The organism is Chitinophaga sp. RCC_12 (assembly GCF_041360695.1).
GTDB lineage: Bacteria > Bacteroidota > Bacteroidia > Chitinophagales > Chitinophagaceae > Chitinophaga.
Genome location: NZ_JBFUPS010000002.1, coordinates 576,716 through 692,058, shown reverse-complemented (window position 1 = coordinate 692,058; position 115,343 = coordinate 576,716). Strand labels below are relative to the sequence as shown.

Here is a 115,343-nt window from a genome sequence, read left to right as displayed (position 1 = left end):
ATATAGACGTACCTATTGTGCTTGCCATCTTCGTTACTTTTATACGCAGCTTTGTGGAAGTAATCAACGGTCAGCCGGGATATTTTGATTCCATGACAGGCATCGTATTTTTTATGCTGATAGGAAGAATATTGCAAGATAAAACTTACCTGGGGCTTTCGTTTGACCGGGATTATACCGCCTATTTTCCAATAGCCGTAAGCGTTATAAAGGAAGATAAAGAAATTCCTACCACACTTCCTGAGCTGAAAACCGGCGATACCATCCGTATTCACAACAATGAACTGGTACCCGCAGATGGCATTATTGTAAGAGGAAAAGCCCTGATAGATTACAGCTTTGTAACCGGAGAATCGGTACCGGTCAGCAAGTCGATCGGGGAAATTATTTATGCCGGCGGCAGACAGCTTAATGGTAACCTCGAAATACTTACCATTAAAGAGGTAGCGCAGAGTTACCTGACCAGTTTATGGAACCGTGATGAATTGAAAAATAAAGCAGAAAAACAGGTGTCATTTGTTCACCTGCTGAGCCGTTATTTTACCTGGGCAGTGTTGTTGATTGCAGCTGCTACCGCCGCTTACTGGTGGGTAAATGACCCCGCACGTATATGGCCTGCTGTTACCGCCATCCTGATCATTGCCTGCCCCTGTGCCTTGCTGCTGGCATCTTCATTTACCAACGGACATATTTTAAGAATCCTCAGCCGGCACCGGTTTTACCTGCGTAATGCACAAGCCATTGAAAACATGGCCAACGCCACACATATTGTATTCGACAAAACCGGTACACTCACCGGCAAAACAGGCAGCTCCGTTATCTATTACGGCAATGCGCTTACACCAATACAGGAAGTGATGATAGCTACCCTGGCAGCACAATCCACTCATCCTTTAAGCCGGGCCATTGTGCAGTATTGCGGAGATCCTGCATCGCGGCATATCCACGACTTCCAGCACTTTACCGGCAAAGGTGTATGCGGATGGGTAGACGGATTTTTTATCCGGCTGGGCAATGCAGGCTTCACGGGCGCACACCACAAAAGTGAGCAGGAAGGAAGTGTGGTGTATGTATCTATCAACGAAAAGCTGTACGGGTTATTTACTATCCGCAGCAGCTACCGGAATGGTTTACGGCAACTGATGCAGCAACTGCAAACCTCCTATCCACTATCTGTACTGTCAGGAGATAATAATCATACGCTCCCGCAATTAGGTCAGTTGATGGGCAACGATGCCACCCTTCTTTTTGAGCAACAACCGGCAGATAAACTCGCTTATATCATCTCCCTCCAAAAAAAGAACGAAAAGGTAATGATGATTGGTGATGGATTAAACGATGCCGGTGCGCTGAAACAAAGTGATATTGGTATTTCATTAACAGAAGACAGCAACAACTTTACGCCTGCCAGCGATGGCATACTGCATGCGGGTCAACTGCCTCTGCTGCTGTCTTTCATCCGCTTGTGCAAAGCCAACAAGCGTATTATCCTCTTTAGTTTTGTATTGTCACTCCTCTATAACATTACCGGTTTATACTTTGCGGTGCAGGGAATTTTATCGCCGCTGGTAGCCGCCGTACTGATGCCTGCCAGTTCTATCAGCATTATCCTGATCACTTTCGGTTGCAGCGAATGGCAGGGTAAAAAGCTTTACAGCAAAGCACTACAGCAAATGAATGATAAAAGTCATATTCCTGATTGAGTAAAGTCATAGTAGTAAAGGTATACTACTGTTACCTTTGCTATCACACGAAACATACACAGTAAATCTAAGCCCAACCTCAGATAAGCCCGGATGAAATGGGCGTGTAAACAGCCGCTGAAAAGGCTGTTTACACGCAACGGGTGAGGCATGCCGGAAAAGAAGTATGGTATTACATCACAATACACCATCCATGAAAGGAATGAACGTAATGCAGATAGCGGGAAATGAAAAAGTGAAGAGTTGTGCTATCCTGAAAACAAAACGCTTTGATGCCACCCTGCTCATTATGCAACAGGGGCAACAGATTCCGCCGCATACATCGCCGGCCCATGCCATGATCCTTATACTGGAAGGGAGGATCGCATTTATGCTCAACGAAGAAATAACCATCCTGGAATCCGGCGATGTTTTTTCCTTTGGCGCCAACGAAATACATGCCCTGCAGGCATTGGAAACAGCCAGGTTTGTTCTCATTAAATAAATAGCCATGAGCGTTATCATCATTTTACTCGGTGTTAGTTTACTGGTAGCCATAGGGTTCCTGGCAGCATTTATCTGGTCAGTAAAAAACGGGCAGTTTGAAGATGATTTTTCACCGGCGCACCGCATCCTCTTCGAGGATAAGCCTGAATAAACGCATTTATCAACACCTTTAAATACCACTATGTCACTCGAAAAATTTTATTACGACAACCGCACGGTGAAATGGTTTGCCTACGCTTGTATGTTCTGGGGGCTGATAGGCATGCTGGCCGGGTTGTGGGCAGCGCTGGAGCTGGTGATCCCCGGCCTTAACATGGGATTTGCCCCCATTACTTTTGGCAGGTTAAGACCCGTACATACTAACGCCGTCATCTTTGCATTTGTAGGCAATGGTATTTTCATGGGAGTATATTATTCCCTGCAACGGCTTTGTAAAGCCCGTATGTTCAGTGATCTGCTGAGTAAAGTACATTTCTGGGGCTGGCAGGCCATCATCGCCGGCGGCGCCCTTACCCTGTTCCTGGGCTACACTACCGGCAAAGAATATGCAGAGCTGGAATGGCCCTTTGATATTGCCATCACCCTTATCTGGGTAGTGTTTGGCGCCAACATGCTGGGTACTATCCTGCGCAGGCGCGAGTCACATTTATACGTAGCTATCTGGTTCTACATCGGCACCTGGGTAGCTATTGCCATGTTACATATTATCAACTCTTTTGAATTCCCTTTATCCCTGTTCAAAAGTTACAGCTGGTATGCGGGCGTACAGGATGCGCTGGTACAGTGGTGGTACGGACATAATGCGGTGGCGTTTTTTCTCACCACGCCTTACCTTGGGCTGATGTACTATTTTGTACCTAAGGCCACCAACAGGCCGGTGTACTCGTATCGCTGGTCCATCATCCACTTCTGGTCGCTGATATTTATTTATATCTGGGCCGGCCCGCATCACCTGCTGTACACTGCTTTACCCGAATGGGCCCAATCATTGGGAACAGCTTTCAGCATTATGCTGATCGCTCCATCCTGGGGTGGTATGCTCAACGGCCTGCTTACCCTGCGCGGCGCCTGGGACCGGGTGAGGGAGGATGCTATCCTTAAATTTTTTGTGGTAGCGCTTACCTGTTACGGTATGGCCACTTTTGAAGGACCGATGCTGTCGCTGAAAAATGTGAATGCCATTAGTCATTATACCGACTGGACCATTGCGCACGTTCACGTTGGCGCATTGGGCTGGAATGGGTTCCTCACATTTGGTATCCTTTATTGGATGATCCCCCGCATTTTTGGTACGCAGCTTTTCTCCCGCAAATGGGCCAATACGCACTTCTGGATCGGCACACTGGGCATTATCTTTTATGTAATCCCGCTTTACTGGGCAGCCTTTACACAGAGTATGATGTGGAAACAGTTTACCGAAGAAGGACAACTGAAGTACCAGTTCATGGAAACAGTTACCACCATTGTTCCGATGTATGCGCTGCGCGCGGTAGGTGGTATGTTATATATCAGCGGCCTGATACTGATGATTGTTAACCTTACCAAAACGATCCGCAAAGGTGCATTTATTGCCAACGAAGCAGCAGAAGCACCTGCATTACCAAAAGAAATTGTTACACATGGTAAAGCGCACTGGCACAACTGGATAGAGCGCCGCCCTATACAACTGGTGGTATTCAGTTTGGTAGTAGTAGCCATTGGCGGCCTGCTGGAAATGATGCCTACCTTCCTGATCCGCAGCAATATTCCTACTATCAGCAGTGTAAAACCATATACGCCGCTGGAACTACACGGTCGTGATATTTACCTGAGAGAAGGTTGCTACAACTGCCACTCACAGATGATCCGTCCTTTCCGGGATGAAGTGGCCCGCTATGGCGAATACTCCAAAGCCGGCGAATTTGTATATGACCATCCGTTCCAATGGGGATCCAAACGCACCGGTCCCGATCTGGCGCGTATTGGTGGCAAGTATCCGGACTCCTGGCACTTTAATCACATGCTCGATCCTACGTCGATGTCGCCGGGTTCTATTATGCCTGCTTATCCCTGGCTCTTTGAAGAAAGAGTGGATAAAAGTAAAACGCCTGCCATGATCAACGTGATGCGGAAACTGGGGGTACCTTATGCAGCTGGCTACGAACAACAGGCTATTGCCGACCTGGAGAAACAGGCCCAGGGCATTGCCGCATCCCTTCAAAAGGATAAACTACCCATTAAAGCAGACCGTGAAATTATTGCATTAATAGCCTACCTGCAAAGGATGGGGAAAGATATCAAGTCGGCCCCAAAGCCTGCGCCCGTAGCCAATAACGCTGAATTCTAAACCGCAACGTCATGAAGTTCATTAATTACCTGGGATCTATAGCTGGCATCAGTATTTACCCGATGGCATCGCTGCTGTTGTTTACCACTTTTTTTGTGGCGGCCTCACTATGGGCTTTTAAAGCCGATAAGAAAATGGTGGATCATATCAGCCGTATTCCTTTAGATAATGACGACACAAATGCCCAATAAAAGAAAAACAATGAATAAACAGTTTATACAGCTACTCACCGGTGCTTTATTATGCAGTATCCCCGCCTTTGCGGATAGCGGAGCGGGGACGCCATCAGAATTATCTGACCCGGTAGCCCTGGTATTACTGGTGGTAGCCGGAGGACTATTACTGGCTATCGGTATCCTGGCCAATGCGGTGCTGGGCGCTATGGATATTTTCAGGGAAAAGATGAAGAAAGATGCCGGTAAAGCTTTAATGACTGGTGGTGTTGTTATGCTGTCACTCCTGAGTAGCAGCGCTTTTGCGCAGGACGCAGCTACTGTTGCCAGTCCTTATTTTACGAGGCTGTCGCAAACTTCTTTCTACCTGCTGATATCTGTTATTATACTGGAACTGGCGGTGATCATCAGTCTTTTATTCCTGTTGCGCTACCTCGTGGGCATCAAAAGAAAACGTAACCCCCCGAAAGCAGTGGCCCCTGGTAAACCCAGGGTATCATGGCTCGAAAAAATCAATAAAACCCGGACCGTGGATGCAGTAGCAGAAGCAGAGGAAGACATGGGCCATGATTTTGATGGCATCCATGAACTCAATAACCCTACACCTCCCTGGTGGAAATGGGGATTTGTATTCACTGTTTGCTTTGGCATCGTATACTTCTGGCGTACAGAAGTTACTCACTCTGCACCCGGCCAGCTGGAAGAGCTGGCGGCAGAAGAAGAAAAAGCGGCTGTTGCCAAACAGGAATACCTGAAAAAAGCCGCCAATAACATCGATGAAAACAATGTAGTGATGCTCACCGATCCGGCTGATATCGCTGCCGGGCAAAAGATGTTCGTTTCCAACTGCGCGCCTTGTCATGGCCCGCAGGGACAGGGTGTGGTAGGACCCAATCTCACCGACGACTACTGGCTGCACGGCGGCAAACTCAATGAAGTGTTTAAAACAATAAAATACGGCGTGGCCGATAAAGGAATGAAATCCTGGCAGGAAGACTTTTCGCCGAAACAACTGGCGCAGGTAGCCTGCTACATCAAAACGTTACGCGGCACTAATCCGCCGAATGCCAAAGAACCACAGGGACAGAAAGAATAAAGCAGCAGTTATGGCTAACAGCACCTTCAGAGATACAATAGCTACCGTTGACGGGCAAGGCAAACGCAACTGGATATACGCAAAGCAGCCAAAAGGCCGCTGGTATAATATCCGCAGTTGGGTGAGTCTCCTGTATTTTAGTGTTTTCTTCAGCCTGCCGTTTATTTCTATAAATGGCAGGCCTTTATTTATGCTGAATGTGGTGGAGGGAAAGTTTATCCTTTTTGGCGCCATCTTCTGGCCGCAGGACTTCTTCATTTTCGGTTTGGCTATGCTGGCATTCATTCTTTTTATTGTAGTGTTTACGATGGCCTTTGGAAGGCTCTTCTGTGGGTGGATGTGTCCACAAACCATTTTTATGGAGCTGTTATTCCGCCGCCTGGAATACTGGATAGAGGGAGATGCCGCTGCGCAAAAAATGCTGCAGCAATCGCCCTGGAATACCAATAAAATCATGCGGAAAACAGGGAAGCACATTGCCTTCTATGCCCTGTCATTTCTCATTGCCAATATATTCCTCGCCTATATCATCGGGGCTAAAGCGCTGGGTAAGATTATCACCGAGCCGTTATCTGCACACACCGGCGGCTTTATCGCCATCATCGTGTTTTCAGGCGTGTTCTATGGCGTATTTGCCTTTATGAGGGAGCAGATCTGCACAATTGTATGTCCGTATGGCCGTTTGCAGGGGGTATTGCTGGACAAAAACTCCATTTTGGTGGCGTACGATTACGAAAGGGGAGAGCCCCGTGGAAAGTTCCGTAAAGACGATTCCAGGGCACACGGCGATTGCATCGACTGTATGCAGTGCGTGAAGGTTTGTCCTACGGGAATAGATATACGGAACGGTACCCAGCTGGAGTGTGTGAACTGCACCGCCTGTATTGACGCATGCGATTTCATGATGGAGCAAACCGGCCGGCCTAAAGGACTGATCCGGTATGCTTCCGAAAACGGCATCGCCAGCAAACAAAAGCTGCGGTTTACGCCGCGGCTCAAAGTATACTCCGGGGTATTGGTGGTATTACTCGCTACTATCAGCTTTATGCTGGGCAGCCGGAAACCGGTGAGCGGCACTATTATGCGTACAGCAGGTATGTTGTACCAGGAAAGAGGCGCTGATAGCTTATCAAACCTGTACCGTATTAAGCTCCTCAATAAAACCGGCCGGGATATCCCACTCGGGTTGAAACTGGAAAATGAAAACGGCGTGGTGTCCATGATAGGCAATGCCGTAATTCATGTAAAGGCCGAAGGGCAGGGGGAGGGTACTTTCTTTATTGTATTGCCCAAAGCTTCCGTGCATCAGCGTAAGTCAACTTTATATATCGGGCTGTATGAACACAACGAAAGGATTACTCGTTTACGCACCACGTTTTTAGGACCGGTACAATAACAAGACAGCGCGTTCACATCTTAAAAAATTATTGCCATGAACTGGGGACATAAGATCATTATAGTGTTTGTTGTATTTGCCGCCGGCATTCTCACGCTGGTTACCAAAAGCATGCGTACCAGGATTGATATGGTAACGCCTGATTACTACGGCGAAGAATTGAAATACCAGCAGGTAATTGATGGAAAAGAAAATGCCGGAAGATTATCTGCACCTGTTACTATATCCCAGGAAGATACAGGTGTAATGATCTCTCTTCCATCTGAGCTGCGGAACAAAGCGCTCAACGGTAAAGTAACCTTTTACCGGCCTTCTGATTCCGGCAAGGATGTATTGATGCCGCTTCAACCGGATCAATCGGGACGACAGTTAGTGAGCCGGCAATTATTCGTCAGGGGACCCTATAAAGTGAAGATAGCATGGACGATGAACAACCAGCCATACTACCAGGAACAATTGGTAAATATTAATTGATATAACGAAGCAGGATAGTTATTTAAAAAATTACAAAAGATATACGCACTATGATCGCTTCATTTATACTTGGTTTTGTGGGCAGCTTTCACTGCATAGGTATGTGTGGTCCTATTGCATTAACACTGCCGGTACAACATCTTAACGGCAGCCGCAAATTAGGGGGCATACTGTTATACAACGCGGGCCGCATCAGTGCTTATGCCATCCTCGGATTGCTTTTTGGCTGGCTGGGCAAACAGTTATACCTGGGTGGGTTACAGCAATGGTTGTCGATCATCACTGGCAGCTTATTGCTTGGGCTGGTAATATTGAAATACGCCGGCATAAGATTAACAAAAGGCAGGCATCTCCCGGATATTTTTACTTCAAAAATAAAATCCCGGCTGGGCAGCCTGTTAAGGCAACAGCGTTTCCATACTTTATATGCCATTGGCTTTCTGAACGGACTCCTTCCATGTGGACTCGTGTACCTCGGTATTGCCGGCGCCGTTGCCTCCGGTGATGTGCTGAAAGGAATGTTGTTCATGGCTGCCTTTGGTGCAGGTACTTTACCTGCAATGGTGGGTGTTACCTGGTTCAGTCACCTGATCAATATGCAGGTGCGCAACCGGATGCGCAGTATGATACCGGTGGCGATCAGCATCATGGGCGTGCTGCTGATCCTCCGGGGACTGAACCTGGGCATTCCTTACATCAGCCCGGTGCTGACGCCCAATAGTGAACATGTAGTTGAAAATTGTTGTCATAAACCATTACATCATGAGCCTCATCAGTAAATATAACGTGGCTGCACCGCGGTACACCAGTTACCCTACTGTTCCCTATTGGGAAGAGCAAACTTTTCATCCGGAGAAGTGGAAAACGCTGTTGAAGAAATCATTCCTCGGATCGAACGGTAAAGATGGGATCAGCTTATACATTCACCTGCCTTTCTGTGAGAGTATGTGTACGTATTGCGGTTGTAATAAACACATCACCGTTAACCACGGGGTGGAGGGGCCTTATATTGAAACCCTGCTGAAAGAGTGGCAGCTGTATGTGGATACTTTCGGTGGGCGTCCGCACATCCGGGAAATACATCTTGGCGGAGGCACGCCTACCTTTTTCAGTGCAGCGCATCTGGCGATGTTGCTGAATGGCATTTACCGCACTGCGGAGCTGCTGCCTGATGCCAGTTTAAGCTTCGAAGGTCATCCGGGCAATACCACACCGGAGCATCTTCAGTCGTTGTATAACCTCGGCTTCCGCAGGATCAGTTTAGGCATACAGGACTTTGATATGCGGGTACAGGAAATCATTAACCGTTTGCAACCTTTTGGAATGGTGGCATCCGTAGTAGAGAACGCCAGGAAGATTGGATTTACCTCCATCAACTTCGACCTGATCTATGGTTTACCGCTGCAAACGCTTACAAGTATGCAGCATACGATTGATAAGGTTGTCCGGTTACGCCCCGACAGGATCTCTTTTTACAGTTATGCACATGTGCCCTGGATAAAGGGAACCGGTCAGCGTCGTTATACAGAAGCAGATCTGCCAAAAGATGAAGAGAAGCGGCAGTTGTATGAACTGGGTAAGTTACTGTTCGACAGCAATGGTTATACAGAGATTGGTATGGATCATTTCGCGCTGCCGGAAGAGGCATTGCATAAAGCTTTCCTGCAAGGGCGGCTGCACCGGAACTTCATGGGCTATACTGATTCTCCCACATCGTTGCTGGTGGGTTTGGGTGCTTCCTCCATTGGCGACAGCTGGTATGCTTATGCACAAAATGAGAAGAAGGTGGATGTTTACCAGGACCTGGTGAACAAAGGGGCGTTTCCGGTTGTACGCGGTCATATCCTGAACGAAGAAGACGGGTTGCTACGGAAGCATATTCATGAGCTGATGTGTGGATTTGAAACTACCTGGAACAAGGCAGACACGCAGTGTGATGCGATCATCGATGGCCTGCAGCGATTGCAGGAGCTGGAGCGCGACGGGCTGGTGCAGGTACTGCCTCAGAAGGTGGTGGTAACGCCAGCAGGAAGGCCTTTTATCCGCAACATTTGTATGGCTTTTGATGCCCGGCTGTGGCGACAAGTACCACATTCACAATTGTTTAGCCGCGCTATATAATTTGTCTTTCCCGCTGATTATACTGATTACTTTGATTTTACTTTTTGGATTCTATAAAGGATTGAAAAGATTTAGAAAGATATAAGCGAATATACCCGCTTCCATCTCCCCGAATCTTTTATAAATCCCAAAAAGTAAAATCAAAGTAATCAGTATAATCAGCGTAATCAGCGAGAAAGACAAAATCCGCGTTTTTTTTTCGCTTTTAGGCCAGAAAAACCCAAAATTTGAAAAAACGGGGTCCTCTACCGGGTTATCCATTTACCGGTAAATGGGGATGAGAAAGAAGAAGATGTAGTGATGAATTTTAGTGCGATAAAAATGTGATCTGCTGTAACGCTTTATTCATGCGGGTTTCAGAGGCAATAAAAAAAGTCTGACCGTTGGAACAATCAGACTTTCTTGTTATGTGAATGGGTTAGTAAGTACAGGGAAACAAAATTCCCTACACAATATTAAAAAGAATTTCATCACAAAAGAAAAAATTTACAAAAAATTTTATTCACACTACTAAAATAATTGTGGATAACAGCAGATCGAAACTTTCCGATCATCGTTATCATGCCTTCATATTTTGATGGTTGCAATTGCCGATTTACTACCTTTGTTGCTCTTAAACATTATTCAATAATTCAGAGTATATGAAGTTCGAAGCACCTGTTGCAGTAACGGAAATAGCAGCATATATAGGCGCAGAGCTGGTTGGCAACAGCCACCTGATGGCCACTGGCATCAATGAAATACATAAGGTTACACCGGGAGATATTTCCTTTGTTGACTTTGAGAAATACTATAACGCCAGTCTACAGTCGGCAGCAACCATCATTATCATAAACAAAAAGGTAGATTGTCCGGAAGGCAAGGCGATTTTGGTACTGGACGACCCGTTCAGTGCGTATGTAAAACTGGTTAAAAGATTCAGACCTTTTGAGGCGGCAACCAAAGCCATCAGCGACAGTGCCGTGATAGGAGAAGGCACTGTTATTCAACCCAACGTATTCATTGGCAATCATGTGCGCATTGGCCGCAACTGTCTCATTCATCCCAACGTAACCATTTACGACTACTGTGAGATCGGTGACAACGTAATTATCCACGCAGGAACGGTACTCGGGGCAGATGCTTTTTACTTTAAGAAAAGGGCGGAGCGTGAAGTGATCTATGATAAGCTGGAAAGTTGCGGAAGAGTGATCATTGAAAGCGATGTGGAACTTGGCGCCGGCTGTACCATCGATAAAGGCGTAAGCGGCGATACCATCATTGGCCGTGGCACCAAACTGGATAACATGATCCATGTAGGTCATGGTACCGTTATCGGCAGAAATTGCCTCATTGCTGCGCAGGTAGGTATTGCCGGTAAAGCTAAAATCGAAGACAATGTGATCCTGTGGGGACAGGTAGGCGTTAATAAAGATCTTACCATCGGGAAAGGCGCTGTTGTACTTGCACAAAGCGGGGTGCCGGCTTCCGTGGAAGGAGGTAAAACATATTTTGGTTCCCCGGTAGAAGATGCCAGGGTAAAAATGAAAGAACTTGCCTGGATCAAACGCATCCCCGAAATGTGGGAGAAACTCAAAGAAACCAGGTAATCATCAACGCCGGGAAACTACATCACCAGTTCCCGGCGTTTCAGCATATTCAAAACCACCCGCTTCATGAAGTATTTGTTCGCCGCCTTACTCTCCCTGCTACTTTGGAGTTGCAGCACCACCAAACCCACCGCCGTTAAATCATCCCTATACACCAGCGACCAGGAATGGGCCGTAAAGGTGAAAGACGGCTGGCTTAGCGCTAAAACCATTTCTTTTGGCCTTTATTCCACTACTTCCCGTAAAAACGGCGTAGCGGAAGCCACCTTCGTCAAAGACCCAAAAAACGCCTTTAATTTTTATCTGAACGGCAATGAAGAACACCTGTTGATACAAACCATGAACACTACAGCCATTGTGTTCTCCAACCGCGACTTACCGGCTTATTTAAGTAGTTTGCCGGGAGCCACGGACCTTCGCTATACATTGATCAACGGCACCAGGAATGAGCCGTTAAAACGCTGGGAAATGATCATTAAAAGCCCGCATTACCTGGAGCTGAATGAGAACAAACCGGCAGGCGTGTTACGGTCTACGGATACAGATATACGCATTACCGCCCATAACCGCTTTGGTAAGGTGAATTCCTATGAAAGTGTGTGCTACGAGTTTCAATACCGCGGGCAACCCATCGCAGCAGTAATACCAGGCGAAAAACCCCGGGTATGGATGAGCAGGGACGCCCCTCCCGAACTCTCCAAAACACTGGCAGCAGCTATAGCGGCGTTCCTTTTTTGAGTGGAGTACGCGGATGTTGTCTTTCCCGCTGATTACACTGATTATACTGATTTGTTTGATTTTACTTGTTGGATTTTATAAGGATTTAAAAGGATTCGGGGAGATATAAGCGAATATATCCGCTTATATCTCCCCGAATCCTTTTAAATCCAAATGATCAATCCCCTAAATCAGTATAATCAGCGTAATCAGCGAGAAAGACAACATCCGCGTTAATCCCGCGAAAGACCAGCTCCGCGCTCCCGGAGGTAGGCGGCGGAAATATGCTGGATTGTTTCTTCCAGTGGCCGGAACCGGAACCCCGGTAAAGCATTTAAGATCTTGTTGTTTTCGTAGTATACTTTGAGCTGGGCAGTACGGGCCGTTTCTTTAGTGATAAGCGGGTGTTTGCCCGTAAGCATTCCCTTCACCTTTTCGAGGCGCCACACTGCTTCGGCCATCCAGGGCTTTGCCGCAATATGCGGCGGCTTTTTACCGAGCGCCTGCGCCATATGGGTGAATAGCTGCCGATAACTCCAGTTATCGGCCGACAAGATAAACCGCTCTTCGTTGATGTCGCTGTCCATTAACCGGATCATGGCAATTACCACATCCTCCACATCCACAAATCCATTTACGCCCTGTGTGTAATAAGGAAATTCTTTCCAGGCATTTTTTATCAGGGTGCCGGAACCTTCATCCCAGAAGCCTGCACCCAGGATAATGGAGGGGTTCACAATTACCGCATCCAGTCCTTCTGCAATACCTCTCCATACTTCCATTTCTCCCTGGAACTTACTGATGCTGTAGCGGGAATTATTCTTACTGTCTTCCCATTCACATTCCTCGTTTATGGCCGCACCTGGCTTTGCTCTTCCGATAGCGGCTACAGAGCTTACATACAGGAGCTTTTTAACACCTGCATCCAATGCCATATTCACTACGTTGGCAGTGCCTTCGGCGTTAATTTTCAGCAGGCGGTCTTTATCCGCTGCCTGAAAGGAAACAACTGCAGCACAGTGATATACCTGTGTTACATCCGTCATGGCATCTTCCAGCGAGCACACGTCCAGGATGTCGCCTGGTACCCATTCTATTTTATCTGAAATATCCTGCAACCGGGGTGAAGGTTGTTTACGGTACAAGGCTCTCACAGGTTTCCCTGCGGCAACCAATGCCCGGATTAAATGACTACCCAAAAAACCTGTACCGCCGGTGACTAAAATCATGAAGACTAAAATTCTTTTTTCCAAAAAGAGGTTCAAAAATAACTAAAACCTGTTATTGTTCGTACCTGTAAAAACCCAATCCTGTTTTACGTCCCAGCTTACCATCCTTCACCCTTTGTTCCTGCAGCGCATTAGGTTTGAAGCGGGGCGCCTGCTCAAAAGCATCATACAGGGATTGCGTTACCGCCAGGTTGATATCGTTACCTATCAGGTCCATTAATGCAAAAGGACCCATTTTAAACCCGGCTGCTTCCAGCAACTGGTCAATGGTGCTGAAATCTGCCTGACCCTGTTCCGCAATATGCATGGCTTCCAGGTAATAATGCCTGGCCACCCTGTTCACAATAAAACCGGGAGCATCTTTTACCCTTACCGGCACTTTACCCATCTTTTCCGCCAGTTCATAAACGGTGTCTGCTACTGCTGGTGCTGTTTCCTTTCCGCTTACCACTTCCACCAGTTTCATCAGGTGGGCGGGGTTAAAAAAGTGCATACCCACCACTCTTGATGGATGAACGCTTACAGCCGAGGCTATTTCAGAAACAGACAGGGAAGAGGTATTGGAAGCAAAAATGGTTTCTGCGGTATTGATGGCGGCCAGCTGGTTGAAGAGTGCTGTTTTGGCGGTGATTCTTTCTACAATAGCCTCTATGATCACATCGGCTACACAGTCTTCGATAGCTGCGGTGAAACGGATCCGTTGCAGGATGCTGTCTTTATCTGCAGGAGCCAGCTTTCCTTTTTCCACGGCTACCGTCAGGCTTTTCTCAATCTGTGCTTTTGCCCTGTCCAGGCCGTCCTGCCGGATATCAAACAACAAAGTAGTAAATCCGCTGTAGGCTGCTATCTGTGCTATTCCGGCGCCCATAGTACCTGCGCCGCATACGGCAATAGTTTGAATCACTTTTTTGAGGTTTTTCATCCGGCTATTGCATAAATGCAGCGGGAAGTTCCGCTGCATTTATGCAATAGCCAAATAGCCTGGTAATAATATTTATACTGCTCCTTCAAATTGTTCCAGGAAACGGGTATCGTTTTCAGAGAACAGGCGCAGATCTTTGATCTGGTATTTCAGCATGGTAATACGTTCTATTCCCATACCGAAGGCAAAGCCGGAATATTTTTCCGGGTCGATGCCACAGTTGGCCAGTACTTTCGGATGTACCATTCCGCAACCGAGTATTTCCACCCAGCCGGTTTGTTTACATACATTACAGCCGGTACCTCCGCAAATGAAGCATACAATGTCCATTTCCGCGCTGGGCTCTGTGAACGGGAAATAGGAGGGACGGAAACGGATGCCCGTGTTCTCTCCAAACATTTCCTGAACAAAGTGATACAGCGTTTGTTTGAGGTCTGCGAAAGAAACATTTTCGTCTATGTACAATCCTTCTACCTGGTGGAAGAAGCAGTGTGCACGGGCTGAAATGGTTTCATTACGGTATACTCTTCCCGGGCTGATGATGCGGATAGGCAGCTTGCCTTCTTCCATTACCCTTACCTGGGCAGAGGAAGTTTGGGTGCGCAGCAGCCAGTCGGGATTTTTGCTGATAAAGAAAGTATCCTGCATGTCGCGGGCCGGATGATTTTCCGGAAGGTTCAATGCCGTGAAGTTGTGCCAGTCGTCTTCAATTTCCGGTCCTTCGGCAATGGTAAAGCCCAGCCGCTCAAAAATGCGGATGATCTTATTCCTTACCAGGCTGATAGGGTGCCTGGTGCCCAGCCGGTGAGGTGCGGCCGGTAAAGTATAATCTATATCGCCGGCATCGGCGCCACCAGCATCTTTCAGGTCGCTGAACTGCTCGTAGCGGGATTCCGCGAGTTGTTTAAACTCGTTTAATATCTGCCCGAATTCTTTCTTACGGTCATTCGGTACCTGTTTCATCTCCCCGAAAAGAGCTTTCACGATACCTTTTGTACCCAGGAATTTTATGCGGTACTGTTCCAGATCCGCTGCGCCGGCAGGCGTAAAAGCCGCTATTTCTTCTTTGTAGGCTGCTATTTGCTGTACTAACTGTTCCATAAACAACAAAGATAAGCGTTTAGGTGTAAACTGAAGAGGTTTAGCCATTGCTCCTTTTTTCACGGAAATGACGTATATTTTCATGAGCAAATCGAGGGGGTTATGCCTGTCACTACATACACTGTTATGCTGATACTGGCTGCAGCCGGCATTGTCATCTTTTTTCTCCTTTGTCTGCATTACCGTTCCCGTTACCTTCTTCTCAAAGGCAGCAGCGAAGCTTTGATCCAAAGCAGCCACCAGCAGGATGCCGCAATGCTCCTTCTCCGCACACAAATCACAGAACTAAAACTGGTAAACCTGAAATCACAGGTGAACCCGCATTTCCAGTTTAATTGCCTCAACGGCATATACACCGCTCTCATGACCGGCGAAACGACGCTGGCACAGGAATATATTTCCCGTTTTGCCGGCCTGCTCCGGAAAGTGTTAATGCTGGCTGATAAAGATTTTATCCCCCTGCAGGAAGAAGCTGATATGCTGGAGCACTACCTTAAACTGGAACAATTACGCACCAATAACGGGTTTGAGTATACGCTCTATACCGATCCGCAAATTTCTGCGGCAGCCCTGTATGTACCCTGTATGCTGGTACAACCATTTGTGGAAAATGCAATCTGGCATGGGCTGATGCACAAGCGTACAAACAGGCAGCTACATGTTCAGTGGATGCAGCTGGGCCCGGACCTGTATGCCTGTGAGGTAACAGACAACGGTATCGGAAGGGTACAGGCACTGCAATATCATCACGACGGGCTAAAAAGTAACAACCACCATTCCAGGGGCATGGAAATATGTATGGAAAGGGCCACCCTTTACCGCGCCATGTACCATAAACAATTTAACATTGAAATCTCCGATCTGCCGGGAGCGGAGAACACCGTAGAAGGCACCCGTGTGTACATTACTTTTGAATCCGATCCGGCTATGATTCATTAAAAAATCAGTTTGTAACCCACTCCCCGGATATTTACGATCTGTACACGGGAATCATCTTTCAGGTACCGGCGGAGTTTTGTGATAAATACGTCCATACTGCGGGCATTGAAAAAGTTATCATCTCCCCAAAGATCCAGCAATACAGCTTTCCGCTCCATTACCTCATTTTTGTTATCGTATAACCGGCGTAAAATAGCCGCCTCGCGGTGCGACAGGAACTCGATGGAATTATTGCGGGCAAGGGTTTGCTTGGTGTAGTTAAAAACATATTGCCCGATGGTTACAGCGCCTTCTTCCATTTCCCTGGTGCCGGGGTTATCGCCGAAACGTTTCAGCAGCGCCGTAATACGAACAATCAGCTCGTCCATGCTGAAAGGCTTTTTCAGGTAGTCGTTTCCCCCCAGTTCAAAACCTTTCACCACATCAGCAGTCTGCGATTTGGCGGTTAGGAAAATGATAGGCGTGAATTTATCCTGCTTACGGATTTCTGCCGTAACCGTAAATCCATCCATGTTAGGCATCATGATGTCCAGCACCACCACATCGGGATGTTCCTGCTGGTATATACGCAGCCCTTCTTTGCCATCGGCTGCGTACAGCATTTCAAACCCCCGCATCTCAAGGCTGTCTTTCACAATTTGTCCGAGCTGCACTTCATCTTCTATCAATAATACTTTGGGCATAAATCTCTTTTATATGGTTAAGCAGAAGGGATGATAATGGTAAATTCGCTGCCTTTGTCCGGTTCACTTTGCACATGTATGGAGCCGCCATGCATTTCCACTATTTTCCGCACATAACTTAATCCCAGGCCAAAACCCTTTACGTTGTGCAGGTTGCCGGTAGGCACCCTGAAAAACTTATCAAAGATGCTGCCCTGGTATACCTTCGGGATACCAATACCGCTATCTTTTACCCGGATCTTTAAGATACCGTTTTCCATACTGGTTTGAAGGTATAATTGTACGTGTTCGCCGGAATATTTAATCGCATTATCCACGAGATTATTAATCGCGCTGGCCAGGTGCGTTTTATCAACAAATACGGCTTTGCCGGCCAGGTTATTATCATAGCGTAACTGTAGCTGCTTTCCTGCTTTAAGCTGATGGTTGGAAAGGATGTTGTCAATTACTTCATTCAGGTCTGTTTCCTCCCGGAACAATTCAATATCCTCTTTTTCTTCGGCAGCAATATGCAGTACTTTTTCCACGAGATCTGATAAGCGCTGCAATTCATTTTTTGATATATCCAGGTACGTTTGTGTTTTACGCTGGTCGTTCAGTGCATTGAAGTTCTGTAACGCTTCCACTGCCGCAGATACGGTAGCAATAGGCGTTTTCAGCTCATGCGTCATGTTGTTGATAAAATCATTTTTTACTTCCGACAGCTTTTTCTGCTTGAGAATTGTTCTGAGCATATAAATAAAACTGAGGGTGGTAAGCACCAGTAATACCAGTGAGCTGAGCAGGGTCCAGATCATCTTCTGTAAAATAAATTGCAGGGGGGAATCGAAGCTGGCCTGTACGAACAAGTTGCTGGCGGGGTTAAAAGGAATTTTAGCCGTTTGCCTGGGCTCTCTCCGGCGGATGCTGTCTCTGAACGTTTCCCTTTCAAAACCACTGTAGTTCAGATGAAAGGTATCCAGTTCATAGGGTGTGGCAATCTGGCGGTTAGCCAGCTCCACTTTGAATACGGAGTCCAGTTTTTTAAGATTGGTACTATCGTCGTGTAAGTTGCTGGTAATGAGGAACTCGGAGATCTGCCTGGCCAGTGTATCCACATATATCCTGCTGGAAGAATCGCCCTTGAAAGCGGCTGCCGGAGGTCGCTCGGGGTAGCGGTCGAAATGCTGCCCCTTGAAGCGCCTGCCCTTAGGCATGCCTATTTCTTCCAGCTGATCAGCCAGTCCGCGCATGGGCGACTTCAACGAATCTTTATCTTTACCGTAATAACGGATATAGCGGCGCACATCGGAAAACTGCTTATTAAACACAGCCATCCGCAGCGATTCATTGATCTCTTTATTGAACTGTTCCTCTCTTAATTTGTATGAATTGTATAGCCAGTACCCCTGGAACAGAAATATTCCGAGGATACAGACAGACATGAGGATGAGAATATTTCTGATTCTTTGTCGCATGAAAGATTTTAAGATCCTTACAAAACTATCCATTCCACGGGGAAAAGAAGGCAATCCCTTAACAGTAATTAACAGTAAATAAGGAAGATTAACGCTTACAGACAGCTCTTAACAGTAAATAACAGTAAATAAAGCTTTTTAACCCAAAAAATGAAGACGAAGATTCACATTTGTACTAAAATCAATCAGGTATGAACCGAACTATCCGTTTATTCATCGCAGCAGCCACGCTGCTATCTGCTACCAGCCAGGTATATGCGCAGCAATCAGGAGTGATAGAATATGAAGTAACCGCCAAAACAGATCCCGAACGCATGCGCGGATTCCAGCGCGGTGGCGACGATGCACCCGAAATTCCGGATGTTATCACCTTCAAACAGGTATTTACTTTCAGCAATAACCTCGGTAAGCTCACCACCGAGCGCCCGGAAGGCGGCGGCTTCGGCGGCAGAAGGCAGCGCCCCGACGGAGATACCAGCACCCGGCGCAGACAAGGTCCAGGTGGTATGGGTATGGGCATGGGACGGGGTGGCAACGCCCAGTATGTAGACCTGGCCAATAAGAAGTATGAACAGGTGTTTAGCACCTTTGGTGATGATAAGAAAACTTATTACACAGAAGAAGATTTCATCTTTACCGCTAATAACAAGTCGTCCGACAAAACAAAAAAAATTGCAGGCTATACCTGTAAAAAGGCCACCATACAGCTGAAAGACGATACGTACACCGTTTGGTACACCACCGAATTACCCTTCACCTTCTCCCCGGTGAACGGATTATTACCCGACAGCAATGCCGTTGTGCTTTCAGCAGAAGGCGGCAAACGCGCTTTCACCGCAAAAAACATTAGCCTGAAAGCTGTAACAGATGCGGATCTCAGCATCCCTGCCGGTGCAGAAAAAGTGAGCCCCGAACAAATGAGAGAAATCAGAAGACAGGAAATGGAGAAATTACGTAAGCGGCAACAACAATAAATAAATTTCATCCTAACTTCCCCCTTTCCTGTTAAATTCATATATGAAGAAACTTATACAACTCTTGCTGGTACTGGGTTTGGGCATTATACATGTCCAGGCCCAGGCCCAACAAGGAAAGATTAAAGGCCAACTGACTGACTCTACCTCCAGGGATGCCATGCCCGCTGCCACGGTAGTGCTACTGAATGCAAAAGACTCCAGCGTTGCTACCACCACTATGACCGACAACAAAGGCAATTTTGAACTGACCAACATCGCCGATGGCGCATACCGGCTGTACGTAAGCTTCCTGGGCTATAAACCTATCAATAAATCATTGCAGATTAACCAGGACCATAAGGAAATATCCCTCGGTAACATCCCCATGATATTAAAAGGAGTAAACCTGAATGCCGTAGAAATACTGGACGAAAAACCACCCATTGTAGTTAAGAAAGATACCCTTGAATTTAATGCCGATGCATTTAAAACCCGCGAAAATGCAATGGTAGAAGACCTTTTAAAGAAACTTCCGGGCGTTACAGTAGATAAAGACGGCGCTATCACCGCACAGGGAGAAACCGTTACCAGGGTACTGGTAGATGGCAAACCGTTTTTTGGCAACGACCCGAAACTGGCCACCAAAAACCTGCCAGCCAATATTATCGACAAAGTACAGCTGATAGACCGTAAATCAGACCAGGCTCAATTCACACAAATCGACGACGGGCAAACAGAAAAAACGATCAACATCACCATTAAAAAAGATAAAAAGAAAGGGCTGTTTGGCCGCGCCACTGCCGGCTATGGTACGGACGACCGCTATGGCGTATCCCTTAGCTTAAACCGCTTCAGGGAAAACCAGCAGATGTCGTTGCTCGGGGGCGGTAACAACGTAAACAATATGGGCTATACCCAACAGGATGCCATGAGCTTCAGTTCTGCCGGTGGCGGAAGAGGAGGTGGCCGCGGCGGTGGAAGAGGTATGCAACAGATCATGGGTGGCGGCAACAACAGCGGTATCACCCGCAACTGGAACACCGGTCTGAACTTCAACCAGGACTTCAGCAAAAACCTGATCGTGAACGGCAGCTACTTTTTTAATGATACCAAGAATAATACAGAACAAAAAACAGCCAAGCAAACATTCAGTACCGATAAACAAGGCAACGCCACCACCAACTACGACAATACCAATTCCACCTCCCAAACAGATAACAGTAACAACCGCTTTTCTGCCAGGGTGGAATATACCATCGACTCCTTTCATTCACTGATCTTTTCACCAACCTATTCCCTTACAAACGGCAACAACTACAGCGTTACAGAAAACCTGTCGCTGAACACCAACAAGGATACATTGAACAGGGGACTCACTTACAATGATGGCCAGGGCAACAATGAAAATTATGGCGGCTCACTGCTGTTCCGCAAACGGTTTAGAAAAGCAGGCCGCACACTGAGCCTTAACTTTAATTACAACAACAGCGATAATGACCAGGAGAACTATGTAAAGTCAAGTATCAATTACGTTTCAGCCGACAGCATCGTTAACTTCAACCAGCGCAATCAAATAAATACCAATAGCCGCAACGAAGGCGTGAATGTTACCTACACAGAACCGTTGGGAAGGGATCGCTTCCTCGAAGCGAATTATGGTATCACGAAATACAACAGCACCAGCACAAAATATACTTACGACTATGATGATGCGAAAGGACAGTACAATATTATGAACGACTCGCTGAGTAATTCTTTTACCAACAGTACCCTGAACCAGCAGACCGGCTTTGCTATACGCACCAACAAACTGAAATATGATTATTCCATAGGACTGAATGTGCTGTTTAACAGCCTTGATAATAATACTTATTCATTCCTGAAGGGGAAAGATAGCCTGATCACACAAAACACGGTTAACTTCTCCCCACAGGCATCTTTTAACTATACATTTTCCAAGAACAAACGGTTACGCATAAACTACAACGGCAATACACAACAACCGTCTGTACAACAGCTGGCGCCCGTTCCGGACAACAGTAACCCGTTGTATATACAGCTGGGTAACCCGGACCTGAAACCATCTTTTACCAATAACCTGAGCGTTAACTACAATTCGTTTAACAACATCACTTTCCGGGGCATGTTTGCCCGGTTGAACGGTGGTTATACGGTGAATAAAATTATCAACTCCACTACATTGGATCCCGAAACCGGCAGGCAAACCGTGAAACCGGTAAACGTAAATGGCAATTACAATATTTCGGGTATGGTACACAACTCCATTCCCTTATCCAAAACACCGGGACAAAACCTGAACACAGGAACTTCCGTGAGTTATAATAAAGATGTAATTGTGAGCAATGGCATTAACAGCAACACCAATTCGTTGCAGTTATCACAGTCGGCCAACGTAAGCTATATGTACAAGGAATTGTTTGATATTTCACTGGGCGGCAGCATTAATTTCAATGCCACCAACTACTCCCAGGCCAGCGCCGGTGCAAGTGATACCCGCTACCTGGATTACAATATCAACACGGATTTCAATGTCAATCTCCCGCTCGGTTTCCTGATCGGCAGCGATATCACCTGTACCATGAACCGTGGCCGGCAGCCGGGTTATAACCTAACCTCCACCATGTGGAACGCCAACGTATCAAAGTATGTATTTCCGAAGAAACAGGGGATGATCAAGATCCAGGGATTTGACCTGTTGAGACAATATATCAGTGTATCCCGCACCGTGGCAGACAACTACATCCAGGACGTACAGAGCAATGTATTACAGCAATACTTCATGGTGAGCTTCACCTATTTCCTGAATAAGTTTGGCGGTAATAGCGGCAAAGGTGAAAGAGGCAACCGTATGATGGGTTTTCCTCCGGGAGGTGGCCGCGGCGGCATGAGACCAAGAGGCTTCTAAGTTGACCATCTATATAAAAAAGGGCATTATTAATCCGTATGATTAATAATGCCCTTGTTATTTAGAGAATAATTTAAATAGACATCGTTCTTCTTGGAGCCGTTACCCGCTTCAGTATCCAGGAAAGGGTAAACGTGGGGATAAAATCCGTACCTGGAAATAATTCCTCCATGAAGTTAAAAACACTACCGAAAGTACCAATCGTGCCACCAAACATACGGTAGAAAATGATGGCAGAAATCGGGGCCCAGATAAAGTCACTGACGTCTCCTAATACCGGAACTGCGTAACTGGCGCATCCTAACACGTCCATCAGGATGCAAAGCCATAAACTGGGAGTATATTTTTTTTCCATATCAACCTCCGCTTTTCAATACATAAACAAATTACTTACCAAATTCTAAACTAACTGTAAGTTACTATATAAACGCGGGATGAGCGCGGTTGGTTCTACGGAAAAAATAAAATCCGTATTTCCACGCTCTTTTCCGTTAAAAAGGCGGCAGGAGCTTGTAAGTAAACATAATTTCGCCTACATTGATGGCAGTTTTAAAGCAAACCTTTTTTATGCATCAGGAAAACTCACGCCGCGATATGATTAAGAAAGTAGCCACAATGGCATTCGCATCCACCGCGCTATCATCCCTCTCCAGCAGGGTATCTGCACACGATCTGGCAGTAGATGAAAAACTAAAAGGCAAAATCAACCACTCGGTATGTGCCTGGTGTTATAACATTCCACTGGATGAACTGTGTAAAGCTGCTAAACAAATAGGCATTCATTCCATCGACCTCGTTGATCCGAAAGACTTCGACATCCTGAAGAAAAATGACATGATCACCGCTATGGTGGCCAGTAACGGCCCGGATTGGAATATCGGCAAAGGATTTAACACCGTAGCCCACCACGATAAACTGGAAGAATATTTTAAACATTATATAGATGAAACCGCGAAAGCCGGTTTCACCAACCTGATCTGCTTTTCCGGCAACCGTAACGGCATGAGTGATCAGCAGGGCCTTGAAAACTGCACCAAAGGCCTGCAACGCATTACCGGCTATGCAGAAAAGAAAAAGGTAACGCTGGTAATGGAACTGCTGAACAGCAAAGTAGATCACCACGACTACCAGTGCGATCATACCGCCTGGGGTGTAGAGCTGTGTAAATCAGTGGGTTCTCCCAATTTTAAGCTGTTATACGACATTTACCATATGCAGATCATGGAAGGGGATGTAATCCGTAATATCCGCGACCACCACGATTATATTGCGCATTATCACACCGGCGGTGTACCGGGCCGTCATGAAATTGATGAAACCCAGGAGCTGTATTATCCGGCTATCATGAAAGCGATCTACGAAACCGGCTTTAAAGGCCACGTGGCCCAGGAGTTTATTCCTGCCCATAAAGACCAGATCGCATCGCTCCGCCAGGCAGTAGGAATCTGCGATCTGGCTTAAATTCATAAATATATCCTACTTTCGCGGACCAGTCTACTAAAACAGTAGGGTATATAACATGAACCAAAATTACAAAAAGCCTTTATCATGGCTGCTCAACGAGTCGGCCAGTGAAAGTAAAGATACCCTCAAACGCACGCTGAATGGCTTTCAGCTGCTGATGCTGGGCCTGGGCGTTATTATCGGTGCAGGATTATTTTCCCTTACGGGACCTGCAGCCGGCAATAACGCCGGGCCGGCAGTTACACTCTCCTTTATAGTGGCTGGTGTTGGCTGCGCTTTTGCCGGTCTTTGCTATGCCGAATTTGCCTCCATGATCCCGGTGGCTGGCAGCGCATACACCTACGCCTACACGACAATGGGAGAGCGGCTTGCCTGGATAATAGGCTGGGACCTGGTGCTCGAATTTTCCGTGGGAGCCGCCACCGTGGCTATCAGCTGGTCCAATTACCTGGTCGCATTCCTTGCAGGATATAAAATTTACATTCCCGCACAGTTTTCACACTCCCCGTTTGAAACCATCACGCTGGCAAACGGCGTAACCACCCACGGCTATTTCAATCTCCCTGCAGCATTGGTCATTATCCTGATGTCGGCGATCCTCATGCGTGGCACCAAAGGCTCGGCCATATGGAACGCAGTAGTGGTGTCGCTTAAAGTAGGCGTAGTACTTGTTTTTATCGCCCTGGGCTGGAAGTATATACAGCCGGCTAATCTCACCCCATATATTCCTAAAAACACAGGCACCTTTGGAGAATATGGCATATCCGGTATTTTGCGCGGAGCAGGTGTCATCTTCTTTGTATATCTCGGTTTTGATATTGTGAGTACCGCCGCCCAGGAAACCAAAAATCCACGGCGTAATATGCCCATCGGCATTCTTGGATCACTGGCGGTATGTACGGTCCTGTTCATTCTCTTTTCCCACGTACTCACCGGACTGGCGCCTTATAAAGAGTTCAAAAACAGCGCAGCACCGGTAGCTATTGCCATTGCGCACACACCCTACAAATGGCTTGGGCAAATGATTATCCTCGCCATCATAGTGGGTTATACCTCCGTGATCCTGGTGGATCTCTGGGGACAATCGAGGGTGTTTTACAGTATGGCTAAAGATGGGCTGCTGCCAAAGATATTTTCGGATGTTCATCCCCGTTACCGTACTCCCTGGAAATCGAATATCCTTTTCTGTGTGTTTGTAAGTTTGTTTGCCGCACTGGTACCGGTAAGGGTAGTAGGGGAGATGACCAGCATTGGTACCCTGCTCGCATTTGTGATCGTATGCGCAGGGGTTTGGATAATGCGGTATTCTATGCCGGATGCACCGCGCGCATTTAAAACACCGTGGGTTCCCTTTGTGCCATTAATGGGCATTATCACCTGTGCCGTTATGATGGCTTTTCTGCCCTGGGACACCTGGTTACGCCTCATTGTATGGATGGCGATAGGTATGGTGATCTATGAATTTTATGGTAAGAAGCACAGTAAAGTGCGTAAGCAGCTGAAAAGCTAATATTTCCAGTCCTGCCGCAACACACCCATTACCACCATATCCACATACTGCCCGTGCAGTTTGGCGCTGTGGCGCAATATTCCTTCTTTGGCAAATCCCAGTCTGATTGGGATTTGCCCGCTACGTTCGTTCTGCAATACAAAGCGGATCTCTATCTTATTCAGGTGGAGTTTTTTGAAGGCAAAAGAAATAAGTCCTTTGCACGCGGCGGTAGCAATGCCTTTCCGCTGAAAACTTTCTCCTATCCAATATCCTATTTCTGCTTTCTGCAATTGGTGATCCCATCCGTGGAGATCAATGACCCCGCAAAACTGCTCCTTGTACCATACGCCCAGCGCAATGGCTTCCTGTTCTTCAGCTTTGCGTAACATCAACTGTATAAAGCGGAGGGAATGTTCTTCGTTGGTATTATAATCTACCCAGGGTAAAAATCTGCGCAGGCTTTTACGGGATGCATCCAGTTGTTTATATACCAAAGGAGCATCCTGGACCTGGAGCTGCCGGAGGTATATGTTTTCATTAACGGTTATTTCGAACATAACTGGATTTAAAAGGGCGTTAAACTTACACCGATTTCCCGTAAAATCCAACCTGCGGGCAGTAAATAGCCGCTGACCTTTAGCTTTATTGTATAAAAACTAAGAGCCAGCGGCTGTTTATTCTCTATTTATTACCGTTACTGTTTTGCTAACAACTGTTGTTTAGCCATATCTTTTACTACCTGTTGTGCATATAATACGGCCATTCTTTCTGTTGTTGGCGGATCGAAAGACTGTGACTGTACAGAGTACAACATTTGCCCGCTTTTCATATCATACAGGTTGGCTTCCCATTGATACTTGGTGTTGTAAGTATAATATCCGGGAGCATACATCCTGGATGACCACATAGAGTAATAAGGCCAGAAGCCATAATAACCGTAAGGTGAGTAACTGGGGACAAAGTTTCTTTCCCTGCCTTTATCCAGCATTACAATGGTCATGATCTGGTTTACATCACTGCCCTGTAATTGCTTCAACACCTGCTTTTCCGTCATTTTAGCCATGTCGTTGGGGCCATAGGTCTGCAGTGCAGACATGGCATTATATCCCTTTCTTCTCAGTTCCGATACGGTGTAATTTTCCATCTGGCTGCGCAGGGTACGATCTCTCTGAGGTACCAGCGCCATTACCATTATTTTGTTATCCTTTTGCAGTTGCTGTGCATCATTGGAACGCCAGGAAGACGTTACTTTGGTGCTTGAACAGGCTGCCATGGCGATGATTGCAAATCCTGCCATGATAAGACCCAGCTTTTTCATATTCCCTCCTTTAGTTTGATTAGTTAGTTTGTATCTGTTAGACGTGGAACAGAGCGATTTGTAACATCACCCCCGCAGTTTTAACAAATCTTTGAGACTTGTTAATAATTTGCTAATGAATAGTTTATGCACAGCGGAGGTTGTCTTACTCAGGATTACGCTGATTAGCTTTTGGAAATTTGGGGGAGAATTTAGCGTAGGTTGTCTTTCTCAGGATTACGCTGATTAGCTTTTGGAAATTTGGGGAGAATTTAGCGTAGGTTGTCTTTCTCAGGATTACACTGATTTTATGATTAGATTTTTGGGATTTGCGGAGATGGGAGAGGAGGTTGTCTTGGACACTGATTACGCTGATTTTGCTGATACTATTTTGATTTTAGAAGGATTTTGGAAGATGAAGGCACTGGCCGGATTTTAATTAATTTGGTATCCGGTATTTTCTATGGAATATTGGTATATTTTTAGCCTTTTACAGGATTTCCGGAAAATTTAGTGAATTTAAACGGCTTTCCCTGTTGCTATTTCTTAAATAATTTAAAAAGCTGAGCGGCATTTAACAACCAGGATTTATTGAATGCCGTTCACTCACTTTCACCGGTATATTAGCATGCCGTTTCTCTTATAGGGTAGTATTGTGTATAACGCCCGAAAAAATTCCGCCTGTAAAGCCCTGTGGTAAACGATCCTGGCATCAAGTCCACGTCACCTTCACATCACCTCCGTGTTAACTGCATGTATTAAGCATGCGCTAAGCATATACTAAGCATAAACAAAGTATACACAAAGCATTTCACCGTCCATCTTTAAGCAATCTTTATCCAACCCTGTTATCCCAACCAATCTTCCAAAATCCCAAAAATCTAATCATAAAATCAGCGTAATCCTGAGAAGGACAACCTACGCTAAATTCTCCCCAAATCTCCAAAAGCTAATCAGCGTAATCCTGAGAAGGACAACCTCCGCTAAATTCTCCCCAAATCTCCAAAAGCTAATCAGCGTAATCCTGAGTAAGACAACCTCCGCTGCATTAGTAGTTGATCACCTGCTCCTCAATAGCGGCAGGCAGCTCTCTGAATTTGTACAATTGCGTGCGCAGCTGCGGTTCAAAACCGGCTTCGCGGATCGCCTCCTGCATAGACAGGTAGGTGAAGCGATGCGGGGCGCCGGCAGCGCTTACCACGTTTTCCTCGATCATGATAGAGCCAAAATCGTTGGCGCCGGCATGCAGGCAAAGCTGCGCCACCTGTTTACCCACGGTTAACCAGGATGCCTGGATATTTTTAATATTCGGCAGCATGATGCGGCTCATGGCGATCATGCGGATATATTCTTCCGAGGTAGTCATGTTGTGTACGCCACGGATCCTTGCCAGCAGGGTATCCACGTCCTGGAAAGTCCAGGGAATAAACGCGGTAAAGCCATAGTGTCCTTCCGGCTTTTCGCTTTGTACCTGCCGGATATCCACCAGGTGCTCAAAACGTTCCAGCACGGTTTCCACGTGACCAAACATCATGGTTGCCGAAGAGGCAATGTTCAGCTTGTGTGCCGCACGCATTACATCCAGCCACTCCTGCGCACCGCACTTTCCTTTGGAGATCAGGCGGCGTACACGGTCGTTCAGTATTTCAGCGCCAGCACCGGGAAGACTATCCATACCCGCTTCCTGCAGGGCACGGAGCACTTCTATATGGGTGCTTTTTTCCAGTTTGGTGATATGTGCTACTTCGGGGGGCCCGAGGGTATGTAATTTTAATGCAGGATATAATTGTTTCAGTTCCCTGAAGAGATTTACGTAGAAGCTGAGACCCAGTTCCGGGTGGTGCCCGCCCTGTAACAGCAGCTGATCGCCGCCATACTTAAGGGTTTCCTCGATCTTCTTTTTGTACTCTTCAATTGGCGTAATATAGGCCTCTTTATGGCCGGGAATGCGGTAAAAGTTACAAAACTTGCAGTTGGCCGTGCATACATTGGTGGTATTTACGTTCCTGTCGATCTGCCAGGTTACCTTTCCATGCGGAACCTGCTGCTTGCGTAACTCATTCGCTATTTCCATCAATTCTGCCAGCGGAGCATTTTCAAACAGGTAAACGCCCTCTGCTGCTGTCAGAAACTCAAAGTTCTGCGCCTTTTTGTATAAATCCTGAAGTTCCATGTGCTATATTTCTAACCCTGAATAACTTTGACAAAGGTAGTATTTAGGCAATTAACCGCCTGTAATAAAAATATTTTATACGAACACTATTTAATGTTAAATTTATAGGTATACACATCCCCTGCATCAACCAAGTATGCTTAGACCAATTCTGTTACACGTTATGCTGCTTCTGGCAGCCGCCGGTATATCGATGAGCACCCAAGCCGGAAATGCCACGCCTGAAAACGATAGTACTCGCGATGCCGTGCTGCTCACGCGCTTTCACTTCAAGCAATATTACGGGGGAGTAGTAGTCATCCAGGCACTGGTCAGCAATTATCCTGACACACTTCAATTCATTCTCGACACCGGCAGCGCAGGCATTTCACTTGATACCACCACCTGCCTCAGGCTGGGTATAAGCATGGAACCTTCCGACCGGATCATTAAAGGACTGGGCAGTTCCAAACCGGTATCCTTTGCACGGCGCCACTCCCTGAAGCTCCCGGGATTAAAGGTAGACAGCCTTGATTTCCACATTAACGATTATGAACTGATCAGCCAGGTGTACGGCATACAGGTAGACGGCATCATCGGGTATAGCTTACTCAGCCGGTATATCGTTACAATAGACTACGACACGGAAGAAATTATTATTTACTCCAAAGGAAAATATACTTATCCCAGGGGAGGTCAACTGCTGCGCCCTTCTCTTACACAGATCCCCTTGATATCCGCTCCGCTGAAGAATGCTGTGCGCACCATCACCAACCGCTATTATTTCGACACCGGCGCCGGCATGTGCCTGTTGCTGTCGTCCCAGTTTGTAAACGACAGCAGCGTATTACAAGGCAAAAAACGCCGCACCAAAAAGATCATACAAACAGAAGCACAGGGCCTGGGAGGGAAGATGACCATGTCGCTCACCACGGTAAATGAATTCCGCATCGGCAACTATAGTTTCCGGAATGTGCCTACTTATGTGTTTGACGATAAAAGTAACGTTACCGCTTATCCTTTTCTTGGCGGAATGATAGGAAACGATTTGCTTCGCCGCTTCAATATCACCCTCAACTACAGCAAAAAGGAAATATACATGCTGCCCAACACGCATTTCCGTGATATGTTCGACTATTCCTACACCGGTTTGATCATCTACCTGATCGACGGAAAGGTAGAAGTAACCGATATTATCAAGGGATCACCTGCGGAAAAAGCCGGCTTCCGGACAGGCGATATTATCATGGGTATCAATAATAACCTGGGCCCAAACCTTCAGCTGTTCCGTGAATTACTGAAAAACATCGGCACCCGCGCTACCTGCCTGGTAAGCCGGGATAAAGAACTCCTCATTAAAAAATTGCCAATAAAAAGTATTCTTTGACGTTATTTGTGTCATGTGGCGCTTTTTATTGACAGTAACCATCGTATTCAGCTATGCCCTAATGCCTGCCCATGCCCAGCGCAGAGGCTCATCAGCAGCAGCAACAGATAACAGCAAACCGGTAGCCGTCATTCCCTTTGAACTGGTAAACCGCCAGTTGATCATTCCTGTTACCGTTTCCGGTAGTACGGATACCCTGCATTTTATTTTCGACAGCGGGGCAGAAGTAACGGTAATGAATCTCGCTACCGCCGCTAAACTACAGCTGAGAAATGCCGGCAACGCCTTTTTAACCGGCACCAACAATGCGATGGCCAAAACAGAACTGGCTACACTAAATGCCCTTTATCTCAAAGAACTCCGGTTACCCTATGTGAAAGTATACCTGGAAAACCTCAGCACCCTGGGGCCGGTGGACGGCATCATAGGAATCGCTTTGCTAAAGCTATACATCGTTAAAATAGACTACCGCGCCAAACAACTCGTACTGTACAAGGCCGGCAAAACCCCCACCGGCAATACCGGCAGACTGCTGCATTTTCAGCTTAATTTCAGCACCCCGGTTATTGATGCCTCCATCCAGTTGCCCGATGGACGCCGGTTACCCGGCCACTATCACATCACCACCGGCGGCGACTATGGCATCCTTTTTAACTGGCCTTATGTAGATAAATACAAACTCAACACCCTGCTCCCCACCATCAATACAGACCGCGTACAGGATATGCTGAAGGTATTGTACTACATCAATAGTTCAGTGCCCTCACTGGAAATGGGCGGCCGCAGTATCCCCAATGTACCGGTGAGCTACAGCAAGGATATAGACGACCTCGGCGTATTTACAGAAGTAGCCGGCTCCATTGGGTACGATATCTGGAAAGACTATACGCTTACCATTAATTACGACAAGAAGGAACTGTACCTGGAGTAGCTTTTTGCCGCTTTGGGCTGAAAGCTTACCGTAATTCCCTATTTTTACCATATTGACCAATAAAAAGATATGATCCATTATAATAAGTTTACGCTGGCAAACGGACTGAGGGTAATTGTTCACGAAGACCATACGACGCCGATGGCGGTAATAAATGTGCTGTATGATGTGGGAGCGAGAGATGAAAATCCGGCACAAACGGGCTTCGCCCACCTGTTTGAACACCTGATGTTTGGTGGGTCCATCAATATTCCCTCGTACGATGAGCCGTTACAAATGGCTGGTGGCGAAAATAACGCGTACACCACCAGCGATCTGACCAACTACTACATTCAGCTTCCGGCAGAAAATATTGAAACCGGTTTCTGGCTGGAAAGTGACCGCATGCTCTCCCTGGCCTTTGATGAAAAAAGCCTGGATGTGCAACGCAAAGTTGTATCGGAAGAGTTTAAAGAACATTATATCAATAAACCTTATGGAGATGTATGGCACAAAATGCGCGAGCTATCGTACAGCACCCATCCCTATCGCTGGATGACCATCGGTAAAGAATTATCACATATTGAGAATGCTAAACTGGAAGATGTGAAAGCATTTTTCTTTAAGTATTACCGCCCGGCAAACGCGATCCTCTCTGTAGGCGGCAACGTCACCGTAGAGCAGGTGAAAGCCCTCGCAGAAAAATGGTTCGGCGATATCCCTTCCGGCGAAAAATATCATCGCAACCTGCCGGTTGAACCCGCGCAAACAGCAGCACATAAACTGGAAGTAAAAGCCAATGTGCCGCTGGATGCATTGTATAAATGCTACCACATGTACGCCCGCACCGACAAACGTTACTACGCGGCGGATCTCATCTCCGACATCCTTGGTGGTGGCAGCTCCTCCCGCCTGAACCAGGTACTGGTAAAAGAAAAAAAGCTATTCAGCAATATTGAATGCTATCATTTTGGCAGCCTCGATGCCGGCTTACTGACCATAGAAGGTAAACTGGTAAAAGGAGTAAAAATGAAAGATGCAGAAAAAGCTATTCAGCAGGAACTGGAAAAACTGCAACAGGAAGTCATCTCAGAAAGAGAACTGCAAAAAGTAAAAAACCGCGTGGAAAGCTTGCTGGCCTTTGAAGACATGAGCTTACTCAACCGAGCCAACAACCTGGCATTTTATGAGCTGCTGGGCGATGCCGCACTGATGAACCACGAATTTGAAAATTATGAAGTGGTAACCGCAGCAGAAATACATGAGGAAGCGAAACTGCTTTTTGATGAGAAGAATTCAAATACCATTTACTATTACGCTGCAAATTAGTGCAGTGGCTTGTTTTCGGCCCTCACCCTTTAAATAAGACTCGATGAACAGAACGATTGCCCCTCCCATTAAAGATGCGGTGGATTTCGATATAAAACTGAAGCCATATGAACAGTTCACCCTGGACAATGGCATCCCTGTATACGTAATGAAATCTGACGAACAGGAAACATTACAGCTGGAGCTGGTATTCCCTGCCGGCAGCTGGTATGAGAGCGAAAGCCTGGAAGCCACAGCTACCAACTTTCTTATGAAAAATGGTACCAGCAAACATACGTCGCAACAAATCAATGAAAACATCGACTATCACGGCGCTTACCTAAACCGTAATGCATACCATGAAAATGCAACCTATACGCTTCACTGCCTCACCAAGCACACGGAAGTACTGCTGCCCATGCTGCAGGAAGTGATCCTGGACCCAATATTCCCGGAAGAAGAGCTGAACCTGTATAAGCAGAACCAGAAACAAAAGCTGGCGGTAAACCTGCTTAAATGCGATTTTGTTGGCAACCGCTTCATTGATAAATACCTGTTCGGGGAATTCCATCCATATGGCCGCGTAAGCTCCATGATGGCATATGACGCACTGCAATCTGAAGGACTGCAGGCGTTCTATAAAAAGCACTATACTTACAACAACTGTAAAATCTTTGTGGCTGGTAATCTGCCCGCCAACATGATTCCGTTGCTGAACCAATATTTTGGTACCACCCAGTGGAACGGGGATACACATCTCGTTAAACTCGATCTGCCAATACAGCCGGCAGAAGAGAAAAAATTCAGGATCTTTAATGACGAGAATGGGGTACAGGGCGCTGTGCGTGTGGCCCGTCATTTCCCGAACCGCTACCATCCCGATTTTCCGAAGATGCTGGTGTTAAACACCATCTTTGGCGGCTACTTTGGTTCCCGCCTGATGAGCAACATCCGCGAAGAAAAAGGGTATACCTACGGCATTTATTCACAGCTGTATAACTTCCGTCAAACCAGTGCCCTGAATATTCAAACAGAGGCTGGCCGCGATGTTTGCGAAGCTACCATCGATGAAATTTACAAGGAACTGCTCCGCCTGCAGAACGAACCGGTGCCCAAAGAGGAACTGGACCTCGTTCGTAACTATATGATCGGTTCCATTCTCGGCGACCTGGATGGCGCTTTCCAGCTGATCCAACGCTGGAAAAACCTCATCCTGAACGACCTGGACGAGAATTACTTCTATAATAACATCAAAACAATCAAAACCATTACCGCTGAAGAATTGCAGCAGCTGGCCAAACAATATTTTACGCCAGGCGATTTTTATGAACTGGTAGTGATTTAAAAAGAAATATCCCGCTAAAAAATAAAAGGTTTCCATTAACGGAAACCTTTTATTTTTGGATAACCTGTATTATCCCTTCCACCGCGAATCGAAGAACTTTTAAGGTACCCTTTAAATACTATGGTCATGGACCCATTGCCTGATTATCTTTCAACAAACAAAGAGCTCTGGAATAAACGTACGGGCGTTCACGTTAAGTCTGATTTTTATGACCTGCCCGGCTTCCTCAGTGGAAAAAATTCACTGAAAGAGATAGAATTGCGCTTACTTGAAACGGTACAGGAAAAGGAGATCCTTCATCTGCAATGCCACTTCGGACAAGATACCTTATCGCTTGCCAGGATGGGCGCCACGGTAACAGGAGTGGACCTTTCCGATGCAGCCATTACTTTGGCAAACGAACTCGCTATTAAATCCGGATTGGAGAAAAAAGCCCGCTTCATTTGCTGCGACCTTTATAGCGCACCCCATCACCTGGAAGGCGCTTTCGACATCGTATTCACCTCTTACGGCACTATTGGCTGGCTGCCGGACCTCGACAAATGGGCCGCTGTAGTAAATCATTTTCTGAAGCCCGGCGGATCATTCGTGATGGCGGATTTTCATCCTGTTATTTGGATGTTTGACGACAACATTAAAGAGATCATCTACAGCTATTTTAACACCCAAACCATTGTGGAAGAAACAACCGGGACTTATACCGATGGCGGCAGCGGCATCCGGAACACGTCCTATTCCTGGAACCATCCGCTGAGTGAAATAGTTACGGCATTAACCGCGCAGGGATTGCAGTTGCAGGTATTCCAGGAATTTGATTATTCTCCCTATAACTGTTTTAGTAACACAATTGAAAAAGATGGCCGTTTCTATATCCGGGGAATGGAAGGAAAACTGCCAATGGTATATGCTTTTAAATTCTTCAAACCTTTATAACATGAAATCTTTTATTCTTTTTCTTTTATTGATGACAGGCAGCGTGGCCGCCTTTTCACAGTCACAGTCAGAATTGAATAAACAGGCCGGCCAGGAATATAAGGAGGCCGATAAGAAGCTGAATGATATTTACCAGCTGATCCTGAAAGACTATGCCGCCAACAAAGCATTCATTAAAAACCTGAAAGACGCACAGCGGCTCTGGATACAATTCCGCGATGCGCAGGTACAGGCAATGTACCCCGCTGCAGCCAAAAGCTATGGCAGCGCATTTCCCATGTGCCGCGCCGGTTACCTCACCGAATTAACGAATCAGCGTACCGAATCCCTGAGAGTTTGGCTGAACGGGCTGCCACAGGGAGATATTTGTACCGGCTCTATCGGTGATAAACTGGGCAATTAATAAGCCCCCTGGTTGAGAAGAACTACTGACATTAGTATATTATTAAATATAATTTGTATATTTGATGATTACACAGTCCCTATGCGAAACCTGATCATCCTTCTCGCGGTATTCCTGTGCACGAAAGCGTATTCCCAATCACAACAAACAGCGCTGGACACACTTGAAAACCGCTACCAGCAATGCCTTGGCAACAGCCACGATATGTACAACTGTGCAGTTACCTACTATAAACAACTGGATAGTTTACTGAATATCACCCTCCGGCATCTCTATTCCAGCCTGAATGCCGGGCGGCAGCAAAAGCTGCAGGTAGAACAGCTGGCGTGGGAAACAAAGAAAGAAGAATATTTTAGGAAGATAGATGAGCGGGTAGAGAAGATGCATAAACGCACGATGGAAGGATTGGATGATGAAATGATTTCTACCGATCATAAAGCAGCTTTCATCAAAGAGAGATTAACTACCCTTCTCAATATTTAGTGTTTTCTCCGTACAGGGAACATTCCTGTACGGAGAAAACAACGGTCAGAGTCTTTCCTGGTGACGCAACCAGCGTTCCGGCATTTCATTGTTGCTGGCCATCAGGTAGTCGTTATACGCACACGGCACAAATTCCCGGTCGGGGAGCTGCATCCACCAGCGGCCTGTTTTCTTGCTCTTCAGAAAAACTGTTTCTATATCGGAGAAGGCTATATGAAATTCCCAGAAAGCATCGCGGTCGTCCAGCAGGGCTTCTTTATTTTTCACGGCACGTCCGTCCATAAAGTACCACATCATCTGGGAAATTTGCCGGGCGGTGAGGTGTTCTTTATCCTTTTCTGGCCGGTAGCCGTAAATACCAAAAGAGGAGAGACGGCTGCTCATGCCGGCGTACCTGGCCAGGGAACAGGCTTCTTCACCACTGAATCCATTTGGTGAAAGCTGGTTGGCCGGTGCATCGGTGTGCCGGATGATATTGATATCAAGACTGAACAGGTCTGAATGACGCAGTACCGGTTCCGCTTCTTCCATGTTTTCACGGATGCGGCCAAGACGGTAGCAGTCGAAGCGAAGTTTATCCAGCGTTTCTAACATCCGCGGATGTACGAAATAACTCTGGAAACCGATGTGATTGTAGTGACGCAGGTAGTTGGGTTGCTCCGTGAGTATGTCCATTAAAAAGCGTTCGCTGCGGATATTGGAGTCTTCTTTCAGGTCTATCAGCGCATCAGCAACAGTGGCTTCAATAATTAATTGCTGCGCCGCATAGGCCTTATATTGCGGGTAGGTAAGATCGTGTGAACCGCCCAGGATGATCACGGTTTTATTAGCGGCTAATAATTCTGCAACAACAGTTTTCATGGCGGCATATGCGTCGGCAAGAAATGCACCTGGCAGCAAATTGCCAACATCCGCGAGTTTAATATCGCGGTGCCAGTTGTACAAGCGGAAAAATTCGCGGCGGATGGCATCAGGACCGTGTGTATCCGTTTTACCGGATGCACTGCCTCTTTCTTCTCCTACACCCAGCAGAATAATATCTGCTGCGTCTATATCCGGATGGTGATCATCTTCATATACGTCAATTACACCGCCCACCTGGAATGGATCGTATTCCTGGTCATCGTTTAAAAATGCCTTTGAAACAGGATGTAGGAAATCCTGCAGATGCGAAAAATCTGCCATCAGTAAATTGCGTTTATTTGATGGCAAACGTACAACAAGAATTTAAAAAAAAGCAAAACCAGGCAGATAAGGGCAGCGGGTCAAAGCTACTATAACGGGAATTTGTAGAGGTAAGGCTACTAGTTCTTGTGAATAATAAATTCGAAAGGCTTATGCGACTTACGTGAAATTGCTTTTTCCAGCACGGTTCGTTTGCTGGTAATCCGGCTTTTGTTACAATCCATAACTTCCATAACTGCACAGAGATAATCCATCGTCTCAATCAACGAAAGCATTTCGCTGATTTGTCTCACCGCAGATTGAATCTGCTGTTCCGTGTACCTATCTTCATGTAGCAGGATTAATAAATCTCTATCTACAGGTTTCATGAATAAAAAATTTGACTGTTCCCCGAAATATTGTTTGGCCAGGTATCAAAGGATAGTTCAAAAAGATAAGGCAAAAATTGTTTAGTTGTCAGTCGTTGTCAAAGTCGTCGTTGCTATCAAACAGATCGTCGTATTAGTGCATTCTTTTTTTATTCATGGTAGGACAACCGCAATCGTTTTTCTTAAAAACTTTACACCCTTCCATCACCAGGCATCCGCAAAGAAAAAAGACTACGATCCATTTTATACTTTTCATACTGCTAATTATATACTGGCTATTTTTGAATACCTTCCTGAAGTGTTTACCTTTTCTTAACAATGCCCTTTTGTAATTTAAGCTAAATTCGTAAAAAATTTTAAAATATTTGTCCACAATTATTTCGTCCCGAAAAATTTTAATCGTTCCCCTGGATTGGGGCCTTGGACACGCCACCCGGGACATTCCACTCATCCGTGAAATGCTAAACGCAGGTTGCCAGGTTTTTATTGCGGCTGAAGGCAAACACGCTGCCCTGCTACAGCAGGAATTCCCGCAACTGACCATACTTCCGCTCCCCGGCTACCGTATCCAATATGCGCAAAAAGGACAGTTTTTTGGACTGAAAATCATTCAGCAAATACCTAAAATTTTCCGTGCAGTAAACTATGAACAACGATGGCTGAAGAAGATAGTCGCTGAGTATCAAATCAATGCAGTTATTTCAGACAACCGCTTCGGTTTATATCACGAAAATATCCCCACTGTTTTCATTACCCACCAGCTGCTGATTAAAACACCTTTTGGCGGTTGGATAGAGCGGACCCTGCAAAAAATAAATTATCGTTTCATTAACAAATACAGCGCCTGCTGGATTCCCGATTATCCCGGCAGCAACAATCTCTCCGGCGAACTGGCGCATCCCGGCCAATTACCCGCACATACCACTTATATCGGCTGCCTTAGCCGGTTTGAGCCAAAACCAGGCGTGGAAAAGAAGTATGATCTGCTGGTGCTGATCTCCGGACCGGAGCCACAACGCACCAACCTGGAAAAACTGATCCTGGACCAGATCAAATCCTTGTCCATCACTGCACTGATCGTAAGCGGAAAACCCGGTACACCGCAACATGAACAGGTGGCCCGCGGTGTTACACAAATTAATCACCTCAATGCCAGTGAATTAAACGATGCCATGCTGGCATCAGATATGGTATTAAGCCGCTCCGGGTATACCACCCTCATGGATCTGGCCAAATTGAACAAAAAAGCAATTCTTATCCCTACACCCGGACAATCAGAGCAGGTATACCTGGGTGAATACCTGATGAAGAAAGGGTACTTCTATTCGCTTCCGCAGGAACGTTTTCACCTGAAAACGGCACTGGACGAAGCAGCCCGCTTCCCCTTCCGGTCTTTTCACCATGAACAGGATATGAACCAGTACAAACAGGTCGTACAACAGTTCGTACAATCCCTCTGAGATTATTAAAAAAGGGATGGCAGAATTCAGCCGTCCCTTTTTTCTTCAGTATCTGTAAAATGTTCTCCTGCTAAATATTTTTCACCTCCGCACCGGTATAGATCTTTCCGCCGGTAATAGCCACCGGGCGTTTCAGAAAAGAGTACTCCTGTAATATCAGGCTGCGGTAATCATCTTCCGTTAAATTCTTTTCATGCAATCCCATCGGCCTGTACTGCTGCGATCTGCGGCTGAATAAAGATTCATAACTGCCGGAAAGTGCCTTCATTTCATCCAGCTGTGCCGGCGTGATCTTATCCTTTTTGATGTCCTGCAAAATAAATCCACGCTCCTTTGCCTTCGTTTCTTCCAGGATTTTCTTACAGGTTCCGCAGGTCGACAAATGATAAATTTTATTCATTCTTTTTTGATTTTTTTTATTTGTAAAGTTACATCCTCACCGTATATGGTAGTACTATCTTAATTTTGCAGATTCAAATTAAATCTTGTAGGTTTAGCAATGGAAAAGAAATTATTTTTACTGGACGCCATGGCACTGATTTACAGGGCTTATTACGCCCTGATCAGGAATCCCCGCATCACCAGTGCGGGTCGAAATACCAATGCGCAGTTTGGTTTTACCACTACTTTACTGGACCTCATTAATAAAGAAAAGCCTACCCACATAGCCGTTGCGTTTGACACGCACGCGCCTACCGAGCGTCATACCACTTATACTGATTATAAAGCCAACCGGGAAGATGCCCCGGAAGACCTGCTGGATGCATTACCGGATATCAAGCGGATCATTGAAGGCTTCAATATTCCCGTAGTAGAGCTGGATGGCTATGAAGCGGACGACGTAATAGGTACACTCGCATGGCAGGCCGCAGATGCAGGCTACACCGTTTATATGGTAACCCCGGATAAAGATTACGGGCAACTGGTACGTGATAATATCTTTATCTACAAGCCGCCATACATGGGCAACAAGGAAGAGATTATGGGGCCAAAGGAAGTGTGTGAAAAATGGCAGATCAAAGATGTACACCAGGTGATTGATATCCTCGGCCTTATGGGCGATGCAGTGGACAATATCCCCGGCATTGCAGGCATCGGTGAAAAAACAGCGATGAAATTACTGGCACAATATCACACCCTTGAAAATGTGCTGGATAACGCCGATACCATTGGTGGTAAAATGGGAGAGAAGATCAAAGCGGGTCGTGAAAATGCCCTGATGTCCAAAGAACTGGCGACTATCATCACCAATGTTCCGGTTACCTTCCATGAAGAAGATTTCTGTATTAAAGATTGCGATAAAGGAAAGCTCACCGACATTTTCATGGAGCTGGAATTTAAAACACTTGGTAAAAGAATACTGGGAGATGGTTTTGCCGGCAGCGCCAGTGTGGAAGCTAAAGCGCGGGTGGTACAAACAGATCTCTTCGGCACGGTTGTTACAGAAGAAGTAACTGTCACCACAGAAACAGTGGAAACCGGCAACATCCTGCTGGCAGATAAAAATATTCACAACACCCCGCATGAATACGAGGTAATTGATACCCTGGAAAAAAGAACGGCCCTGCTGCAGCAATTGCTGCAACAGTCAGAAGTGTCTTTTGATACCGAAACAACCGGCACGGACGCCAATGATGCGGAAATTGTAGGTATGAGCTTTTCCTTTAAAAAAGGTTCGGCGTATTATATTCCCATGCCGGCAGACAATACCGCTGCACGTGCCATCATTCATGAATTTACACCGCTGTTCCAGCACCCCTCCATTGTACTCATCGGGCAGAATATCAAGTATGATATGCTGATCCTGAAATGGTACGGCATGGAAATTACCACCACCCTGTTTGACACCATGCTGGCCCACTACCTGATTGAGCCGGAAGGCCGCAGGAGCATGGATGTGCTGAGCGCGCAATACCTTCAGTATGAGCCGGTTTCCATAGAATCCCTGATTGGCAAAAAAGGAAAAGGACAGGGCAGCATGCGGGATGTGGAAATAGAAAAGATCAAAGAATATGCTGCGGAAGATGCCGACATAACATTGCAGCTGAAAGAAAGATTTGCGCCGCTGTTGCCTGAAAAGGCCGTGGACAAAGTATTCTACGATATTGAAAACCCACTCGTGAAAGTTCTTGCCGACATGGAGTACGAAGGCATTGCCCTCGATACCACCGCGCTGGCAGACTATTCAAAGGAGCTGGAAATAGAAATCAAACGGGCAGAAGAAAGTGTGTACGAACAGGCAGGCGTTCGTTTCAAACTGGCGTCGCCCAAGCAATTGGGAGAAGTGCTGTTTGAAAAATTACAACTGGACCCCAAAGCAAAGAAAACACGTACCGGCCAGTATGCCACCGGTGAAGATGTACTGCAAAAGCTTTCCAGCAAACATAAAATAGTAGAGGATATCCTTATTTTCAGAGAGCTTAGTAAACTGAAATCCACTTACGTAGATTCGTTGCCGTTATTGCTGAATAGGCGCACCAACCGGATACACACCTCCTATAACCAGGCAGTGGCGGTAACCGGCCGTTTAAGCTCCAATAACCCCAACCTCCAGAATATCCCAATCCGTACAGACAGGGGCCGCGAAATAAGGAAAGCCTTTATTCCGCGCAACGAGGAATTTGTGTTGCTGTCTGCCGATTATTCGCAGATTGAGCTGCGCATTATTGCCGCCATCAGCGAAGACAAAGAAATGATGGCTGCGTTCCAGCAGGGAATAGACATCCACGCGGCTACGGCAGCAAAAGTGTATAACGTTCCCCTGGAAGAGGTTACGTCCGATATGCGCCGCAATTCCAAAAGCGTAAACTTCGGTATCATCTATGGCGTAAGCGCCTTTGGCCTGTCGGAAAACCTGGGCATTCCCCGCAGTGAGGCCAAAATGCTGATTGATAACTACTTTGCGCAGTATCCATCTATCAAAAAATATATGGATGACCAGATAAAATTTGCGTCAGAAAATGGTTATGTTCAAACCCTGCTGGGACGCAAACGCTGGTTAAAGGACATCAACTCCTCTAACGCGGTGGTACGTGGCTTTGCCGAAAGGAACGCCATTAACATGCCTATCCAGGGTACTGCTGCAGATATGATTAAACTGGCGATGATCGCTATACATAAAGCATTCAAAGAACGAAACCTCAAGTCCCGCATGCTGTTGCAGGTACATGATGAATTGGTTTTTGATGCGCACCGTTCTGAACTGGAGATTATTAAACCCCTTATATTAGATCTTATGCGTAACGCCTTACCGCTGTCGGTTCCGGTTGAAGCGGAAATGGGCACCGGCAATAACTGGCTGGAGGCGCACTAAATTCGGCTGTGGCAATTAGCTTTTAGCAGGTAACACCTGATTCGCGGGAATATTTCCCCGGCGGGATTGTTAAATGCTAAAAGCTAATGAATTAAATGCTAAAAGCCGCTATTGTATTTCCCAAAACAGTTTACTAGTTTTCAAACATGATCCAAACACCTCGACTACAATTGTTGCCGTGCTCACTGGAGCATTTCGAATTGCTATTACAGGGCAACGATCACCTGGCCGACCTGCTTGGCATTTCTGTTCCGGAAGGTTGGACGGAGTATCCCGAAATGGTTCTGGTGGCGTATGATAAATTACGCAACGACCCCGCCATGCTTGGCTGGTTCTTTTACCTGGTGATTCACCGCGCCGATAAACGGCTGATTGGCGCCGGCGGCTTCAAAGGCAAGCCCAATGAAGATGGGCTCGTGGAAATGGGATATGAAATAACAGCCGCCTACCGGGAAAAAGGATTGGGCACTGAAATGGCAGAAGGCCTTATCCGCTTTGCCTTCGGACATTCTTATGTGCACCGGGTCATTGCCCACACCGAGGAAGAATATAACGCCTCCGTTAAAATATTACAAAAAGCGGGGATGCGATTTGTAGGTACATTTAAAAATAAAGAAGGAGAAGACCTCTGGGAATGGGAAATCACCCGCAATCATTACCAGGAGAAATAACTGTAATTCACGTGAACAATCTTTAAAAGTAGCTGTAGCAAGCCCCGTTCATCCATCTTTTCATCTGTCAAATACCCGCTTTCCCTTATTTTTGGTCCTTTGTTTTAAACCAATCATTGATATACTCATGAAGAAATGGATAATGTGTGCAGCCATGCTTTGCAGCGTAGGCGCATATGCACAAAGCAGTACCAACACAGAGGGAAGCCACTATCAGTTTACCGTTTTAAAGAACCTGGACGCAGGTGATGTGCAAAACCAGGGCCGTACCGGCACCTGCTGGTCTTTTTCCGGCTTGTCTTTCTTTGAATCAGAAATACTTCGCACCGGTAAAAATAAAGGACTGAACCTCAGTGAAATGTACGTGGTACGCAAAATGTATCCGTTGAAAGCCGCTAACTATGTACGCATGCACGGAAAAGCCAACTTCGGTGAAGGTGGTGGTTTCCCGGATGACCTGCTCTGCCTCCGTGAATACGGGCTGGTGCCGCAAACAGCCTACGATGGCAATAAAGGTAAAATGTACAACCATGCTGAAATGGAAAGCCTCCTGGAAGGTATGGTGAATAAAATAGGCAATGCGCAAGGCACTATCAACCCCGACTGGTCAAAAGCTTTCGACGGCGTGTTGAACGCCTATATGGGCGACGCTCCGGAAAAATTCCAGTATAACGGTAAAACCTACACGCCGCAGACCTTCGCAAAAGAACTGGGCCTGAACGCCGATGATTACGTACTGATTTCTTCCTTCACCCACCACCCGTACAATTCACAGTTTGTGCTGGAAGTACCGGATAACTGGAACTGGGAAAAAGTATATAACGTAAACCTGAATGACTTTACCGCCATCGCTGAAAATGCCATCATGAACGGCTACTCCATTGCATGGGCCGCTGATGTAAGCGAAAAAGGATTCAATTTTAAAGACGGACTGGCTATCGTTCCTGAAAAAGACTGGACGGATATGTCTGCCGAAGAAAGAAAAAATGCTTTCCTGGAACCAGGCAAAGAAAAAACAATCACCCCTGAAGTGCGCCAACAGGCTTTCGACAACTTCGAAACACAGGATGATCACGGTATGCATATTGTAGGCCTGGTAAAAGATCAGAACGGAAACAAATACTTCCGTGTGAAAAACTCCTGGGGTACCGATAATCCGGGTCAGGGATATTTCTACGCTTCTGAGCCTTACTTTGCCTATAAAACCACCTGCTACATGGTAAACAAAAAAGCGTTACCAGCAGATGTTGCAAAGAAACTGGGGATTAAATAGGATCGCCTCCGGCGATTTTAAATTGTCTTGGAGCAGGATTAGATTGATTATACTGATTGTCTTGATTTGATCATTTTGATTTTAAAAGATTTGGGGAGATAGAAGCGGATATTCGCTTTTATCTCCCCAAAATATTTATCAGAATAGCCGTTTAGTGGCCCTTTTTATCCTGGCTAATCATATTTATCTTTTTAAATATATTTGCCCTGGTCAACTAATAATTATTGACTTCGTCAATTATTATCTTCCAAAATAAATACAGTAAAAGAAATTAACGTTTTCCTTCCTGTTGCTGGGCATAAGAATAGCTTCCTAAACGGAACTTGAGCGGCACGCCTGTTTGTTTTTGCCAAACCCATTCTTTCTTACAAAAAAAGCCAAAGTGCTGCTGGTAATATGCATCGGCTGCAAGGCGGTAAACCGGGGCAGTTACAGGAACCCGGGCGGGGAATTTCCGTGTGGAAGCGGAAAGCAGTGTTGCCGGTTTTAACAGGAATCCGGTAGTATCACACAACGTAAACGGTAGTGGCTTCACTGCCACCGGCAACACCGGGGCTGCCGGTTTCAACGTAAGCGTTTGCGCCCCGGCTATCATGCCGGGGAATAAACAAACCACACTTATCCACCATCGCTGCATATATCAGGATATTTCTTCAAAACTGCCAATGCCTTCACGGACCAACACCGGTTCTGCACCGGTACAATCCACCACAGTAGAAAAACCCATACCGCCGGGTCCTCCGTCTATTACAATATCTACCTGGTTGCCGAATTTCTCATAAATGATCTCCGGGTCCGTATATTCTTCTACGTAATCTTCTATCGGCAACGTAGTACTCATAATCGGATTGCCAAGTTCTTTTACAATAGTGCGGCAAATATTATTGTCCGGTACCCTGATACCCACGGTGTCTTTCTTCGTTTTCAATAATTTGGGCACCATGCGGCTGGCCGGCAAAATAAAGGTATACGGACCAGGCAATGCCTTTTTCAGCATACGGAAAATGGGCGTATCCACACTTTTCGCGTAGTCCGACAAATGACTCAGGTCGTAACAGATAAATGAAAAGTTTGCTTTTTTCGGATCTATCTGTTTAATCCTCGCAATACGTTCTATGGCCTTGTGTTGGGTAATATCGCAGCCTAAACCATAAACCGTATCAGTTGGATAAATAATAATTCCTCCGTCTTTTAAACATTCAATAATCGTCTTTAAATGACGGGGATTCGGGTTATCCGGGTGTACGTTTAATAGCATATATAAAGTTAACGATTGTGTTTCACTTTCAGGTTTTTAGCCTACCTTTCGTCCCGATTTTTCTAAACCTACGCAATGAATTTAAAAGGCATTGTTCCCAGAACGTGGAGGAGACTGAAGAGAGTAGTACTGGTTTTAATTGTTGCACAATTTTTATACATCCTCTTGCTGAAATGGGTGAACCCGCCTATTACCATTACAGAAATCTCCAGCTGGTTCAGCCTTTGGGGAACAGATAAAAAACTTCAGAAATCCTGGGTGAGTTACGATGAAATATCCCAACACGCCAAACTGGCCGTGATAGCCAGCGAGGACCAGCTTTTTACAGATCATAATGGTTTCGACTTCAAGTCCATCGAGAAGGCGATGAAGCACAACCAGCAAAGCAAAAAAATCAAAGGCGCCAGCACGATCAGTCAGCAGGTGGCTAAAAACGTTTTCCTCTGGCAGGGACGCAGCTGGTTCCGCAAAGGGCTGGAAGTATACTTCACTTTCATGATTGAAAAAATTTGGGGCAAGCAGCGTATTCTTGAAGTGTACCTGAATGTGGCAGAAATGGGAGAGGGCGTGTTTGGGGTGGAAGCGGCCGCCCAGGCCAATTATCAAAAAAGTGCCGCCAGTCTGAACAGGGAGGAAGCCGCTATGATTGCTGCCTGTTTACCTAACCCGCTTAAATATACCATCAATCCGCCTGCACGGATCACGGCCTACCGGCAGCGTAAAATACTGGTGCAAATGCGTAACCTCGCACCGGATCCTGATATTATGGAGTTGGTTACCGGCAGAAAATAATCAGGGCCTGTTCAGCAACTGCTGCACGGCAGCTATTGCCAGGGCTTCCCGCTCTTCATAAGTACCCCTGATATCTTTCCATTCAATACCGGAATGGGTGACGATTTCCCGGTAAATATCATAAAAATAATGGCGCATTTCCGGATCAGGATATTCCCGCTGCGGATCTTCTTCCCACGGCAAATCAATATAGGTGAGCAGGTACAAATCGCACTGCTGGCGGGCAATTTGCTGTAAAATCCGCGGATCACAGCGGCCGTATTTGTGTTCGCTCCATACCTTAATTACATACAGGTCTGTATCACAAATCAACACCCCGTTGGCCTGCCGGGCCATATGCTGTTCCAGCGCTATCTGGCCGGCGGCAATTTCCAGCAGATCGGATTCTTCGTATGGCCGTTGGAGTTGATCAAGATACTCACGGGCATATTCCGGCGTCCATACAGTATTAAAATGCGCCGCCAGCTTTTCGCTGAGGGTGCTCTTCCCGGTTGATTCAGGTCCTATAACAACTACTTTCTTCATTTATGAGACATTTCTCTTTGCAACACTTCTTTTCTCCAGCTAAGATACCCGAATATGGCAATGGTAAATAAAAAGACGGTTAACCCGGCAGTAAGATACAAATGCTTATATATTAACAGCGGGATGGCTACCAGGTTGGAAATATTGAGGAATATCCAGTTTTCCAGTTTCCGCCTGGCCAGCAACCACATACCCGCGCAGGCCGTGGCGGATACAAAGGCATCCATCACCGGCACATTGGAATCGGAAAAACGGCTTAGCAGGAAATAAAAAATCCCCCAGCCGGCCAGTGCAATGAAAACAGCGGTGGTCAGCTCTTTACTGTTACTGCGCATCACCGGCGTTACCGGCTGCTCCGGGCCTTTCTTTGCCCAATAGATCCAGCCGTATACGCTCATCACCAGGTAATATGCGTTCAGCGCGGCATCGGCATATAACTTGAAATGCTCTCTCGACAGGAGATAGGTATAAATACCCGTGCTCACAATGCCGGTAGGGTATACCAGTATGTTATTATTTTTTTGAAAGATGACCGATAAGACAGCAAAGAAAACAGCTACTGCTTCCAGCCAGGTCATCTGGTGAAGACCTTCTAATATGCCCTGGTATAAATCGTTCATAGTGCGAAAGTGGATAAATAATTCCGGATTATGGCATCCGGGATGCAGTGTCTGCTGCATCCCGGAAAAATTATTGCTTATCTCCGATCAGTGTACCGGATACATTCCAGAAACTCTGGCTGGTCCCTTCCGGCTTTCCCTGCGGAATAGCCACCTGTATGGTGTGCTGTCCGGGAGTGATATCGGGCAGGGAGATGAATACCGGTGAAGTAAGCGTGCCCGGGCACCAGTTGGAACGGCTCAGATCAGAGGAGGAAAGCCCGTTGCCAAAATTACCGGATGCCGGGTTAGATAAACGATACGTAGCACAATCTGTACGCCACGGAATAAAATGATACACCCGTTTCCCATCTACAAAAATTTCATTCTGTTTAGGATTAAACTCATCGCCTCCGCCCCAGCCACCATGGCCGGTAGTCAGGAACCTTAACTGAATATTTTTAACCCCTTCCGGAATGGTGACGGTTACCTTCAGGGAGTCTTTGTCAAACAGGGTAGCATACTCCTGCCCGGCCATTTCCATCAGGTTGGTGGTATTGAAAACCGGGTATATCCAGTTGGCTGATGGCCGGTTTTCATCTTCCGGATCGCCGGGGTAATATTTAAGACTAAGACTTACTTTATGCCCGCCTTTATCGTAATTACCAATATATACGCCCAGCCAAACATCGCCCTGAAGGCGGCTGTGCAGCTCAGTGATGTCTTGCTTGTAAATCACGGAATCCGCCCAGTTGTAACCGGCAATCTTCACCTGGTTGTTAAACTGTCGTACGCCGAATGGCGTAAAAAAGCGCAATACTTCCAGTGCAGGCAAATAATTATCGGTAGCCACCATGCCCTGGTATTGCTTGCCGTTTTTAGCCGTGAATAACGGTAACGCCCGCACGCCCTTTTGCAAACCATCCAGGAAAGAGATGGCTTTATCTGCCGGGATCATAAATACGGAACCGGTTCTGTCGTACGCATCCCCGTTGGAGTATTGCGTGAGTTCCGCAAATAATGTCTGGCCCTTCTTCACTGCCGGCAGGCTTACTTTTTTAAGGATCACGGTGCCGCCCGCGAAATGATAGGTTTGATTCAGTTGCTCACCGGAAGGGTTAGGCGTATTGTTGCCCCAGCTGATCTGTTCCTGGTTAAACACCGGCAGGGTGGTATAGCGGCTGTCTATTACCTGCCGTGTATACGCGGCATCGTTTACCAGGGTACCGGTATTGGATGGCCAGGCCAGTTCTTCAGCCGTTACTTTACGCCAGGTAATTTTCTTTGCAACCGTTTCGCTGTTGCCGTTACGTACCGTTTTAAGCACCAGGCCCAGGCCGGGCGCAATAGTAAGATTGGGAGTGCCTTTCAGCCGGAGATCATTGGTATACCATACCTCTATGGTATTGGAACGGATAAGCAACTTTGCCTTTTTACATACATATCCGAGGATGGTAGCGGTATCCGGCAGTAACTCCGGGGTTGTATATTCAGAAAAGGCTTTTTTCAACGTATATACTTCCCCGTTGGGAAGACTTAACACCTGCAGGGTAGCCTGTTCCTGCAATTCCAGGAACTGTTCTTCTTTTTGTTTCCTGCCTCCGCTAACAATGTGTGCACGGTGATGATCAATTAGCAATTGCAGTTCGTTGCCGGGGATGGCTTTCCCATTGCTGCTGAAGCCATAGGTAATAACGGCCGATGCGCTGTCTACGTTCTTCTTTTTTTGCGCCTGTACCGGTTGCAGGGCGAGGGCGATGCCGGTAACGATCAGTAGTAATTTTCTCATTGTAGCTGTTTGCTTGTGTTGTATAGGAGTAGCTGGCATTTATTTCCCGGTTAAACACCAAAAAAAAGCACAGCCATAAAGACTGTGCTTTCGTTTAACACTATCATTCACTCAACTATGGCTTATTCTGCTTCTGCCACAACTTCCTTCACTTCAGGGATCATACGCTTCATCATGCCTTCAATGCCGGCTTTCAGCGTAATCATGGAGGAGGGGCAGCCTGAGCAGGAACCTTGCAACATCAGTGTAACCGTACCATTTTCATAGTCCTTGAACTGAATGGCGCCGCCATCCATTTCAACTGCAGGTTTCACATAGTTTTCAAGTAATTCCTTAATCCGTTTTACCACATCTGTATCGTCTGCACTCACTTCATTGCTCGCGGTAGATTTGGTAATAATCACCTCATCTTCGTTGATAACAGGACGGGAGTCTTCCAGGTATTCTTTCAGGAAGGCCTTAACAGTAGGAATTATATCGTTCCAGTCAGTTTCGCTGGTTTTTGTAAGCGTAATAAAGTTAGCCATAATAAATACGCCCCTGATGAAAGGGAAGCTAAACAGCTCGATGGCTAAAGGAGACGGTTTTGCACTGGCTTCATCCGGGAAATCAATGCTCTTGCCAGGGTACAGAAGCTTGTTTGCCACAAACTTCATGGTTTCCGGGTTTGGCGTCATCTCCGTATATATGCTGATGATTGGATTTCCTGTTTTAATCATTTTATCCTAATTTACTTATGCAAAGGTAGCATTTTTCAGGCAGATTTCCGGGATGCATCTGAATGTAGTCTATCGAAATTTACAATCCCGGTATAGTTCCCGGTGATATCCCCGTCACACCTCGATCTTCTTCATATTATACAAATTTTTCATTATGTTATTGAAAGAACTCTCTCCAAAAATTTATGACGCACTGAACCAGCAGGTGGAAATGGAAGCAGCCTCCTCCCAATATTACCTGGCAATGGCTTCCTGGTCAGAGGTGCAGGGGTACAATGGCGTGGCCCAGTTCCTGTACCGCCATTCCGATGAAGAAAGGGCCCATATGCTGAAGCTCCTGAAATTTATTAACGAAAGAGGCGGTCATGGCCTGGTTCCCGCATTAAAGCAGCCTACCGTGAAATTCAAAAGCATACATGCCATTTTCGAACAAGTATTTAGCCATGAGCTGTTGGTTTCCAAAGAGATCAATAACCTCGTGGATATGTGCCTCAGCGAAAAGGACTATGCCACCCACAACTTCCTGCAATGGTATGTGACGGAACAAATTGAAGAAGAACGCCTGGCCCGGCATATTCTTGATAAATTAAAACTGATCGGGGAAGACAAGGGCGGTCTTTACATTTTTGACCGCGACCTGGCCGTTCTGGACAGCAACGATAAACACTAACATTAGATTTAATTATTGCGCGTCACTTATTACTTTTGTGGTCATATATGCAAACATCAAAAGTTTTAAAAGCCCGCAAAAGAATTGCCCTTATTGCTCACGACCACAAAAAGGCGGAGCTAATTGAATGGGCCACTTATAATAAAACGGTACTGAGCCGCCATGAACTGTATGCAACCGGCACTACCGGTCTGCTGATAGAACAAGCGCTGGATGTATCTGTAAGAAAACTCCTGAGTGGCCCGCTGGGCGGCGATCAGCAAATTGGCGCCCTCGTGGCCACCGGGGAACTCGATGTGATCATTTTCTTCTGGGATCCAATGGAAGCCCTGCCTCATGACCCGGATATCAAAGCCCTGCTGCGCTTAGGTGTAGTGTGGAATATCCCGATGGCGAGCAACCGCGCATCCGCCGACTTCCTCCTCACATCCCCGCTCATGCACCAGGAATACGAAGCCAGTCTCCCGGACTACAGCCAGTATACAAAAAGGAAGATATAGGCGTTTTAGTACCCGGATTTTCCGTACATTAAAGAAACGCTCCGGGAATGAAAACTGCTTTTACCCTCTACTTTACTACCATTCTGACTGGTTTGGCTTTGCTGTGCAACGCACAAAATGATAGCAGCAAAGCCACCCGCGACTCCCTCACAAACTCACAACTGATCCTCACCACCCGCCTGCTCCGGGAAAACGATTCTCTCCAGAAAGCGGACGACGAACAGAAAAAACAGCTGCAGCAACAACTGCTGCTGATCAGTAACGACAACGACAACCGCAAAAAAGAACTGCAACAGAAACTCTCCGCTTTTGAACAGGCCGACTCCCTGAAAAAAGTCGCGGCCCGCCAGCGGATTATCCAGCTGAAAGCTACCAGCAAAGGCATTCCGGTAGTACCCTTCCGCCGTGATACCCTCTTCTATATTTATAATAAACTGGGACCACTGAACCCCAGCGACCGTGCAGCAAACATTGAACATAAACTGTCGCAGCTGGCCGACGATCCCTTTTTTATACCTGATTCTATTAAAGTTATACCCAACGAAAACAATATAGACGTTACCTATAATGAACTGGTACTGTTAAGCGTAACAAATGACGACGCCCTTTGGCTGGACCAGGAAAAAGAACCCGTTGCGCAAAAGTATGCCGCCGCTGTACGTAACGCGATAATACAGGAAAAGAAAGACAGCAGCCTGCAGAATGTCCTTGTCCGGATCGCCTGGCTGTTACTGATCATCGTTATCTTTTCCGCTATCGTATACGGCATCAACCGCTTGTTCAAACGCCTGCGCAAAAGGATTGTCCGTGAAAAAGACCGCTATTTCAAAGGCGTAAAAGTAAAAGATTACGCTTTGCTGAACCAGCAAAAGCAGATAGGTATTGTTTTTAACGTGTTGCGTATAGTAAGAATCGTGGCTATTCTTTTTGTCTTTTACATTACGCTGCCCTTTGTATTCAGCATATTTCCCTGGACAAAAGGCATCGCCGATAAACTGATCAACTGGACATTGTCGCCCATCAAATCTATCCTGGTGGGCTTCCTGCATTATCTTCCCAAATTACTCACGATCATCGTAATTTATCTTATCACGCGGTACCTGGTAAAACTGGTGAACTATCTCTCGGAAGAAGTAGCCACCGGCAACCTCTCGCTCAAAGGTTTTTATGCCGATTGGGCAAGACCCACCGGAAGCGGGATCAAGTTCCTGTTGTATGCCTTTATGTTCGTTGTCATATTTCCTTATTTGCCCGGATCAGATTCAAAAATATTCCAGGGCGTTTCTGTTTTCCTCGGTATCCTGTTTTCATTGGGTTCTTCTTCCGCCATTTCCAATGTGATAGCGGGTTTTGTAATTACGTACATGCGTCCTTTTAAGATCGGGGACCGGGTAAAAATCGGGGAAATTACGGGAGATGTAATTGAAAAGAACCTGCTGGTAACCCGGCTGCGCACGATTAAGAACGAAGAAATTACGGTGCCCAACGCCAGCATATTAAGTGGCCATACCATTAACTTCACCACGTCCAGCAAAGACCTTGGCCTCATCTTACATACTACCGTTACTATCGGCTATGAAGTACCCTGGAAAAAAGTACATGAAATGCTGATCAAGGCTGCTATAGAAACAGACGGCGTTATGAAAGACAAGCCTCCCTTTGTTTTACAAACCAGCCTGGATGATTTTGCCATCGCTTACGAAATCAATGTGTATACCGATCATTCCCATAAAATGGCCGTCATCTATTCTGATCTGCACCGGCATATCATAGATGAGTTTAATGCTGCGGGTATTGAAATTATGTCGCCGCATTTCATTGCACACCGCGATGGAAATATGACCACGGTCCCAGCAGAATATTTGCCGGAAGATTACCAGGCGCCTGCCACGAAGCTGAAGATGGAGAAAGATTAGCTCCCTATCTTCATAAGAATCACATATTTGTATCGGATCAGCCCTGCTTTTTGCTATTTTCGCATCTTACGGTTAAAAAGTCAGGCTGATGTTGAAGCAATTTATAGCAGGCGTAATACCATTGATTATCGGAATGCAGCAGGCATGGGCGCAACTGCCCCCCAAACGCGAGCTAAGAGCGGTATGGATTGCCACTGTGGAAAATATTGACTGGCCATCGCGGCGGGGATTGAGTACTGAGCAGCAAAAACAGGAATTCATAGCCATACTCGACCAGCAACAGCGAAACGGTATGAATGCGGTAGTGGTGCAGGTGCGCCCGGCTACCGACGCCTTTTATCCATCTCCATATGAGCCCTGGTCTGAATACCTCACCGGCGTGCAGGGGCAGGCGCCAAATCCATACTATGATCCGTTACAGTTCATGGTGGAAGAAACACATAAACGCGGCATGGAATTTCATGCCTGGTTTAACCCATACAGGGCTGTATTTAATACAAGCCGCAGCAGCGTGGCCGCCAATCATATTACCCGCCTGAAACCGCAATGGTTCGTTGTTTACGACAATAAAAAATATTTTGATCCGGGCATTCCGGAAGTGCGCGAATATGTAACGATGGTTATCCGCGACGTGGTAAAACGCTATGATATCGACGCCGTACATTTCGATGATTATTTTTATCCTTACCGGGTTCCGGGAAAAGAATTCCCGGATAACAGCTCCTACCGCCTGTATGGTAACAATATGATGAAAGATGACTGGCGCCGCGCCAATACAGATGCCATCATAAAAATGCTGAGCGTAGCCATCAAGGCAGAAAAACCCTGGGTGAAGTTTGGTGTCAGTCCCTTTGGCGTTTGGCGTAATAAAGACAAAGACCAGGAAGGATCCTATACCAAAGGCGGTCAAACCAACTACGACGATCTGTTTGCCGACATCCTGAAATGGCTGAAAAACGGATGGATCGATTATGTAGCGCCGCAGATCTATTGGGAGCGTGGACACCGGCTGGCCGACTACGAAATATTACTAAACTGGTGGAGCCAGCATGGCTATGGCCGCCACGTGTATATTGGCCACGGCGTTTACCGGATTGGCAGCAATGCGGCCTGGAAAAATCCAAATGAATTACCTGCACAAATAGAAGAAGCGAGAACACTGAACACTATCCAGGGCAGTATTTTTTACAGTGCGGCCTCTTTCCGCGGCAACCCGCTGGGCATTGAAGATGCGTTGCGTACCCGTCTTTATAAATACCCGGCATTACGGCCCATTATGCCATGGCTGCCAAAGGAAACACCCGAAGCGCCTTACTTTATTGATGCCTTTGAACGGCCGGGAGGATTGGAAATACACTGGGCGGATGATGATACCAGCGGCCACACCAAACAGTATGTACTGTACCGGTTTGAGCAAAACGAAGCGATTAACGTCAGCGACCCTACGAAAATTATCAGCATCCTGTCGCAGTCGTCCGATCCTGAATTTAAAGACCTCACTTATGTGAAAGGGAGGCTGTATACCTACATCGTTACCGCGCTCGACAGGTTACAGAATGAGAGTCATATCAGCGAGCCACTGCGTATGCGGCAGTTAAATGGAAAAGTACAATTCCTTTTCGAGCCATAGCAGCGGGGAACAGGCGCATTAAAAAATCAGTGCGCCTGTTTCCATATCTATCGCGGTGGCTTCTGCAGGAAGTTTTAGTTCCGGGAAGGCATCTGTGTGCTGCAGTGCAACAGTAGAACCCAGCAACCCGCCGGCAACGCCGCCCATTAAGGCCCCGCCTATGATGGCGCTTTGTCTCCTTTCATAGGCCGGCAAATAAGAAGTGATCACATAGCCATAACCGCTGCGGGAAAGTCCTACCAGTGATTTATTGTTGTATTTAAATACCGCCCCGTTTTTTACCACGCCCCATAACGCAGGAACAATCGTTTTCTGGCCGTCGCCGGGAACAGCATACACCTTCACTTTGCCCGCTTTTCCTTTTGCTTCATATTGCAGGATATCAGGCTTGTTCTCCAGGAAACTGGCGAATGACAGGTATATACCATCGTTCATTACAGGGGCTTTCAGCGCCGGCAGTTCCCGCTTTTTTGCATAAATTTCTGTGGTCGCGGCATAGGAGAGTCCCGGCCCGGCGTCCGCCAGCACTGAATCCAGGACCCCGGCGCCGGCCGCATAAAATTCCTTGAATGCATTTGAGATATTGTTCCGGTGCTGGTGGGTTACATCAAAGCCATTGTTCAAATGTGCTATATCCATGGCTTTCAACAGTTTGTAGGTATCGTCGCCGGTTTGCACATAGGCGGTTGCCTTTACACGGACATAGGCTTTTTCTCCCATCATCTGGGTACGTTCCCCGATGCGAAGATCCTCCACCACCCATATCAGCCGGGGTTTGCCGGGGATGAATATGCCTCCGAAGGTATTGTTTACGAACTCCTGCAGGTACCTGCCCATTTCCTTATCGGGGATGGCTTCTGCCTTATTGTTGAAAAGCCCGGTTTGTAAAAAGCCAATGCGGGCGGTATCCCATACCGCGCTGACAATGGTAATTCCGGATACCTTCCCCAGCAGGCTGTCGGCGGTAAAGGGGGAAGCCTTCCCCAGGCTTACTTTTTTTTGTGAGATGGCAGCCGGCGCTTCGGCGGCATCTTGTGCGCGGGCCGGCAGCAGAAATCCGGCAGACACTAAAAACGCACTCATGAATAGCTTTGGGAGCATAAAATTGGTATAGGCGTTTATGTTAGTAAAGGGTATCATTCAAATATAATACAGGGCGGTTGAAAAAGCACCTCGCACAAAAGTGTTATAATCCGGGTCACTTTAAAGGTGCCGGTCTGAGCCTTAAAATGGAACCAATTTGTCCTGAGGGAGCAGCCATTTTTTCAAATATTCTAACAATTACCGGCATCTTTTTATGTTTTTCTAAATTTTAACCGTCTAACAAAAGTTTATACAAAAAATACCGCATTCCTTTAGTATCTTTAAACCGTTCCCGAATTATATCGTACACCATCACCCGCGGCGCAAGTCAGAAGGGAAGGGTGTGCCAAAGCAAAAAATCTAAACCAAATGGATGAAGTGAAGCAAACGCAAGGTTTATACCGTCCGGAATTTGAACATGATGCCTGCGGAACAGGTTTTACTGCCCACATCAAGGGTCGTAAATCCCACCATATTATACGTGATGCCTTAACCATGCTGGAAAACATGGAACACCGCGGAGCCTGCGGTTGTGAGCAGAACACGGGAGATGGTGCAGGAATACTGTTTCAAACGCCCCATGAGTTCCTGTATGATGAATGCCTGAAACTGGGCATCGCCTTACCGGAGTTTGGAAAATACGGTGTAGGCATGGTCTTCTTTCCGAAAGAGCCACGCTGGCGTGAAGAATGCCGTGAAATATTTCAACGCAGCGCAGAGAAACTGGGCCTGGAAATTCTGGGTTACCGTAAAGTACCGGTACGCCCGGATGGTATTGGTGAATCAGCCCTTTCTGTAGAACCGGAAATTGAACAGGTATTTATTGCCTGCCCTTATCATATCAGCGATCCGGAAATTTTTGAGCGCAAACTGTTTGTGCTCCGTAACTACGTTTCCAAAACTGTTCGCAATACCGTTCCCAAAGAGAAATCGCTGTTTTACATTGCGTCCCTCTCTTATAAAACAATTGTATATAAAGGTCAGCTGACCACCTACCAGGTGCGTCATTATTATACAGACCTCAGCGATGAGAAAATGGTGTCGGCTTTTGCCCTCATCCACTCCCGGTTTGCCACCAACACTTTCCCCAGCTGGAGATTGGCCCACCCTTACAGGTACATTGCCCACAACGGGGAAATCAATACGCTGAAAGGTAACCTTAACTGGCTCCGCGCCGGCGAAAGGGACTTTATTTCCAAATATTTCAGCAAAGAAGAGATGGAAATGCTGCTTCCCATCGTGGAAGAAGGCCAGTCCGACTCTGCCAGCCTGGATAATGTGATTGAGCTGCTCACCATGACCGGCCGCTCCCTGCCGCATGTAATGATGATGCTGGTCCCGGAAGCCTGGGATGGCAACGAAGACATGGGCGAAGAAAAGAAAGCGTTCTATGAATATCATGCCTCCCTCATGGAGCCATGGGATGGTCCTGCTTCCATTTCTTTCACCGATGGTAAAATTATTGGCGCCACCCTGGATCGTAACGGTTTACGTCCGAGCCGCTTCGTGGTAACAAAAGACGATCGCGTAATCATGGCTTCAGAAGCCGGTGTATTGCCCATCGATCCAAAAAATATTAAAGAGAAAGGCCGCCTGCAACCTGGTAAAATGTTTATCGTAGACATGGACCAGGGCCGTATCATAGGTGATGAAGAGCTGAAACAACAGATCTGCTCCCAGCAACCTTATGGCGAATGGCTGAATAAGTATAAGATCCGCCTGGAAGAACTGCCGGAACCAAGAGTAACCTTTACTCACCTGGAACACGACCAGATCTTTAAATACCAGCGCGCCTTCGGTTACAGCACAGAAGACCTGGATCACATCATTGCCCCCATGGCAATTGATGGCAAGGAACCTGTTGGCTCTATGGGTACAGATACCCCGCTGGCAGTACTGAGCAATCAGCCACAACATCTCTGTAACTATTTCAAACAATTATTTGCACAGGTAACCAACCCGCCAATTGATCCTATCAGGGAAAGACTGGTGATGTCGCTGGCTACTTTTGTAGGCAACAACGGCAACCTGCTGGATGAAGATCCGCTGCACTGCCACGGTTTGGCGCTGCGTCACCCGATCCTCAACAACCACGAACTGGAAAAGATCCGTAGTATCGATACCGGCTTATTCCAGGCCAAAACATTACACACTTATTTCAAGGCAGATGGTAAGCCCGGCTCCCTGGAAAAAGGATTGGCCCGCTTATGCCGCTACGCGGTAGACGCCGTGGAAGACGGGTTCGAGGTGATCATCCTTTCTGACCGTGCTATCGACTCAGAACACGCCGCCATTCCATCTATCCTGGCTGCATCCGCCGTTCACCACCACCTGATCCGCAAGGGTTACCGTGGTCAGGTTGGACTGATCGTGGAAGCCGGTGATGTTTGGGAAGTACACCATTTTGCCTGCCTGTTGGGCTTTGGCGTAACCGCCATCAACCCGTACCTGGCCCTCAGCACCATCCGCGATATGAAGCTGAATGGCAAACTGGACACCGCGCTCGACGTAGATAAACTGAAGAAAAATTATATCAAAGCTATCTGTGACGGCCTTCTGAAAGTATTCTCCAAGATGGGCATCTCCACCCTGCAATCATACCAGGGTGCACAGATCTTCGAAATATTGGGTATCAACCAGGCAACTGTTGATAAATATTTCACCGGCGCCGTTTCCCGTATCCAGGGATTGGGGCTCGATGAAATTGCCCGTGAAACACTGGCTAAACACTGGATGGGCTACGGTCGTAAAGAAACACCGGTGCAGCGTTTAACAGAGGGTGGCGTATATCAGTGGAAACGTAAAGGAGAATTCCATCTCTTTAACCCCACTACTATTCACTATCTGCAACTGGCTACCCGCATGGGCGATTATGCTGCTTTCAAAAAGTATTCAAAAGCAGTAAACGATCAAAGCGAAAAAGCAGCCACTTTACGGAGCCTGTTTACGTTTAAAAAGAATCGTCCATCTATTTCCATTGATGAAGTAGAACCAGCATCCAGCATCTTCAAGCGCTTTGCTACCGGTGCCATGAGCTTTGGATCTATTTCCCACGAGGCACACTCCACACTGGCCATTGCCATGAACCGTATCGGCGCAAAAAGCAATACCGGTGAGGGTGGGGAAGATGAGCTGCGTTATGAATTGCTGGAAAACGGCGACTCTATGCGTTCTGCCATCAAACAGGTTGCCAGCGCCCGTTTCGGGGTTACCAGCTACTACCTGACCAATGCCGACGAATTACAGATTAAAATGGCGCAGGGTGCAAAACCCGGCGAAGGCGGGCAGTTGCCCGGCCATAAAGTGGATGAGTGGATCGCAAAAGTAAGGCACTCCACACCCGGTGTGGGCCTCATTTCTCCGCCTCCTCACCACGATATTTATTCTATTGAGGATCTGGCACAGCTGATCTATGACCTGAAAAATGCTAACCGTGCCGCCCGTATCAGCGTGAAGCTGGTATCCAAGGCTGGTGTTGGTACTATCGCTGCCGGTGTTGCTAAAGCACACGCCGATGTGGTACTGGTTTCAGGTTTCGATGGCGGTACCGGCGCTTCTCCCGAAAGCTCCATCAAACACGCAGGTTTGCCATGGGAGCTCGGTTTGGCCGAATCACACCAGACCCTCGTAAAAAATAAGCTCCGCAGCAGGGTAGTACTGCAAACAGATGGTCAGCTGAAAACCGGCCGCGACATTGCGATTGCTACCTTATTGGGTGCTGAAGAATGGGGTGTTGCCACCGCTGCCCTCGTGGTAGAAGGTTGTATCATGATGCGTAAGTGCCATGTAAACACCTGTCCTGTTGGTGTGGCTACCCAGGATCCTGAACTGCGCAAACGCTTCACCGGCGATCCGCAACACGTGGTAAACCTGTTCACCTATCTCGTGGAAGAACTCCGCGAAATCATGGCTGACCTGGGCTTCCGCACCATCAATGAAATGGTGGGTCAGGTAGAATGCCTCCAGATGCGTGATAACATCACCAACTGGAAAACACAAAAACTGGATCTGTCACCGATCTTATATAAAGAAGAAGCTTCTGCCGAAACCGGCCTGTACAAACAGGAAGAACAGGATCACGGCATCAGCGAAGTAATCGACTGGCAACTGCTGAAGGCTGCACAGCCGGCACTGGAAAAGAAAGCCAGGGTATATCAGCAGTTCCCTGTAAAAAATACAGATCGTACCATCGGTACCATCCTGTCTAACGAAATATCTAAACGCTACAAGAGCGAAGGATTACCGGAAGACACCCTGCATTTTAAATTTATCGGATCTGCAGGCCAGAGCTTCGGCGCTTTCACCACCAAAGGGTTAACGCTGGAACTGGAAGGAGAAGCCAATGACTACTTCGGTAAAGGCCTGTCTGGCTCCAAACTGATCCTCTATCCACACGGAGAAGCAGGGTTCAAGGCGGAAGAAAATATCATCGCAGGTAACGTTTGCTTCTATGGAGCAACTTCCGGTGAAGCTTTCATCCGCGGTAAGGCTGGCGAGCGTTTCTGTGTACGTAACTCCGGCGCTACCGTAGTAGTAGAAGGTGTGGGTGATCACGGATGTGAATACATGACCGGTGGTAAAGCAGTGATACTGGGTGAAACCGGCCGCAACTTCGGAGCAGGTATGAGCGGTGGTATTGCCTTTGTATACGATGTGAAAGGCACTTTCGCCAACTACTGCAACCGGGATATGATTGACCTCGATCCGCTGGATCAGGCAGATGTAGCCATGTTGCAGGATCTGATCACAAAACATCACGCCTACACAAACAGCACCGTGGCGAAGTTTATCCTGAAAGACTGGGAAAACCAACTGCGTCATTTTGTGAAAGTATTCCCGAAAGAATACAAGGCAGCGTTGAAATCAGACAAAGTACAGGGTCAGAAAGTAGGTCACTAATTGAACAATTAACATTCATCATCAAAATATCCCTTGCAGGTAAGGGACTTGTGGAGGAAAATTATGGGTAAACCTACAGGATTCCTGGAATTTACACGCGAGCTGCCCGGGAAAGCGGATCCCCGGGAAAGGGTTGGTCACTATAATGAATTTGTAGAACGCTTCCCCGATAACAAATTAAATCAGCAAGCAGCCCGCTGTATGAACTGCGGCGTGCCTTTTTGCCACAGCGGATGCCCGCTGGGTAATGTGATACCGGAATTTAACGATGCCGTATACCGCCAGGATTGGAAAGAAGCGTATGATATACTGTCTTCTACCAATAACTTCCCGGAATTTACCGGACGTATTTGCCCGGCTCCCTGCGAAAGCGCCTGTGTGCTCGGTATTAACCAGCCCCCGGTAGCTATCGAGGAAATAGAAAAACACATCATTGAAGTTGCTTTCGATAAAGGTCTGGTACAGGCAAAAGCGCCCCGTATGCGTACCGGCAAAAAAATAGCTGTTATTGGTTCCGGCCCCGCCGGTTTAGCCGCAGCAGCACAGTTGAACTATGCCGGCCATACCGTTACGGTGTTTGAACGTGATGATGCACCAGGCGGACTTTTACGCTACGGTATTCCAGACTTCAAACTGGAAAAATGGGTAGTAGACCGCCGTGTGAAACTGATGGAAGAAGAAGGCGTGGTGTTTCAATGCAATGCCAACGTAGGCGTTAACGTTAGTACCAATGATCTGCTGAGAGAATACAACGCAATTGTACTGGCTGGTGGTTCCACCATTCCACGCGACCTGCCTATCCAGGGCCGTGAGCTGAAAGGCGTACACTATGCGATGGACTTCCTGAAGCAGCAGAATAAAAGAGTAAGCAATATTGCAGTAGAAGGCAGTGATATACTGGCAACCGGCAAAAATGTAATTGTAATTGGTGGTGGTGATACGGGCTCCGATTGTGTGGGAACCAGTAACCGTCATGGCGCCAACAGCGTTACACAGCTGGAGTTATTACCAAAACCTCCGGGCGAACGTACGCCGTATATGCCATGGCCTACCTACCCGATGGTCTTAAAAACATCCTCTTCCCACGAAGAGGGAGCAGACCGTAAATGGGCCATCGCTACCAAATCCTTTATCGGGGATGATAACGGCCACCTGAAAGCCCTGCGCCTGGTAGACCTGCAATGGACCGCCAGCGCCGACGGCAGACCGGCAAAATTCACGGAAGTACCCGGATCAGAAAGGGATGTCCCCTGCGAACTGGCCTTACTGGCTATGGGCTTCGTACATCCACAACATACCGGCTTACTGGATCAGCTGGAAGTGGAAAGAGACGAACGCGGTAATGTAAAAGCTACCGAAAAAGACTACCTGACATCTATCCCTAAAGTGTTCACTGCCGGCGATATGCGCCGCGGACAATCACTGGTGGTATGGGCAATAAGCGAAGGTCGTGAGTGCGCAAGAAAAGTGGACGAATTCCTGATGGGTAGCTCCCAGCTGGAAAGCAAAGACCATTCACTGCAGGCAATGGCTTTATAATTCAAAAATGTAAATCAAAATTTTTCTCATAAGCAGGTTTAGATTTTGTTGTAACCTTCAGCCGGGCCGGGTTTTTACCCGGCCTATATTTTTTTAAAAGACAGGATTCCCTCCCGGGAAACCGCCAGCTTCTGCTTAATGCCTGCTGTTAACGTCTCCCTCTCCTGATTTTAAAGACATAATTCAAACATCAGCAGAAACAAAGCCGGTGTTCAGCTATTTCCGGCTAACCTCACTCCCTAAACCCGATACATTTGTTTATTATGAAACAACTGTTGTGTTTTTGGGGCCTGCTGTTGCTCGGTATTTCCGTAGCAGCGCAAAGTGTGCTGATTACAGACGCACCTCAACTAAAGAAAGGCCTGTATAAAACCTTTGAGGAATTTCAATCAAATAATCCTTCGGAAGAGGGAGACCTGGTAATCAAAAACCGCAGCTCCGCCGCGCAGATCTACCTGCTGGCCAACAGGAATGAACTGGTGCTCCGGGATGGCGCCGGCCAGGAACACAAACTGAAAAACTACTGGGGCTTTTGCGACGGCAAGAACATCTACATCAAAGACAACGGTCTTAATAAACTACAGGAAATCGGCTACTACTGCATATATGCCCTGCACGGCATCCAACCCTCCCGGGGGTATTTAAACCAGGCCGATATGACAACAAACAGCATCAGCACACCGGTGGTACTCAAAAAAGTGCTGAATGTGGTGACAGGCCAGATATTGGAATTATCTGCCTACAATCTCAAAAAATATATTCTCCCGCAAGACAGCGTATTGCTCGACGAATTCAGGGGCGACAGGGAAAAGAAAGATCAGCTGGAGTATTATATCTTCCGGTTTAATCAACGGAATAAACCCGGAACAAAGTAATTATTCTTCTTTCAAAATGATACTGTTTAAGTTTCATTAACCCGCTGCTGTTATGGCTTTGGTATATTGTGCCTATCACAATATTGTGAGATGAATAAACATTTTTTCATGAAAAAAGAATTAATTGAAGCGCTGTTTAAACAATTTGAACAGGCCTGTTATGAACACAAGGGTATCGAGTGCTGGAGTGCCAGGGAATTGCAGCAAATTCTTGGCTATTTAAGATGGGAAAACTTTTTCAAAGTCATTGAAAAGGCAAAGAACTCCTGCGAAAACAGTGGGATTATTGTTTCAGATCATTTTCGTGATATCACGAAAACGATCGCTGTTCCCAAAGGAGGCCAAAGGCAACTTCAGGACATCGCGCTTACCCGTTACGCCTGCTACCTGATTGCTCAAAGTGGCGACACCCAAAAAGATCCGATTGCATTTGCCCAAACCTACTTTGCCGTGCAAACCCGCAAACAGGAAATTGTTGAAAAAAGATTGCTGGATATTGACCGTATTAATGCCCGGGAAAAGCTATCGAAGTCAGAAAAGGCATTATCCGGTATTATTTACGAAAGAGGGGTGGACGATAAAGGATTTGCCCGGATCCGTTCCAAAGGCGATGAAGCTCTTTTCGGAGGATTTACTACCCGCGATATGAAGAGAAAACTGGTCATTCCCGAAAGCAGGGCATTGGCCGATTTCCTTCCCACTATTACCATTAAAGCAAAAGACCTCGCCACAGAACTCACCAGTCATAATGTACTGGAAAAAGACCTGAAAGGAGAAGAGGATATTACCGAAGAACATGTTGACAACAATACCGCCGTTAGAAATGTGCTCCTGGAAAGAGGTGTAAAACCAGAAAGCCTTCCCCCGGCAGAAGATGTGGATAAAGTAAAAAGAAGAATTGAAAAAGAAGATAAAAATGCCCTGAATCAGGATAACTAAGTAATAAAAACCAACCCGTCCGGTCCATTTCCTTTTCGCCAATCTGTGCATATTACTACTCACCCCATTCTGTTTCCATCGCCAAAAAAAGTATGTCCGTTACCGTATTTGATGTATTCTTGCAATAACGATTCGTTGCCGGTACCTCTGAGGTATGGATTTTGTTGTACCCGCAGGCATGCGCCCGGTTGCACTATCCTGCCGGCAAAGTAAACCATAAGCGTGCTTTTGCGTTTATATTCAGTAATTTACTTTTGTAATACATCATAGTGACAGAACCAGCAGAAACCGGAGAAAAACACGGCCGCCCCTGGTGGCGATGGCTTATATGGATTATTGTTGCGGTGCTCCTATTGCCCGTAATGGCTGTTTTATTATTACAACTGAACGGCGTCCAGAATTACTTAAGAGAACAGGGAGAATTATACCTCCGGAAAAAACTGCACACCAAAGTGCAAATCGGCTACCTGCGCGCACGTGGCTGGCAGTACCTGGAACTTCGGAATGTATATGTGGCCGACACCGCCAACCAGGCCCTTTTTTATACCGGCTCCCTCAAAGTACATTACAACCTCCTGTCGCTGATCAGCAATGAACTGAAAATAGATAAACTGGAGTGGGACACCCTGCTGGTAAATGCATACCGGCACCCCGGCGATTCCGCATTTAATTACCAATTTGCTATAGATGCCTTTGTAACCCCTTCCGGGGACAAGGATACCCTGGCGCCGGAAACCGGCACCACGTTGCAATTCCGGCTGAAGGACATTTCACTTCGTAAAGTGAAAGTAAGCTATGAAGATGCGCAGGGCGGCATGTCCGCGGTTCTCACCTGGGATAGTTTACACGTTGACCCGGACGACCTCCTCATAGATGATGGCATTTACGCGTTCAGGGGCATCACCCTCGATGGACTGAAAGGCTTTTTCCGGCAAAAGTACATCGCGCCGGCTGTTACCTCTGCCGCCCCGCCGCCACCACCGGCAGATACCAGCAGCGCATCACTCCATCTGCTCCTGAAAAAACTACAGATCAACAACAGTCATTTCCTGTATGCAGATGAAGGCTCCGGTATTACCACCGCCTGGAAAATAGGCGCCCTGCAATTACGCAACAGCAACCTGGACCAGGACTCTACCCGTATACAGGTGGGCGATCTCTCTATCAGTAACACCGCCGGCCTGGTAATGATGGTTGCCGGAAAGGATTCCGTTCCCGCCGCGCCAAACGATACCACGCCAAATACCTGGCAGGTATTTGCCACCCAGGTAAATCTTGATAAACTTGCCCTGCGCTACGATAACGGTGGCCCCGCACCCAAAGCCGCGGGACCAGATCCTGACTATAACCACTTGCTGCTGACCCAATTCTCCAGTAAAATCAGCAATATCCGGTATAAGCCGGATAGCATTATGGTGGGAATAAAATCATTGACCGCCAGGGACAAGTCCGGCTTTACCATCCGCAAAGCCAATATGGACGTATTGTTCACGCCTTATACGCTGGCGCTGCGCAACTTCCTGCTGCAAACCAATAAAAGCATTTTCCGCAAACAGATCATCGTAACAGTGCCTTCCTGGTCCGGCATCTCCGACCACCTGGACCAGCTCGGACTGGACGCCAATCTCGATTCTGTGCATGTAGCGCTGGGAGAATGGCTTCCCTTCGTTCCCAACGCACGCAAAAACAAATCATTCGCCCAGCTATGGAATAAACAACTAACGCTGGCGGCTATATTAAAAGGAAACCTGGGAGAACTGAATATTAAACAGCTCTACGTCAACGATCATGAAGGCAACCTGCTTAAAACAGACAATGGCCAGGTGCTCCATGCTACAGACCCGGACCTGCTCAGCGCCGATCTTCCTGCACTTTATATACAAACGGGCAACAAACCCTTGCGCGCCTGGCTACCCGCGGGTACCCTACCGGATACGCCACGCCTGCCGGAAAACATGCTGATTACCGGTATGTTCAAAGGCGGCATGAAGGACCTCGTTACCCAGCTGCAGCTGAAAAGCGAAACCGCCAACGCCAACATCAACGCACGCCTCGTCAATATTACCGACAGCATACGCAGCAGCTACACCATTAGCATTCCATACTTCCGCATTAACCCGGGAGCAATGCTATACGATACTACCTACGGCTGGATGTCCGGCAAACTGAGCGCTACCGGTGAGGGCTATACGCTAAAACAGATGGTAGCCAAAACAACCGCACAACTGGATGAAGCTACCTATAACGCCTATACGTACCACGACGTAAGCTTGGTTGCCGGTATCAACAAAGGCGATTTTGAAGCACAGGGTGAAAGCGCAGATAGCAGCATCACCGCCACTTTCGATATCAGCGGGCAAATGGTGGATACCACCATCCGGGGACTGAAAGTAAATATGGAACTGGCTAAAGCCGACCTGTATGCCACCCATTGGTATACAGAACCGTTAACGGTACAGGGCAATCTCCTGGCAGATTTCAACAGCATAGAACCACAGCGCATAGAAGGCAATGCCTTTTTAACAAAATGGCAGATAGCCACACAGGGACAGGTATTTCCGCTGGACAGTATCTCCCTGGTAGCCGAATACAAGGATCAGCAATACCTCACCTTAAAAAGTCCATTTGGCCTGATCAGCGCCAACGGCCATATCGATTATACAAAAGTGGGGGCCGCCTTCGCCAATATTATCAATAAACCATTAATGCCGGCCGATTCCGGCGCTATTGTACAGGTCCCCGGCGGACAATCACTGCAGTGGAATGCCTCTTTACAGTGGCCAAAGAATTTACACCAGATGATTCCAACACTGCGCATGGAAGTACCGCTGGTGATGAATGGCCGCCTCAACAGCGACAGCAGCCTGCTGATCGCAAACGCATATCTTCCGAAAATTAATTATGATTCCCTGCAGGTCGACAGCCTACGCATAGGCGTAGCTATCCGGGATACCTCATTGAGGCTCGGAGCATCTCTGGCCCGCATGGCGCACCCTACGTTCCCGCTGCAACATACCTATCTTACGGCTTATGCCAACACTGGTGTGGTTGACTTTGACGTAGTACTGGATGATGTTAAACGGCAACCCAAGTATAAACTGGGCGGCATTTTTACTTTCCTGAAAGATAATGCCATGCAGCTGTCACTCAAACCCGGACTGTTGTTAAACAAACAGGAATGGACCGTGGCAGAGAACAATATTCTCCGGATGAAAAATGGCGCACCGGATACCGCGAATATCAAACTGTCGCAGGGCGATCAGTCCATCCAGGTGGCCACCAAGCCTGATACCAGCGCCCCTACTGCGCTTCAGGCCAACATCGCCAATTTTAAATTGTCTACCATCACCGCCCTACTGGCAACAGACACCCTGCTGGCCAACGGTATCCTGAATGCAGAAGCAACCGTACGTAACTGGAACCAGACTCCATTGATTCACGCCACGCTGAAAGTAGACAGTCTAACGGTGAAGAATACACGCATGGGAACATTAGACGCCAATGTGGAAAACAGCGGCCCTGGCCAATATAAACTTACAGCCGGATTAACCGGCAACGATAATGATATAAAGGTGGACGGCACCTACGACACTACTATCAATGCCCAGCTGGATATCAATAAACTGAGCATTGCCTCGCTGGAACCATTCACGATGGGCAATGTTACCAAAATGTCCGGCAGTGCCACGGGGCAGTTCAATATTACAGGTACGCCGTCGGCCCCAAAAGTATTGGGAAGCCTGCATTTCGATAATGCCGCCGGCATGGTAACCATGATCGGCAGCACTTTCCATTTGCCGGATGAAGATATCGTACTGGACGAAAGAGGGATACAACTGAATAACCTGGTAATAGCCGACAGCGCTAATAATGAACTGGTGGTAGATGGCCGCATTAATACCAGGAATTTCACCCGGTATAGCTTTAACCTCGATGTTACTGCTGATAACTTCATGGCCCTGGGCCGGCAACAAAACCCGGACCAGTGGATTTATGGACCCGCTTATATAGATAGCAAAGTGAAGATCCGCGGCACACTCGACCTGCCGAGAATTGATGCCATCGTAAAGCTGCGCGACAAATCCAGCGTTACCATGACGCTGCCACAAGAGGAGCCGGGACTCGCCAACAGGGAAGGCGTGATCGAATTTGTGGATAAATCCAACCCTGTCGATTCCGCACTGCTGGCCCGTGAAGATAGCCTTCGGTTTAAAACCACGCGGTTAAAAGGCATGTTCTTATCCGGTAACCTCGATATTACACCGGAGTCCGTTCTTAAAATTATTATCGATTCACAAAACGGTGATTATGTACAGGCAAAAGGTACCGCCAGCATTAATGCCACGCTGGATCCCAGCAGTAAGTTAAGTCTTACCGGCCGCTATGAAATAACGGAAGGTAAATACGAGATGTCGCTGAACCAGCTCATTAAACGCTCCTTCGATATAGAAAAGGGCAGCTTCGTATCGTTCAATGGAGACGCTACCAGCGCCGACCTGGATATCACCGCCAAATACACGGTGAATGCGCCGGCCTACGACCTGGTGGCAGATCAGCTCCAAAGCATGTCAGCCGAACAACGAAATACCTATAAACAACGGATGCCCTTCCAGGTATACCTGATGATCAAAGGCAACCTCATGAAGCCTGATATCAGCTTCCGCCTGGACCTGGCAGAGAACGACAGGAATACCCTGAACGGAACACCGTATAATCGCCTGAAACAAATTAACCAGGTGCCCTCTGAGCTGAATAAACAGGTGATGGGACTGCTGGTGCTGAACTCCTTTATCCCCGATGACCCTATGAGTACACTCGATGGCGGCTCCGGCGGTGGGGTAGGACAGGCAGCGAAAAACAGTGTAAGTAAAATACTTTCACAACAGCTCAATAACATGGCGGGCAACCTGATCAAAGGAGTGGATCTCAACTTCGACCTGCAGAACCAGGAAGATTATTCCTCCGGCTCCGCACAGGAATCCACCAACCTGAAAGTTGGCGCCTCCAAACAGTTATTCAATGATCGCTTAACCGTTTCCGTAGGTTCCAATATCATGTTGCAGGGAAGCCAGCAAAATGCCAGCTCCCTGATCGGCGATATCTCTGTAGAATACAAGCTTACCCGCGACGGACGTTACCGGATAAGGGTATATCAGCGCAACGACAGCCAAACAGTGCTCGAAGGACAGGTAGTGGAAACGGGAGTTGCGTTTGCACTGATCATGGATTATGATGAGTTCCGCGAAATTCTGCAGCGGTCTAAATCTGATACTAAAAAACAGCGGTTACGCGACACCAAAAAGAAGAACGATAAAAATACGACAACGCCTGATGCGAAAAGTAAGTAGCCATATCATTATTTGCTGTAGCCTGTTATGCCTGGTAATCCTGGCAGTCAGCTCCTGCAGTACCACACGTACCGTACCTGAAGGAGACCGGCTATATACTGGCAGCGACGTAAAATGGATCACTGATACCATTACTAAAAAAAGACCGAAAGATTATAGCACGCTCATGGAAGGAATGGATAAAAGAATCCGTCCCAACAGGAACCGCAAATTCCTTGGTATGCCCATTAGGCTGTGGCTGTATAATTTAGGCAATGAACCCAAGGGAAAAGGACTGAACTACCTGCTGCGAAGAAAGTGGGGGGAACCGCCCGTGTTGCTGAGCCAGGCAAAACCCGACTACACCTCACAGGTATTGGAAGAATACCTGGTGGATAACGGCTATTTCCAGGCCGGTGTTGTTTCTGCCATTAAGTTATCCGGTAAGAAAAAAGCTTCCATCAAATACACAGCCACTCCCAATCACCGGTATACCATTAAAAGTGTTACCTATTTAACAGATAGCAGTGCCATTGGAAAAATGGTTACTTATACCAAACCGGAAAGCTCATTAATCGTCGGCGCCAATTATTCGCTCGATTCAATTAAGGCCGAACGGGAACGCATACACGCCGCGCTGAAAGAACAGGGTTATTATTACTTTACACCTGATTATTTAATGGTACAGGTAGATAGTACCAATAGCGGTACGGTTGATCTCTTTGTAAAGATAAAAGACAACACGCCACTGCTGGCGCTCCGGCCTTACAGGATGCACGACATCGTTCTGTTCCCGGACTACTCGCTGGATAATGACTCCGCTTCTACACAGGGAACTCCGGTAAGATACAAGGGCATTTACATTGTGGACTCCGCCCACCGGTTTAAATCATCCGCATTCGACCGCTCCGTGTTTTTACGGCCGGATAGCCTCTATCGCCTGAGCTCACATAATATTACCCTGCAAAGACTGATTAACCTGGGCGTATTCAAATTTGTAAAAGGACAATTTTCGCCGGTACGGGATACCTCCATTCACAACCTGGTGGGGGGCAGCCCCAATGTTACCGGCAACAGGGACAGCTCCAGGCGACGCGATACCTCCGGCAGGAACCTGAACCGGCGCGACAGCACCTACGCCCGTGATACCTCCCAGGCCAACAACTACAGGGCCATGGTAAACAACCGGGTGGCACTCGACAGCGGATGGCTGGATGCAAAACTTTTCCTTACGCCATATAAACGCCGTTCCCTTCAAACAGAACTACGTGGTACCTCTAAATCTAACGGGTTTATTGGATCACAAATACAGATTACCGCTAAAAATCGCAACTGGCTCCATTCTGCAGCATTGCTGGAAATTGGGTTGCGTGGCGGACTGGAATGGCAAACCGGTAATAAAAATGCGGGCGGGTCTAATTCGTATGGCCTCGGTGCAGAAGCAGCTGTTACTTTTCCGAGGTTTATTACACCCTTCCGTGGACTGAACATCCGCACACCCTATGTGCCTAAAACAAGAATAAGCGCCAGCTATGAGTTATACAGCCGCGCCGATCTGTATAACCTTAACGCTTACACGCTACAGCTGCAATACCTGTGGCAACGGACACAATACCTGAGTCATATCTTTGCACCCGTTGCGCTTACCTATGTGCTGCCTACCAAAACAACACCGGCATACGATAGCATCCTGGCAAACGATCCAAGTCAGCGCAACGCTATTGAAAAACAATTTATCCTCGGCGGAAACTATACGATCACCTACAATAACCAGCAAGCCAACCGGGTACACAGTTTCTATCTGAGCGGCAATATAGATATCTCAGGAAACATTGCCGGGTTGATCATTCCGAAAAATGATACCGGGCAAAAAACATTACTTGGAAATTCATTTGCGCAGTATGAAAGATTCACCGCAGAAGCGCGCCACTACTGGCAGCTGGGCAAAGGCAAACAATGGGTGAACCGCCTGTTGATCGGATACGGTTTACCATATGGCAACTCAGCCACCCTGCCTTTTGTGAAACAATTCTTCACCGGTGGTAGCAGCAGCATCCGGGCATTCAGGGCGCGTACCCTCGGTCCGGGATCTTATCACAACCCTGCTGTGGATACTTCGGCCCTGCTGGCCAATGAAGCCGGCGATATCAAGCTGGAATTCAACTCTGAATTGCGGGTGCACGTTGCCAGTGTGTTTAATGTGGCAGCCTTTGTGGATGCCGGTAACATCTGGCTACAGAAAGATGTTCCGGACAAGCCAGGTAGTAAATTTGCCTTCGGTACTTTTTATAAAGACATTGCCGTTGGCGGTGGGGTAGGCTTGCGCATTGATGCCTCTATTGTAGTAGTACGCCTCGATCTGGCTATTCCATTCCGTGTTCCTTACCTGCCGGAAAATGAACGTTGGGTGTTTGATAAAATAGATTTCAGCGATCCCGACTGGCGCAAAAAGAATCTCATTCTTAACATTGCCATCGGTTATCCGTTTTAATATTATGGGGAGATGGTCCTGAAATCATCTCCCCATAAATTCATATTTACAGCACATCTTTCAGGTGCTTATAGTTCGACTTCACCGCATCAAATACATCTTCATATCTTCCGCTGAGGATCAGTTTCCCCATCCACAGCGCAAATCCTTTCATCTGGGCAAATTCCACTTTCGGCGGCATAGCCAGGGACTCCGGATTAGTAAATGCATTTACCAGCACGGGTCCTGCCGTTTTTGCTGCCTGTGCCAATATGCTTTCCACCTCTTCCGGTTTACGGATGGTAAACGCTGTGAAGCCCATGGCCACTGCTACCGCCCCAAAATCAGGATTTACCATATCCGTTTGCCAATCGGGGAGGCCCGCCACCTCCATCTCCAACTTTACCATGCCCAGGGCGCGGTTATTAAACACAATTACTTTTACCGGCAGTTGATATTGTTTAATGGTCATCAGGTCGCCCAGCAACATTGTTAACCCGCCATCGCCGCACAAGGCAAACACTTCCCGGCCCGGTTGCGCCAACGCAGCTCCTATTGCCTGCGGCATGGCATTGGCCATAGAGCCATGGTTAAAAGATCCCAGCAAGGTACGCTTGCCGGTGCCTTCCAGGTACCGCGCTGTCCAGACATTCGTCATGCCCGTATCTACGGTAAAAATGGCGTCATCTGCTGCAATTTTGTTGAGGGTAGCCGCTACATACTCAGGGCTGATGGCGTTCTCCTTGCCGGTGTCTTCTACATAAGTCTGCATTTTCTTTTGCACTTCCCGGTAAAATGCTACCATTTCGTCCAGGAATTGCCGGTCGGTATTTTCTTTTAGCATTGGCAGAAGCGCTTTCAGCGTATCGGCAATATCCCCGCACAAGCCTAACTCCAGTGTGGCCCTGCGGCCAAGCCTTTCCGGCTGGATATCTATCTGGATAATCTTCGCCTTCTCAGGAATAAATGGCGTGTAAGGAAAATCTGTTCCCAGCAGTAACAACACATCGGCTTCATGCATACTTTTATAAGCCGATGCCAGCCCCAGCAAGCCTGTCATGCCCACTTCGTTGGGGTTGTTGTACTGGATACCCATTTTTGCGCGGAACGAGTATGCAATAGGCGCTTTTAACAGCTGCGACAGCGCCACTACCTCATCGTGTGCCTCCACGGCGCCCAGGCCGCAATAGATCGCAACTTTCTTTCCGTCGCCGAGTAACCCGGCCAGCTGCTTTAATTCCGGTGCCGACGGACAAATAACAGGTTTAGGATGATACAGCTTCGTCGCAGTAGGGATCTCCTTTGCATCAGCGGCAGCCACATCTCCCGGCAATCCTAAAACCGCTACGCCGTGCTTATGCACCGCATGCTGCAAGGCTGCCTGCAACATGCGGGGCGCTTGCTCGGCTGTTGCTGCTACCTGGTTATAATGACTACAATCGTCAAACAACTTAATGGTGTTGGTTTCCTGGAAATAGTCGCTCCCGAATTCATTGGTCGCGCAGGTAGACGCAATGGCTACCAGTGAAGCGCCCGACCGGTGTGCATCATACAAACCATTGATCAGGTGAACGTGCCCAGGTCCGCTGCTGCCGGCACAACAAGCCAGCCCGTTCAGCTGCGCTTCCGCTCCAGCAGCATAAGCCCCCACTTCTTCATGCCGGACATGAATCCATTGGATCCGTCCATCACGACGCACAGCATCGTTGATGTGATTCAAACTATCGCCGGTTACCGCATAAATGCGCTTGATACCGGCATTTGCCAGCATATCTACTAATTGATCCGCTACGAGTGTTGCCATAAGTAATTTGTTAGGATGAGTGCCAGATAAAAACAGCTGATCTCTCACATTGTTCAGCCGCCTGCCATTCATCAAATTCCCCGCCACGAGCTACTGAAAGCGTCGGGAAATTGACTTATTTTTAGGTCATTGTCTAAATCGCTATCCGTCATGTATATCCCTGCACCCTCACAACGCAATTGGGTATTGCTGTTCATTATCCTGATAATGACAGGCGCCTCTTCCTGTAGCCGGAAAATTACCGAAACCGGGAAAGCATCCTATTATGCCAACTCATTCGATGGAAAACGTACCGCAAGCGGTGAAACCTTCCACCAGCGGTCGCTTACAGCCGCACATAAAACGCTTCCTTTTGGAACGCGTGTTACTGTTATCAATATCGCAAATGGAAAAAGCGTGAAGGTCCGTATCAACGACCGTGGCCCGTTTGTACCAGGGCGTATTATTGATCTGTCGCACAAAGCCGCCTCCAAAATAGGCATGCTGAATACAGGAGTTGCTAATGTAGAAGTGAAATACAAAAAGAAGAAAAAGAAAAAATAAAAGCAGGAGTGAGATTGCCCACTCCTGCTCCCGGGTATTATCCCAATTGATGTACACCATCTTTACGTGCTTCATTGCCGCGCTGATCATGCGGGCCTTCTGCAATTTCTTCAATCATCTTCTTACAAAACGCCGGTAAATCTTTTGGCGTACGGCTGGTAACCAATCCCTTATCGGTCACCACTTCTTCATCCACCCATAATGCACCTGCGTTTTCAAGATCCGTTTTTAACGATGGATAAGACGTCACCTTCCGGCCATCAAGTTCATCGGTTTCAATCAGCGTCCACGGACCGTGGCAAATGGCGGCAATAGGCTTGCTTTCGTCGAAGAAACCGGTAACAAAAGCCACCACGCGGTCGTTGGTACGCAAGCGATCCGGGTTCATTACACCACCGGGCAATACCAACGCATCATATGAAGATGCCACCACTTCTTTTATATCCTTGTCCACCGGGAGTCCTTTCCCCAGTCTTTTTCCGCCCAGGCGCGAACAGTTTTCCCTTCGGGAGAAATAATGTCTACCGTAGCGCCTGCCTCCTTCAGCGCCTCCACGGGCTTTGTAAGCTCCACTTCTTCAAATCCGTTTGCTACCAAAACCGCTACTCTCTTATCTTTTAACTGGTTTGCCATAAAATAATATTTTATAGTTTTTGGAATATGCTGCCTCCGGCAGATAAATACCGCGGCAGCATCCCATCTGCCACAAAAACAATTCCCTTTGCGCTCCCTTACGTGCACGGTACCTCTCACAAGATCAGCACGTTTGCGCCTGTATAAATTAATGCACATACCGTTGATTGCATGGGATATAAAAAGGAATCTCATTCGATTGTAATTTTTTCCGGGCAAAATTGCATTTGGAAGCAGATGCCCCTTTATTTGTTGACATACAATTAAGAACAATGAACAAGAAAACACTCCTTGCAGCATCGCTGGCTATTTGCTTTGCTGCCAACAGGGCCTTTGCACAGGCGCCTGTGGCTGAGCTTCCCGGCTTTGCCGCCTATGCCGATCCGGTGGAAGAACATGTAGAAATCAGCGAACGCCGCGGCGTTGTAAACTGGACGGATAACAGCAATACCGTTAATTTTTATTTCCATGTGGCGAATCCCGGCACCCTCAAAGTGTCGTTACTGGCAAAAGCCGATGCAGAAAGTAAGGTATCTGTTTCAGTAAATGGCGCTCAAAAAGTAGTAAGCATACCTAACAATACAGATTTTGTAAATGTACCCGTATTACAAACAACCATAAAAAAAGCAGGCTTTTACTGTGTGTCATTGAAAGGAGTGGAGAAGAAAGGAAGTGTATATGCAGATGTAAAAAGTGTAAGCCTCTCCGGAACCGCCGTAAAAGATATGCAGTATAACGCCAAACCCTGGCGCCGTGCGGCTTCTGTACATCTAAACTATCCCGTTCCTGAAGGTAAAAATGTGGAATGGTTTTATGGAGAAATTAAAGTACCGGAAGGAGAAGATAAACTGGGCACCTATTTTATGTCCTGTGGTTTTCACAGGGGTTATTTTGGTATGCAGGTAAATTCTCCCACAGAAAGAAGGATTATTTTTTCTGTATGGGACGCCGGTGGAGAACCAGAGGAACGCAGCAAGGTAAAGTATGAAGACCAGGTAGTAATGCTGGCAAAAGGAGACAGTGTAGACGCCAGCGGGTTTGGTGGCGAAGGCACTGGTGGACATAGCCATTGGGTATACAACTGGAAAGCCGGGGACACCTATCGTTTCCTCATGCACAGCGTACCAACAGGAAATACCACTACTTACACAGCATACTTTTATGTGCCGGAACACAAAGAATGGAAACTGATTGCCAGCTTCAGAGCGCCAAAAGACGGAAAGTACATGGGACACCTTTATTCCTTCCTGGAAAATTTCTCTTTTGAAAATGGTCATCTTGGCCGCAAAGGATATTTCGGTAACCACTGGATTAAAACCAATACCGGCGAATGGATAGAACTTACCAAGGCTAAATTCTCCAATGATGCCACCGCTAAAGCAAAAGACAGGCTTGACTATGGCGGCGGCTCAGAAAACGGATGGTTCTATTTATGGAACAGTGGTTTCAAACCAGCCAATGCACAGTATGGCGATTTGTTTGAACGCCCTGCCACCGGCACTCCTCCGGTAATTGAATTGCCAAAGTTCTGATGATATTGTTTATCCTACATCAAATTTGAATGAGAGTCGCCTGGCTGTAAAAAGCCGGGCGACTTTTTTCATCTCTCTAAAAAGTAATCTCATTTACCAAACATTTGCAGCTAGTCCACATGTCCTATAGGATTTAAGTTGCACATTTATTTTCGGCACCGCACGAGTGATTTTAAACAACCGCGGCACTTAATCACTTTCCTTTAAACAAATATAATTAACCCGGTATGATAGTTCCCCTCACTACTATTAACGGATTTTTGCTTTAAATTCGGTAATCAATCCTGCTAACATCAGCATATATGGCCTTCAAAAATAAATTGCCTATTCCCGGCGTAGTACAAGTACTAAACCCATTCAAGGTGAAGAAGCAACGCATCATGAACTTTAATCCGGCAGAAGGAGTCCCATCCCGCAAGCCGGTGGAAAAAACCAAGATCACTGTTTTTGATTATAATATTAATCTTTGCTCAGAGCTGGTGCTGAACAAAATAGAGGACACCTTTAAATATGCCAACGCTCCGCAATTAAGCTGGATCAATATTGATGGTATCAGGAAAGAAGAGGTGCATGCAGTATGTGAACAGTTCATCATCCACCCGTTACTGGAAGAAGACATTCTGAGTGTAGGCCAGCGGGCAAAGATGGATGAAATCAATGACCGGATGTTTTGTTTGCTTCCCATGATCTATTTCAATAGTGAAACCTCATCTATCGACCTGGAACAGGTGAGTATTGTGTTGGGCAGAAACTTTGTGATCTCTTTCCAGGAGGACCCTGCACGGGATGTATTTGACCCTGTGCGGGCCAAGTTGTTGATAACCGGATCCAGGATCCGCAATGGTGGCGCCGATTACCTCTGTTATTCATTGCTCGATGTAATTATTGATAATTACTTCATTGTTATGGATAAGCTGGGGGAAAGGATTGAAATGATGGAAGACCTGGTTCAACATCAACCCAACACCCGTACGTTGGCACGGATTAATTATTTACGCCGCCAGGTTTTCCTGTTCAAACGGGCTATTGCCCCGGTAAGGGAGTTGGTAAATGGCTTTCTGAAAAGTGAGAGCGATCTGCTGGATGATAAAGTAACTAAATACTACAAGGACATCTACGATCACATTATTCAATGTAATGACCTGGCAGATAACTACCGCGATATGGTACTGAACTTACAGGAGATGTATCATACGCAGTTGAACCTGAAGATGAATGAAATCATGAAAGTGTTGGCGGTGGTAACTACGTTAATGGCGCCGCCAACACTGCTTGCTGGTATCTATGGAATGAATTTTCAGCATATGCCTGAACTGGCAGCTCCCAATGGATATTATTTTACACTGGGAGGTATGGGTATATTGCTGGTGCTGATGGTACTGTTTTTCCGGAAAAGAGGCTGGTTTTAGCTTTTCTTCTTATAAACGGGCACGGTAGAGCAAGGCTCTCCATACATAATACTCTTTACTACCGGGCGCAACAGGCGTGTAATTTCCGCGTAAGCAATTTCTCCTACCCGTTTATCACCACATCCTTTAATAACAATTCTTTTATCCGCAAAAGCAGAAAGGTCAATTTCTCCCAGGTTTCTGAGATATAATGTATTGTGTATAAATGCTGCGTCTCCGAAAGCAGCATAGGCCGCCACCGGTTCCAGGTTGGTCATTACCAGCATATAAGCCCATAAAGGAATAACGGCGTCTGCAGAGCAAATAAGGCCCACGTTCTTTCCGCGGTATTGCTCCCAGTCGTGCGACTGCATAGCCGCCCGGAAATCCTTTTCTTTCAGAATGAGCTCCATAAACAGGTAATCCTTCATATCAAAAACAACAATTTCCCCTTTTGGGTAAAACTGTTCTAAATCAATGGTTTCCAGTCCACTCTGCGCTACTTTATTTATGATTTCTTCCATTTTTGTCCCTATTTAAGAATACAAATTTACGAATATCGGCGCAGGAATAGGAATAAGGGCAGAAAGGCACAAAAAGGGGAAATAAAAAAGGGAAGCAGTAGTGCTTCCCTTTTCTTATGTCAGTAAAAAATGTAGTGATTTAGAAGAATTTACCACGGGTATCCTTCACATCGCTCTTCTTTTTCAGCACTTCGAACAGCTGTTGATCCAGCATGGATTTAACACCTTGTTCGTAAGCCGCCTGTTGGGAAGCGATATCCTGGGCCGGTTGGGCAGACGGCTGGAAGCTGTCCACTTTAATCACATATACACCTGCATTACCTTCAATTGGAGCAGATACTTTTGCAGTACCCCAGTTCTTATTGAAAGATGCGCCGGCAACACGTGGCTCAAAGCCGAGGGAAGCGATGAATGGAGTAGCGAAGGAAACGCCTTCTGCATTCAGCACCGGTTGGTTGGTAGATTTAGCCGCTGCATCCAGGGTAGCCGGAGTTTGCAGTTTAGCGATGATCTGTTCTGCTTTCTTGTGTTTCTTAACTTCCGCTTCTACCTGAGGACGTACATCTGCGAGCGGAGCAGTACCTTCTTTACGTACGTTGGTTAAAACAGCCACTACGTATTTATCATCGAAGGTAAATACCTTGCTTACATCACCTTGTTTGGATTCGTAAGCCCAGCGTACCAGTTCGCGTGATTGTCCGATACCGGGGATCACGAAATCCATTGGACGTACATTATCAGCGATTCTTTTATTCAGCTTTTCCTGTTGTACTGTTTTTTCAAAAGCAGCAGCAGTGCCGCTTTTACCTGCGAAACCGCTGGCAGCGCTAAATGCATTGTTATTGGTTTCTTTGCTGGCCTCTACAGACTTACCGAGATAGGCTACTTTAATAGCAGGACCAATATTTTTCTGATCCAGTATCTCAATAACATGATAACCAAATTGTGTTCTTACTACTTTCACCTGACCTTTTGAACCATCGAAGGCGAAGTCTTTGAATTCAGGAACAAATTGGGAAGATGGAGTCAACTCATATTCACCACCGGTTTGTTTGCTACCCGGATCATCAGAAAACTGGTCAACCAGGGCTTTAAAGTCTGCACCGCCTTTTACAGCCAGCTCAAGGCTATCTGCACGTTTTTTAGCGATGGAATCCGGTAAACCACCCTGAGCGCCGGAAGCGATAAGGATGTGGCGTACTTTTACGCTGTCGGGCATATTCTTACGATCAATCATTTTCGCAAAAACGATCAGGTTATTATCGTAGTATGGTCCGAAAACAGTTCCTACAGGCAGATTCACGATAGAATCCTTCATCGGAACTTTCGCTTCATTTTTGGAAATATATCCGTCGTAATATTTAATATCTGAATTACGGTTGATAAAACCGGCGATATTGTCTTTCGTGGTATCCAGTTCCAGCTTCATCGCCATTATCTGCTGAATAGCAGCTGCTGAGTCGGCAGCAGAAGGGATAGCGTCAAAGGATACATATTCAATTTTACGGGACTCTTCTACTTTAAACAGTTGTTTGTGGTCCTGGATAAAGCGATCGAGTTCTGCGTCAGTTACTTTAATAGTGGAATCGGAGATGGTAGCATAGGGAACGCTTACATAAGATACAGTCGCTGTTTGGCTGTTATCTTTTTGTTGTTGCGCCGCCAGCCATTTTGGATAGTAGATACCTTGTTTAACAAGGGTCACGTATTTCAAACGCTCCTGGTATTTCGCAATATAGCTTTCCAGCTGGTGTAAGCCTTCACGGATCTGTGGATTGCTGCCGGCCTGTGAAATAGCCTGTTGCAAAGCATTACGGTCAAACTGGCCATCACGGGTAAATTGCTGCACCACAACCGGGTTAGGGTTTTTACCTTTGATTTGGTCTACCACTTCTGCCTCAGTTACGTTGATACCCAATATTTTGTATTGAGCCTGCATAATTTGTTCATTCAGAAACTCGTTCCAAACCTGTTCGCGGATATACTGACGGGTTTGTTCGTCAATATTAGGCATTTGCTGACGCGCGTTGTTTTCTGCGTCCTGAATTCGACGTTGATACTCTGCCAAATCGAGATCTTCACCATTTACTTTACCCACGCTGGTATCGCGACGGGATAGAGAACTTTTGCCAAAAAAGGCATCCTGCAACAGGAAACTAACAATAGCCAGGCAAATCACTACAACGATCATGACGGCGTACTTGTCCCTGATTTTCTGAATTACTGACATATATTATATAGTCTACATTTTTAAGGATAGCAAAAATAGAATAAATAAACTGTAACTGCAAAAGAGTATTTTTTGCTCTGAAACGCAATACAGTAAAGGGTTTCATGAGCTTATAACACTTTTGTGGGCTATGTAACATTCACAGGTTTTCCACATGAGGGGCTTATTCACATCTTCCTTTTTTTTGTGGACCCAATATTTTTAAACACTGATTACAACAGCTATTTGGCGGAAATTAAGTGTCAAAACCTTAAAAAAGGTTATTCACAAATGTGAAAAAAGCAGATTTTCTAATTCACATAAATTTGTGAATAAAACAGGGCTAATTTAGGCCCGTATGCTTTTTGACCATTTTTCATCTCCAAGAGATTCTTTTCCACAATTGATGTGTAAAAACCCCTGTAAAACGCAAAATAAGGTGGGAAAAGGTACCTCTGTCCACAGGTAAAACTAATTTTGTTATTGTGGTTAAATTTACCCTTAAAAAGGCGGAGGTGGAAATGTGGATACGAAATGTCTTCTTTTAACATTTTCCTAATACACTACACACGAAAAAGATTTTAACCTTGGAGGATATCCACGTATGTGGATGAAAGTAGTAAAACCCAGTATTGACGCGGAAATGGCATGTTAATTTCGTGTGGAAAGCGTAATAAAAAGGAATAACAACTACATTTGTACGTGAGCCGGAAATTAAATTTCCACATATTCACAGCCCTAATAGTAGTGGGCTTTTCTTTTAAATATTTAAAGAAGTATATAGCTATGATTATGGAAATCGCTGACGCGAAAAAAAATTTGCAACGCAACGGATTTTTGGATATATCAGTCGATCCTTCTCTGGATTTGTTTGAAGCGATAGAAAATTTGAAAAAGAAAAAAAACGCTATCGTCCTGGCGCACTATTACCAGGAACCCGATATCCAGGATATCGCAGATTATATCGGAGATAGTTTAGGCCTCAGTCAGCAGGCTGCCAAAACAGATGCCGACATGATTGTTTTCGCGGGTGTGCATTTTATGGCTGAAACCGCAAAAATTCTCAGTCCCCAGAAGAAAGTGCTGTTGCCTGACCTCAAGGCAGGCTGTTCCTTGGCCGACAGTGCCCCTCCGGAGCTGTTTAAGAAGTTCCGGGACCGTTACCCGGATCATATTGTGATTTCGTACATTAACTGCTCTGCGGGTATCAAGGCGCTCAGCGATATCATTTGCACGAGCTCCAATGCCGAGAAAATCATCGAAAGCGTGCCACACAACCAGCCGATCATATTTGCCCCCGACAGGAATTTAGGGGCCTATCTGATCAAAAAAACGGGTAGAGACATGGTTTTATGGAACGGCGCCTGCATGGTCCATGAGATTTTCTCCCTGGAAAAGATCACAAAATTGAAAATCCGTCACCCGAAAGCTAAAGTGATAGCGCATCCGGAATGTGAACCGGCAGTTTTAGCTATTGCGGATTACATCGGATCCACCACCGGTTTGCTGAAGTTTAGTCAGAAAGATGATGCGCAGGAATATATCGTTGTTACAGAAACTGGTATACTGCACCAGATGCAAAAGGAAAATCCGGGCAAAACATTTATTCCTGCTCCGCCCAATAACGCGTGTGCCTGCAACGACTGTCCACACATGAAATTGAATACGCTGGAGAAATTGTATCTGTGCATGGAATACGAACAACCGGAAATTACGATGGAAGAAAGTCTGAGAATAGCCGCTAAAAAGCCAATTGAGCGTATGCTGGAAATTAGTGCACAAGCCGGGCTTTAGTTTAACTTACTGATTCACAAGACTATTTAAATTTTATTTTTTACATATAAGAAAATAGGTATTTACCGAAGGCCGTGAGAATCTTGTATTCTGACGGCCTTCGTATTTATGTACGAACCGATTAATTCTCAGCGTGTTACAAAGGCTCTGAGAATCTCTTATCTGTGATTGGACTACACCATTCTCCATAAAAGCGCAACAATACTGGTACCCCTGATTTGTTTGATGTTAAAAGCCCTTTGAAATAGTTTTTTAGTGCCCTGAGAATTAAAAATAAAAAGGAGGTATTGGGTAAGTGAAGGATTTGAGAGAATATTTGATTCTCAGCGCGTTGATATTGGCGTGAGAAAGAGATATTTCTTCTTTGCGTGGAATCGTGTGCGTAATTTTTCTTTTAAGGAAGTCTCAGTAGTTATTTTTTTAAGGCCCTGACAATTCAATATTTTTTTAGAAGACAGGGATACCCCATGGTTTTGATTTTCATTACAATGTCAACCCCTTATTTTTTTTGCAACTACTTTGATCCATACGGTTTTTCTCTCTTTAGTGACCTTCTACTTCTGTTGTTAGGAGATCTTCAGCCATGTTTTTTGAAACAAATAAATGCTTTCTGACACGGCAGCTTATTGATTTTTAAAGAAGGCTATGAGGATTGATTCTTTTGCTTTTTACTGGGGTTACCCCAGGATTTTATATTTCATGCAATTCTCAGCTGACTTGTAGTTTGCTGAGAATAGAGTGTTGATTGGGATAGCCTTGTCAGCACATATTTCATGCGATTCTCAGCGCTTTGATAAAGCGCTGAGAATCTGATATTTAATAGTTCCTTGTACTTGTTCCTGTTTTTTCAATTTACGTCGCAATCTCACTTCACTTGCAGTGCCCTGAGAATTGAATATTTGTCTACCCGCTTTTAACATGTACGCTGGAAATTTTCAGGCGATTGTCAGGATGCAAGTAGTGATCTGAGAATCTAATATTCTACAGGATTTGTTGTATATGCCCGGATATGGTATTCCGGTGTAATTCTCAGCGGCTGAGGAGGGCGCTGAGAATTGAATTTTTTTACTCTTCGTGGCTCGGATCAGGTTTTGTAAAACGGAGGTGCGCTCAGCTCATTGGGTACGCTTTGAGAATCGGGAATATTTTTATACCTGGAGGATTATACACTGAGGATGCATTGTAGGCGTGTTGAGAAGGTGCTGAGATTTGCGTGTTTTTCAATTGTGTAGGGGAACGCCGGAGAATTTAGGCAGGATGCATTCTAAACGCTCTGCCAATTGTTAATGTTTCACAACGGAATCTGCTCAGCGAAATTAAGAAGAAGAATTTCCCTCAAAAATTTCTTGGTATAAAATGTCGAAATAGGGGTAAAAAGGGAAAATTGTTAATAAATTAGGGAAGATTCGGCTAAGAACTAAAGAGAAAACTGAATTTTTTTTTGGGATTTGTTAATAAGTGGGGGAGTCCATCAATATTTCATTGAAGGAAGAAAAAAAGCTCAAAAATGTGTGGAAAAAAAGCGGTAAAAGTGTGTTTTTTCCGGAAAATGCTCTTTTTGTTATAAAATTTTCTTGGTTTTTTGGGATAAAAACAAGAGAAAAGTAGAGGAAAACTAAATTTCCTCTACCCAAATATGATCTGCTTCTGTTTTTCTAAGTGATAAATTATAGCCAGCCACCATAATTGAAATCGGATCTCCCAGAGGGGCAATTTTTTCAATTTTTACTGTTTCACCTGGTACGCAGCCCATTTCCATCAGTTTAATATGAAGATCGTCTTTCGCAAATTCTATAATTATCGCGCTTTTTCCTGTCGACAGGGCCGATAGTTTTATAATGCCTTTTTTCATTTCCTGCTTGTTAATCTGTTTAAACTTAGTACCAGCACAATGGGGAGCATACTTATGAATGATAAGCAAAGTTACCGCTGTATAGCCAATATGCAAAAAGAAAGGTCATCCAATCCAAAATTTCACTTTACTTTTACATCCACATAAATTTTTTCAGTATAGATGGCTATTCAGTTTACATCGCACGAGGTAAAGGATTATTTAAAAGAAAAGAGGAAGCTAAAGGTGTTTTTAAGGGATCTTTTTTCTGCAGAAGGACAGGGATTAGAGAGTTTACACTACGTTTTTTGTTCAGATGCTTACTTGTTGGAGATCAACAAGCAGTTTTTGCAGCACGACACGTATACGGATATCGTAACTTTTGAAATGGGGGAGAACCCGGCCATTACGGAAGGTGAAATATACATTAGCGTGGATAGGGTGCTGGAGAATGCAGATAAGTTTAAGGTACCGGTAGCCCAGGAGCTGCACAGGGTTATTTTTCACGGTGCACTACATTTATGTGGTTTTAAAGACAAAAGTAAAAAGGACGCTGCCCTTATGAGAAGTAAAGAGGATGAGTACCTGGTAAAGTATTTCGGTAGTAAATAGATTTTTGAGCCTTACAATGTTTCACGTGGAACATTCATTGTTTGGAATCGTTGGAAATAGTTGACCTAGGGGTGTTGTAAGAACTGGGATCCTGCATATAGGGTTATTACCTGTGGTATACTTCTCAGATACTTCTCAGTTACTTAGGAGTAGCGTATATGTCGTACTCCCCATATAGTCCCCATATAGTCCCTATATAGTTCCCATACATTTCCCTTACATTCCTCATACACTCATGATACACTCATGATACACTTCCCATACACTCCCAATACACTGTCTCGTCCTAATATAGCTATACAGGTGAAGAAATTATCCTTACGACGCAGGGTGATTATACTGGAAAAGCTTTACACCCCGCAACGTTGAATACAGATACAGCTTTACAGTGTAGCTTTATAGTACAGTAATAGCTTTACAGTTACAAAATAACAAAGGCTTTCTTTTTGATTTTCCATTTTTTATTCAAAGGTTCTGGAATAAAATTACACTTTGGCTTGATAATCCTGTTTAAAGTTTACTATTTAGATTTTAAGTCCTGAAATAAGTTTACAGTGTGGTTGTAAATCCTGTATTTGCTTTACGGTGCTATTTTTCGTTTGGCCTGGACCTTCGATATAACAGGGCAGGAGGAAGGGATATTGACTGAGGTAAAGAGGCATTTGATTATAGGTTTTGTGCAGCCAGGACAACATTGTATCACTAGGTATTATCCCACCAGGCAAGTATTGTGCTTCTAGATCTTTTCAATTTTTCTGCATATAGCATTTGGGGAGGGGATTCCCATTTAGGGTTATGGGAATGAATAGGCTTGGAATCAAGTGAAACGATTTCCTGTTTAATATTACGAATGGTGCCATTAATCTTATTCCTGCAGATATTCTGTTACGGTGTCCATAAGCAAGGACATAATTCTTTTCTTTACATTTCATGAAGTGTCTCCAATAAAAGATTTACTATAAGAAAGAACAAATTTTGATGTTCCACGTGGAACATCAAAAAAGGGATTTATTTAAAACCGAGCTTTGATTTGTAAGGTTTAAGAGGTTGTCGTAATTCACAAGGGGGAACCGGGCATATGATAAGCATGGTAATGCTGTTTCCTTCATGATCTGGGCTTTTGATTCTATCAAGTCGTATGGTGATCTATGTATGCCGTTTCAAGGTGAATATGATATCGCCAGAATGGTTTAGATTATGGCTATAGTGGTAATGCTCATGGGTGGTTAGCGTCGTTGTATTTTTCCTCAGCAGTATTTGTTGATGGTGAGACATTGGTACTCTTTACCGAATTTAGCGACACAGGACCTTCAGTTTTTTTTTCCAAAACAACCAGGGGGGGTAACAGGCTTTGGAAGATAGAGACATTCTTCTTATGCGCTGCTCTGCTGAATATCATTTGATATTCCATGCTTCTGAGCCAATTTTAGGAATTGACTACTATTCCGGCTTTGCCTGTAGATGTTGTTTGAGGAACCTGTTGATAATACCAGAAGCAAACTGTAGGCTTTTGCATTTAGTTATGCAGATTGAAAAGGTATAGGATTTAGATGGGAGCATTTAGATAATGGAGAGAAATCCAGGATGCCCGGTTTCCTGGAGTTTATTTTCTGCCAGCCGGCTTGTTATTACAGAATTACTATCGAACAACCTTTGCATGCTAAGAGTAGCTTTACCTGCGTAATAATGATGCTTGGGGAGCGGCATTTACAGATTTTATATAGCTGAGTTTCTATGACAGTGGATGGACTTTAAGCCGGGTGTCAAGTGTATTCTTGATAGCTTTTTGCATTTGTATCAAGAAACTGCAGAGGTACAAACGATAATTCTGTTTTGGATTCCCTGTTTGTTGGAAGTTCTTAAAGATGTAGGTACTCATCGCCCGGGAAACAATTTCATTTCCGGAGGAAGTGTTTTACAACTTAAAGAGATACTTCCCGCAGGGGATTCTCCAGTCTATTATTATGCGAGGAGAGGAGGGTTTGAGTAAGTGTCTAAAGGGAAGGACTAAGAGATAATTGAGATCGATAAAAAAAGGGTGTATTCGTCGTCATACTTCTGATGTTTTACCGGATCTTTTAAGGAGGTAATTCATAACTGATGAAAGGCCCTTGAATCTGAATAGTATCCTTTCTAATTGAGAAACTACATCTCTTGCCAGCTAATAATGTTCCACGTGAAACATTAACAGGATAAAAGAAGATGCTAAGGATGAGCTATTGAATCCTCCCCGGAATGTTCCACGTGGAACATTCACATTGGCAACCACATTCTCCTTTCTTCTACGTAATTTTGCACTTTCTAAAGTTATTATGTTTCCATCATACGATATAATTGTTGTAGGTGCAGGACACGCAGGTTGTGAAGCCGCTGCCGCTGCTGCCAATATGGGGTCCAAGGTTTTGTTGGTAACCATGAATATGCAAACCATTGCTCAAATGAGCTGTAACCCCGCTATGGGGGGAATTGCAAAAGGACAAATTGTTAGAGAAATAGATGCGCTTGGAGGATATTCCGGGATAGTAACGGATCAGTCTATGATCCAGTTCCGTATGCTCAACCGTTCGAAAGGCCCCGCTATGTGGAGCCCCCGTACGCAGAATGATCGCATGCTTTTCGCCGCAAAATGGAGGGAAGCACTGGAAAAAACGCCGAATGTTGACTTCTACCAGGATATGGTAAAAGGTCTTTTAGTGAAGGATGGAAGATGCCACGGCGTTGTTACCGGACTAGGGCATGAAATCCAGGCCAAGGCAGTGGTACTCACTAATGGGACTTTCCTCAACGGTGTAATCCATATCGGGGATAAACAATTTGGCGGTGGCAGGGTAGCAGAAAAAGCGGCTACCGGCATTACAGAACAACTCGTTTCCCTGGGTTTTGAAAGCGACCGTTTGAAAACAGGTACACCTCCACGTATTGATGGAAGGAGCCTCGATTATTCAAAAATGGAAGAACAGAAAGGGGATGAAGAGATTGTTGGATTCTCCTATTTGGATGTCGAAAGAATTAAACCCGCACAACAAAGAAGTTGCTGGATTACCTATACCAGCGATGCCGTACATGAAATGCTCCGTACTGGTTTTGACAGGTCGCCCATGTTCCAGGGACGTATACAGGGAACAGGTCCCCGTTATTGCCCCAGCATTGAAGATAAAATAAACCGCTTCGCAGAAAGAGAACGCCACCAGTTATTTGTGGAGCCGGAAGGCTGGGACACCGTGGAGATATATGTAAACGGATTCTCTACCTCTTTGCCGGAAGATGTGCAAATGAAAGCGCTTCGCCTGGTACCAGGATTTGAAAACTGCCGTATGTTCCGGCCGGGATATGCCATTGAATACGATTTCTTTCCACCAACCCAGCTTCAGTTCTCCCTGGAAACCAAGCATGTTCAGAACCTCTTCTTTGCCGGGCAGATTAACGGCACTACCGGATATGAGGAAGCTGCATGCCAGGGTATCATGGCGGGCATAAATGCCCACCTGAAGGCCCGGGAAGAAGCACCTTTTGTGTTGAAAAGAAGCGAAGCATATATTGGAGTGCTGATCGATGATCTGATTAATAAAGGCACCGAAGAACCTTACCGTATGTTTACCTCCAGGGCAGAATTCCGGACCCTGTTACGCCAGGACAATGCCGACCTGCGCCTGACAGAAAGGAGCTATAAAATGGGGCTGGCATCCGAGGAAAGAATGCAAAAGGTGCAGGAAAAAAGACAAGGCGTAGAACAAATTAAGCGCATCCTGAAAGAATTGTCCATAGAGCCAGATGAAATCAGCGGACTACTTGCAGAGAAATCTTCTGCTCCGTTAACACAAAAACAGAAAGCTCACCAGATTTTATTACGTCCGGGACTCGATATTTTTGCCATGAAAGACCAGGTGGAAAAAATAGGACAGGCACTCGCCGGATTTAGTAAGGATATTTTGGAACAGGCAGAAATCCAGATCAAGTACGATGTATACATTGAAAAGGAAAATGAACTGGTGCAGAAAATGAGCCAACTGGAAGATCTCGTGATACCTTCCAATTTCGATTATGCAAAACTGGTTTCATTGTCGAACGAAGCAAGACAGAAATTTAATAAAATTCGTCCGCATACCCTTGGTCAGGCAAGTCGCATCAGTGGAGTTAATCCAAGTGATGTACAAATCCTGATGGTTTATATGGGACGATAAAAATATAAAGCTTTTATATCGGGTAGTATTGTTTTTACAATCTGCCCGTTTTTTTGGTTTATCACCGGGCACAAACAAAAAAATAAGCAAAAATGCCCGGAAATCGACCTTCAGAAAGGCGGTAAATTTTAATGATCTCTTCTTGGATGGATATAAGTGTTGAAAAAGGGGTAAAATGGATAAAACCGGCTAAAAATGTGTGTTTTTGAACGAAAACTTTATTTTTCCGGAAAAAGCAACCTTTTTTGATTTTCCACCGTATCTATCTTCAGCCTGGAGTTTATTTAAACAATTATTCCCTGACAAAAAAAATAACAGCACCTAATACCAAAAGCAGGTAAGAATATTTTTGTGCATGAGCTGAATAATATTAATGAAGTGATTGCCGGTTGCTGCAGAAAAGAACGCAGCAGTCAGGAAGCGTTATACCGGAACTTTTTCGGGTATGGACTCAGCATTTGTTTGCGATATGCACAGAACAGAGATGAGGCAGTTGAAATTATGAACGACGGATTTCTTAAAATATTCCAACACATTGAAACATTCGATACCTCCCGGCCTTTTAAAACATGGCTGGCCAGAATTATGGTGAACACCGCCATCGATTTTTTAAGAGGTAAAAAGAAACTGGTTTTTACGGATGATATCAACCAGGTACCGGAACCAGGAACGGATGAAAAAATTATCGACAAACTATCCTATGATGAATTGCTGAAACATGTACAGGCTTTGCCTCCGGCTTACAGAACTGTTTTCAACCTGTATATAATGGAAGGCTTCCAGCACCAGGAAATAGCAGGTATGTTGAGAATCTCAGAAGGAACTTCCAAATCGAATCTATTTAAAGCAAAAAAAATACTGAAAGAAAGAATTATTAAAGCATCCATGAGCACTGCTGATGGAATAGACATAAATATGCCCTTATACAAAAATGAATGACGCGTTTGAAAATAGTATCCGTAATAAGCTGAATGAAGCTGATATTCCTTTTGACCAGGATGCCTGGAAAAAAATGGAATCGAAGCTTGATGCAGGAAATAATAAGAAACGACCAGCAGGCTGGTGGTGGCTGTTGTTATTGCCTGTACTGGGAGGCTTAGGCTGGTGGATCATGCAACCGTCAGCAACGGATAAAACAGTTTCACGTGCAACAGTAGATTCTATACAAGATCAGCAAGCGCATACCATTACAACAGACGGACAACGCGTTGCCACGCCGGATAGCAGTACGGTGCAACCGCCCGGAACTACTACGTCAACAGCAACAAAAACGCAGCAAAACAGCAACTTATCACCAGGTAAACAGCTGCCGAAAACAAATACTACGACAGGAAATTCCGCCCAACAGCAAACAATTTCCCCGTCAGGAATCCATCTGCCAAAAACAAATACAACAGCCGTAAACACCGGCCGTCAGCAAACCTTTTCGCAGACAGACACCTATCTGCCGAAGGCAAATAAAACAACAGGTCAGGATATACCGGAAAAAACAACTACACCTGATATCACTGCTGATGCAGGAAAAGAAACCGGCAATGATAAAAGGGTACCCCCAATCATTAATCAGACCTTTCTTGATCTGCTGAAAACAAAGAACAGTAATAACTTTAACGGATATACGAAAATAGGAAGACCTGTTGAAATACCCGTAGATACTAAGTTACAGCCGGATCAGGATGAAAAACCTGTACGCCGGAAGATCAACTCAAAAGGATTGTATATAGGAGTAACTTTCGGACCAGATCTGAACGTTGCGCCCTCTTTTAAATATGGAAACGTTGGCTTCAACGCCGGTGTGCTGGCGCATTATTATTTTAGCCAGCACTGGTTTGTTACAAGTGGAGTTGTATACAGTAAGAAGCTATATGGCGCTACAAACGGTGATTATAAACATCTTTACAGTAACCCGTGGGATCCTGTTGTTAAGGTAAATGCGAATTGTGATGTACTCGATATACCAGTGAATATCAACTATACATTCTTACAGGTAAAAAATAATACGGTGAGTGCCACACTTGGTATCTCCAATTATATTATGCTGAAAGAAAAATATGAGTATATCTACAAGTATACTCCGGACAAGGAAAACACGGTAAAAAATGAAAACCAGCATTATCTTGCCATACTGAATGTTGGCGCCCTTTACCAGCACCCAGCCGGAAGAAGGTTAATTGTTGGGCTACAGCCATATGCAAAAATTCCCCTGCATGGGGTCGGATTGGGACAGGTGAAACTGTACTCTGCCGGCTTATCAGTACAGTTAAACCTGGTAGGAAAAAAACGCTGATCCATCCTGTAAACAATCATTCTCCTGCGTTGTTATCATCCTGATACAATGCCTGCTGCTTTATGTGGCACGGCATTTTCTGCTTTCCTACTCAATAAAAGATTTGATTATGAGCAACAAAAAGAATAAAACCGGAAAGGAAGATCAACAACTACCTAAAAATGAAGATGATCAGTTTCCCGGATACCCTGAATACCCTGCCAGCGAAGATATCATGAACAAAAAGAACCGGGATAAAGAAGTAGACTTGGATATTAACGAGGTAACCGGGTCTTTCCGCAGAAACAGTGAATTATCGCCTGATAAAAAGAAGCCTAGGGAAAATAATGAACAGGAAGAAACCTGGCGCCAGGATAAAGTGGGAGATGACCTTGATATTCCCGGTGCTGAACTCGACGATGAAGCAGAAGCTATCGGAGAGGAAGATGAGGAAAACAATATTTACAGCCTGGGAGGCGACAGGCACGAAGATCTGGAAGAAGACAACGGTGAGTTCCTCGACCTGGAAGAAGACAAGGATTAAGGCTTATAACAGCGGTGTAAGGAGGCGACAAACAGCGTCCATAAACCGCTTTAGAATATTGCGCCTGTTCCAGCGGGTTTCCTGAACGGGAACTGAATATAAAAGGTCTTCTTCAAACACCTTATTCAGCCGGGTAGCCACCTCTGTATCATAGATCAAAGCACCTATTTCACAATTCAGGTAAAAGCTGCGGTTGTCGAAATTAACGGAACTTACCCAGGCAAGATTATCATCTATCACCATCGTTTTCGCGTGAATAAAACCACGCGTGTAAAAATATATTTTGATACCTGCCGCCAGCAAAGGTTTCAGATAGGAGAGTGCGGCATGTTGTACAATGTAGGAATCGCCTTTCAACGGCAGCATCAGCTGCACATCTTTCCCGGCCAGCGCCGCCATCTGGAGCGCGGTGAGCAGCTCTTCAGTAGGAATAAAATAAGGATTAGAGATCCTGATTCTTCTCTTGGCAATATTAATAGCCATAAGAATACTCTGCATGGCAACAGGCCATTCTGAATCAGGGCCGCTGGCAACGATATCTACGAAGCAGGTACCCGTTAAATCTGACCGGCCAAAAAACGGTTCAGCAAAAGGAAATACTTCTTTGCTGCAGTAACGGTAACTCATCAGAAACTGTAGTTGCAGTATGTTTACCGCCTCACCTTCAATTTTCAGGTGGGTATCCCGCCAGAAAGTAGGATGCTTGCCATTGTTGATGTACCGTTCATCGAGATTGATGCCGCCGACAAAACCAACCTTGCCATCTACCACAATAATTTTCCGGTGATTTCTGTAATTGGCGTTCAGGTAAAAATCTACGAGCACAGGAGAAAAGGGATATACACTGGCGCCATGCGCCTTTAACCGTTCGGGAATATCCCCGATCCGGTCGCTGCCCATATCGTCGTACAGAAAACGGACCTGTACGCCCTGGTTTAATTTTTCGATCAGGATGTTGGTTACTTCATTGCCCACGTCATCATCTGCAATCATGTAGTACTCTATGTGAATATGATGTTTCGCAGCACGCAGTGCGCTGAAAACCACCGGGAACTTTTCTTCTCCGTTGATCAATAGTTGTACCCTGTTATTTTTGCTGAGGATAGACTGCCGCGTATTAAGCAGCATGGCTGAAATCTCCTGTTTATTTCCTGCCAGCCGCCGAAGCTCTACCTGCATTTGTTCTATCAGTGGTTTTTGCGACTCCCAGTACCTCGAAAACAATACTTCATCTTTACTGCCTTTCAGCGTAAACCGCCTTCTTTTACGAAGGTCACGTCCCAGGTAGTAGTAAACAATTAAACCAACAACGGGAATAAATACCAGCACCAGGATGTAACCGATAGCCTTTACCGGGTTGCGGTTTTCAAGCAGAATGGTAGCAATCAATCCGATGAAAATAAGGATCAGTAAGACGATACTGCCTATTTTGATGTAAATATGCCATTCTGCACCTGTTAGATAACCGATCAGTGTTTTCACCAGTAAAAATTATTTAAGTATTAATATTAACATGTTTCTGTTAAAATAGTTACAGGCTGCTTTTTTATCAACATGGGTACGTGTATCAATATACCAATTGTTGCATTGAACAGCGAGAAAGCCGTCATCCAGTTATTTTCACGGGAGAACCCACCCAGGAATAGCCAGGCCAGGAAGTACACGTGGAACCATAAAGGAACAATCCAGGCTGCCAGTGGAAAGTAATGGCCACTGATGCTATTTCTCCTGGCAAAACCTGTTGCTACCATTAACGCCAATAGTATTATCAAAGCAATGAGCCGATGCATACTGCTGATGCCAAATGCCTGTTTCAGTAAATCGGCCAATGGAAATAAGGATATCCACAGGGCTGCCTGTGAAAGGAGAATGGAAAGTAAAGGCAGCAATGCTTTCCATACCCGGGTGACGGCTACTTTTTCCAGCAGCCGGCCAAAGAGGGAATAGAAAAATACTACCAGCAACCAGCCATAGAAATTAGCGTACGGTACGCCAAACCATTGACCGGTGAGTGTTTCCGAAGGATACCCCCTGCCTACCCAATCCCAGTGCCACATATGCAGGCGATAGGCTACCACATCCATACTTGCATCGATGTTCAATGCCAGCAGGCTGTCCAGCGCCGCTGCCGCCCATAATGGCAACCCAAAATTATCTGTAAATAAACGCGACGAATAAATAATGACCGCCCAACCACAGCCAATACAAAACGGAATGTTATGCGGCGCCTTACCCAACATGAGCCAGAATTGCCCGTATACATAGCCGCTGCTGGTGGCTACATTTACATATTCCAGCAACAACCCGAAACACAGTGCCCCCAGTAACCACGCCATATGTGCGGTTCCCTTTTTCAGGGCGTGCCAGCCGCAAATAAGCAAGAGGATATACATACAGATCTCCGTTAGCGGAAAGCAGTATCCAGGGGCATTACCATAAGGCATATTGGCGAAAGGAAGCATATCCCTGTAGTTTGAAGTATTGAAGATAATAAATCACCTGCGATTCATTTTCTTTCAAAAGAAAATGCCCTGTTTCCATCGTTACTGGAAACAGGGCATTTAAATATACGGTACTTTATTCGGCTGTTATTTCAAGGATGTTGCTGCTTAGTGATCTGCCATTGCCAGGCACCAGCTGAATGCCTTCTTTCATCAGGAAATCGCCGCTATAGAGCCTATCAAAATGATAGGAAGAATGTGTTCCCGGGAACAGGTTTATTTCGTTGATGCGGTAACGTTTCTGAGGATCGAGTCCCTGCAGTTTTACGAGTGTAAATACGTCGTTTTTTGCGATGTTCATCAGGTAGCTGAAAACAATGCATTTCTGCTGATCATCGCTGGTATACTGGAATACCGCCCTGTTTTCCTTATAGGGAGAAATAAGCCGGTAAAGATTGCCATACCACACAATATCACTGATACGCTTATACGTAGTTACTGCATCACGACTGAACTGTAATTCTTTCTCTGTAAAATCATCCACTTTGATATCGTACCCCAGTTTGCCCATCATGGCTACATCGGTACGGAATTTCAGGGATTGGCTGCCCCAGTTGGTGACATGTGCCGCCATTGTATTGGCCGGGAAGAAGTGTGAGTATCCGTACTGGATATAAATTCTTTCCAGTCCGTCGGTATTATCACTTGGCCAGAATTCGGTAAAGTATTTCATGGCGCCATAATCTGTGCGGCCGCCGCCACCGGAGCAAAGCATGATTGGCAGGTGAGGATATTTCGCTCTTACCCTGTCGAGCACTTTGTATAAACTACGGGTATAATCGATAAAAAGGTGCGACTGCTTTTCTTTCAGGTAAGGAGAATAGGTATTGGTTAGCATCCGGTTGCAATCCCATTTGATATAAGCGATGCCCGGGTTTTCCGACATGGTTTTATCTACCACGCCATACACGAAATCCTGTACCGCTGGGTTGGTGAGGTCCAGCACCATCTGGTTGCGGTAATAGTTTTCAGCGCGGTTTGGCAGGCGAAGTATCCAGTCGGGATGCTTTGTATACAACTCACTTTTTGGATTTACCATTTCCGGTTCCAGCCATATACCGAACTTTATGTTTTGTTTTTCTGCTTCCTGTACGAGGTAGCCTAATCCATGGGGAAGTTTGGTGGTGTTATGTTCCCAGTCGCCCAGGCCTGCATTATCTGCATTGCGTGGGAACTTATTGGCAAACCAGCCGTCATCGAGCAGGAACAGATCTACGCCCAGTTTTTTGGCGCCGCTGAAAAGACCGGTCAGCCGTTGTTCGTTGAAGTCCATGCCAGTTGCTTCCCAGTTATTGAGCAGGGTTAAACGTGGGGAATGTCCATCAAGGATGCCGTAGTTAAGTGCCCAGTGATGAAAGTTTCTGCTGGCTTGTCCTGTGCCTTTGGCCGACAGGGTGAAGATGAATGCCGGCGTGGTGAAAACCTCGTTTGGCTTTAGCGTATAGTCGCTGGCGTAAGGATTAATGCCGGAATTAATGTGGAGCGAGTTATGTTCATCTACCTCAAATCCAAATTTAAAATTTCCTGTCCAGGCCAATGTTCCAGCTAATACTTCGCCATTCTCTTCTTCAGCAGGATGATTTAATGACAGCAGGAACAGGGGCGATTGCAGCATATTAGCCCTTACGCCCAGTTTGCTGTCGAGGATTTTCATCCCGGTGGTAAGATATTGTTCCTGCATATTGGCTTCCTTTGCCCAATCGCCGTGGAATTGCGTTAACCAGTATTTATCTGCTTTCAGGTGCAACATGGAAGAGGCGTAGGCTGTTAGCTGTACCGGTTTTTTCTCGTTGTGCTTTACTTCCGTCCATGCTTTGATAATATCTTCTTTATAGTATGCTTCAAAGTGGAGGATAACGGTTACCGGGTATACGGGATCTTTAAGTGTAATGGTAGTTGCAATGATGTCATCGCTGGTTTTTGCGGATGTATGGTTATCATATCTTAGCTCCAGGGATGGATTTCCATCATTGTGAACGATGCGGATAGCCGGGTCCAGCAGGCTTTCCATGCCAGCGGTTATATAGGCCTCCTGTTTGCCTTTAGCAAGGGTATCCGCCATATCGGGCTGTAACTGTTGTCCGAAGTATTGTTGTATTAACCGGCCTTCCGGGTTAATGCCGTATACCAGGCTGATATTGCGGGTAGCAATGCGGATATTTTTCTCTTGAGCAGATACCCATTGGGTTAACAATAGAAAGCTTATGCAAAACAGTGTTCTCATGTTTAAATATTTACTAACGAGGAATAAGTGTACAAAATACAAATAAAAAGAAAGGATCTATATGGTAATTTACAGAAGACAGGTACCATTCCGGACAAGATACTCCCGTGCAAAAGTGAACAAAAGTTGTCCGGTACCGGACAAAAATCTCTTAGAAGATTATTGATCATCAATACCTTGTGGTGCGGCATTTTTTTCGCGGGAAGAAGAAACTACTATTCATCTGTTTATGATAAAGAACTACTTTCTGATTGCCTGGAGAAATATGGCGAAGAACCGTTTTTTTGCTGTCGTGAATATCTGGGGATTAGCTATCGGGATCACATTTGTATTGTTGATCGGTGCATATGCCTGGGGGGAGTACCAGGTAAACCATTTTGTGAAGAATGGCGACCGCATCTTTCTGCTGAGTAGCAAATGGGCAAATCCGGAAACAGGAACGGAGTTAACAACGTTTGGACCACTAACCAAAGCACTTCAGGATAATTATCCCTCGTTGGTAGAAAAAGCCTATGCTCACGATGGAATCAACGTTGTTATTTCAGTGGGAGATAAGCATTTCAGGGAAGGGGTACAGCCAGGGGATTCAACTTTTTTTGAGATGTTTAATTTTCCGGTTGCCTATGGTGATCCGCGCACAGCAATGGATAAGCCCAATGCGGTGGTGCTTACGGAGAAGAAAGCAAAGCAGTATTTTGGCAAAACAGATGTCGTAGGGAAGTTAGTAAGGATACAATCCTTCGATGGAAGGAATGATAATTTTGAAATAACTGCTGTAATAAAAGATCTGCCTTTTAATACCATCACCAACTTTTTTAAACCCGGAAATGAAATATTTCTTTCACCCGCCAGTATACGTTATTTCGGAAGAGAGTTTGGATTTAACAGCTGGTTATCGCCCTATATTGTGGGCTATGTAATGCTGAAACCGGGCGTTACTGCTGACCAGCTCCGGGGGCCAATAAAAACATTATTAGCTACCAATACGAATGCAGAAATTCAACGTACGCTGGAGGTAACGCCGGTATCTTTGAAGAACTGGTACCTCCTTATGAATAAAGGGCTCGCAAGAAAAATGATCACCGTATTTTCATTAGTGGCATTGTTTATCCTGCTGATGGCGATTATAAATTTTGTCAATATTTCTATCGGTAATTCTTTAACAAGATTAAAGGAGATCGGCGTACGAAAGGCGATGGGAGGGAAGCGGCTGCAGTTAATATTTCAGTTTATTACCGAGTCGGTGTTAGTCGTTACTTTTTCTTTTATTGTATCGCTGGGTTTGTATTTTATAGTAAGACCCTTGTTTGGAGAGATGATCGGGAAAGATATTCCTGCATTATCTTCTTTTCCTGCCTGGTTTGCCGTGTTACCATTGTTGGTAATACTGTTTACCGGCTTACTGGCTGGTATTTATCCTGCGTTTGTATTATCAGCGCAACCTTCTGTTACCGCATTGAAAGGGAAGCTAAAGGATGTAAAGGAGAAATTATTATTCAGGCGGTCGCTTGTAACCGTACAATTTGTGACGGCCATCGTGGTATTTATTGCTGCGATTGTAATAGACCGTCAGGTGGCTTTCTTTTTCAATTCAGATCTTGGGTATAATAAGGAAAAGTTGGTGACTGTTGCCGTGCCGCGCGACTGGACCACAGCGGGTGTTGCGCATATGGAACGTATGAGGGAGGAGTTCCGGGCAATGCCGGAAATAAAAGATGCCACCTTTGCCTACGTGATCCCCGACGGGGCAGCCAGTGGCGCCAGCAGGATTTACAGACCGGAAAATGATTCCAGTACTGCGGTTTCGGCGGTGTCGCTTATTACAGATGAGCGCTATCTGGCCACTTACGATATCAAACTGGATGCAGGAAGCTTTTATAATGGCGCCCCGGAAGATGCTGCCAAAATTATTATTAATGAAGCGGCCGTAAAGGCATTAGGTTGGCGGAGTGCGGAAGAAGCCATTAATAAGCCGCTGCGGCTGCATAATTTTAACCAGGTGCTATATGTGAGTGGTGTTACCCGGGATTTTCATTTTGGGTCCCTGCATGATGCCATAGGCCCGGTTTATTTTCAGCCGGTGCGGGGAATAAATATATACCGGTATTTATCGTTCCGCTTTAATCCTGGAAATACGGCTACACAGGTAGCTGCATTGCAACGCAAGTGGCAGCAGGTTTTCCCGGATGCTCCTTTTGATTTCAAATTTTTGGATGATAGTATAGCGCAGTTATACGATACGGAAGCACAAATGCGGAAGGCTGCAAAGGCTGCCACTGTAGTATCACTGATGATTGTGTTGCTGGGGGTGCTGGGAATTGTTACTATGAGTATTGCAAAGAGGAATAAAGAGATGGGAATAAGAAAAGTACTCGGTGCATCGGGCTTACACATCCTCCTGCTTTTTATAAAAGAGTTTTCGGGAATCATTGTTGTGTCCAATATCATTGCCTGGCCATTATCGTGGTATCTCTTACATGGCTGGCTGATGGACTATGCCTACCGGATCAACATTGGGGTGTTGCCTTTCCTGATTGTGGGCTTAACCCTGGCAATACTGGTAGGGGTAATTATTGTGTGGATGACCCACCGGTTAGCGGCTATTAACCCGGTAAAGAGCCTGAGAACAGAATAATGATTATTTTAGTAATCCTTTAAAGGATTACTAAAATGGCGACTCAGATTATTATTGTGCTTGTCCTTACGATGTTTATTAACGGGATAACTACGTTGTCTTATGCTGTAAGGCTGGTAGGGGTAAAAACCGGTAGAATTGCCATTACTTTTTCTTTATTTAATATTCTTGCCCTTTTATCCCGCACCGCCAATACGTTGCAGGCGCCGTTACTGGCCAAAACAGTAGAGCAGGACCTGAAACAGGGGCTTTCCTCCAATATGGAGATATTCAGGTATATTATTTTGTCCTGTACCATTGGCGCTATAATTGGCGCACTGCTGATCCCAACTTTTCAGCGGTTACTGTCTAAGGCGGTGGTGCATTTTAGTGTACATAAATCTATTCCCAGGTTATTTTATGTTGGCCTATCCGGCGCCGGAATGCAGTTCATGAAAGAAAGCATGCGGATGCCCACAAAAGAGCAGTTCCTGGAATTGCCTGCTAACAGGGATATGCCCTGGCGTATTTTTATCTACAATGTATTGGCCAGCGCTGTAATAACTATTTCGGTTTTATCGTGTGTGTATGCTGCATATCTGAATCCAGAATACAGAACAACAGCCAGCAATTTATCGGGTGTTATAAATGGTATGGCCACGGTGCTGATGGTATTGTTTATTGATCCGCATTTATCTATACTCACGGATGATGTGGTACTAGGGAAGCTTTCGCAGGGAGCTTTCAGGAGATTTGTTGCCTATATGGTAATTGCCCGTATTGCCGGAACGGTACTTGCGCAGCTGTTACTTTTCCCCTGTGCGCAATTGATTGCCTGGCTGGCAGAAAAAGTATAGCCTGTTCACAATTGGTTAACATTTTTTTGATGTTTTCCGTGTTTTTTTGAGAATGAATTTTAACCCACGAAAATTATTTGTCATTGTTGGTGATCCTCACTCAGGCAAAACAAGAACGATACAAAACTTGTTTCAGAGAAAGCGGTTTTATCTGTTCAAACAACCCATAAAACTGGATGCTTTGTGGAAGGAGAATTTTATTGTCGTAAATACTCCGGACCCGTACTGCCGGTCAGACGACCAGCTCAGCCGCATTAAATCGGTTATAGAGTATCATGCAGTATCGGATACCTCTTTTCTTTTTAGTGTCAGCCTGGTAATAGATAACAGTGCATTTGACATCGGGCAAATCGTGTCTTATTTTAACCAGTCTGCTTTTGAGGTTCATTATCTTGTTTTATACTCGAGCTGGTATGATAAAAAAGTAATAAGCGGGGAGAACATATTCCGGCTGCAACAGCTGGTTGAAAACGGGAGCATCCATATATTTGAAAGGTTGGTAACCCAATCGGGGTTGCGGTTTAATGAGCGGGTGGAGGAGGTGAAAGAGGCCATAGGACGAATACTTGGAATAACCGTTAACATAGAAGGGCAATAAAGAAACGTTGTATTTGGGCATTCATCTGATAAATCGGAATCAGCCAATTCAAGGTGTCACAATTTTTGTTGGGAGAGTATAAACAGAAATTATGAAACAGCCTTATGTTATAAACATCGACGTATCTATACTCGACGATTTACGTCACCGCCTGGCGGCGACACGCTGGACCAATGAGATTAATAATGACAAGTGGGAAGCGGGCACGAACGCTGCCTATTTAAAGGGGTTGTGCCATTATTGGTTGCACGACTTCGATTGGAAAAAGAATGAAACCTTTCTTAATTCGTTTTCGCATTTTAAAACAGCTATCGATAAGGAGGGAATTCATTTTATCCATGAAAAAGGCAAGGGCAAAACAAGCGTGCCTCTTTTGTTGATACATGGTTACCCGGATTCGTTTATGCGGTTCCTGAAAGTAATTCCGCTGTTGGTTGCCCCTGATGATGATGGGTTTTCCTTTGATGTGGTTGTTCCATCCATACCAGGCTATGGTTTTTCGGATATTCCGACATCGCCGGGTATGAATCCAAAACGCATAGCATCCTTGTTTGCAAAATTGATGACAGAGGAGTTGGGTTATTCCTCCTTTATAGTGCATGGTGGGGATTGGGGTAGCACCATTGCGGAGCAAATTGCGGTTAATAATTCTCAAATTCTTAAAGGTATTCATCTTACCGATATCCCCTGGCGTCATCTGTTCTCTATCTCCCCGGATGCGTTGACGGCATCTGAAAAGAAATACGTGCAAACCGGTCAGCAATGGAGTCAAACCGAAGGAGGTTACGCCGTAATACAATCTACGAAGCCGCAATCGCTGGCATATGGATTGAATGATTCGCCTGTGGGGCTTGCGGCATGGCTGATAGAAAAGTTCTTTAGTTGGAGTGGTTGTGATGGCAAGCTTGAAAATACTTTTACCAAAGATGAATTACTTACGAATCTTACTATCTACTGGGCTACGCAAACAATAACTTCAACAGTGCGCCTCTATTATGAGGCGGCCGTTTCAATACAACAGGAAGAGAAAAGTATGGAAATTAAGAAAGTGGAAGTTCCTACGGGTGTGGCTATATTCCCCCAGGACGTTGTACCGGCTCCCAGGGAATTCGCGGAACGACTCTTTAATGTGCAGCAATGGACTGAAATGCCCAGGGGAGGGCACTTTACGGCAATGGAACAACCTGATCTATTTGCAGGGGATGTTCGAAAATTTGCAAAATTATTGAGTGTGGGGTAGCCTTGCGGTGAATAGGTATGTGCGAATAAAAATTTAAGTATTACCGTAGGGCTATAAACAAAAAAAGAGACCACATTTCTGTGATCTCTTTTTTCTGTGGTGTGAGCCGGGATCGAACCGGCGACACAAGGATTTTCAGTCCTTTGCTCTACCAACTGAGCTACCGCACCATCCGTTTTTTATTGCCCTCTCTCGTGAGGGGATTGCAAAAGTAATACATTCTTTCGAATTGCAAAATTTTTTTGAGAAAATTTTACGAAATCACTTTTTCATTGAGAATACTGCTCCAAAGTTCATGCCGCCAATACAGCGACTGGCAGGCGTATTCAGCAGCTTCATCCCATTTATTTTTGTCCGTGCCACATAATTCATTGACCATTTGCATGGCCAGTTGACTGTGGTGGTCACCGTCTACTTCTATGTGTCTTTCCAGGTAATAAATGAAGGTATCCAGCTTGCCCGGAAACTTCTGATCGAGGTCTTTTACCAGTGCGAGGAACATGTCCGGAATAAGGTCTTCCCTGCCAAAGGTGAACACCGCGGCCATAATATGTGCCTTACCGGTAGCAATCACTTCAAATGTAAAGCTAAGAAAACCCGTTACGGCCTCAGGAAGGTCGGCGGTGGCCAGCACCCTTTCAATGGGCTTTCCGGCCTTTATATCAGCTATAATCGCCTCTATCGGGCTGGTATCGGCGCCGGCCTGTTGCATGGCGCGTTCATACAGTTCAAAATGGCTGCAGCGGTTACCTTCTTTATCCACGTCGCTTTCTTCACCGGTAACAATTTCATTGATCAGGTAACGGGTAGCTGCATTGCCCACGGGTACCCAGGGTACATTTACACAGGTAAGTTGTTGCTGCAGTCCCTTCAATAAAGACATGAAGTCCCATACGGCATATACATGATACTGCATGAAAGTGCGAACATCATCCAATGTTTGCAGCTCCGCGTATAACGGGTGTGATACTACTTTCTCCCTCCCGGAAGCAATGGCTTCCTGTATTTGTTTAATGTTCATCTGTTGTACTTGTAGCCGGACTAGTTGCCGTATACCACCAGGAATTTTATACGCATCAGCTTCAGTTGCTCCAGCGAATAATCATTTTCAATCAGTTCTTCCCTGGCCAGGGCGAGACTGGAAGTTTCACAGCCTTTGAAATACTCCATGATTTCATCTTGTGCATAATCATCCAGTTCTTCATCCAGGCAGTAATCGATGTTCAGTTTGGTACCACTGGCAACAATGGTTTCCATTTCGTCGAGTAACTGGGAGAGGGAGAGTTCCTTATTTTTAGCAATGGTTTCGAGCGGTATTTTCTTATCGATATTCTGGATAATAAATACTTTCATCCCGCTTTTATTCACCACGCTTTTCATAACGAAATCGTCCGGCTTGGTGATATTATTTTCCTCTACGTATTTAGTGATTACATCCAGGAACTGTTTGCCGTAGCGAACAGCTTTCCCTTTGCTCACGCCCTGGATTTTTTCCAGTTCCTGAACGGTAGTAGGGTATTGTGTAGCCATATCTTCCAGGGAAGTTTCCAGGAAGATAACAAACGGGGGAAGGTTCTTTTCCTTGGATACTTTCTTGCGCAGTTCCTTCAGCATTTCAAACAATGCCGGATCTGCAGATGCCTGTGCTTCCGCGGCGGCTTCCTCTTCTTCATCCAGGGTGTCTTCATCAAACTGGTGATTCAGCGCAACCATGATGGAGTAGGGCTTTTTGAGGAATTTGGCGCCCTTGTCGGTCACTTTAAGCAGGCCGTATTCTTCAATATCCTTCTCTATCAGTCCTTCCAGCATCATCTGGCGCATCAGGGAGTTCCAGAAGTGCGCATCAAATTCTTTTCCTTCTCCAAACACCTCCAGTTTATCATGACGGTAGGTGCTGATCTGGGGGCTGGTTTTCCCGGTGATGATATTGATCACATATTCGCTGCCAAAGCGCTCTTCGAGGGAGCGGATGGCTTTCAGCATGATCACCACGCGGTTCCTGACTTCTATTTTTTCTTTCGGGTTACGGCAGTTATCGCACTGGCCACAATTCTCGGTTTCGTAATGTTCTCCGAAATAGTGAAGGATAACCCTGCGGCGGCATACCGCGCTTTCGGCGTATGCAACGGTTTCGTTAATGAGCTGTGCGCCCATTTCACGTTCGCTGAGCGACTTATCGCGCATAAGGTGTTCGAGCTTCTGCACATCCTTATGGGAGTAGTAGCAGATACAATGTCCTTCCAGTCCGTCCCTGCCGGCGCGGCCGGTTTCCTGGTAGTAGTTTTCCAGGCTTTTGGGAATATTGTAGTGGATCACGAACCGTACGTCGGGCTTGTCGATTCCCATTCCGAATGCAATGGTAGCCACAATTACCTCTGTATCTTCATGCAGGAACATATCCTGGCGTTGTGCCCGGGTAGTAGGGTCCAGGCCGGCGTGGTAGGCTACCGCTTTAACGCCGTTGGCCACCAGCATATCTGCCAGTTCCTCGGTAGTTTTACGGTTCAGCGTGTAAATGATACCGCTTTTGCCTTTATGCTGATGAATGAACTTAACAATATCCTTGATGGTTTGATCCTTTTTGCGTTTGGGCCTGATTTCATAATACAGGTTGGGGCGGTTAAAGGAAGAAATAAAGATGTTGGCCTTGTTCAGACACAGGTTCTTTACAATGTCGCTTTGCACCTTCGGGGTAGCAGTAGCGGTCAGGGCAATAATAGGCAGGTTATCGCTGATCTGGTCGATCATTTCCTTCAGGCGGCGGTATTCCGGCCGGAAGTCATGTCCCCATTCAGAAATACAGTGTGCCTCATCTACTGCAATAAAAGAGATTTCCAGTTCCTTGAAGAAATCGAGGTTTTCCTGTTTGGTGAGGGTTTCCGGAGCTACGTAGAGCAGCTTGGTTTTTCCCGCCGTCAGGTCGGCCCGCACTTTCTTGATCTGCGCCTTGGATAAGGTGGAGTTTAGAAAATGTGCCACATTGTCCTTACTGCTGTAGCCTCTAACCAGGTCTACCTGGTTTTTCATCAGCGCAATAAGGGGTGAAACGATTAGCGCACAACCCGGTCGCATCAGCGCCGGTAGTTGATAGCATAATGATTTACCTCCGCCGGTTGGCATTATCACAAAAGTATCTTTGCCTGAGAGGATGCTATTTATAATTTTTTCCTGATTTCCCTTAAAGGAATCGAACCCGAAGTGTTCGCGTAATGCATCCATCAAACGTTCCTTAACAACAGCCATTGCATTCAAATTTTAACTCTAAAGAACCAACAAATGACGAAATATATTTATATGTTTTTTAGGGGACACGAAGTTACTTAAAAAAGCGCGGAGTATCAATATAAATTACTTGACCGCTCCAGTGCTGGTTAAAAAATGATAAATTTGTAAATCGACATGAAAAGGAATCAAACTATCAATATAGGACAGGTAGCCAGGCGCACAATTGCGATGGAGGCATCAGCTATTAATGATTTGCAGCATTTTATAGATGCAGATTTTGAAAGAGTTGTTGAAAGGATCTCTCATTGCCAGGGGAGACTGGTGGTGACAGGCATTGGTAAAAGCGCCATTATTGCCCAGAAAATAGTGGCTACATTTAATTCTACCGGTACGCCGGCCCTTTTCATGCATGCAGCAGATGCCATTCACGGAGATCTGGGCATGATCCGCGAGGAAGATGTGGTAATGTGCATCTCCAAAAGCGGTACTTCCGCCGAAATAAAGGTGCTTGTTCCCCTGGTGAAGAACTTTGGCAACACTTTAATTGCCATGGTGGGGAATACCAGCTCGTTTTTAGCCCAGGAAGCCGATTTTGTACTCAATACCACGGTTAGTAAGGAAGCCTGCCCAAATAACCTGGCGCCCACTACCAGTACGGCGGCACAGCTGGTGATGGGAGACGCCCTGGCCGTTTGCCTGATAGAATGGCACGGATTTACTGCTGCAGATTTTGCCAAGTTCCATCCCGGAGGCGCTTTAGGAAAGAAATTGTACCTTAAGGTCGGGGATCTCAGCAAACAGCACAAAGCCCCGCAGGTATCAGCAAACAGCTCATTGAGAGAGGTGATTGTGGAAATTTCATCCAAAATGCTGGGCGTTACTGCCGTAGTGGACGAAAATGGATTACTTCAGGGTATCATTACAGATGGCGACCTGCGCAGAATGCTGGAGAAAGATGTTCCTACAGCAGCTGTAACGGCAAAAGATATAATGTCGCTTCACCCGAAAATGATCCAGCAGGATCAATTGGCCATCAACGCTTTAGAGATGATGCGCCAGCACGATATTACCCAACTGCTGGTAATGGACGGTGAACGGTATCAAGGTATTATTCACTTACATGATTTAATCAGAGAAGGAATTATTTAGAAATGACACAGCTGAACAGCCATTTTTACGTGGCAATAATGGCAGGGGGAATAGGCAGCCGGTTCTGGCCCCATAGCCGCACAGACAATCCCAAGCAGTTCCTGGATATCCTGAACACAGGAAAAACCCTGCTCCAATGGACTTATGAACGCTTCGCGCAGTTCATCCCAAAGGAAAATATATTCGTGGTAACCCACCATCAATATAACAGCAAGGTGAGTGATCAGTTGCCGGAATTGCCCACAGCCAATATTGTGAGCGAACCATCCCGTAAAAATACAGCTCCCTGTGTTGCTTACATTTCCCATAAAATCCATAAACAGGACCCGCTGGCCAATATTATTTGTGCGCCGGCAGATCACCTGATCATGGATGGACCGGCGTTTACCAATTCCTGTTTAAATGCGCTGCTGTTTGTGCAGAAAAACAGCGCCCTGGTTACACTAGGCATTAAACCTACCCGCCCGGATACCGGTTACGGCTATATCCAGTTTGAACCACAACACGTGGCGGATAACGTATACCAGGTGAAAACCTTCACAGAAAAGCCCAACCTGGAACTGGCCAAAACGTTCCTGCAAAGCGGTGATTTCCTCTGGAACGCCGGCATCTTTGTATGGAATGTAAAAACCATCCTGGCAGCTTTTAAACAATATCTTCCGGAGATAGATGAACTGTTTGAACAGGCTACACCCGCACTCAATACCCCCCAGGAAAAAGAGGTAATGGAGAAAGTATATCCGCAGTGTACCAATATCTCTATCGATTACGGTATCATGGAAAAAGCCAGCAACGTATATGTAATCCCCGCCAATTTCGGATGGAGTGATCTGGGTACCTGGGCTTCCGCCTATGAGAACCTCGAAAAGGATTACCTCGGCAATGCAGTGCAGGGTAAAAACGTAGTGGTGATAGACGCTACCAAATGCATGGTGAAAGTACCTAACGATAAACTGGTGCTGTTACAGGGCCTGGATGAGTTCATCGTAATCGATACAAACGATGTACTGCTTATCTGCAAAAAAGAAAATGAACAACAGATCAAAGAATATGTAGGGGAAATCAAGCGCAACAAAGGCGAGAAGTTCCTGTAAATATTTTTGTGATTTTTGATATTGAAATTCAGATATTTAGTGGCTGAAAAGAGTTTCTCACCAGCAGATGTCTGAATTTCAATATCAAAAAATCCGGCAATGATCTCAAAACTGCCCAACGTAGGCACCACCATATTTACCGTCATGTCCGCACTGGCGGCCTCCCACCAGGCAATTAACCTCTCCCAGGGATTTCCCGATTACGACTGCAGTGATGAACTGAAAGCCATGGTAAATGAAGCCATGCAGCAAGGTCATAATCAATACGCCCCTATGCCGGGCCTTCCGCAGTTACGTAATGCTATTGCCACAAAAATCAGTAGTCTTTACCAGCAGCAGGTACATCCCGATTCGGAAATTACTATTACACCCGGGGGCACCTATGCTATTTTTACGGCCATTGCTACGTGTATACATCCGGGTGATGAAGTGATCATTTTTGAACCAGCCTACGACAGTTATATTCCCAATGTATTGGTAAACGGGGGAGTGCCCGTGCTCATTTCCCTTTCGTTTCCGGGCTACCGGATCAACTGGGACGAAGTAAGAAGTAAAATCACACCCCGCACCAGGATGATTATGCTGAACACCCCGCATAATCCAACGGGGAGCATCTTACAGGAAAATGATATGCAGGAACTGGAAAAACTGGTGGATGAGTTTAACCTGATCGTATTGTCCGACGAAGTATATGAACACCTGGTTTTCGACGGTGCACAGCATCACAGCGTATTGCGTTATCCCGCTATTTTCAGGAATAGCTTTGTTACCTTCTCTTTTGGAAAAGTGTTTCATAATACCGGCTGGAAAATGGGCTATTGTGTAGCGCCGGAGCACCTGATGAAGGAGTACCGGAAGGTACACCAATACCTTTGCTTTTCTGTAAATACCCCCATGCAGTATGGACTGGCTAAGTTCCTGGAAACGCCATCTCATTACCTGGAGTTACCGGCGTTTTACCAGCAGAAAAGAGACTATTTCCTTGAGTTGATGAAAGGTACCCGTTTTACTCCGTTGGCCAGCCAGGGAAGCTATTTCCAGCTGATGAAATACGACCGGATATCAGATGAAGGGGACAAAGACTTCGCTATCCGTATGACCAAAGAATTTGGAGTGGCGGTGATCCCGGTATCTGCGTTTTACCAGGATGGAAAAGATGATCATGTCATCCGGTTTTGCTTTGCGAAGAAACAGGCTACGCTGGAACAGGCTGCCACGCGGTTGCAACAGATATAAAAAAAGGAGACCGCTGATAACAGTCAGATCAATGCCTTTAAATAATTGATCTAACGTGTTATCAGGGTCTCCCTCTTTTTTATGAAAAAGCAAATTTATTCTCTTCTATAAAAGGCGGACAGCTTAAACAGCTACTGCTGTTGCTCCTTCCGGTCTGTTATTTTCCAGGATCAGCGTCTGCTCCATAAAGCTTACGATCCCGGTTTCTACGTCGTAAATCGCGCCTATAATACCTACTTCTCCTTTCTGGATCATTTCACGGAGAATGTTGCTTTGTTCCATAATGGCCTGCACAGAGCGTTGTACATGGATTGCGTTTACCGCTTCCACAAATTCGCCGTTATGGGAGTTGCGGTCCTGTTTGATGGTTTTCTCTGCAAATACAGCCGGGGCTATTTTGTTTAACAGCCCGGTGAGGTTACCCATTTCTATGGAATCGCAGGCGCCCTTGATAGCGCCGCATTTTGTATGACCCAACACCACGATGAATTTGGAGCCAGCTACCTTACAGGCATATTCGAGACTGCCAAGTACGTTATCGGAAATAACGGCGCCGGCTAAACGGATACTGAAGATGTCGCCTAATCCCTGATCAAAGATCAGCTCTGCAGAGGTACGGGAGTCCATACAGCTAACGATAGCTGCCATGGGCCATTGTCCGTCGGAAGTGTCGTTCACCATTTGCAGCAGGTTGCGGTTCAGGCGAAGGTTTTCCACAAACCGGGTGTTACCGGCCTGCAGCAATTCCAGTGCTTTTTTAGGAGATATATTGGCTTGAGATATTTTATTCAGTGTCTTCATAATTGTCATTTTTTGAAATTGAAAAATGAACGGATATAAGCATGGTTTCCGTTACGTTTTTACATTAAAGGCGGACCTGCCTTTAATTTAACTGCAGTTCTTTCAGTAACTCTTTATGGTTACCGGAAGAAATAGTGTGTACCTGCGGGGAATTCAGCCTCGACTGTTCTTCAACAGAAAGGTCTGGTGTATTTTGAATGTTGTACACGGATTTAAATCCCGTCAGGATCACTTTGATATTTTTTTGTGGTGCTTTGATGTCTTTGAATTCGCGGATAGTCTGCAACACATCAAAATCGATGTACGCAGTTTTGTGTGCATCAATCACCAGTGTAATATTTTCAGGCATATGATCCAGCGTAAGCAGGATGCTGGCCTTGTTCAGGAAAGAAACTTCCTGTGCCAGTTCCAGGCGGATGCTGTCGCCGCTATGGTATTTTTCCTTGCGGAAATAGTAAGAGCTTTTCATATTACCACGTAAAATGGCGAGCACACTTACAACCATACCCAATGCAATACCTACCAGCAGATCGGTAAACACGATGGCTAATACGGTTACAACAAAAGGCACCCATTGGTACTTACCATTTTTGAACATTTCCTTGAAAATGGAAATTTTGCACAATTTGTAACCGGTTACCAGCAATACCGCCGCCAGGGTAGCCAGCGGAATTTTATTTAATAACGCAGGGATCAGGGCAGTACAAACCAGTAATAACGCACCATGCGTCATCGTTGCCAGTTTGGTTTTACCACCGGCATTGATATTAGCGCTGGAACGTACAATTACAGAGGTGATTGGTAAACCGCCAATTAAGCCACTGATCATGTTACCAATACCTTGTGCTTTCAATTCCCGGTTAGGAGAAGTATGGCGTTTCAGGGGATCCAGTTTTTCGGTAGCTTCCACATTCAGCAGGGTTTCCACGGAAGCTACTATTGCTATAGTAGCGCCGGTAATCCAAACATCTTTGTTAGTGATGGCGCTGAAATTCGGGAGCGTGAACTGGTTCACGAAATCACCAAAACTACCGGCTACCGGTAAAGTTACCAGGTGATTAGATCCCAGTGCCAGCAGCTCACTGCCGGAAAATGCTGTATTCAGCAATATGCCGGTAATTACTGCTACCAGTGGCGCTGGCACTACATTGAGCTTCGGGATCTTGCTCCAGTACAGAATAATGAGAATGGAGATAATGGTGATCAGCGTTGCGCCAAGATTAATGTGGTTAATCGTGGAAAGCAGGGCGCTGAAAGTATTTTCGCCATCTACCTGAATAAAGTTGAAATCACCTTCCGAATCGGCATCATAGCCAAATGCGTGCGGTAATTGTTTCAGGATAATGATGATACCAATAGCGGTAAGCATACCTGTGATTACATTGGAAGGGAAGTAGTTGGCTACTGTTCCCGCTTTAATTAATCCCAGTATAAGCTGGATGGCACCGCCTATTACCACACTCAGGAGGAATACATCGAAGGCGCCAAGTTTGGTGATGGCCACCAGTACAACAGCGGTAAGACCTGCTGCAGGACCACTTACACTCAATTGCGAGCCGCTTAAAAAGCCGATTACCAGGCCACCAATGATACCGGAAATCATACCGGCAAACAAGGGCGCTCCTGAGGCCAGGGCGATTCCCAGGCACAATGGCACCGCAATGAGGAAAACAACAAGGCCGGCTGAAAAATCGCCTTTTATATTAGAGAATATTGATATTTGCTTGTTCATAAAATTTGCTTTTCCGTTGAGGGATCACGCTTCCGGATAGCAGCCAATGCTGCAACCGTGGAAGCTACAATGATGTAATAGTACTCCCCGTTAACGGCTACATACAGGTATCGCCTTAATGGATACACGTAGCGCGGGCAGTGCTTGAAAAAAATCAGTAATAAATAAAATAGAAACACAGCTGTTGTAATGACAACTGCAAAACGAAATTACGCGATGTGCGTATTGGGAGGAGGGGCATGTATTTCCTGAGCAGGGTTGCTGGGAATATCTTCCATTAAATGATATTGTAAAATACCAAGAATGAGCAATGGGTTAAACTGAATCTCGTCAAACTGTTTACAAAATTTCAGCTCTTTCGCAATCTTTATATGATCGCCACCACAATCAACCGGGTGTTCTTCCACAATCTGATTATTAAACAACAGCTTCCCTACTTCCTTGATCGGAAGCAGTTGTGACACCATCAGTGCCAGCAGGAATATGCCGATTAATTTCTTCATGTGTATAATACGCTTAATGCAAATGTAATAGAGGTTAACCATAAATGGTAAATAATCCCAATTAAAATAATGTTAAAGGATTTTAACATAAAAAGGCGACCCCAGCTGTTCTTTTCCGTTCATCCCGGCTAAAAACCGGTCATCATTATCCGGTAGCTGGTGTTATAACCCGATTTTTCGGTAAGATCCGCAGCTGCATTGCGTTTTATAGGCTTTGCCGGGTAACGTTCTAAACAAGTTATTTTGCTTTCTATGGTATTGTGTATTGCATAGTAGTAAAAGTTTCCTATTTTTGTATCGTAAAGTTGAAAGAATAGCTATCACATACTTTAATAACTGATCAGAAACCACCATTAGAAAAAAACATTAAAGCTCACTTGCCATGAACATTGATAACACACAATCGCAGATGAGGAAGGGAGTGCTGGAGTTTTGCATATTGTCCGTCATTAAGCAAGGAGAAGCTTACCCTTCAGATATCATCGAAAAGATGAAGGAAGCAAAGCTGGATATCCTGGAGGGCACTCTTTATCCTTTATTAACAAGATTGAAAAATGCGGAATTACTCACTTACCGCTGGGTAGAAAGCAGCTCAGGCCCCCCACGGAAGTATTTTTCCATGACAGATAAAGGGGAAACCTTTTATAAAGAACTGGAAAGTACCTGGAACGAACTGGCCAATGCGGTGCATCAATTAACACAAAATAGTACACCCCTGTAAAGGAAGACTAACCTAAAACCTAAAATCAACTGGTAATGAAAAAGATAATCAACATAAACCTTTCAGGTCGCCTTATCCCCATCGAGGATAGCGCGTATGAGATACTGAATCAGTATCTCGGGAGCCTGAAAAAATATTTCTCGAAAGAGGAAGGCGGGGATGAAATCGTGTCTGACATTGAAAGCCGCATTGCTGAAATATTCCAGGATAAATTGAAAAAAGGCGCTCATTGTATTACTGATGAAGATGTAATTGCGGTGAAAGCTTCCATGGGTACGCCGGAGCAATTCGACGACGCTGCCGGCGAAAGCACCCAACAGACAAAGGAAGAGGATCCGTTTGCAGGTTATATTCCCCGCCCACGCAAACGCCTGTACCGCGATCCGGAAAATAAGGTGCTGAGTGGCGTATGTAGCGGATTAGGCGCTTATTTCAACATCGATCCGGTGATCTTCCGTATCATATTCGCCCTGTTGGCGATCGGTGGCTTTGGTACCGGTATCCTTGTATACTTCATCCTCTGGATAGCAACTCCGTCTGCCGACACGGCAGCGGAGAAGCTGGAAATGAGAGGAGAGAAGGTAGACCTGAACACCATCAAGTCCACCATCCAGGAAGAATTAAATCATATGAAAGGCCAGGTGAAAAATGTAGGAGATGATATCCGAAATTTTTCTCAGGGCCGCGGCAAGCAGGTAGGTAGTGATATCGAACGCTTTTTTGTGAGCCTGGCAAGTGGATTAGGTAAAGTGTTGGTAGCTGTTACCAAAGGGTTCTTTTACTTCTTCGCTGTAGTGATGCTGATCTGCCTGATAGTGGCAGGAATAGCCATTGCAGCCACTTCCGCGGCCCTTTTCCCCATCAAGGATCTGTTACTCGGCGCCCCGGTGCAAAGCGCATTGTTGTGGCCTGCAGTTGGATTGCTCATAGGCATTCCGATTGTTGCACTGGTTATATTCATCATCCGTAAACTCACCGGCGTAAAAGAAGGCAACCGCTATGCAGGTTATACCTTAACCTTCCTGTGGTTACTCGGACTGGCTTTTGCCGCCATCATTGCTACGTCCTTTGTAAAAGATTTCAGAAGACCGGCAACTGAAACGGAAGCAATCGCTATTCAACAGCCATCGAAAGGTAAGCTGATACTGAAAAGAACACCCGGTATCCTGTCTGAAATCAATGGTGATGACATCAGCTTCTTTGATGATCACTTACTGATCGCAGACGATACCGTGTTGATCAACTACATCCGGATAAGGGTTGAAAAAAGCCTGACGGACAGTTTCTCGGTAGATGTGTCCCGCTTTTCCAGGGGCCGCACTGTACAACAGGCAAAAATGCTGGCTCATGATATAGCGTTCCACCTGAACCAACAGGATTCAGTACTGTACCTGCCGGAAGGGTTTTCCCTGCCGCCGCACTCCAAGTACCGCGGCCAGCGTATTACAGTAACCATTAAAGTACCGGTAGGAAAGAATATTGAAATAGACCGCGAAGTATACCGTAACTATGACTTCAGCCGGTACGACCGTAACGACAATGGCGACTGGGATAACGATTTCGATAATGACCAGCCCGGACCATTGAACCTGAAAATGACACCCGATGGTACCGACGACGTCAACGAAAAGAAACCGGCTCCGGAAAAGGCAAATACCGACTCTTCCAATGAAGGCTACCGTTACAAGGGACCCGCCGCTGAAAATGCAGTTAAAGCAGTGAAAAAGAACCAGCCCATCGAAGGCGATGTATCTTTCCTGGCCTATTCCCTCATTAACATGTTTCACAGTTAATCTATATAAATAATTAATTTTTAAAAAGATAAAGCGAAAACAAGCCACTGTTTTCGCTTTATCTTTTCCGGCAAATTACCATTCTGAGATTTTCCCGATCGGATCATTCCGCCGGCTGATTAATGTTTAACTTTGCATCTTCAGCAATTAATATTAATAAATAGGATAAGATAAGGAATGCAGGCTCCCATAAACATCGCGCTGGTAGGTAATCCGAATAGTGGTAAAAGTTCCCTTTTTAATGCGCTCACCGGCTTAAACCAGAAGGTGGGTAATTTTCCGGGTGTAACGGTAGATAAAAAAACCGGGGTAGCTCAGATAGTATCAGGCGTAACAGCCAATATTATCGACCTGCCGGGAACTTATAGCCTGTATCCGAAAAGCGCTGATGAATATGTTACCTATGATGTGCTGATTAACCAGCAAAACGAAGATACCCCCCGCCTCGTGATCATTGTAGCGGATGCTTCCAACCTGAAACGTAACCTGTTATTCTGTTCCCAGATCATTGATCTCAAAATCCCGGTCATCATAGCCCTCACCATGATGGACATTGCCCGTAAAAAAGGAGTGGAGATAGATCTGGACGGACTGGAAAGGGAACTGGGCGTACCCGTAGTAGCCATCAACCCAAGAAAAAATAAAGGGGTGACGGAAATCAAGAAAGTAATAGACCTGTCGATGCGTTCCCATTACAGCACTCCTCCCAGGGATTTTATTAATAACAACGCATTGGCTAAAGACGTGATTGACGAGGTACGTAAAACAGTACCGGTGAAAAGTGATTACGGCGCTTTACATATAGCCGTTAACGTAGACGACCTGCCTTTTATAGACATTACACAGAAAAAGGCGATTCATGGCGCGCTGGAAACATACCAGTTTAATAAAACAAAGATCCAGGCCGAAGAGATCATGCAGCGGTATAGCCGGATCAAACATATCATGAAAGCAACGGTAGTGGAAAATGATCCGCTGCAGAAGCAATTGCGTTCTGAAAAAATAGACGACCTCCTGCTGCACCGTTTCTGGGGATACGTAATTCTGCTGGTAGTGATGTTCCTCCTGTTCCAAAGCATTTTCTGGCTGGCTTCATACCCGATGGACTGGATCGAAGGCGGCTTTGGCGCGCTGAGCGGATGGCTGAGCAATATCCTCCCCGATAATAAAGTTACCGACTTCTTCATCAATGGGATCCTGGCTGGTATCAGCGGTTTTGCCGTGTTTATTCCCCAGATCATGATCCTGTTTGGCCTGATCACCATACTGGAGGATACCGGCTATATGGCCCGTATCAGTTTCCTGACGGATCGCCTGATGCGGCAGGTGGGATTAAACGGAAAGTCTGTGATGCCGCTGATCAGCGGAGTGGCTTGTGCCGTACCGGCTATCATGGCCACCCGTACTATTGAGAATAAAAAGGAACGGCTTATCACTATTATGGTAACGCCTTTAATGAGTTGTTCTGCGAGGTTGCCTATTTATACCATGATGATTGCGCTGGTCATCCCCGACAAGCGGATCTTCGGTATCCTTGGCCTGCAGGGACTTATTATGATGGGGCTTTACCTGTTGGGCTTCTTCATGGCCATCTTCATTGCAGCTATCATGAAGCTGTTTGTACGCATCAAAGAAAAGAGTTACTTCATCATGGAGTTACCGGTTTACCGCTCCCCGCGCTGGGCCAATGTGGGAACCACCATGGTGGAGAAAGCGAAAATATTTGTGAAAGACGCCGGGAAGGTGATTGTGGTAATATCTGTAATCCTCTGGTTCCTGGCTTCTTATGGTCCTGCCAGCAGAATGGAGCCGGTACATGCCAAATATGAACAACTTCTCGCGAAAGTGCCTGCTGAATCTCCCGAAGCAGCAGTGCTGAATAAGGAATTTCAATCTGCCAAATTATCCAATTCCTATGCAGGGGTA

Annotated in this window: 92 protein-coding genes and 1 tRNA gene (2 of these 93 running past the window's edge); 58 read left to right on the top strand and 35 right to left on the bottom strand. The window is 45.9% G+C overall.

The window, feature by feature from the left end; all coding sequences use genetic code 11:
* From AB6805_RS08115 to AB6805_RS08060, 12 genes are all read left to right on the top strand, one after another.
* Nucleotides 1-1,703 carry the 3' portion of a heavy metal translocating P-type ATPase gene (locus AB6805_RS08115; protein WP_370908933.1) on the top strand. The gene continues 736 nt to the left of window position 1, outside the view, so the window shows 1,703 of its 2,439 coding nt (coding positions 737-2,439); the start codon falls outside the window, past its left edge; it ends in the stop codon at nt 1,701-1,703.
* A 193-nt stretch (nt 1,704-1,896) separates the two neighbouring features.
* Nucleotides 1,897-2,187 carry a cupin domain-containing protein gene (locus tag AB6805_RS08110; RefSeq protein WP_370908932.1) on the top strand — a complete coding sequence of 97 codons (291 nt, stop codon included), beginning with the start codon at nt 1,897-1,899 and terminating at the stop codon, nt 2,185-2,187.
* 6 nt (nt 2,188-2,193) lie between these two features.
* Nucleotides 2,194-2,340, top strand: coding sequence for a cbb3-type cytochrome oxidase assembly protein CcoS (gene ccoS / locus AB6805_RS08105; protein ID WP_370908931.1), 147 nt, complete (start codon nt 2,194-2,196; stop codon nt 2,338-2,340).
* 30 nt (nt 2,341-2,370) lie between these two features.
* Nucleotides 2,371-4,515, top strand: coding sequence for a cytochrome-c oxidase, cbb3-type subunit I (ccoN, locus tag AB6805_RS08100; RefSeq protein WP_370908930.1), 2,145 nt, complete (start codon nt 2,371-2,373; stop codon nt 4,513-4,515).
* An 11-nt stretch (nt 4,516-4,526) separates the two neighbouring features.
* Complete coding sequence (locus AB6805_RS08095) at nt 4,527-4,706, top strand: CcoQ/FixQ family Cbb3-type cytochrome c oxidase assembly chaperone (protein WP_370908929.1); 180 nt, start codon at nt 4,527-4,529, stop codon at nt 4,704-4,706.
* Between the two features lie 10 nt (nt 4,707-4,716).
* Entirely contained in the window at nt 4,717-5,784 is a 1,068-nt protein-coding gene (locus AB6805_RS08090) for a cbb3-type cytochrome c oxidase N-terminal domain-containing protein (RefSeq protein WP_370908928.1), read from the top strand.
* A gap of 10 nt (nt 5,785-5,794) precedes the next feature.
* Nucleotides 5,795-7,180 (top strand): cytochrome c oxidase accessory protein CcoG, encoded by a 1,386-nt coding sequence (ccoG, locus tag AB6805_RS08085; protein ID WP_370908927.1) that lies wholly within the window; start codon nt 5,795-5,797, stop codon nt 7,178-7,180.
* Nucleotides 7,181-7,216: 36 nt separating this feature from the next.
* A complete protein-coding gene (locus AB6805_RS08080) occupies nt 7,217-7,654 on the top strand; it encodes a FixH family protein (protein ID WP_370908926.1) in 438 nt (145 codons plus the stop codon).
* 50 nt (nt 7,655-7,704) lie between these two features.
* Complete coding sequence (locus AB6805_RS08075; RefSeq protein WP_370908925.1) at nt 7,705-8,433, top strand: sulfite exporter TauE/SafE family protein; 729 nt, start codon at nt 7,705-7,707, stop codon at nt 8,431-8,433.
* Entirely contained in the window at nt 8,417-9,775 is a 1,359-nt protein-coding gene (gene hemN, locus AB6805_RS08070) for an oxygen-independent coproporphyrinogen III oxidase (protein ID WP_370908924.1), read from the top strand. Before AB6805_RS08075 ends, hemN begins: the two co-directional genes overlap by 17 nt.
* Before the next feature lie 641 nt (nt 9,776-10,416).
* Nucleotides 10,417-11,364: a UDP-3-O-(3-hydroxymyristoyl)glucosamine N-acyltransferase gene (locus tag AB6805_RS08065; protein ID WP_370908923.1), complete on the top strand. Its 948-nt coding sequence runs from the start codon at nt 10,417-10,419 to the stop codon at nt 11,362-11,364.
* A gap of 66 nt (nt 11,365-11,430) precedes the next feature.
* A complete protein-coding gene (locus tag AB6805_RS08060) occupies nt 11,431-12,102 on the top strand; it encodes a hypothetical protein (protein ID WP_370908922.1) in 672 nt (223 codons plus the stop codon).
* A gap of 212 nt (nt 12,103-12,314) precedes the next feature.
* Here the strand turns inward: AB6805_RS08060 and AB6805_RS08055 are convergent, their stop codons facing one another.
* The 3 genes from AB6805_RS08055 to pheS form a co-directional block, all read right to left on the bottom strand.
* Nucleotides 12,315-13,310, bottom strand: a complete 996-nt coding sequence (locus AB6805_RS08055; RefSeq protein ID WP_370908921.1) for an NAD-dependent epimerase/dehydratase family protein — start codon at nt 13,308-13,310, stop codon at nt 12,315-12,317.
* A 52-nt stretch (nt 13,311-13,362) separates the two neighbouring features.
* On the bottom strand, nt 13,363-14,232 hold the full coding sequence (locus AB6805_RS08050; RefSeq protein ID WP_370908920.1) for a 3-hydroxyacyl-CoA dehydrogenase NAD-binding domain-containing protein: 870 nt from the start codon (nt 14,230-14,232) through the stop codon (nt 13,363-13,365).
* Between the two features lie 72 nt (nt 14,233-14,304).
* Complete coding sequence (gene pheS, locus AB6805_RS08045; RefSeq protein ID WP_089896762.1) at nt 14,305-15,333, bottom strand: phenylalanine--tRNA ligase subunit alpha; 1,029 nt, start codon at nt 15,331-15,333, stop codon at nt 14,305-14,307.
* Between the two features lie 102 nt (nt 15,334-15,435).
* On the opposite strand from pheS, the gene AB6805_RS08040 reads away from it, so the two are divergent.
* Nucleotides 15,436-16,272, top strand: a complete 837-nt coding sequence (locus AB6805_RS08040) for a sensor histidine kinase (RefSeq protein WP_370908919.1) — start codon at nt 15,436-15,438, stop codon at nt 16,270-16,272.
* Here AB6805_RS08040 and AB6805_RS08035 read toward each other — a convergent pair.
* Nucleotides 16,269-16,955, bottom strand: a complete 687-nt coding sequence (locus AB6805_RS08035) for a response regulator transcription factor (RefSeq protein ID WP_370908918.1) — start codon at nt 16,953-16,955, stop codon at nt 16,269-16,271. The two genes, AB6805_RS08040 and AB6805_RS08035, sit on opposite strands and share 4 nt — an antisense overlap.
* Nucleotides 16,956-16,972: 17 nt before the next feature.
* Entirely contained in the window at nt 16,973-18,412 is a 1,440-nt protein-coding gene (locus AB6805_RS08030; RefSeq protein ID WP_370908917.1) for a sensor histidine kinase, read from the bottom strand.
* Nucleotides 18,413-18,603: 191 nt separating this feature from the next.
* Here AB6805_RS08030 and AB6805_RS08025 point away from each other — a divergent pair, with 191 nt between their 5' ends.
* Nucleotides 18,604-19,386: a GLPGLI family protein gene (locus tag AB6805_RS08025; protein WP_370908916.1), complete on the top strand. Its 783-nt coding sequence runs from the start codon at nt 18,604-18,606 to the stop codon at nt 19,384-19,386.
* A 43-nt stretch (nt 19,387-19,429) separates the two neighbouring features.
* Nucleotides 19,430-22,294: an outer membrane beta-barrel protein gene (locus AB6805_RS08020; protein WP_370908915.1), complete on the top strand. Its 2,865-nt coding sequence runs from the start codon at nt 19,430-19,432 to the stop codon at nt 22,292-22,294.
* 73 nt (nt 22,295-22,367) lie between these two features.
* Here AB6805_RS08020 and AB6805_RS08015 read toward each other — a convergent pair whose 3' ends face one another.
* Entirely contained in the window at nt 22,368-22,649 is a 282-nt protein-coding gene (locus AB6805_RS08015) for a hypothetical protein (protein ID WP_370908914.1), read from the bottom strand.
* Nucleotides 22,650-22,861: 212 nt separating this feature from the next.
* On the opposite strand from AB6805_RS08015, the gene AB6805_RS08010 reads away from it, so the two are divergent.
* Together AB6805_RS08010 and AB6805_RS08005 are read left to right on the top strand one after the other, a co-directional pair.
* Nucleotides 22,862-23,755 (top strand): hydroxypyruvate isomerase family protein, encoded by an 894-nt coding sequence (locus tag AB6805_RS08010; RefSeq protein ID WP_370908913.1) that lies wholly within the window; start codon nt 22,862-22,864, stop codon nt 23,753-23,755.
* A 58-nt stretch (nt 23,756-23,813) separates the two neighbouring features.
* A complete protein-coding gene (locus tag AB6805_RS08005) occupies nt 23,814-25,268 on the top strand; it encodes an amino acid permease (protein ID WP_370908912.1) in 1,455 nt (484 codons plus the stop codon).
* Here the strand turns inward: AB6805_RS08005 and AB6805_RS08000 are convergent.
* The 3 genes from AB6805_RS08000 to mqnC form a co-directional block, all read right to left on the bottom strand.
* Nucleotides 25,265-25,807, bottom strand: a complete 543-nt coding sequence (locus AB6805_RS08000; protein WP_370908911.1) for a GNAT family N-acetyltransferase — start codon at nt 25,805-25,807, stop codon at nt 25,265-25,267. The two genes, AB6805_RS08005 and AB6805_RS08000, sit on opposite strands and share 4 nt — an antisense overlap.
* Nucleotides 25,808-25,944: 137 nt before the next feature.
* Nucleotides 25,945-26,547, bottom strand: coding sequence for a hypothetical protein (locus tag AB6805_RS07995; protein ID WP_370908910.1), 603 nt, complete (start codon nt 26,545-26,547; stop codon nt 25,945-25,947).
* A 1,048-nt stretch (nt 26,548-27,595) separates the two neighbouring features.
* A complete protein-coding gene (gene mqnC, locus AB6805_RS07990) occupies nt 27,596-28,720 on the bottom strand; it encodes a cyclic dehypoxanthinyl futalosine synthase (RefSeq protein WP_370908909.1) in 1,125 nt (374 codons plus the stop codon).
* 163 nt (nt 28,721-28,883) lie between these two features.
* Between mqnC and AB6805_RS07985 the strand changes: the two genes are divergently transcribed.
* The 7 genes from AB6805_RS07985 (at nt 28,884) to AB6805_RS07955 (ending at nt 35,468) form a co-directional block, all read left to right on the top strand.
* Nucleotides 28,884-30,086 (top strand): aspartyl protease family protein, encoded by a 1,203-nt coding sequence (locus AB6805_RS07985; protein WP_370908908.1) that lies wholly within the window; start codon nt 28,884-28,886, stop codon nt 30,084-30,086.
* A gap of 13 nt (nt 30,087-30,099) precedes the next feature.
* A complete protein-coding gene (locus tag AB6805_RS07980; RefSeq protein ID WP_370908907.1) occupies nt 30,100-31,017 on the top strand; it encodes an aspartyl protease family protein in 918 nt (305 codons plus the stop codon).
* Nucleotides 31,018-31,086: 69 nt separating this feature from the next.
* Complete coding sequence (locus tag AB6805_RS07975; RefSeq protein ID WP_370908906.1) at nt 31,087-32,325, top strand: M16 family metallopeptidase; 1,239 nt, start codon at nt 31,087-31,089, stop codon at nt 32,323-32,325.
* A 43-nt stretch (nt 32,326-32,368) separates the two neighbouring features.
* On the top strand, nt 32,369-33,649 hold the full coding sequence (locus AB6805_RS07970) for a M16 family metallopeptidase (RefSeq protein WP_370908905.1): 1,281 nt from the start codon (nt 32,369-32,371) through the stop codon (nt 33,647-33,649).
* A 126-nt stretch (nt 33,650-33,775) separates the two neighbouring features.
* Entirely contained in the window at nt 33,776-34,582 is an 807-nt protein-coding gene (locus tag AB6805_RS07965; RefSeq protein WP_370908904.1) for a class I SAM-dependent methyltransferase, read from the top strand.
* A 1-nt stretch (nt 34,583) separates the two neighbouring features.
* Nucleotides 34,584-34,985 carry a lysozyme inhibitor LprI family protein gene (locus AB6805_RS07960; protein WP_370908903.1) on the top strand — a complete coding sequence of 134 codons (402 nt, stop codon included), beginning with the start codon at nt 34,584-34,586 and terminating at the stop codon, nt 34,983-34,985.
* A gap of 81 nt (nt 34,986-35,066) precedes the next feature.
* On the top strand, nt 35,067-35,468 hold the full coding sequence (locus AB6805_RS07955; RefSeq protein WP_370908902.1) for a lysozyme inhibitor LprI family protein: 402 nt from the start codon (nt 35,067-35,069) through the stop codon (nt 35,466-35,468).
* Nucleotides 35,469-35,513: 45 nt separating this feature from the next.
* On the opposite strand, the gene AB6805_RS07950 is transcribed toward AB6805_RS07955, so the two are convergent.
* Both AB6805_RS07950 and AB6805_RS07945 read right to left on the bottom strand, forming a co-directional pair.
* Nucleotides 35,514-36,653: a formimidoylglutamase gene (locus AB6805_RS07950; RefSeq protein WP_370908901.1), complete on the bottom strand. Its 1,140-nt coding sequence runs from the start codon at nt 36,651-36,653 to the stop codon at nt 35,514-35,516.
* A 119-nt stretch (nt 36,654-36,772) separates the two neighbouring features.
* Nucleotides 36,773-37,021 carry a hypothetical protein gene (locus AB6805_RS07945; RefSeq protein WP_079471515.1) on the bottom strand — a complete coding sequence of 83 codons (249 nt, stop codon included), beginning with the start codon at nt 37,019-37,021 and terminating at the stop codon, nt 36,773-36,775.
* 365 nt (nt 37,022-37,386) lie between these two features.
* Between AB6805_RS07945 and AB6805_RS07940 the strand changes: the two genes are divergently transcribed.
* On the top strand, nt 37,387-38,481 hold the full coding sequence (locus AB6805_RS07940; RefSeq protein ID WP_370908900.1) for a glycosyltransferase: 1,095 nt from the start codon (nt 37,387-37,389) through the stop codon (nt 38,479-38,481).
* A 70-nt stretch (nt 38,482-38,551) separates the two neighbouring features.
* On the opposite strand, the gene AB6805_RS07935 is transcribed toward AB6805_RS07940, so the two are convergent.
* Complete coding sequence (locus AB6805_RS07935; protein ID WP_370908899.1) at nt 38,552-38,881, bottom strand: arsenate reductase family protein; 330 nt, start codon at nt 38,879-38,881, stop codon at nt 38,552-38,554.
* Between the two features lie 99 nt (nt 38,882-38,980).
* Here AB6805_RS07935 and polA point away from each other — a divergent pair, with 99 nt between their 5' ends.
* The 3 genes from polA (at nt 38,981) to AB6805_RS07920 (ending at nt 43,738) form a co-directional block, all read left to right on the top strand.
* Nucleotides 38,981-41,794, top strand: coding sequence for a DNA polymerase I (gene polA, locus AB6805_RS07930; protein WP_370908898.1), 2,814 nt, complete (start codon nt 38,981-38,983; stop codon nt 41,792-41,794).
* A gap of 146 nt (nt 41,795-41,940) precedes the next feature.
* Nucleotides 41,941-42,465: a GNAT family N-acetyltransferase gene (locus AB6805_RS07925; RefSeq protein WP_370908897.1), complete on the top strand. Its 525-nt coding sequence runs from the start codon at nt 41,941-41,943 to the stop codon at nt 42,463-42,465.
* Between the two features lie 127 nt (nt 42,466-42,592).
* On the top strand, nt 42,593-43,738 hold the full coding sequence (locus AB6805_RS07920; RefSeq protein ID WP_370908896.1) for an aminopeptidase C: 1,146 nt from the start codon (nt 42,593-42,595) through the stop codon (nt 43,736-43,738).
* A 271-nt stretch (nt 43,739-44,009) separates the two neighbouring features.
* Here the strand turns inward: AB6805_RS07920 and AB6805_RS07915 are convergent, their stop codons facing one another.
* Both AB6805_RS07915 and AB6805_RS07910 read right to left on the bottom strand, forming a co-directional pair.
* Nucleotides 44,010-44,375 carry a hypothetical protein gene (locus AB6805_RS07915; RefSeq protein ID WP_370908895.1) on the bottom strand — a complete coding sequence of 122 codons (366 nt, stop codon included), beginning with the start codon at nt 44,373-44,375 and terminating at the stop codon, nt 44,010-44,012.
* A 3-nt stretch (nt 44,376-44,378) separates the two neighbouring features.
* Nucleotides 44,379-44,996 (bottom strand): L-threonylcarbamoyladenylate synthase, encoded by a 618-nt coding sequence (locus AB6805_RS07910; protein WP_370908894.1) that lies wholly within the window; start codon nt 44,994-44,996, stop codon nt 44,379-44,381.
* A gap of 75 nt (nt 44,997-45,071) precedes the next feature.
* On the opposite strand from AB6805_RS07910, the gene mtgA reads away from it, so the two are divergent.
* Nucleotides 45,072-45,788, top strand: a complete 717-nt coding sequence (mtgA, locus tag AB6805_RS07905; protein WP_370908893.1) for a monofunctional biosynthetic peptidoglycan transglycosylase — start codon at nt 45,072-45,074, stop codon at nt 45,786-45,788.
* Here the strand turns inward: mtgA and AB6805_RS07900 are convergent, their stop codons facing one another.
* The 4 genes from AB6805_RS07900 to AB6805_RS07885 all read right to left on the bottom strand — a co-directional run bounded on the left by AB6805_RS07900 (nt 45,789) and on the right by AB6805_RS07885 (nt 49,420).
* Complete coding sequence (locus AB6805_RS07900; protein WP_370908892.1) at nt 45,789-46,313, bottom strand: AAA family ATPase; 525 nt, start codon at nt 46,311-46,313, stop codon at nt 45,789-45,791. It lies immediately after the preceding gene.
* Complete coding sequence (gene pnuC, locus AB6805_RS07895; protein WP_370908891.1) at nt 46,310-46,933, bottom strand: nicotinamide riboside transporter PnuC; 624 nt, start codon at nt 46,931-46,933, stop codon at nt 46,310-46,312. The genes AB6805_RS07900 and pnuC overlap by 4 nt, the downstream gene beginning before the upstream one ends.
* A gap of 70 nt (nt 46,934-47,003) precedes the next feature.
* A complete protein-coding gene (locus AB6805_RS07890) occupies nt 47,004-48,701 on the bottom strand; it encodes a PNGase F N-terminal domain-containing protein (protein ID WP_370908890.1) in 1,698 nt (565 codons plus the stop codon).
* 122 nt (nt 48,702-48,823) lie between these two features.
* Entirely contained in the window at nt 48,824-49,420 is a 597-nt protein-coding gene (locus AB6805_RS07885; protein ID WP_370908889.1) for a NifU family protein, read from the bottom strand.
* A gap of 154 nt (nt 49,421-49,574) precedes the next feature.
* Here AB6805_RS07885 and AB6805_RS07880 point away from each other — a divergent pair, with 154 nt between their 5' ends.
* The 4 genes from AB6805_RS07880 (at nt 49,575) to AB6805_RS07865 (ending at nt 54,136) form a co-directional block, all read left to right on the top strand.
* Nucleotides 49,575-50,090, top strand: a complete 516-nt coding sequence (locus tag AB6805_RS07880; RefSeq protein ID WP_370908888.1) for a ferritin — start codon at nt 49,575-49,577, stop codon at nt 50,088-50,090.
* Between the two features lie 47 nt (nt 50,091-50,137).
* On the top strand, nt 50,138-50,590 hold the full coding sequence (locus AB6805_RS07875) for a methylglyoxal synthase (RefSeq protein ID WP_332004585.1): 453 nt from the start codon (nt 50,138-50,140) through the stop codon (nt 50,588-50,590).
* Nucleotides 50,591-50,637: 47 nt separating this feature from the next.
* Nucleotides 50,638-52,506, top strand: coding sequence for a mechanosensitive ion channel family protein (locus AB6805_RS07870; protein WP_370908887.1), 1,869 nt, complete (start codon nt 50,638-50,640; stop codon nt 52,504-52,506).
* 88 nt (nt 52,507-52,594) lie between these two features.
* Nucleotides 52,595-54,136 (top strand): family 10 glycosylhydrolase, encoded by a 1,542-nt coding sequence (locus AB6805_RS07865; RefSeq protein WP_370908886.1) that lies wholly within the window; start codon nt 52,595-52,597, stop codon nt 54,134-54,136.
* 18 nt (nt 54,137-54,154) lie between these two features.
* On the opposite strand, the gene AB6805_RS07860 is transcribed toward AB6805_RS07865, so the two are convergent.
* Nucleotides 54,155-55,219, bottom strand: coding sequence for a hypothetical protein (locus AB6805_RS07860; protein WP_370908885.1), 1,065 nt, complete (start codon nt 55,217-55,219; stop codon nt 54,155-54,157).
* A 369-nt stretch (nt 55,220-55,588) separates the two neighbouring features.
* Between AB6805_RS07860 and gltB the strand changes: the two genes are divergently transcribed.
* From gltB to dinD, 4 genes are all read left to right on the top strand, one after another.
* Complete coding sequence (gltB, locus tag AB6805_RS07855) at nt 55,589-60,118, top strand: glutamate synthase large subunit (RefSeq protein WP_370908884.1); 4,530 nt, start codon at nt 55,589-55,591, stop codon at nt 60,116-60,118.
* A 63-nt stretch (nt 60,119-60,181) separates the two neighbouring features.
* Entirely contained in the window at nt 60,182-61,657 is a 1,476-nt protein-coding gene (locus AB6805_RS07850) for a glutamate synthase subunit beta (protein WP_079471497.1), read from the top strand.
* 263 nt (nt 61,658-61,920) lie between these two features.
* A complete protein-coding gene (locus AB6805_RS07845) occupies nt 61,921-62,532 on the top strand; it encodes a hypothetical protein (protein WP_370908883.1) in 612 nt (203 codons plus the stop codon).
* 108 nt (nt 62,533-62,640) lie between these two features.
* Nucleotides 62,641-63,471 (top strand): DNA damage-inducible protein D, encoded by an 831-nt coding sequence (gene dinD, locus AB6805_RS07840; protein ID WP_370908882.1) that lies wholly within the window; start codon nt 62,641-62,643, stop codon nt 63,469-63,471.
* Nucleotides 63,472-63,530: 59 nt separating this feature from the next.
* Here the strand turns inward: dinD and AB6805_RS07835 are convergent, their stop codons facing one another.
* Nucleotides 63,531-63,689, bottom strand: coding sequence for a hypothetical protein (locus AB6805_RS07835; RefSeq protein WP_370908881.1), 159 nt, complete (start codon nt 63,687-63,689; stop codon nt 63,531-63,533).
* Nucleotides 63,690-63,740: 51 nt separating this feature from the next.
* Between AB6805_RS07835 and AB6805_RS07830 the strand changes: the two genes are divergently transcribed.
* Together AB6805_RS07830 and AB6805_RS07825 are read left to right on the top strand one after the other, a co-directional pair.
* Entirely contained in the window at nt 63,741-68,819 is a 5,079-nt protein-coding gene (locus AB6805_RS07830) for a translocation/assembly module TamB domain-containing protein (RefSeq protein ID WP_370908880.1), read from the top strand.
* On the top strand, nt 68,803-71,289 hold the full coding sequence (locus AB6805_RS07825; protein ID WP_370908879.1) for a BamA/TamA family outer membrane protein: 2,487 nt from the start codon (nt 68,803-68,805) through the stop codon (nt 71,287-71,289). The genes AB6805_RS07830 and AB6805_RS07825 overlap by 17 nt, the downstream gene beginning before the upstream one ends.
* 46 nt (nt 71,290-71,335) lie before the next feature.
* Here the strand turns inward: AB6805_RS07825 and AB6805_RS07820 are convergent, their stop codons facing one another.
* A complete protein-coding gene (locus AB6805_RS07820; RefSeq protein WP_370908878.1) occupies nt 71,336-73,072 on the bottom strand; it encodes a thiamine pyrophosphate-dependent enzyme in 1,737 nt (578 codons plus the stop codon).
* Between the two features lie 150 nt (nt 73,073-73,222).
* Between AB6805_RS07820 and AB6805_RS07815 the strand changes: the two genes are divergently transcribed.
* A complete protein-coding gene (locus tag AB6805_RS07815) occupies nt 73,223-73,615 on the top strand; it encodes a septal ring lytic transglycosylase RlpA family protein (protein WP_370908877.1) in 393 nt (130 codons plus the stop codon).
* A gap of 37 nt (nt 73,616-73,652) precedes the next feature.
* Here the strand turns inward: AB6805_RS07815 and AB6805_RS07810 are convergent, their stop codons facing one another.
* Together AB6805_RS07810 and AB6805_RS07805 are read right to left on the bottom strand one after the other, a co-directional pair.
* Complete coding sequence (locus AB6805_RS07810) at nt 73,653-74,069, bottom strand: type 1 glutamine amidotransferase domain-containing protein (RefSeq protein ID WP_370908876.1); 417 nt, start codon at nt 74,067-74,069, stop codon at nt 73,653-73,655.
* The gene (locus AB6805_RS07805; RefSeq protein WP_370908875.1) at nt 74,054-74,248 is read right to left on the bottom strand and encodes a DJ-1/PfpI family protein; all 195 of its coding nucleotides are present in this window, start codon (nt 74,246-74,248) and stop codon (nt 74,054-74,056) included. Before AB6805_RS07805 ends, AB6805_RS07810 begins: the two co-directional genes overlap by 16 nt.
* Nucleotides 74,249-74,520: 272 nt before the next feature.
* Between AB6805_RS07805 and AB6805_RS07800 the strand changes: the two genes are divergently transcribed.
* Both AB6805_RS07800 and corA read left to right on the top strand, forming a co-directional pair.
* Complete coding sequence (locus AB6805_RS07800) at nt 74,521-75,780, top strand: DUF3472 domain-containing protein (RefSeq protein WP_370908874.1); 1,260 nt, start codon at nt 74,521-74,523, stop codon at nt 75,778-75,780.
* Between the two features lie 302 nt (nt 75,781-76,082).
* The gene (gene corA / locus AB6805_RS07795) at nt 76,083-77,189 is read left to right on the top strand and encodes a magnesium/cobalt transporter CorA (RefSeq protein WP_370908873.1); all 1,107 of its coding nucleotides are present in this window, start codon (nt 76,083-76,085) and stop codon (nt 77,187-77,189) included.
* On the opposite strand, the gene AB6805_RS07790 is transcribed toward corA, so the two are convergent.
* A complete protein-coding gene (locus AB6805_RS07790) occupies nt 77,186-77,692 on the bottom strand; it encodes a DUF2480 family protein (protein WP_370908872.1) in 507 nt (168 codons plus the stop codon). The genes corA and AB6805_RS07790 overlap by 4 nt on opposite strands.
* A gap of 139 nt (nt 77,693-77,831) precedes the next feature.
* Nucleotides 77,832-79,922 carry a SurA N-terminal domain-containing protein gene (locus AB6805_RS07785; RefSeq protein WP_370908871.1) on the bottom strand — a complete coding sequence of 697 codons (2,091 nt, stop codon included), beginning with the start codon at nt 79,920-79,922 and terminating at the stop codon, nt 77,832-77,834.
* A gap of 771 nt (nt 79,923-80,693) precedes the next feature.
* Between AB6805_RS07785 and nadA the strand changes: the two genes are divergently transcribed.
* On the top strand, nt 80,694-81,695 hold the full coding sequence (gene nadA / locus AB6805_RS07780) for a quinolinate synthase NadA (protein ID WP_370908870.1): 1,002 nt from the start codon (nt 80,694-80,696) through the stop codon (nt 81,693-81,695).
* 1,615 nt (nt 81,696-83,310) lie between these two features.
* On the opposite strand, the gene AB6805_RS07775 is transcribed toward nadA, so the two are convergent.
* Complete coding sequence (locus AB6805_RS07775; protein ID WP_370908869.1) at nt 83,311-83,547, bottom strand: ferrous iron transport protein A; 237 nt, start codon at nt 83,545-83,547, stop codon at nt 83,311-83,313.
* A gap of 162 nt (nt 83,548-83,709) precedes the next feature.
* Between AB6805_RS07775 and ybeY the strand changes: the two genes are divergently transcribed.
* The 5 genes from ybeY to AB6805_RS07750 all read left to right on the top strand — a co-directional run bounded on the left by ybeY (nt 83,710) and on the right by AB6805_RS07750 (nt 91,129).
* On the top strand, nt 83,710-84,138 hold the full coding sequence (gene ybeY / locus AB6805_RS07770) for an rRNA maturation RNase YbeY (protein ID WP_370908868.1): 429 nt from the start codon (nt 83,710-83,712) through the stop codon (nt 84,136-84,138).
* 2,312 nt (nt 84,139-86,450) lie between these two features.
* Nucleotides 86,451-88,319: a tRNA uridine-5-carboxymethylaminomethyl(34) synthesis enzyme MnmG gene (gene mnmG / locus AB6805_RS07765; RefSeq protein WP_370908867.1), complete on the top strand. Its 1,869-nt coding sequence runs from the start codon at nt 86,451-86,453 to the stop codon at nt 88,317-88,319.
* Between the two features lie 351 nt (nt 88,320-88,670).
* The gene (locus tag AB6805_RS07760; protein ID WP_370908866.1) at nt 88,671-89,258 is read left to right on the top strand and encodes an RNA polymerase sigma factor; all 588 of its coding nucleotides are present in this window, start codon (nt 88,671-88,673) and stop codon (nt 89,256-89,258) included.
* Nucleotides 89,251-90,606, top strand: coding sequence for an outer membrane beta-barrel protein (locus AB6805_RS07755; protein WP_370908865.1), 1,356 nt, complete (start codon nt 89,251-89,253; stop codon nt 90,604-90,606). The genes AB6805_RS07760 and AB6805_RS07755 overlap by 8 nt, the downstream gene beginning before the upstream one ends.
* A gap of 109 nt (nt 90,607-90,715) precedes the next feature.
* Nucleotides 90,716-91,129 carry a hypothetical protein gene (locus AB6805_RS07750; RefSeq protein ID WP_370908864.1) on the top strand — a complete coding sequence of 138 codons (414 nt, stop codon included), beginning with the start codon at nt 90,716-90,718 and terminating at the stop codon, nt 91,127-91,129.
* Between the two features lie 3 nt (nt 91,130-91,132).
* Here AB6805_RS07750 and cls read toward each other — a convergent pair whose 3' ends face one another.
* From cls to AB6805_RS07735, 3 genes are all read right to left on the bottom strand, one after another.
* Entirely contained in the window at nt 91,133-92,611 is a 1,479-nt protein-coding gene (gene cls / locus AB6805_RS07745; RefSeq protein WP_370908863.1) for a cardiolipin synthase, read from the bottom strand.
* A gap of 26 nt (nt 92,612-92,637) precedes the next feature.
* Nucleotides 92,638-93,522 carry a carotenoid biosynthesis protein gene (locus AB6805_RS07740; RefSeq protein WP_370908862.1) on the bottom strand — a complete coding sequence of 295 codons (885 nt, stop codon included), beginning with the start codon at nt 93,520-93,522 and terminating at the stop codon, nt 92,638-92,640.
* Between the two features lie 184 nt (nt 93,523-93,706).
* The gene (locus AB6805_RS07735) at nt 93,707-95,854 is read right to left on the bottom strand and encodes an alpha-galactosidase (protein ID WP_370908861.1); all 2,148 of its coding nucleotides are present in this window, start codon (nt 95,852-95,854) and stop codon (nt 93,707-93,709) included.
* Nucleotides 95,855-96,083: 229 nt separating this feature from the next.
* Here AB6805_RS07735 and AB6805_RS07730 point away from each other — a divergent pair, with 229 nt between their 5' ends.
* The 4 genes from AB6805_RS07730 to AB6805_RS07715 all read left to right on the top strand — a co-directional run bounded on the left by AB6805_RS07730 (nt 96,084) and on the right by AB6805_RS07715 (nt 101,163).
* Entirely contained in the window at nt 96,084-98,489 is a 2,406-nt protein-coding gene (locus AB6805_RS07730) for an ABC transporter permease (RefSeq protein ID WP_370908860.1), read from the top strand.
* A 35-nt stretch (nt 98,490-98,524) separates the two neighbouring features.
* On the top strand, nt 98,525-99,325 hold the full coding sequence (locus AB6805_RS07725; RefSeq protein WP_370908859.1) for a lipid II flippase Amj family protein: 801 nt from the start codon (nt 98,525-98,527) through the stop codon (nt 99,323-99,325).
* Nucleotides 99,326-99,506: 181 nt separating this feature from the next.
* Complete coding sequence (locus AB6805_RS07720; RefSeq protein ID WP_370908858.1) at nt 99,507-99,923, top strand: hypothetical protein; 417 nt, start codon at nt 99,507-99,509, stop codon at nt 99,921-99,923.
* A 91-nt stretch (nt 99,924-100,014) separates the two neighbouring features.
* Nucleotides 100,015-101,163, top strand: a complete 1,149-nt coding sequence (locus tag AB6805_RS07715) for an epoxide hydrolase family protein (RefSeq protein WP_370908857.1) — start codon at nt 100,015-100,017, stop codon at nt 101,161-101,163.
* Between the two features lie 97 nt (nt 101,164-101,260).
* Here the strand turns inward: AB6805_RS07715 and AB6805_RS07710 are convergent.
* From AB6805_RS07710 to recQ, 3 genes are all read right to left on the bottom strand, one after another.
* A tRNA-Phe gene (locus tag AB6805_RS07710) sits at nt 101,261-101,333 on the bottom strand.
* 83 nt (nt 101,334-101,416) lie between these two features.
* Complete coding sequence (locus AB6805_RS07705; RefSeq protein WP_370908856.1) at nt 101,417-102,184, bottom strand: DUF3050 domain-containing protein; 768 nt, start codon at nt 102,182-102,184, stop codon at nt 101,417-101,419.
* A gap of 20 nt (nt 102,185-102,204) precedes the next feature.
* Nucleotides 102,205-104,406 carry a DNA helicase RecQ gene (recQ, locus tag AB6805_RS07700; protein ID WP_370908855.1) on the bottom strand — a complete coding sequence of 734 codons (2,202 nt, stop codon included), beginning with the start codon at nt 104,404-104,406 and terminating at the stop codon, nt 102,205-102,207.
* A gap of 156 nt (nt 104,407-104,562) precedes the next feature.
* Here recQ and AB6805_RS07695 point away from each other — a divergent pair, with 156 nt between their 5' ends.
* The 3 genes from AB6805_RS07695 (at nt 104,563) to AB6805_RS07685 (ending at nt 107,867) form a co-directional block, all read left to right on the top strand.
* The gene (locus AB6805_RS07695) at nt 104,563-105,537 is read left to right on the top strand and encodes an SIS domain-containing protein (protein ID WP_370908854.1); all 975 of its coding nucleotides are present in this window, start codon (nt 104,563-104,565) and stop codon (nt 105,535-105,537) included.
* A gap of 2 nt (nt 105,538-105,539) precedes the next feature.
* A complete protein-coding gene (locus tag AB6805_RS07690) occupies nt 105,540-106,631 on the top strand; it encodes a mannose-1-phosphate guanylyltransferase (RefSeq protein WP_370908853.1) in 1,092 nt (363 codons plus the stop codon).
* Between the two features lie 99 nt (nt 106,632-106,730).
* Nucleotides 106,731-107,867, top strand: a complete 1,137-nt coding sequence (locus AB6805_RS07685) for a methionine aminotransferase (protein WP_370908852.1) — start codon at nt 106,731-106,733, stop codon at nt 107,865-107,867.
* A gap of 123 nt (nt 107,868-107,990) precedes the next feature.
* On the opposite strand, the gene AB6805_RS07680 is transcribed toward AB6805_RS07685, so the two are convergent.
* From AB6805_RS07680 to AB6805_RS07670, 3 genes are all read right to left on the bottom strand, one after another.
* Entirely contained in the window at nt 107,991-108,668 is a 678-nt protein-coding gene (locus AB6805_RS07680; protein WP_370908851.1) for a carbonic anhydrase family protein, read from the bottom strand.
* An 82-nt stretch (nt 108,669-108,750) separates the two neighbouring features.
* Nucleotides 108,751-110,400, bottom strand: a complete 1,650-nt coding sequence (locus AB6805_RS07675) for a SulP family inorganic anion transporter (RefSeq protein WP_370908850.1) — start codon at nt 110,398-110,400, stop codon at nt 108,751-108,753.
* Nucleotides 110,401-110,609: 209 nt separating this feature from the next.
* The gene (locus AB6805_RS07670) at nt 110,610-110,903 is read right to left on the bottom strand and encodes a hypothetical protein (RefSeq protein ID WP_370908849.1); all 294 of its coding nucleotides are present in this window, start codon (nt 110,901-110,903) and stop codon (nt 110,610-110,612) included.
* A 382-nt stretch (nt 110,904-111,285) separates the two neighbouring features.
* On the opposite strand from AB6805_RS07670, the gene AB6805_RS07665 reads away from it, so the two are divergent.
* From AB6805_RS07665 to feoB, 3 genes are all read left to right on the top strand, one after another.
* Entirely contained in the window at nt 111,286-111,624 is a 339-nt protein-coding gene (locus tag AB6805_RS07665) for a PadR family transcriptional regulator (protein WP_079471462.1), read from the top strand.
* 35 nt (nt 111,625-111,659) lie between these two features.
* On the top strand, nt 111,660-113,417 hold the full coding sequence (locus tag AB6805_RS07660; RefSeq protein WP_370908848.1) for a PspC domain-containing protein: 1,758 nt from the start codon (nt 111,660-111,662) through the stop codon (nt 113,415-113,417).
* Between the two features lie 177 nt (nt 113,418-113,594).
* Nucleotides 113,595-115,343, top strand: partial view of a ferrous iron transport protein B gene (feoB, locus tag AB6805_RS07655; protein ID WP_370908847.1) — the 5' portion only. The gene runs 384 nt beyond the window's last position; only the first 1,749 of its 2,133 coding nucleotides appear in the window; it begins with the start codon at nt 113,595-113,597; the stop codon falls past the right edge of the window.

Bases quoted from the DNA above. Each gene is read 5' to 3' on its own strand.
- AB6805_RS07800 (WP_370908874.1), top strand. From the start codon at position 74,521: ATGAACAAGAAAACACTCCTTGCAGCATCGCTGGCTATTTGCTTTGCT.
- nadA (WP_370908870.1), top strand. From the start codon at position 80,694: ATGGAAATCGCTGACGCGAAAAAAAATTTGCAACGCAACGGATTTTTG.
- AB6805_RS07875 (WP_332004585.1), top strand. From the start codon at position 50,138: ATGCAAACATCAAAAGTTTTAAAAGCCCGCAAAAGAATTGCCCTTATT.
- gltB (WP_370908884.1), top strand. From the start codon at position 55,589: ATGGATGAAGTGAAGCAAACGCAAGGTTTATACCGTCCGGAATTTGAA.
- AB6805_RS07980 (WP_370908907.1), top strand. From the start codon at position 30,100: ATGTGGCGCTTTTTATTGACAGTAACCATCGTATTCAGCTATGCCCTA.
- AB6805_RS08080 (WP_370908926.1), top strand. From the start codon at position 7,217: ATGAACTGGGGACATAAGATCATTATAGTGTTTGTTGTATTTGCCGCC.
- AB6805_RS07705 (WP_370908856.1), bottom strand. From the start codon at position 102,184: ATGAACATTAAACAAATACAGGAAGCCATTGCTTCCGGGAGGGAGAAA.
- AB6805_RS08025 (WP_370908916.1), top strand. From the start codon at position 18,604: ATGAACCGAACTATCCGTTTATTCATCGCAGCAGCCACGCTGCTATCT.
- AB6805_RS07695 (WP_370908854.1), top strand. From the start codon at position 104,563: ATGAAAAGGAATCAAACTATCAATATAGGACAGGTAGCCAGGCGCACA.
- AB6805_RS07915 (WP_370908895.1), bottom strand. From the start codon at position 44,375: ATGCAGCGATGGTGGATAAGTGTGGTTTGTTTATTCCCCGGCATGATA.
- AB6805_RS07715 (WP_370908857.1), top strand. From the start codon at position 100,015: ATGAAACAGCCTTATGTTATAAACATCGACGTATCTATACTCGACGAT.
- AB6805_RS07785 (WP_370908871.1), bottom strand. From the start codon at position 79,922: ATGTCAGTAATTCAGAAAATCAGGGACAAGTACGCCGTCATGATCGTT.
- AB6805_RS07880 (WP_370908888.1), top strand. From the start codon at position 49,575: ATGTTATTGAAAGAACTCTCTCCAAAAATTTATGACGCACTGAACCAG.
- AB6805_RS08075 (WP_370908925.1), top strand. From the start codon at position 7,705: ATGATCGCTTCATTTATACTTGGTTTTGTGGGCAGCTTTCACTGCATA.
- AB6805_RS07945 (WP_079471515.1), bottom strand. From the start codon at position 37,021: ATGAAACCTGTAGATAGAGATTTATTAATCCTGCTACATGAAGATAGG.
- AB6805_RS07725 (WP_370908859.1), top strand. From the start codon at position 98,525: ATGGCGACTCAGATTATTATTGTGCTTGTCCTTACGATGTTTATTAAC.
- AB6805_RS07925 (WP_370908897.1), top strand. From the start codon at position 41,941: ATGATCCAAACACCTCGACTACAATTGTTGCCGTGCTCACTGGAGCAT.
- ccoS (WP_370908931.1), top strand. From the start codon at position 2,194: ATGAGCGTTATCATCATTTTACTCGGTGTTAGTTTACTGGTAGCCATA.
- pnuC (WP_370908891.1), bottom strand. From the start codon at position 46,933: ATGAACGATTTATACCAGGGCATATTAGAAGGTCTTCACCAGATGACC.
- polA (WP_370908898.1), top strand. From the start codon at position 38,981: ATGGAAAAGAAATTATTTTTACTGGACGCCATGGCACTGATTTACAGG.
- AB6805_RS07950 (WP_370908901.1), bottom strand. From the start codon at position 36,653: ATGGCAGATTTTTCGCATCTGCAGGATTTCCTACATCCTGTTTCAAAG.
- AB6805_RS07690 (WP_370908853.1), top strand. From the start codon at position 105,540: ATGACACAGCTGAACAGCCATTTTTACGTGGCAATAATGGCAGGGGGA.
- AB6805_RS08005 (WP_370908912.1), top strand. From the start codon at position 23,814: ATGAACCAAAATTACAAAAAGCCTTTATCATGGCTGCTCAACGAGTCG.
- AB6805_RS07815 (WP_370908877.1), top strand. From the start codon at position 73,223: ATGTATATCCCTGCACCCTCACAACGCAATTGGGTATTGCTGTTCATT.
- AB6805_RS07995 (WP_370908910.1), bottom strand. From the start codon at position 26,547: ATGGCAGGATTTGCAATCATCGCCATGGCAGCCTGTTCAAGCACCAAA.
- dinD (WP_370908882.1), top strand. From the start codon at position 62,641: ATGAAAAAAGAATTAATTGAAGCGCTGTTTAAACAATTTGAACAGGCC.
- AB6805_RS07740 (WP_370908862.1), bottom strand. From the start codon at position 93,522: ATGTATATCCTCTTGCTTATTTGCGGCTGGCACGCCCTGAAAAAGGGA.
- AB6805_RS07865 (WP_370908886.1), top strand. From the start codon at position 52,595: ATGTTGAAGCAATTTATAGCAGGCGTAATACCATTGATTATCGGAATG.
- AB6805_RS07850 (WP_079471497.1), top strand. From the start codon at position 60,182: ATGGGTAAACCTACAGGATTCCTGGAATTTACACGCGAGCTGCCCGGG.
- AB6805_RS07965 (WP_370908904.1), top strand. From the start codon at position 33,776: ATGGACCCATTGCCTGATTATCTTTCAACAAACAAAGAGCTCTGGAAT.
- mtgA (WP_370908893.1), top strand. From the start codon at position 45,072: ATGAATTTAAAAGGCATTGTTCCCAGAACGTGGAGGAGACTGAAGAGA.
- AB6805_RS07805 (WP_370908875.1), bottom strand. From the start codon at position 74,248: ATGGCAAACCAGTTAAAAGATAAGAGAGTAGCGGTTTTGGTAGCAAAC.
- AB6805_RS07755 (WP_370908865.1), top strand. From the start codon at position 89,251: ATGAATGACGCGTTTGAAAATAGTATCCGTAATAAGCTGAATGAAGCT.
- AB6805_RS07845 (WP_370908883.1), top strand. From the start codon at position 61,921: ATGAAACAACTGTTGTGTTTTTGGGGCCTGCTGTTGCTCGGTATTTCC.
- mnmG (WP_370908867.1), top strand. From the start codon at position 86,451: ATGTTTCCATCATACGATATAATTGTTGTAGGTGCAGGACACGCAGGT.
- AB6805_RS07860 (WP_370908885.1), bottom strand. From the start codon at position 55,219: ATGAGTGCGTTTTTAGTGTCTGCCGGATTTCTGCTGCCGGCCCGCGCA.
- AB6805_RS07775 (WP_370908869.1), bottom strand. From the start codon at position 83,547: ATGAAAAAAGGCATTATAAAACTATCGGCCCTGTCGACAGGAAAAAGC.
- AB6805_RS08055 (WP_370908921.1), bottom strand. From the start codon at position 13,310: ATGATTTTAGTCACCGGCGGTACAGGTTTTTTGGGTAGTCATTTAATC.
- AB6805_RS08065 (WP_370908923.1), top strand. From the start codon at position 10,417: ATGAAGTTCGAAGCACCTGTTGCAGTAACGGAAATAGCAGCATATATA.
- AB6805_RS08015 (WP_370908914.1), bottom strand. From the start codon at position 22,649: ATGGAAAAAAAATATACTCCCAGTTTATGGCTTTGCATCCTGATGGAC.
- ybeY (WP_370908868.1), top strand. From the start codon at position 83,710: ATGGCTATTCAGTTTACATCGCACGAGGTAAAGGATTATTTAAAAGAA.
- AB6805_RS07920 (WP_370908896.1), top strand. From the start codon at position 42,593: ATGAAGAAATGGATAATGTGTGCAGCCATGCTTTGCAGCGTAGGCGCA.
- ccoN (WP_370908930.1), top strand. From the start codon at position 2,371: ATGTCACTCGAAAAATTTTATTACGACAACCGCACGGTGAAATGGTTT.
- corA (WP_370908873.1), top strand. From the start codon at position 76,083: ATGGCCTTCAAAAATAAATTGCCTATTCCCGGCGTAGTACAAGTACTA.
- mqnC (WP_370908909.1), bottom strand. From the start codon at position 28,720: ATGGAACTTCAGGATTTATACAAAAAGGCGCAGAACTTTGAGTTTCTG.
- ccoG (WP_370908927.1), top strand. From the start codon at position 5,795: ATGGCTAACAGCACCTTCAGAGATACAATAGCTACCGTTGACGGGCAA.
- AB6805_RS08060 (WP_370908922.1), top strand. From the start codon at position 11,431: ATGAAGTATTTGTTCGCCGCCTTACTCTCCCTGCTACTTTGGAGTTGC.
- AB6805_RS07660 (WP_370908848.1), top strand. From the start codon at position 111,660: ATGAAAAAGATAATCAACATAAACCTTTCAGGTCGCCTTATCCCCATC.
- AB6805_RS07900 (WP_370908892.1), bottom strand. From the start codon at position 46,313: ATGAAGAAAGTAGTTGTTATAGGACCTGAATCAACCGGGAAGAGCACC.
- AB6805_RS08000 (WP_370908911.1), bottom strand. From the start codon at position 25,807: ATGTTCGAAATAACCGTTAATGAAAACATATACCTCCGGCAGCTCCAG.
- AB6805_RS08035 (WP_370908918.1), bottom strand. From the start codon at position 16,955: ATGCCCAAAGTATTATTGATAGAAGATGAAGTGCAGCTCGGACAAATT.
- AB6805_RS08010 (WP_370908913.1), top strand. From the start codon at position 22,862: ATGCATCAGGAAAACTCACGCCGCGATATGATTAAGAAAGTAGCCACA.
- AB6805_RS08110 (WP_370908932.1), top strand. From the start codon at position 1,897: ATGAAAGGAATGAACGTAATGCAGATAGCGGGAAATGAAAAAGTGAAG.
- AB6805_RS07790 (WP_370908872.1), bottom strand. From the start codon at position 77,692: ATGGAAGAAATCATAAATAAAGTAGCGCAGAGTGGACTGGAAACCATT.
- AB6805_RS07885 (WP_370908889.1), bottom strand. From the start codon at position 49,420: ATGATTAAAACAGGAAATCCAATCATCAGCATATATACGGAGATGACG.
- AB6805_RS07735 (WP_370908861.1), bottom strand. From the start codon at position 95,854: ATGAGAACACTGTTTTGCATAAGCTTTCTATTGTTAACCCAATGGGTA.
- AB6805_RS07985 (WP_370908908.1), top strand. From the start codon at position 28,884: ATGCTGCTTCTGGCAGCCGCCGGTATATCGATGAGCACCCAAGCCGGA.
- AB6805_RS07935 (WP_370908899.1), bottom strand. From the start codon at position 38,881: ATGAATAAAATTTATCATTTGTCGACCTGCGGAACCTGTAAGAAAATC.
- AB6805_RS08040 (WP_370908919.1), top strand. From the start codon at position 15,436: ATGCCTGTCACTACATACACTGTTATGCTGATACTGGCTGCAGCCGGC.
- AB6805_RS07890 (WP_370908890.1), bottom strand. From the start codon at position 48,701: ATGAGAAAATTACTACTGATCGTTACCGGCATCGCCCTCGCCCTGCAA.
- AB6805_RS07730 (WP_370908860.1), top strand. From the start codon at position 96,084: ATGATAAAGAACTACTTTCTGATTGCCTGGAGAAATATGGCGAAGAAC.
- AB6805_RS07670 (WP_370908849.1), bottom strand. From the start codon at position 110,903: ATGAAGAAATTAATCGGCATATTCCTGCTGGCACTGATGGTGTCACAA.
- AB6805_RS07665 (WP_079471462.1), top strand. From the start codon at position 111,286: ATGAACATTGATAACACACAATCGCAGATGAGGAAGGGAGTGCTGGAG.
- hemN (WP_370908924.1), top strand. From the start codon at position 8,417: ATGAGCCTCATCAGTAAATATAACGTGGCTGCACCGCGGTACACCAGT.
- AB6805_RS08020 (WP_370908915.1), top strand. From the start codon at position 19,430: ATGAAGAAACTTATACAACTCTTGCTGGTACTGGGTTTGGGCATTATA.
- AB6805_RS08090 (WP_370908928.1), top strand. From the start codon at position 4,717: ATGAATAAACAGTTTATACAGCTACTCACCGGTGCTTTATTATGCAGT.
- AB6805_RS07870 (WP_370908887.1), top strand. From the start codon at position 50,638: ATGAAAACTGCTTTTACCCTCTACTTTACTACCATTCTGACTGGTTTG.
- AB6805_RS07685 (WP_370908852.1), top strand. From the start codon at position 106,731: ATGATCTCAAAACTGCCCAACGTAGGCACCACCATATTTACCGTCATG.
- AB6805_RS07750 (WP_370908864.1), top strand. From the start codon at position 90,716: ATGAGCAACAAAAAGAATAAAACCGGAAAGGAAGATCAACAACTACCT.
- AB6805_RS07955 (WP_370908902.1), top strand. From the start codon at position 35,067: ATGCGAAACCTGATCATCCTTCTCGCGGTATTCCTGTGCACGAAAGCG.
- AB6805_RS08095 (WP_370908929.1), top strand. From the start codon at position 4,527: ATGAAGTTCATTAATTACCTGGGATCTATAGCTGGCATCAGTATTTAC.
- AB6805_RS07975 (WP_370908906.1), top strand. From the start codon at position 31,087: ATGATCCATTATAATAAGTTTACGCTGGCAAACGGACTGAGGGTAATT.
- AB6805_RS08050 (WP_370908920.1), bottom strand. From the start codon at position 14,232: ATGAAAAACCTCAAAAAAGTGATTCAAACTATTGCCGTATGCGGCGCA.
- AB6805_RS08030 (WP_370908917.1), bottom strand. From the start codon at position 18,412: ATGCGACAAAGAATCAGAAATATTCTCATCCTCATGTCTGTCTGTATC.
- AB6805_RS07675 (WP_370908850.1), bottom strand. From the start codon at position 110,400: ATGAACAAGCAAATATCAATATTCTCTAATATAAAAGGCGATTTTTCA.
- AB6805_RS07910 (WP_370908894.1), bottom strand. From the start codon at position 44,996: ATGCTATTAAACGTACACCCGGATAACCCGAATCCCCGTCATTTAAAG.
- AB6805_RS07825 (WP_370908879.1), top strand. From the start codon at position 68,803: ATGCGAAAAGTAAGTAGCCATATCATTATTTGCTGTAGCCTGTTATGC.
- AB6805_RS07960 (WP_370908903.1), top strand. From the start codon at position 34,584: ATGAAATCTTTTATTCTTTTTCTTTTATTGATGACAGGCAGCGTGGCC.
- pheS (WP_089896762.1), bottom strand. From the start codon at position 15,333: ATGGAACAGTTAGTACAGCAAATAGCAGCCTACAAAGAAGAAATAGCG.
- AB6805_RS07820 (WP_370908878.1), bottom strand. From the start codon at position 73,072: ATGGCAACACTCGTAGCGGATCAATTAGTAGATATGCTGGCAAATGCC.
- AB6805_RS07970 (WP_370908905.1), top strand. From the start codon at position 32,369: ATGAACAGAACGATTGCCCCTCCCATTAAAGATGCGGTGGATTTCGAT.
- AB6805_RS07835 (WP_370908881.1), bottom strand. From the start codon at position 63,689: ATGGTTTACTTTGCCGGCAGGATAGTGCAACCGGGCGCATGCCTGCGG.
- AB6805_RS07680 (WP_370908851.1), bottom strand. From the start codon at position 108,668: ATGAAGACACTGAATAAAATATCTCAAGCCAATATATCTCCTAAAAAA.
- recQ (WP_370908855.1), bottom strand. From the start codon at position 104,406: ATGGCTGTTGTTAAGGAACGTTTGATGGATGCATTACGCGAACACTTC.